The organism is Desulfomonilaceae bacterium (assembly GCA_041662605.1).
GTDB lineage: Bacteria > Desulfobacterota > Desulfomonilia > Desulfomonilales > Desulfomonilaceae > CAJBEZ01.
The window spans coordinates 57,672-173,014 of sequence record JBAZSD010000003.1; the positions used below are offsets into that span (position 1 = coordinate 57,672).

General features: G+C 46.7%; 102 protein-coding genes, 1 tRNA gene, 1 other RNA gene and 1 pseudogene (2 of these 105 cut by a window edge). 35 read left to right on the forward strand and 70 right to left on the reverse strand.

Annotated elements, in window-relative coordinates; translation table 11 throughout:
- The 11 genes from WC647_03120 to selB form a co-directional block, all read left to right on the forward strand.
- A protein-coding gene (locus tag WC647_03120; GenBank protein MFA6221284.1) for a phosphatase PAP2 family protein crosses the window boundary here: on the forward strand, positions 1 to 468 show its 3' portion. Its footprint begins 261 nt before the window's first position; 468 of the gene's 729 nt are visible here — the last part of the coding sequence; its start codon lies off the left edge, out of view; its stop codon occupies positions 466 to 468.
- A 129-nt stretch (positions 469 to 597) separates the two neighbouring features.
- Positions 598 to 1,026, forward strand: coding sequence for a hypothetical protein (locus tag WC647_03125; protein ID MFA6221285.1), 429 nt, complete (start codon positions 598 to 600; stop codon positions 1,024 to 1,026).
- Positions 1,027 to 1,030: 4 nt separating this feature from the next.
- On the forward strand, positions 1,031 to 2,071 hold the full coding sequence (locus WC647_03130; GenBank protein ID MFA6221286.1) for a lysylphosphatidylglycerol synthase transmembrane domain-containing protein: 1,041 nt from the start codon (positions 1,031 to 1,033) through the stop codon (positions 2,069 to 2,071).
- A 231-nt stretch (positions 2,072 to 2,302) separates the two neighbouring features.
- On the forward strand, positions 2,303 to 3,475 hold the full coding sequence (locus WC647_03135; GenBank protein MFA6221287.1) for an acyl-CoA dehydrogenase family protein: 1,173 nt from the start codon (positions 2,303 to 2,305) through the stop codon (positions 3,473 to 3,475).
- Positions 3,476 to 3,630: 155 nt separating this feature from the next.
- Entirely contained in the window at positions 3,631 to 4,749 is a 1,119-nt protein-coding gene (tgt, locus tag WC647_03140) for a tRNA guanosine(34) transglycosylase Tgt (protein MFA6221288.1), read from the forward strand.
- Positions 4,742 to 5,086, forward strand: a complete 345-nt coding sequence (yajC, locus tag WC647_03145) for a preprotein translocase subunit YajC (protein MFA6221289.1) — start codon at positions 4,742 to 4,744, stop codon at positions 5,084 to 5,086. Before tgt ends, yajC begins: the two co-directional genes overlap by 8 nt.
- A 13-nt stretch (positions 5,087 to 5,099) precedes the next feature.
- Positions 5,100 to 6,704, forward strand: coding sequence for a protein translocase subunit SecD (secD, locus tag WC647_03150; protein MFA6221290.1), 1,605 nt, complete (start codon positions 5,100 to 5,102; stop codon positions 6,702 to 6,704).
- Positions 6,705 to 6,754: 50 nt separating this feature from the next.
- A complete protein-coding gene (secF, locus tag WC647_03155; protein ID MFA6221291.1) occupies positions 6,755 to 7,666 on the forward strand; it encodes a protein translocase subunit SecF in 912 nt (303 codons plus the stop codon).
- Between the two features lie 51 nt (positions 7,667 to 7,717).
- The gene (locus WC647_03160) at positions 7,718 to 8,716 is read left to right on the forward strand and encodes a DNA polymerase III subunit delta' (GenBank protein MFA6221292.1); all 999 of its coding nucleotides are present in this window, start codon (positions 7,718 to 7,720) and stop codon (positions 8,714 to 8,716) included.
- 66 nt (positions 8,717 to 8,782) lie between these two features.
- Complete coding sequence (gene ricT, locus WC647_03165) at positions 8,783 to 10,048, forward strand: regulatory iron-sulfur-containing complex subunit RicT (GenBank protein ID MFA6221293.1); 1,266 nt, start codon at positions 8,783 to 8,785, stop codon at positions 10,046 to 10,048.
- Positions 10,049 to 10,163: 115 nt separating this feature from the next.
- The gene (selB, locus tag WC647_03170) at positions 10,164 to 12,089 is read left to right on the forward strand and encodes a selenocysteine-specific translation elongation factor (protein ID MFA6221294.1); all 1,926 of its coding nucleotides are present in this window, start codon (positions 10,164 to 10,166) and stop codon (positions 12,087 to 12,089) included.
- Here selB and WC647_03175 read toward each other — a convergent pair.
- On the reverse strand, positions 12,035 to 12,526 hold the full coding sequence (locus WC647_03175; protein ID MFA6221295.1) for a hypothetical protein: 492 nt from the start codon (positions 12,524 to 12,526) through the stop codon (positions 12,035 to 12,037). The genes selB and WC647_03175 overlap by 55 nt on opposite strands.
- A gap of 82 nt (positions 12,527 to 12,608) precedes the next feature.
- On the opposite strand from WC647_03175, the gene WC647_03180 reads away from it, so the two are divergent.
- From WC647_03180 to WC647_03200, 5 genes are all read left to right on the forward strand, one after another.
- Complete coding sequence (locus WC647_03180) at positions 12,609 to 13,145, forward strand: epoxyqueuosine reductase QueH (GenBank protein ID MFA6221296.1); 537 nt, start codon at positions 12,609 to 12,611, stop codon at positions 13,143 to 13,145.
- Between the two features lie 111 nt (positions 13,146 to 13,256).
- A complete protein-coding gene (locus WC647_03185) occupies positions 13,257 to 14,120 on the forward strand; it encodes a gamma-glutamyl-gamma-aminobutyrate hydrolase family protein (protein MFA6221297.1) in 864 nt (287 codons plus the stop codon).
- A gap of 103 nt (positions 14,121 to 14,223) precedes the next feature.
- Positions 14,224 to 15,480 (forward strand): CoB--CoM heterodisulfide reductase iron-sulfur subunit A family protein, encoded by a 1,257-nt coding sequence (locus WC647_03190; protein MFA6221298.1) that lies wholly within the window; start codon positions 14,224 to 14,226, stop codon positions 15,478 to 15,480.
- Positions 15,481 to 15,485: 5 nt separating this feature from the next.
- Positions 15,486 to 17,624 carry an FAD-dependent oxidoreductase gene (locus tag WC647_03195; protein MFA6221299.1) on the forward strand — a complete coding sequence of 713 codons (2,139 nt, stop codon included), beginning with the start codon at positions 15,486 to 15,488 and terminating at the stop codon, positions 17,622 to 17,624.
- A 14-nt stretch (positions 17,625 to 17,638) separates the two neighbouring features.
- Positions 17,639 to 18,799: a (Fe-S)-binding protein gene (locus WC647_03200; GenBank protein ID MFA6221300.1), complete on the forward strand. Its 1,161-nt coding sequence runs from the start codon at positions 17,639 to 17,641 to the stop codon at positions 18,797 to 18,799.
- Positions 18,800 to 18,872: 73 nt separating this feature from the next.
- On the opposite strand, the gene WC647_03205 is transcribed toward WC647_03200, so the two are convergent.
- The 13 genes from WC647_03205 to WC647_03265 all read right to left on the reverse strand — a co-directional run bounded on the left by WC647_03205 (position 18,873) and on the right by WC647_03265 (position 32,623).
- Positions 18,873 to 19,904: an RluA family pseudouridine synthase gene (locus tag WC647_03205; GenBank protein MFA6221301.1), complete on the reverse strand. Its 1,032-nt coding sequence runs from the start codon at positions 19,902 to 19,904 to the stop codon at positions 18,873 to 18,875.
- Positions 19,888 to 21,996, reverse strand: a complete 2,109-nt coding sequence (locus WC647_03210) for a GAF domain-containing protein (protein MFA6221302.1) — start codon at positions 21,994 to 21,996, stop codon at positions 19,888 to 19,890. Before WC647_03210 ends, WC647_03205 begins: the two co-directional genes overlap by 17 nt.
- 64 nt (positions 21,997 to 22,060) lie before the next feature.
- The gene (locus WC647_03215; protein ID MFA6221303.1) at positions 22,061 to 23,311 is read right to left on the reverse strand and encodes a coproporphyrinogen III oxidase family protein; all 1,251 of its coding nucleotides are present in this window, start codon (positions 23,309 to 23,311) and stop codon (positions 22,061 to 22,063) included.
- Positions 23,312 to 23,329: 18 nt separating this feature from the next.
- A complete protein-coding gene (locus WC647_03220) occupies positions 23,330 to 24,037 on the reverse strand; it encodes a rhomboid family intramembrane serine protease (GenBank protein ID MFA6221304.1) in 708 nt (235 codons plus the stop codon).
- Between the two features lie 123 nt (positions 24,038 to 24,160).
- Entirely contained in the window at positions 24,161 to 25,027 is an 867-nt protein-coding gene (locus WC647_03225; GenBank protein MFA6221305.1) for an Mrp/NBP35 family ATP-binding protein, read from the reverse strand.
- A gap of 22 nt (positions 25,028 to 25,049) precedes the next feature.
- A complete protein-coding gene (locus WC647_03230; GenBank protein MFA6221306.1) occupies positions 25,050 to 25,943 on the reverse strand; it encodes a CoB--CoM heterodisulfide reductase iron-sulfur subunit B family protein in 894 nt (297 codons plus the stop codon).
- A 41-nt stretch (positions 25,944 to 25,984) separates the two neighbouring features.
- Positions 25,985 to 26,446: a 4Fe-4S dicluster domain-containing protein gene (locus tag WC647_03235; protein MFA6221307.1), complete on the reverse strand. Its 462-nt coding sequence runs from the start codon at positions 26,444 to 26,446 to the stop codon at positions 25,985 to 25,987.
- On the reverse strand, positions 26,443 to 28,845 hold the full coding sequence (gene hdrA2 / locus WC647_03240) for a CoB-CoM heterodisulfide reductase HdrA2 (GenBank protein MFA6221308.1): 2,403 nt from the start codon (positions 28,843 to 28,845) through the stop codon (positions 26,443 to 26,445). Before hdrA2 ends, WC647_03235 begins: the two co-directional genes overlap by 4 nt.
- A 90-nt stretch (positions 28,846 to 28,935) precedes the next feature.
- The gene (locus WC647_03245) at positions 28,936 to 29,487 is read right to left on the reverse strand and encodes a 2-oxoacid:acceptor oxidoreductase family protein (protein ID MFA6221309.1); all 552 of its coding nucleotides are present in this window, start codon (positions 29,485 to 29,487) and stop codon (positions 28,936 to 28,938) included.
- Positions 29,487 to 30,410 (reverse strand): thiamine pyrophosphate-dependent enzyme, encoded by a 924-nt coding sequence (locus tag WC647_03250; GenBank protein MFA6221310.1) that lies wholly within the window; start codon positions 30,408 to 30,410, stop codon positions 29,487 to 29,489. Before WC647_03250 ends, WC647_03245 begins: the two co-directional genes overlap by 1 nt.
- 68 nt (positions 30,411 to 30,478) lie before the next feature.
- The gene (locus WC647_03255) at positions 30,479 to 31,624 is read right to left on the reverse strand and encodes a 2-oxoacid:acceptor oxidoreductase subunit alpha (GenBank protein MFA6221311.1); all 1,146 of its coding nucleotides are present in this window, start codon (positions 31,622 to 31,624) and stop codon (positions 30,479 to 30,481) included.
- 110 nt (positions 31,625 to 31,734) lie between these two features.
- Complete coding sequence (locus tag WC647_03260) at positions 31,735 to 32,073, reverse strand: ferredoxin family protein (GenBank protein MFA6221312.1); 339 nt, start codon at positions 32,071 to 32,073, stop codon at positions 31,735 to 31,737.
- Positions 32,074 to 32,164: 91 nt separating this feature from the next.
- Positions 32,165 to 32,623 carry a universal stress protein gene (locus WC647_03265; protein ID MFA6221313.1) on the reverse strand — a complete coding sequence of 153 codons (459 nt, stop codon included), beginning with the start codon at positions 32,621 to 32,623 and terminating at the stop codon, positions 32,165 to 32,167.
- A 219-nt stretch (positions 32,624 to 32,842) separates the two neighbouring features.
- On the opposite strand from WC647_03265, the gene WC647_03270 reads away from it, so the two are divergent.
- Both WC647_03270 and WC647_03275 read left to right on the forward strand, forming a co-directional pair.
- Complete coding sequence (locus tag WC647_03270; GenBank protein ID MFA6221314.1) at positions 32,843 to 32,986, forward strand: OadG-related small transporter subunit; 144 nt, start codon at positions 32,843 to 32,845, stop codon at positions 32,984 to 32,986.
- Positions 32,987 to 33,006: 20 nt separating this feature from the next.
- Positions 33,007 to 34,155, forward strand: coding sequence for a sodium ion-translocating decarboxylase subunit beta (locus WC647_03275; GenBank protein MFA6221315.1), 1,149 nt, complete (start codon positions 33,007 to 33,009; stop codon positions 34,153 to 34,155).
- A 6-nt stretch (positions 34,156 to 34,161) separates the two neighbouring features.
- Here WC647_03275 and WC647_03280 read toward each other — a convergent pair whose 3' ends face one another.
- The 15 genes and pseudogenes from WC647_03280 to WC647_03350 all read right to left on the reverse strand — a co-directional run bounded on the left by WC647_03280 (position 34,162) and on the right by WC647_03350 (position 51,046).
- Positions 34,162 to 35,196, reverse strand: a complete 1,035-nt coding sequence (locus WC647_03280; protein ID MFA6221316.1) for a hemolysin family protein — start codon at positions 35,194 to 35,196, stop codon at positions 34,162 to 34,164.
- Between the two features lie 215 nt (positions 35,197 to 35,411).
- Complete coding sequence (locus WC647_03285) at positions 35,412 to 36,512, reverse strand: hypothetical protein (protein MFA6221317.1); 1,101 nt, start codon at positions 36,510 to 36,512, stop codon at positions 35,412 to 35,414.
- A gap of 207 nt (positions 36,513 to 36,719) precedes the next feature.
- A complete protein-coding gene (locus tag WC647_03290; protein MFA6221318.1) occupies positions 36,720 to 37,619 on the reverse strand; it encodes a glycosyltransferase in 900 nt (299 codons plus the stop codon).
- A 92-nt stretch (positions 37,620 to 37,711) separates the two neighbouring features.
- Positions 37,712 to 38,836, reverse strand: a complete 1,125-nt coding sequence (locus WC647_03295) for a glycosyltransferase family 4 protein (protein MFA6221319.1) — start codon at positions 38,834 to 38,836, stop codon at positions 37,712 to 37,714.
- Positions 38,833 to 40,857 (reverse strand): glycosyltransferase, encoded by a 2,025-nt coding sequence (locus WC647_03300; GenBank protein MFA6221320.1) that lies wholly within the window; start codon positions 40,855 to 40,857, stop codon positions 38,833 to 38,835. The genes WC647_03295 and WC647_03300 overlap by 4 nt, the downstream gene beginning before the upstream one ends.
- Positions 40,845 to 41,555: a methyltransferase domain-containing protein gene (locus WC647_03305; protein MFA6221321.1), complete on the reverse strand. Its 711-nt coding sequence runs from the start codon at positions 41,553 to 41,555 to the stop codon at positions 40,845 to 40,847. Before WC647_03305 ends, WC647_03300 begins: the two co-directional genes overlap by 13 nt.
- 70 nt (positions 41,556 to 41,625) lie before the next feature.
- Positions 41,626 to 42,525, reverse strand: coding sequence for a hypothetical protein (locus WC647_03310; GenBank protein MFA6221322.1), 900 nt, complete (start codon positions 42,523 to 42,525; stop codon positions 41,626 to 41,628).
- A 3-nt stretch (positions 42,526 to 42,528) separates the two neighbouring features.
- The gene (locus WC647_03315; protein MFA6221323.1) at positions 42,529 to 43,191 is read right to left on the reverse strand and encodes a methyltransferase domain-containing protein; all 663 of its coding nucleotides are present in this window, start codon (positions 43,189 to 43,191) and stop codon (positions 42,529 to 42,531) included.
- Complete coding sequence (locus tag WC647_03320) at positions 43,184 to 44,458, reverse strand: ABC transporter ATP-binding protein (protein ID MFA6221324.1); 1,275 nt, start codon at positions 44,456 to 44,458, stop codon at positions 43,184 to 43,186. The genes WC647_03315 and WC647_03320 overlap by 8 nt, the downstream gene beginning before the upstream one ends.
- A gap of 9 nt (positions 44,459 to 44,467) precedes the next feature.
- Positions 44,468 to 45,289 (reverse strand): ABC transporter permease, encoded by an 822-nt coding sequence (locus WC647_03325; protein MFA6221325.1) that lies wholly within the window; start codon positions 45,287 to 45,289, stop codon positions 44,468 to 44,470.
- A 156-nt stretch (positions 45,290 to 45,445) separates the two neighbouring features.
- Positions 45,446 to 46,222, reverse strand: a complete 777-nt coding sequence (gene tatC / locus WC647_03330) for a twin-arginine translocase subunit TatC (protein ID MFA6221326.1) — start codon at positions 46,220 to 46,222, stop codon at positions 45,446 to 45,448.
- Positions 46,223 to 46,615: 393 nt separating this feature from the next.
- Positions 46,616 to 48,460 carry an NAD(P)H-dependent oxidoreductase gene (locus tag WC647_03335; protein ID MFA6221327.1) on the reverse strand — a complete coding sequence of 615 codons (1,845 nt, stop codon included), beginning with the start codon at positions 48,458 to 48,460 and terminating at the stop codon, positions 46,616 to 46,618.
- 22 nt (positions 48,461 to 48,482) lie between these two features.
- Positions 48,483 to 49,019: a PadR family transcriptional regulator gene (locus WC647_03340; GenBank protein MFA6221328.1), complete on the reverse strand. Its 537-nt coding sequence runs from the start codon at positions 49,017 to 49,019 to the stop codon at positions 48,483 to 48,485.
- Between the two features lie 170 nt (positions 49,020 to 49,189).
- Positions 49,190 to 49,390 (reverse strand): annotated as a pseudogene (locus WC647_03345) (methionine adenosyltransferase domain-containing protein).
- Positions 49,391 to 49,867: 477 nt separating this feature from the next.
- Positions 49,868 to 51,046: a glycerate kinase gene (locus tag WC647_03350; GenBank protein ID MFA6221329.1), complete on the reverse strand. Its 1,179-nt coding sequence runs from the start codon at positions 51,044 to 51,046 to the stop codon at positions 49,868 to 49,870.
- Positions 51,047 to 51,638: 592 nt separating this feature from the next.
- Between WC647_03350 and WC647_03355 the strand changes: the two genes are divergently transcribed.
- Entirely contained in the window at positions 51,639 to 51,887 is a 249-nt protein-coding gene (locus WC647_03355) for a cyclophilin-like fold protein (GenBank protein ID MFA6221330.1), read from the forward strand.
- A gap of 66 nt (positions 51,888 to 51,953) precedes the next feature.
- Positions 51,954 to 52,535 (forward strand): hypothetical protein, encoded by a 582-nt coding sequence (locus tag WC647_03360; GenBank protein ID MFA6221331.1) that lies wholly within the window; start codon positions 51,954 to 51,956, stop codon positions 52,533 to 52,535.
- Positions 52,536 to 52,919: 384 nt separating this feature from the next.
- Here WC647_03360 and WC647_03365 read toward each other — a convergent pair whose 3' ends face one another.
- Both WC647_03365 and WC647_03370 read right to left on the reverse strand, forming a co-directional pair.
- Positions 52,920 to 53,192 (reverse strand): HU family DNA-binding protein, encoded by a 273-nt coding sequence (locus WC647_03365; protein MFA6221332.1) that lies wholly within the window; start codon positions 53,190 to 53,192, stop codon positions 52,920 to 52,922.
- A gap of 480 nt (positions 53,193 to 53,672) precedes the next feature.
- Positions 53,673 to 54,584, reverse strand: a complete 912-nt coding sequence (locus WC647_03370) for a LysR family transcriptional regulator (protein MFA6221333.1) — start codon at positions 54,582 to 54,584, stop codon at positions 53,673 to 53,675.
- A gap of 109 nt (positions 54,585 to 54,693) precedes the next feature.
- Here WC647_03370 and WC647_03375 point away from each other — a divergent pair, with 109 nt between their 5' ends.
- Positions 54,694 to 55,137 (forward strand): thioesterase family protein, encoded by a 444-nt coding sequence (locus WC647_03375; protein MFA6221334.1) that lies wholly within the window; start codon positions 54,694 to 54,696, stop codon positions 55,135 to 55,137.
- Between the two features lie 516 nt (positions 55,138 to 55,653).
- Here WC647_03375 and WC647_03380 read toward each other — a convergent pair.
- The 24 genes from WC647_03380 to WC647_03495 all read right to left on the reverse strand — a co-directional run bounded on the left by WC647_03380 (position 55,654) and on the right by WC647_03495 (position 79,893).
- Positions 55,654 to 56,817 carry a PrpF domain-containing protein gene (locus WC647_03380; GenBank protein MFA6221335.1) on the reverse strand — a complete coding sequence of 388 codons (1,164 nt, stop codon included), beginning with the start codon at positions 56,815 to 56,817 and terminating at the stop codon, positions 55,654 to 55,656.
- 41 nt (positions 56,818 to 56,858) lie between these two features.
- Complete coding sequence (locus WC647_03385) at positions 56,859 to 57,047, reverse strand: hypothetical protein (protein MFA6221336.1); 189 nt, start codon at positions 57,045 to 57,047, stop codon at positions 56,859 to 56,861.
- Positions 57,048 to 57,275: 228 nt separating this feature from the next.
- Positions 57,276 to 57,851 carry a flavodoxin family protein gene (locus tag WC647_03390; protein MFA6221337.1) on the reverse strand — a complete coding sequence of 192 codons (576 nt, stop codon included), beginning with the start codon at positions 57,849 to 57,851 and terminating at the stop codon, positions 57,276 to 57,278.
- A 177-nt stretch (positions 57,852 to 58,028) separates the two neighbouring features.
- Complete coding sequence (locus tag WC647_03395; protein MFA6221338.1) at positions 58,029 to 58,220, reverse strand: type I restriction-modification system subunit M N-terminal domain-containing protein; 192 nt, start codon at positions 58,218 to 58,220, stop codon at positions 58,029 to 58,031.
- A gap of 76 nt (positions 58,221 to 58,296) precedes the next feature.
- A complete protein-coding gene (locus tag WC647_03400) occupies positions 58,297 to 61,704 on the reverse strand; it encodes a HEAT repeat domain-containing protein (protein ID MFA6221339.1) in 3,408 nt (1,135 codons plus the stop codon).
- Positions 61,705 to 62,245: 541 nt separating this feature from the next.
- Positions 62,246 to 62,320 (reverse strand) — tRNA-Thr (locus tag WC647_03405).
- 159 nt (positions 62,321 to 62,479) lie between these two features.
- Positions 62,480 to 63,286: a DUF169 domain-containing protein gene (locus WC647_03410; protein ID MFA6221340.1), complete on the reverse strand. Its 807-nt coding sequence runs from the start codon at positions 63,284 to 63,286 to the stop codon at positions 62,480 to 62,482.
- 111 nt (positions 63,287 to 63,397) lie between these two features.
- Positions 63,398 to 64,219 carry a tryptophan synthase subunit alpha gene (gene trpA, locus WC647_03415; GenBank protein MFA6221341.1) on the reverse strand — a complete coding sequence of 274 codons (822 nt, stop codon included), beginning with the start codon at positions 64,217 to 64,219 and terminating at the stop codon, positions 63,398 to 63,400.
- Positions 64,216 to 65,514 (reverse strand): tryptophan synthase subunit beta, encoded by a 1,299-nt coding sequence (gene trpB / locus WC647_03420; protein MFA6221342.1) that lies wholly within the window; start codon positions 65,512 to 65,514, stop codon positions 64,216 to 64,218. Before trpB ends, trpA begins: the two co-directional genes overlap by 4 nt.
- Positions 65,459 to 66,076 carry a phosphoribosylanthranilate isomerase gene (locus tag WC647_03425; GenBank protein MFA6221343.1) on the reverse strand — a complete coding sequence of 206 codons (618 nt, stop codon included), beginning with the start codon at positions 66,074 to 66,076 and terminating at the stop codon, positions 65,459 to 65,461. Before WC647_03425 ends, trpB begins: the two co-directional genes overlap by 56 nt.
- Entirely contained in the window at positions 66,076 to 66,876 is an 801-nt protein-coding gene (gene trpC, locus WC647_03430; GenBank protein MFA6221344.1) for an indole-3-glycerol phosphate synthase TrpC, read from the reverse strand. Before trpC ends, WC647_03425 begins: the two co-directional genes overlap by 1 nt.
- A 1-nt stretch (position 66,877) precedes the next feature.
- Complete coding sequence (gene trpD / locus WC647_03435; GenBank protein ID MFA6221345.1) at positions 66,878 to 67,915, reverse strand: anthranilate phosphoribosyltransferase; 1,038 nt, start codon at positions 67,913 to 67,915, stop codon at positions 66,878 to 66,880.
- Between the two features lie 101 nt (positions 67,916 to 68,016).
- Positions 68,017 to 68,877 (reverse strand): prephenate dehydrogenase/arogenate dehydrogenase family protein, encoded by an 861-nt coding sequence (locus WC647_03440; GenBank protein ID MFA6221346.1) that lies wholly within the window; start codon positions 68,875 to 68,877, stop codon positions 68,017 to 68,019.
- Between the two features lie 22 nt (positions 68,878 to 68,899).
- Positions 68,900 to 70,048 carry a prephenate dehydratase gene (gene pheA, locus WC647_03445; protein ID MFA6221347.1) on the reverse strand — a complete coding sequence of 383 codons (1,149 nt, stop codon included), beginning with the start codon at positions 70,046 to 70,048 and terminating at the stop codon, positions 68,900 to 68,902.
- 37 nt (positions 70,049 to 70,085) lie between these two features.
- Positions 70,086 to 70,979 carry a 3-deoxy-7-phosphoheptulonate synthase gene (aroF, locus tag WC647_03450; GenBank protein MFA6221348.1) on the reverse strand — a complete coding sequence of 298 codons (894 nt, stop codon included), beginning with the start codon at positions 70,977 to 70,979 and terminating at the stop codon, positions 70,086 to 70,088.
- 350 nt (positions 70,980 to 71,329) lie between these two features.
- Positions 71,330 to 71,764 carry a type II 3-dehydroquinate dehydratase gene (gene aroQ, locus WC647_03455; GenBank protein MFA6221349.1) on the reverse strand — a complete coding sequence of 145 codons (435 nt, stop codon included), beginning with the start codon at positions 71,762 to 71,764 and terminating at the stop codon, positions 71,330 to 71,332.
- Entirely contained in the window at positions 71,761 to 72,822 is a 1,062-nt protein-coding gene (aroC, locus tag WC647_03460; protein MFA6221350.1) for a chorismate synthase, read from the reverse strand. Before aroC ends, aroQ begins: the two co-directional genes overlap by 4 nt.
- The gene (locus WC647_03465) at positions 72,815 to 74,383 is read right to left on the reverse strand and encodes a bifunctional shikimate kinase/3-dehydroquinate synthase (protein MFA6221351.1); all 1,569 of its coding nucleotides are present in this window, start codon (positions 74,381 to 74,383) and stop codon (positions 72,815 to 72,817) included. Before WC647_03465 ends, aroC begins: the two co-directional genes overlap by 8 nt.
- Positions 74,380 to 75,198, reverse strand: a complete 819-nt coding sequence (gene aroE / locus WC647_03470) for a shikimate dehydrogenase (protein ID MFA6221352.1) — start codon at positions 75,196 to 75,198, stop codon at positions 74,380 to 74,382. Before aroE ends, WC647_03465 begins: the two co-directional genes overlap by 4 nt.
- Positions 75,195 to 76,460, reverse strand: a complete 1,266-nt coding sequence (aroA, locus tag WC647_03475; GenBank protein MFA6221353.1) for a 3-phosphoshikimate 1-carboxyvinyltransferase — start codon at positions 76,458 to 76,460, stop codon at positions 75,195 to 75,197. Before aroA ends, aroE begins: the two co-directional genes overlap by 4 nt.
- Positions 76,457 to 77,044 carry an aminodeoxychorismate/anthranilate synthase component II gene (locus WC647_03480; GenBank protein MFA6221354.1) on the reverse strand — a complete coding sequence of 196 codons (588 nt, stop codon included), beginning with the start codon at positions 77,042 to 77,044 and terminating at the stop codon, positions 76,457 to 76,459. Before WC647_03480 ends, aroA begins: the two co-directional genes overlap by 4 nt.
- Positions 77,041 to 78,429, reverse strand: a complete 1,389-nt coding sequence (locus tag WC647_03485; GenBank protein MFA6221355.1) for an anthranilate synthase component I family protein — start codon at positions 78,427 to 78,429, stop codon at positions 77,041 to 77,043. The genes WC647_03480 and WC647_03485 overlap by 4 nt, the downstream gene beginning before the upstream one ends.
- Before the next feature lie 335 nt (positions 78,430 to 78,764).
- Positions 78,765 to 79,628: a site-2 protease family protein gene (locus WC647_03490; protein MFA6221356.1), complete on the reverse strand. Its 864-nt coding sequence runs from the start codon at positions 79,626 to 79,628 to the stop codon at positions 78,765 to 78,767.
- A complete protein-coding gene (locus WC647_03495; GenBank protein MFA6221357.1) occupies positions 79,609 to 79,893 on the reverse strand; it encodes an HU family DNA-binding protein in 285 nt (94 codons plus the stop codon). The genes WC647_03490 and WC647_03495 overlap by 20 nt, the downstream gene beginning before the upstream one ends.
- A 246-nt stretch (positions 79,894 to 80,139) precedes the next feature.
- On the opposite strand from WC647_03495, the gene WC647_03500 reads away from it, so the two are divergent.
- From WC647_03500 to argJ, 8 genes are all read left to right on the forward strand, one after another.
- A complete protein-coding gene (locus WC647_03500) occupies positions 80,140 to 80,406 on the forward strand; it encodes a hypothetical protein (protein ID MFA6221358.1) in 267 nt (88 codons plus the stop codon).
- A gap of 110 nt (positions 80,407 to 80,516) precedes the next feature.
- Positions 80,517 to 82,193 carry a hypothetical protein gene (locus WC647_03505; GenBank protein MFA6221359.1) on the forward strand — a complete coding sequence of 559 codons (1,677 nt, stop codon included), beginning with the start codon at positions 80,517 to 80,519 and terminating at the stop codon, positions 82,191 to 82,193.
- Between the two features lie 243 nt (positions 82,194 to 82,436).
- Positions 82,437 to 85,004 carry a pitrilysin family protein gene (locus WC647_03510; GenBank protein ID MFA6221360.1) on the forward strand — a complete coding sequence of 856 codons (2,568 nt, stop codon included), beginning with the start codon at positions 82,437 to 82,439 and terminating at the stop codon, positions 85,002 to 85,004.
- Positions 85,005 to 85,162: 158 nt separating this feature from the next.
- Entirely contained in the window at positions 85,163 to 86,857 is a 1,695-nt protein-coding gene (hflX, locus tag WC647_03515) for a GTPase HflX (GenBank protein MFA6221361.1), read from the forward strand.
- On the forward strand, positions 86,844 to 87,566 hold the full coding sequence (locus WC647_03520; protein ID MFA6221362.1) for a TVP38/TMEM64 family protein: 723 nt from the start codon (positions 86,844 to 86,846) through the stop codon (positions 87,564 to 87,566). Before hflX ends, WC647_03520 begins: the two co-directional genes overlap by 14 nt.
- A gap of 67 nt (positions 87,567 to 87,633) precedes the next feature.
- Complete coding sequence (locus WC647_03525) at positions 87,634 to 88,071, forward strand: hypothetical protein (GenBank protein ID MFA6221363.1); 438 nt, start codon at positions 87,634 to 87,636, stop codon at positions 88,069 to 88,071.
- A 47-nt stretch (positions 88,072 to 88,118) separates the two neighbouring features.
- Complete coding sequence (locus tag WC647_03530; GenBank protein MFA6221364.1) at positions 88,119 to 88,751, forward strand: HAD-IA family hydrolase; 633 nt, start codon at positions 88,119 to 88,121, stop codon at positions 88,749 to 88,751.
- A 13-nt stretch (positions 88,752 to 88,764) separates the two neighbouring features.
- Complete coding sequence (gene argJ / locus WC647_03535; protein ID MFA6221365.1) at positions 88,765 to 89,967, forward strand: bifunctional glutamate N-acetyltransferase/amino-acid acetyltransferase ArgJ; 1,203 nt, start codon at positions 88,765 to 88,767, stop codon at positions 89,965 to 89,967.
- 61 nt (positions 89,968 to 90,028) lie between these two features.
- Here the strand turns inward: argJ and WC647_03540 are convergent, their stop codons facing one another.
- The 7 genes from WC647_03540 to glmU form a co-directional block, all read right to left on the reverse strand.
- Positions 90,029 to 91,306 (reverse strand): transglycosylase SLT domain-containing protein, encoded by a 1,278-nt coding sequence (locus WC647_03540; GenBank protein ID MFA6221366.1) that lies wholly within the window; start codon positions 91,304 to 91,306, stop codon positions 90,029 to 90,031.
- Positions 91,307 to 91,449: 143 nt separating this feature from the next.
- Complete coding sequence (locus WC647_03545; protein MFA6221367.1) at positions 91,450 to 92,181, reverse strand: hypothetical protein; 732 nt, start codon at positions 92,179 to 92,181, stop codon at positions 91,450 to 91,452.
- Positions 92,182 to 92,190: 9 nt separating this feature from the next.
- Positions 92,191 to 93,759 (reverse strand): ribonuclease Y, encoded by a 1,569-nt coding sequence (rny, locus tag WC647_03550; protein ID MFA6221368.1) that lies wholly within the window; start codon positions 93,757 to 93,759, stop codon positions 92,191 to 92,193.
- A 212-nt stretch (positions 93,760 to 93,971) separates the two neighbouring features.
- A non-coding RNA gene (gene ssrS / locus WC647_03555) (6S RNA) lies at positions 93,972 to 94,153 on the reverse strand.
- A 577-nt stretch (positions 94,154 to 94,730) separates the two neighbouring features.
- Positions 94,731 to 95,060, reverse strand: coding sequence for a helix-turn-helix domain-containing protein (locus WC647_03560; protein MFA6221369.1), 330 nt, complete (start codon positions 95,058 to 95,060; stop codon positions 94,731 to 94,733).
- Positions 95,057 to 95,983: a tRNA-dihydrouridine synthase gene (locus WC647_03565; protein ID MFA6221370.1), complete on the reverse strand. Its 927-nt coding sequence runs from the start codon at positions 95,981 to 95,983 to the stop codon at positions 95,057 to 95,059. Before WC647_03565 ends, WC647_03560 begins: the two co-directional genes overlap by 4 nt.
- 25 nt (positions 95,984 to 96,008) lie before the next feature.
- Positions 96,009 to 97,400, reverse strand: a complete 1,392-nt coding sequence (gene glmU / locus WC647_03570; GenBank protein MFA6221371.1) for a bifunctional UDP-N-acetylglucosamine diphosphorylase/glucosamine-1-phosphate N-acetyltransferase GlmU — start codon at positions 97,398 to 97,400, stop codon at positions 96,009 to 96,011.
- Positions 97,401 to 97,682: 282 nt separating this feature from the next.
- Between glmU and WC647_03575 the strand changes: the two genes are divergently transcribed.
- Both WC647_03575 and WC647_03580 read left to right on the forward strand, forming a co-directional pair.
- A complete protein-coding gene (locus WC647_03575) occupies positions 97,683 to 98,249 on the forward strand; it encodes a hypothetical protein (GenBank protein ID MFA6221372.1) in 567 nt (188 codons plus the stop codon).
- Positions 98,246 to 100,552 carry a heparinase II/III family protein gene (locus tag WC647_03580; protein ID MFA6221373.1) on the forward strand — a complete coding sequence of 769 codons (2,307 nt, stop codon included), beginning with the start codon at positions 98,246 to 98,248 and terminating at the stop codon, positions 100,550 to 100,552. The genes WC647_03575 and WC647_03580 overlap by 4 nt, the downstream gene beginning before the upstream one ends.
- A 3-nt stretch (positions 100,553 to 100,555) precedes the next feature.
- Here the strand turns inward: WC647_03580 and WC647_03585 are convergent, their stop codons facing one another.
- The 6 genes from WC647_03585 to WC647_03610 all read right to left on the reverse strand — a co-directional run bounded on the left by WC647_03585 (position 100,556) and on the right by WC647_03610 (position 106,383).
- Positions 100,556 to 101,320: a YIP1 family protein gene (locus tag WC647_03585; protein MFA6221374.1), complete on the reverse strand. Its 765-nt coding sequence runs from the start codon at positions 101,318 to 101,320 to the stop codon at positions 100,556 to 100,558.
- Positions 101,321 to 101,384: 64 nt separating this feature from the next.
- Positions 101,385 to 101,954 (reverse strand): AmmeMemoRadiSam system protein A, encoded by a 570-nt coding sequence (gene amrA / locus WC647_03590; protein MFA6221375.1) that lies wholly within the window; start codon positions 101,952 to 101,954, stop codon positions 101,385 to 101,387.
- A 47-nt stretch (positions 101,955 to 102,001) separates the two neighbouring features.
- Positions 102,002 to 103,039 carry an N-acetyl-gamma-glutamyl-phosphate reductase gene (gene argC / locus WC647_03595; protein ID MFA6221376.1) on the reverse strand — a complete coding sequence of 346 codons (1,038 nt, stop codon included), beginning with the start codon at positions 103,037 to 103,039 and terminating at the stop codon, positions 102,002 to 102,004.
- A gap of 20 nt (positions 103,040 to 103,059) precedes the next feature.
- Complete coding sequence (guaB, locus tag WC647_03600; GenBank protein MFA6221377.1) at positions 103,060 to 104,517, reverse strand: IMP dehydrogenase; 1,458 nt, start codon at positions 104,515 to 104,517, stop codon at positions 103,060 to 103,062.
- 137 nt (positions 104,518 to 104,654) lie between these two features.
- A complete protein-coding gene (gene sppA, locus WC647_03605; GenBank protein ID MFA6221378.1) occupies positions 104,655 to 105,566 on the reverse strand; it encodes a signal peptide peptidase SppA in 912 nt (303 codons plus the stop codon).
- Between the two features lie 154 nt (positions 105,567 to 105,720).
- Entirely contained in the window at positions 105,721 to 106,383 is a 663-nt protein-coding gene (locus WC647_03610) for a histidinol phosphate phosphatase domain-containing protein (GenBank protein ID MFA6221379.1), read from the reverse strand.
- Positions 106,384 to 106,599: 216 nt separating this feature from the next.
- On the opposite strand from WC647_03610, the gene WC647_03615 reads away from it, so the two are divergent.
- The 4 genes from WC647_03615 to topA all read left to right on the forward strand — a co-directional run bounded on the left by WC647_03615 (position 106,600) and on the right by topA (position 114,663).
- A complete protein-coding gene (locus WC647_03615) occupies positions 106,600 to 109,995 on the forward strand; it encodes an SIS domain-containing protein (GenBank protein ID MFA6221380.1) in 3,396 nt (1,131 codons plus the stop codon).
- 296 nt (positions 109,996 to 110,291) lie between these two features.
- Positions 110,292 to 110,870 carry a hypothetical protein gene (locus tag WC647_03620; protein ID MFA6221381.1) on the forward strand — a complete coding sequence of 193 codons (579 nt, stop codon included), beginning with the start codon at positions 110,292 to 110,294 and terminating at the stop codon, positions 110,868 to 110,870.
- 100 nt (positions 110,871 to 110,970) lie between these two features.
- Entirely contained in the window at positions 110,971 to 112,107 is a 1,137-nt protein-coding gene (gene dprA / locus WC647_03625) for a DNA-processing protein DprA (GenBank protein MFA6221382.1), read from the forward strand.
- 237 nt (positions 112,108 to 112,344) lie between these two features.
- Complete coding sequence (topA, locus tag WC647_03630) at positions 112,345 to 114,663, forward strand: type I DNA topoisomerase (GenBank protein MFA6221383.1); 2,319 nt, start codon at positions 112,345 to 112,347, stop codon at positions 114,661 to 114,663.
- Between the two features lie 8 nt (positions 114,664 to 114,671).
- Here topA and WC647_03635 read toward each other — a convergent pair whose 3' ends face one another.
- On the reverse strand, positions 114,672 to 115,076 hold the full coding sequence (locus WC647_03635; GenBank protein MFA6221384.1) for a hypothetical protein: 405 nt from the start codon (positions 115,074 to 115,076) through the stop codon (positions 114,672 to 114,674).
- 152 nt (positions 115,077 to 115,228) lie between these two features.
- A protein-coding gene (locus tag WC647_03640) for an SUMF1/EgtB/PvdO family nonheme iron enzyme (GenBank protein ID MFA6221385.1) crosses the window boundary here: on the reverse strand, positions 115,229 to 115,343 show its end. 2,858 nt of this gene lie beyond the right edge of the window; only the last 115 of its 2,973 coding nucleotides appear in the window; its start codon lies off the right edge, out of view; its stop codon occupies positions 115,229 to 115,231.

Genomic DNA, 115,343 nt, shown 5'->3' on the forward strand with positions numbered 1-115,343 from the left:
AGATTCCCATCCAAATACTCCAAATCGCTTCTCGTGATAGTCCTAACAGTAATACTTGGGCCAGGCCTCGTAGTAAACGGTATACTGAAACCACTCTGGGGCCGGCCAAGGCCGGCCGACACTGTAACGTTCGGAGGAGCGTATCAGTATAGAGGGGTCTTCAGCCCAGCCGGTCCCAACGATGGCAAATCTTTCGTTTCAGGCCATTGCGCAAACGCGTTCGCCATTGCCTCCGGAGTCGCATTATTCCCATACGCTCCCGGATTGGCCGGACTTTTTCTGGGCGTCGGCTTGGCGTTCGGAGCGCTTGGGTGCTTCGCAAGGATCGTTCAGGGCGCCCATTTCCTTTCCGACACTTTGTGGTCCGGCGTAATAGTGTTTTCAATAATTGCTTGGCTCTATTTTTGCCTGTTTAAGATACCTGCGAAAATTGATGATGATACGGATGACGGCTCTGGACACAGTTGACCCAGATAAAATAATGGTCATTTCAAGACGCCGCTGAGTCGCATAACCACTGATGTGTCTTCGGCTTGACCTTACCAACTCATTTATATATAATCACTTATGATTTTAAGATCTTTATACGAGTTGACCATGTTTCCAAAAAGTTTCCTGTCAAGCTGGCCATTTTTTCTGGTGATAGTAGCGCTCGTGTCGATCCCGTTGATGGGCTTACGGTTGACAAACGCTCAGTATCCAATGGCCCCCTCGCCTCCTCAAGGTCCTCCTGCCGGATATCCTCCACAGCAGGCGCCTTACCAGCAACCCCAGCCACAACCACTGGCTTATGCCTTCCGCCCCAATCTCACCAACCCGGAATATGGGCAATGTCTCGGAATGGAAAAGCGGTGGCAGAGCCTGTACCAGTCATACTATGCTCTCTACAATCAAGCGCGAGGGATGAATCCAAGTGATCCGCAATATGCGCAAACAGCGAATTATGTAAATTACATGAAGAGTCAACTAGACGCGGCGTGGGCCGAATTCAGCGGCAAATGCGTATATTTCCCTGAACGTCGGTAATCGGATGTCAAATTATATAGAGGAGCAAGCAGAGCCGCTTGTTGACACGACCGTTCAAAAGGCTCAGACCAACCGCGAACAGTATTCGCTTAACCGCATACTCAGCTCAATAATTATTTTTTCGTTAGCAGGGGTTTTGCTTTACGCCGGGGCCACGCTCTTTTCCGATCATGAGCGAATTCTGCATGCAATATCACTATTTCCTCTTCGTGACCTGGGCATGGTGTTGGGCCTTGTCACTGCAGGATGGCTCATTAGGGGATGGAGATTCCACTACTATCTCGTAAACATTGGAGCCGGAGTTCCTTTCATGTACGCTACAAGCGCTTTCCTGGCCGGTTTTGCGCTAACAGGTACGCCTGGAAAAGTCGGAGAAGCGATGAAAGGGGTTTTCTTGAAGCGGGATTACGGAGTGTCTGTCACTCGGGTAGTTGGTATTGTTGTTGTAGAACGTCTGATGGATCTCTTTGCGGTCCTGATTCTTGGGTCCTTCTCTTTGCTCTTTTTTGAAGGATGGAGAAGCCTATTCCTGGCTTTGGCCGGAGTCGTCATTGCCGCCGGTGCTTTTCTCTGCCTGGAGAGGCTTTATCGACCGATACTTGAAGCCATGGAGCGCCTGCCAGTTGTGTCATGGTTTGCTGCCAGAGCCTTGAGGATATTGTTGTCCGGCAAGGATTTAATGAAACCCAGAATTTTCCTGCTCGGTCTTCTTGTTTCAGTCATTGCGTGGTCAATGGAATCCCTGTCAATGTTTATCGTGATGAAAGGATTCGGACTGCCGGCAAGTGTGACGGAAGCTAATTTCGTATACTGCTTTTCGACGATATTGGGAGCGCTGTCTATGCTTCCTGGTGGTATCGGCGGAACTGAGGCAGGGATGATGGGTCTTTTCGCTTATCTCGGAATATCCTATTCAAGAGGTCTTCCTGCGGTTATTCTGATTCGGGTCTGCACTCTGTGGTATGCTATTTTTGTGGGAATGGCGGTCAGCGTGTATCTTCTCGCGTCTGGAAAGGCTCGAGCGTCCCATGATTGTCCATCATAGTGAATTTTGTAAATATTGATTCTATCTTTTGAAATATTGACTAAGCCGCTTAAATTCTGCTAGAGTAACGATATTCAGGAGTCCATTGCAGGATTTGAATGATTACAATGGGGAACAAATGCTGGATCGGGCTTTTCTGGCGCCATGATGTTCCGCCCCGAATCTGAGTCGATTTCAAAGCGCCCATCCATCCCCCTGAATAGGGGACTTATTTCATTAGGAGTAGCTAAAATGAGTGACGAATATGATGTTGAACTAACCCAAGAACATATAATGCTACGTGATATGGTCCGGAAATTCGCCGCCAACGAAATTGCCCCAACAGTGGACCAGGATGAAAATGAACACCGTTTTCAGCGCGAACTCGTTACCAAAATGGGGGAACTTGGTCTTTTCGGGTGCCCCGTGCCTGAAGAGTACGGGGGTAACGGCATGGGTTACCTGGCCCATGCGATAGTAACCGAAGAAATCGGTAGGGCGTCCGGCTCGCTCAGAGTGGCGTTCAACATGCAGACAATGGGAACGGCCATGTCGATCTTGAAGTGGGGCAGCGAAGAACTTAAGAAAAAATACATTCCAGCGCTTATGTCGGCTGAAATTCTTGGATGTTTTGGCATTACCGAGCCCGACGCAGGATCAGACACCGCCGCCATGATGACGACAGCCGTCCGGGACGGAGATGAATACGTCCTTAATGGCCAAAAGATGTGGATAACCTGGTCTCCGGTGGCCAACATGGCCATTGTCTTCGCTATGACCGACAAGAAGGCTAAACACAACGGAATGAGCGTGTTTGTGATGGACATGGACTCTCCCGGTGTTTCAACGAAGGCCATCAAGGAAAAACTGGGCATATGGGCCTGCCCTACCGGTGAGATCATAATGGAAGATGTCCGGGTTCCTGCAAAGAATCGTTTGGGAGAAGAAGGCAAGGGCTTTGGCTACCTGATGAAGGAGTTGATTAGCACCCGGCTTTCTGCCGCCGCCGGCGCCGTTGGGTCATGTCAGGCAGCGTTGGATGAAGCGATAAAATACGCCACCGAACGCAGGCAGTTTGGTAAATCTATAGCTGAATTCCAGATGGTTCAGGAAGTGATAGCCAGGATGGTAGCTGAAACGGAGGCGGCGCGGGCTCTCGTCTGGCGGTGCGCTATTCAGAAGGACAAGGGCCTGGTGAACAACATGCGGGAAACTGTGCTTGCGAAGTTTTACGCTTGTAGAGCCGCTGACGAAGTCCCGAATCTTGCTCTTGAAGTGCTTAGCGCTTATGGATATTCGAATGAATACCCGATCGCGCGTATTTTGAGAGACGGCAAGGTGTACAAGATCCTTGAAGGCGCCACGAACATTATGAAAATGATCATAGCCACGGATGCGCTTGGATTGAAAAAGGCGAACAGATGATGGCATAAAGCTCATGTTCCTGGGGGCCTGACACACCTCGCCCCCCATGGCCATTCTTCGGAGGATTGGACGAAGCTTGACAAATTTGTCATCTTTCCCAATCCTCTTTATTTTTCAAATGGCGACCCTTAGTTTCCGGAAAATTGGCTTGCTTAATGGCGTTTAATTTCTCCATCACTCATCAACATATTGGATCTAAAGCTCGAACAGGGCGCCTGTCACTGACTCCCGCTGAAATAGAGACACCTGCGTTCATGCCTGTAGGCACTCTCGCGGCGGTAAAAGCCGTGGCCCCTGATATAGTGTGGGATACAGGATATCGACTCATACTGGCTAACGCCTATCACCTTTACCTGAGGCCCGGCCATGAATTGATCGAACGCCTCGGTGGGCTTAGAGAATTCATGAACTGGCAGGGCGCTATCCTAACGGACAGTGGCGGCTTTCAGGTGTTCAGCCTGGCCAAATTAAGAAAAATCAGTGATGAGGGTGTTCTGTTCCAATCTCATATTGATGGATCAACTCATCTGTTCACTCCGGAACTGAGCCTGGCTGTTCAGGAAGCTCTTGGCGCGGATATAATAATGGTCCTTGACGATGTCAGAGGTTATCCAGTATCTGAAAAAGAGGCGCTGGAGGCTGTCAACCGGACAACAGAATGGGCGGCGCGGTCAATTGCCGCCAAAAAAAAAGTTGACCCTGCGTTGTTCGGCATAGTACAAGGATCGATGTTTCCTGATCTCAGGAGGTTGAGCGCACAAGGGTTGACCTCACTGGGATTTGATGGCTATGCTATAGGCGGCCTGAGTGTGGGGGAACCTCACGAACTGATGGTCGAAGTCATTGACACGACCATCAGTTGTTTACCTGAGAATAAGCCTCGGTACCTGATGGGAGTCGGCATGCCGCTCGATATTGTCGAAGCGACCATCATGGGTGTAGATTTGTTCGACTGTGTCCTGCCCACTAGAAACGCTCGAAACGCAAATCTGTTCACATCATCGGGCCGATTGAACATACGCAATGCGAGGTATCGGGAAGATCACGGTCCGGTGGATCCCCTTTGTGGTTGCGTTTTGTGCCGGAATTATTCAAGGGCTTATCTACGACATCTATTTCGGGAGAAAGAGATTTTCGGTTTTAATTTGGCTACTATCCACAATCTGAACTTTTATTATCGGCTCATGTCTGATATTAGAACCGCCATTAGTGAAAATCGTTTGAATTCTTTGCTGAAGCAGTACTCATTCCAAACGGAGGATATCGATGATTGATTTGGCTTACGCCATGGGTTCTCAGACCGGACAGGCAGGTGGAGACGGGATGCAGTCTTTGATCCAGTTTCTGCCTATAGTTCTCATTTTTGTTGTGTTTTACTTCCTGCTCATTAGACCCCAGCAAAAAAAGGCAAAAGACCACAAAGTGATGCTTGAGAACATTAAAAAAGGCGACAGCGTTATCACCCAGGGCGGTGTTTATGGAAAAGTCGCGGCTATTCAGGATCAGATCGTGGTCCTTGAAATTGCCGACAAGGTTCGGGTTCGTGTAGCCAGGCCATACATCGCCGGATTGGCTTCAACACCTCCTCCCCCTGTGGAACCGAATGCCTGAGGAGACACAGTAGATGATAGAGAGTCTCAAGACCAGATTTGTAATAATATTTTCCGTTTTGGCAATATGCCTTTTTTTGATTTATCCTTCGATTGGCCCAGTGCCCGCAATATGGTCCAAGTATTTGCCGGATAGCCCTATCAGGCTTGGACTGGATCTGCAAGGCGGCCTTTACCTTGTTCTGGAAGTGCAGGTAGAGAAAGCTGTGGAAGCCGTCGTTGATCAAACGATGCTGGAAGCCTCCAGCCTAATGAAGGATGAGCGGATCAGGTATGTAGATTTACATCGAAATTCTGCGGATTCGTTTGTCATATCTTTCAAGGATCCCGACCAGGCTTCCTTGTTTGACCAAAAGGTACTGGAAAAGCTCTCCAGCTTTAAAAAGATTTCATCGGGACAAACCGACAAGGGATTCGAAACCGAGTTGCAGCTTGACCCCAAGACAGTAGAATCAATCAAGCAAAAAGCCGTCAGACAGGCGGTCGACACGATTCGGAATCGAGTAGACGCGTTTGGCGTGGCCGAACCTGACGTTGTCATCCAGGGCACGGATAGGATTGTAGTACAGTTGCCGGGACTGAAAGAGGACGTCAACAGGGCCATTGACATAATAAGACGTACCGCTCGACTGGAATTCAGGCTTGTCGATGAAAAAGGAGACCTCAGCGCTGCTCTGAAAGGGGCTGTTCCTCCGGGTGATGAAATCCTTTATCAGCTTGACAAGAATCCAAGAACCGGAGCTGTTACCCGGACACCTTTTCTGGTCAAGAAACAAGTCCTGCTGACTGGCGATTTGCTTACAGACGCCAGGGTTCATCCCGACCATACCGGTCGCATGACAATCGGGATGGATTTTAACCGGCTTGGGGCGCAGCAGTTTGAAAGAATAACAGGAGAACACGTTCGGGAGCGACTTGCCATTGTACTAGACAACAGGGTCTATTCCGCTCCTGTGATCAAAGACCGTATTTCTGGCGGATCAGCTATCATAGAGGGTATGTTTTCTCCTGACGAGGCTCACGACCTCGCTCTAGTCCTGAGGGCCGGTTCGCTTCCTGCGCCCGTTAAGATCCTGGAAAACCGCTCGGTTGGACCATCCCTGGGGGAAGACTCGATAAAAGCGGGAAGAAACGCGATAGTTTTAGGCATGCTCCTGATAGTCATCTGTATCGCGCTTTATTATAAGTGGTCTGGACTTGTAGCCGATATAGCCCTGTTTTTTAACCTAATATTGATTTTCGCAGTCATGGTGTCACCTGGACTGAGAGCTACCTTGACTCTTCCGGGCCTCGCCGGGGTCGCTCTTACTATTGGTATGGCTATTGATGCGAACATTTTGATTTTTGAACGTATCAGAGAGGAGTTGCGCCTAGGACGGACTCCCAGAGCCGCGTTGGAGAACGGCTATTCCAAGGCATTCTCGACCATTTTTGACTCAAACCTGACAACGATTCTCTCGGCGCTACCCTTGATTCAGTTTGGAACCGGCCCAATCAAGGGATTCGCCATTACGCTTTGTATCGGGTTAATAGCGTCAATGTTTACAGCCTTATTTGTGACCAGGGCTATTTTTGACTATGCGTTTCAGGTTAAACGGATCAAGAAACTCAGTGTTTAATATCTGAGATTCTTTACTTTTGATTTTCCAAGTTAAGTAAGGATTGAGCAGTGGAACTCATACCGCCAAACACTAACATAGACTTTATGGGCAATAGGCGATACGCGTATGCCTTTACGACCATCATGATACTTCTTTCCGTACTCTCTTATCCTATCAAGGGCTGGATCAACCTTGGAATAGACTTCACCGGCGGAGTTACCGTCCAGGTCCAGTTTAAGAATAAAGTCGATACAGAGCACATCAGAAAGGCGCTTGAACCAATGAGCGCCAACGCTACAGTCCAAAGCTTCTCAATGGGGAGCAAGGCTGAGGATTATCTGATCAGAATGGAATCTCCGGAGGAGGGTTCTGAGAAATTTTCCATGCAATTGCAGGAAATTTTTGACAAGTCTTTTGGTAAAGGAACCGCGGAGATAAGAGGACTTGAGGTTGTCGGTCCCAAGGTTGGTCATGATCTCAGACAGGCGGCAATCTGGGCTACAATTGTCGCCCTGGCCATGCTTCTCGTCTACATGGCTTTCCGCTTCACATTGAGCATGGGCTTAGGAGCCATTTTCTGCTTGGTTCATGATTTGATAATAATTTACGGTTTTTTTGTGTGGACCGGTAAGGAATTCAACCTCACCATTCTCGCCGCCATGCTGACCTGCATCGGTTATGATATCAATGACACTATCGTTGTTTGCGACCGAATCAGGGAAAATCTGAGGACTATGCGCAAACAGCCCTTGGCCGAGGTTTTGAACAGTTCCATCAACCAGACACTTTCCAGAACAGTTTTGACTTCAGGATTTACATTGCTTGTTGTCGTGGCCCTGCTGATTTTTGGCACACCACAACTAAAAGACTTTGCCTGGGCATTATTTGTAGGTATAGTTTTTGGAACGTATTCCTCAATATTTGTTGCGGCTCCTTTGATTCTAGGGATTAACAAATATATTCCAGTAAAAAGAGGATAGGATTGTTGCCGGCTCAATTTAGGCCCCAGCGGCCAAGATAGCTGTTTGGAAATGACAAAAATTCTGGGGCATGCTGAGACGCTGGCCATGCTTGAGAAATCTGTGGGTTCAAAAAGAACCGCCCATGCGTATTTATTCTCAGGCATTGAAGGAATCGGCAAGAAGCTCGTAGCGTTAGAATTCGCCAGCATGCTTTGTTGTCCCGCGTATGCTGGTGAAAGGGCCCATGACTGCGGGACATGTGAAAAGATAAAGAGAGGAGCCCATCCTGATGTCTTGATTGAGGCTCCTCTTAAAGGTTCTATAAGAATCGACAGAATTCGGCATCTCCAGGGATTTTTCAAATATTCCCCGATCGAAGCGCCATATCGAGTCATAATTATCGACGACGCACACACTGTGAACCGAGCGGCTCAAAACGCTTTGCTCAAAACCCTTGAAGAGCCGCCGGGTTTCGGCGTATTGATCCTGATAACATCCAAACCGTCTTCTTTACTGCCCACCGTTTTGTCAAGACTAAGGAAAATCAAATTCGGCCCACTGGCTCGATCGGATGTGGCTAACGAGCTTTTCAGAACTAGAGACTTACCTTTGAATCAGGCTGACGCTCTCGCTGGGCTTGCATCTGGGAGCTTGGGCCACGCCATTGAGTTGTTGACACCCAAGATTTTGACATCGAGAAACATATTGTCGCAATTCCTCAGCAAAGGGAGCGAATTCGGATTGGCCAACCTCCTGGAGATGTCGGCGCAACTGAGTTCCGACACCCAAAATTTTATCGACGCCATCGAATTCGGGATGTCCTGGATTAGAGATTTGGTCCTGTTAAGAATCGGCGCAGAAGCTCAGTCCATAGTCAATATCGACTTCATTGACATTTTGGAGGCTTCGGCTCAACATTACTCAGTAGAGCAATTGCTGGCAGCGCATGATGAGATGTCCGACGCGCTAAAGTTCACTTATACGGATACAAATATCAATCGCAATCTCGCTGCTGACGTAATGTTTCTGAGAATTCGGGAAAAGATGAACGAAAAGTGGTCTCAATAGATTCACTTTTTGGGTCCGAGGTACAATCTGATGCCGAATAACAAAAAACGAGGCGATAAATCCTTTATGCCAAGATCATGGGGCGATGCTTCCGGTCGGAGACCGACCAAGGATACTCAATCAGGACAAACTACACCACAAACGGAATCTGAAGTGTCTCCTTCGAGTTCTAAAGATTCTCTTCTGGAAGCTTTAGAGTCAACCGATTCCTGCGTTGGTTCTAATCCGTGTGACTCATCCTATTCCATTGATTTCTCCCAATCGATCGAGAGCTTTTCTGTCGGTTTTTCCGGATCCCCGATGCCTACAGAGGGATCTGAATATTATGACGACGAAGCCATTGAATGCGAAACGATCTCTGATGGGGGAGCAGGCGGTGGAACAACCTGGGGTCCGGAGGATCGGACAGACGCCGGTTTCGGCGCCAGGATCGCCGGCATCAGATTCGGGTATGCATGTAAGGTTTATCATTTCGACGCCGGAGACATGGATCTCGAATACGGTGAGTGGGTCTTAGTCAAGACCGAAAAGGGACTTGGTCTAGGCCAGGTTGCGATTCCACCTTTTGAGAGAATTATTGACGCCGCACAGGCCGACGCCCTCCGAAAAATACTCCGTAAGGGAGGGAAGGTCGATCTTGATCAGAGGGAACGTTGCTGTCAGAGGGAATCGGAAGCCTATTCATACTGTATGGACAAGATAGAAGAACTTGCTCTTGCAATGAAGCTCGTATCGGTTGAGTGTTTCTTCGATTGTTCAAAATATGTTTTTTATTTCACATCTGAAGGAAGGGTTGATTTCAGAGAGTTGGTAAAGCAACTGGTCTCCCGTTTTCCAGTGCGGATAGAAATGCGACAGATAGGTGTTCGTCATGAAGCTAAGATGACTGGAGGAATTGCATGTTGTGGGCAGGAACTATGCTGCTCTCGATTTCTAACGGATTTCAGGCCGGTTTCCGTAAAGATGGCGAAGAATCAAAACCTTTCCTTGAACCCCACAAAAATATCCGGTGTTTGCGGTCGCCTGATGTGCTGTTTGAGCTATGAGCATGATGTCTACGAGGAATTTAGCAAGAACCTTCCTCGGGTTGGAAAACTAATTGGGACTACCAAAGGCGAAGGCTGCGTGATCAAACACAATCCATTGGAAGAAACCGTGCTTGTAAAGCTTGCCGACGATACTATGGTTGCAGTTCGACCAGAGGACATATTGGGAGAACTGGAGGTGGAGAATACAAGAAGGATCTCTCCCTCGAACCCATCAGCCCCAAAGCCCCCCCGGAGGGCCCATAGCAGGAAATCTCAAAACGACCCGGCTAAAGAAGAGATTTGAAATAGCGAGCGCAAAAGAGTTTAATTACTTTCTTTGTGTTAGATGACCTTCGTTGACAGCCAATGGGCTGACCATACGGGATTTCTTTTCTCCTCTACACCTAAGGATAGCTCTAATGAAACGCGTAATTCTCGGCACAGCGGGTCACATAGACCACGGAAAAACCCAATTGGTAAAGGCTCTTACGGGGATAGACACGGACAGGCTCAAAGAGGAAAAAGAGAGGGGAATCAGCATTGAACTGGGATTCGCCTATCTTGACCTTGGTCCGGAGATCCGAATCGGTATAGTGGACGTTCCAGGTCATGAGAGATTCATACGCCAGATGGTTGCAGGCTCAGGGGGTGTTGACATAGCTGCCCTGGTAATTGCCCTGGATGAGGGTGTCATGCCTCAGACCGTGGAGCATTTGGATATTCTTCGTCTACTGGGGATAAAGTATGGGTTGGTTGTCCTGACCAAGTTGGATCTGGTCGATGAGGAACTCGCCATGCTGGCTGAGGAAGATGCGAGGGATTTGGTAAAAGGCACTTTCCTGGAAACCGCTCCGATGGTCCGTGTATCTTCCCGTACAGGGGAAGGCATTGAGGAATTGAAAAAGGTTATCCTGGATCTGAGCGAACATGTAGCGCAGCGTTCGTTGTACGGACTTCTAAGACTGCCGATTGATAGGGTGTTCACATTGAAGGGCCACGGAACGGTGGTGGCGGGAACCTTAATCTCAGGGACAATCATAGTCGGTGATGAGATAGAAATACTACCTCAGGCCGTGAAGTCTTCGGTTCGATCTATCGAATCCCACAAACAATTTGAGAAGCAGTCGTTTCCTGGAGAGCGGGTCGCGGTAAACCTTCGCGGGCTCGAACAGCAGGACGCTCACAGGGGAAACGTCATAACTCATCCCGGTGAATTTCGGCCCTCTTACATCATTGATGTCAAACTGACGACATTAGATAGAAGCTCAATAAAATTGACCAACCTTAAAAAGGTCAGGCTTCATCATTACACCACGGATGTAGAAGCCACCATAGCCTTTCCTGATAGGGATTCCATGGAACCTGGAGAAGAGGTGTTGGCCCAGTTGAGGACGGCTGCGCCCATTGTGCCGGCAACTGGGGATAGGTTTGTGGTTCGAGCCATTTCACCTTCCGTGACCTTGGGTGGAGGTGTGATTCTTAACCCTAGAGCGCCTAAATTAAGGGCAAGATCGGTGAAGTCCTTTATGGAATCCGAAAGGGAAGACGATGTTGGAGTCATATCGTCTCTGGTAAAGGGCTCCGGAGTAAACGGCGTCAACAGAAACGAGTTACTGGGGATGTCAGCGTTTTCGTCCTCCAGACTCGACAAGACGCTCGAAAAGCTTAGAAATGAACACACGGTTATTCAACTGGATTCCACGGAAAAGAGATTGGTGCATCGTGATTATCTTGAACTCGTAAAAAAGAAAATATTGGATAGGTTAGAGCAATATCATAGGGACAATCCTTTAAAAGAAGGGATATCAAAGCAGGAGTTGCGCTCTATGGCTCCGGGCAGCGATCGTCTTTTCAAAATTGCATTGGATAATTTCATCTCAAATGGGGTTCTAGCTGATCAGGGAGACACCATTAGAGCCTCTACCCACAAAGTACGTCTGAAAGATGAAGAAAAGAATCTCAGGGTAAAGATTCTTGAAGCTCTCGGCAAAGAAGAAAATTCTCCTCCAGTGCTCAAAGAGTTAATAGCGCAGGTCGGGACTGATCAAAAACAGGTAAAAGGTTTGCTCACGGTTCTGGAAAAAGAAGGGCGGGTTGTGAAAATCAGGGAGGAAATGTACTTTTCTAAGGATTTTATCGAGAATGTCAAAGGGCGTCTCGTGGAACTGCTAAAAAAAGAAGGATCTATAACCCCGTCAAAATTTCAGGAGATAACGAAATCTTCCCGGAAATATAACATTCCGCTATTGGAGTACTTTGATCGTGAAAAACTCACACTCAGGATTGGTGATCAACGAGTGCTCAGAGGAGCAGGAAGTTCCTCGGAATTGGCCAAGGATTCGTAAAATTGACTGAGGTTTCTGATCTTGTCGAGACATTCGTTTCTAAACGTTTCAAAGCGTTTGGCGCTAGCCGGCGACCTGTCATCAACGAATTTTCCTGCCGCCCACGCTTGCCGGTCGAGACAAATATAGACATTGTCCAGGATTTTCAGCCACTTCCTGTCCTGATCGGAGTTGACCCAACTAAGAACGAGGTTGATTTTTGCCCGGATGACTCGAATTCTTTTCTGGATCCCGGTCACGGTTTGGGCTGCCGAACCCGCATCCAGGGAGCCTGCTACAAACTGATCTCCTACCATGCCGAGCAACAGAAAGGAATCATTGGCGTATGCTGTCGCCGTTTGAGCAAAGGCGTCGGTTAGCGCCGATTGGTCTGCGGACCAGGACATCCCGGCCACTAACACGATGATGATTGCTATTAATCCAGAAATCCGCTTCATTGGCTCACTTATTGGTCTAAATACGGTCAATGCTATTCTACTCAAAAGATACCATGACTAAGGAAAGGAGACAACCCGATTAATGAAAATTCTGCTCCATGCGTGTTGCGCGCCCTGCCTGGTTATTCCATATGATGATCTTTCAAAAGAGGGACACGAAGTAACGGCTTTTTTCTTTAATCCAAATATTCATCCATACAGTGAAAATTTGAGAAGGCAAGATGCCTTTAATTCATACACTGAAGTAAATGATATCCGCGTGATGAAAGATGACACTGGACTTGAAATGGAAGACTGGTTTAGGGAGATAGTTTTTCGTGAACCACAACGATGCCGGCTTTGTTTTAATTTTAGAATGGATGTGGTGGCGCGCCTTGCGGAGGCTAAAGGGTTTGACGCGTTTTCAACCACCCTCCTCTATAGCCGATTCCAAAAACATGATTTACTGAAAACAGCGTGTGAAGCCATTTCGGAAAATCATCGCATACCTTTCATTTACAGAGACTGGAGAACCGGATGGAATGAAGGAGTGAAGAGATATCGAAAGCTCGGTTTTTATCGCCAGAAATATTGCGGTTGTCTTTACAGTGAGAAAGAAAGGGCAAAAAAGATCATGTAAGTTTAAAAAATAGACGAAGGGGTCTTTTCTGGAAATTGGCCTGTTGCCTACTTGCCTCAAGGTGAGTTATAACTATAGTTCGTCACCTTCCAGGGTTGTGGGAAATGGCCTATGTCTTTATTGAAAACATGCGGTGGGCGTAACAGAAGTGTTGTTCCCGTTCTTTTGGTAATATGTCTGGTGTTGATTCAGACAAGTTCCGTCTACCCCGAATCTCCTATCGAAATAAAGAAGAGTGTTGAGGGATTCCACAGACCGTGGATCATGATCGGGCTTTCTCCCGATGGATGTTCAGGCGGCTGTCGCAGGCTTCGTTCAGTAATTACGGAGTTGAGCAAAAACAGTAATGTAGTTACTCTGGACTTTAGGACCGCCACATTTGAAATAATTTCCGATCTTGACCCTGAATTTATCGTCTTGAGTCCGCAGGGAACTCCCTGGTGTCGTTACACGGGAACCACAGGTGTAGCGTTGCAAAATTTTCTATGGTTGGTTCCCCGCGTGGTGGACGAGTTGGACATCCCCATTCTGGGAGTATGCGGAGGGCATCAGGCTATTGCGCTAGCCTTCGGAGGAAAAGTCGGGCCAATTCGGGCTGGAGAAGATGATTGCATGCCTTATACTCGGGATCGCCAATCTGGGGTTACCAGGTTGAACCAGGATACGAAAGATCCCATTTTTGTGGGACTGGATAATCAGATCAACATAGTTGAGAGCCACTATGATGAGGTCAAAGCTCTTCCTCCCGGATTCGTGCTTTTGGCCTCGGACAAAACGAGTCGCAATCAGATCATCAGACATCCGTATAAACCCATTTATGGAATTCAGGGGCATCCGGAAAGCTTTTTTGGATCCAGACCCGATGGAGGATTCCTAATAAGAAATTTTTTACATATAGCTTCAACCTACAATGAAAATGTGCGTTGGCTTCAAAAAAATTCGAATATACAGTTATCTCTAAAAAAACTTGATTAGATACATTAATGGCATCTATGGATTCTCCTTTGTTGGGAATTCGCGGATGTTAACGCGGGCGACATACATTGGTCGCTTTTGATTCTAAACACGGAGGTTGCCTATGGGCGATGAAGATCAGAAGATTCTAGTCGTAGGTGGTGGCATAAGCGGGATGACAGTCGCTATCGAAGCCGCCGAAACAGGCGCTAACGTGGTCATAGTGGAACGGAATCCGTATTTGGGAGGCCGAGTGGCTCAACTGAATCAGTACTTCCCTAAACTGTGCCCACCAACATGTGGTCTTGAAATCAATTTTAGAAGAATCAAGAACAATCCCAACATTTCCTTATTTACTCTGGCTGAAATCAAGTCAATATCCGGCCAAGCCGGAGACTATACAGTCACAGTTCAGATTAACCCCAGATATGTTAACGATAATTGTACAGCTTGCGGCAAATGCGCAGAAGCTTGCGACACTAGCGTTCCTAACACGGTCAATTACGGTATGGATTCCATGAAGGCGGCTTACCTGCCTCATCAGATGGCATATCCATTCAAGTATGTTCTGGCTCCTGAAATTATTGGAACCGATGAAGCGGCAAAATGCCTCGAAGCTTGCCCCTACAACGCGATTGATTTGAGTATGAAACCCGAGACCATCAGTCTGAAAGTCGGGGCAATCGTTTGGGCGACCGGATGGGATCCCTATGAAGTGGAAAAGGTGGATTACCTGGGTTTCGGACGTTTCCCCGACGTTGTGACGAGCGTGATGTTCGAAAGGCTTGCTGCGTTTAACGGTCCTACAAGCGGGAAGATACTCCGACCGTCTGATGGGAAGGAAGTCAAGAGCGTCGCTTTTATCCAGTGCGCAGGCTCCAGAGACGAAAATCATCTGGCCTACTGCTCCGGTATTTGTTGTCTCGCTTCCTTAAAACAATCGACCTACATTCGGGAGAGGGTACCTGACAGCAAGGCTTTTATATATTACATCGATATTCGAGCCATGGGAAAGTACGAAGATTTCTATACAAAAGTTCAGCAGGATGAAAACCTTTCCCTGATCAAGAGTAAAATCGCCCGGGTTTCCGAAGATAAGGAGACTGGAGGTCTACTCGTTGAAGGTGAAGATGTCGGCGCCGGATCGAAGGTGCGCCAGGTAGTGGATTTGGTTGTGCTTGCTGTCGGTATGAGGCCCGGAACTTCGAAGATCAAGCCTGAACTGGACATGAATTATGATGACTTCGGATTCGTGACTGGTTCGGGAGAATCCGGAATCATCCCGGCAGGATGTGTCAAAGCGCCGATGGAGGTCGCGGCGTCTGTCCAGGATGCCACTGCCGCGGCTCTAAAGGCGATTCAAGTGGCGGTGCGGAGGTAACCCATATGGATCAGAATCTTGGTGTTTATATATGTTCAGGCTGCGGAATAGGTGAAGCTATCGATGTCGACGCATTGGCCGGTGTAATTGGAGAATTTACCGTGGCCAAAACTGCGACCCATCCATGTTTGTGCGGTTCTGAGGGCGCTCAGATCATTAGAGATGATATAGCGTCCGGGGCAGTCAATTCAGTAATTATAGCGGCGTGCTCAGGACGCGTAAAATCAGACGTATTCGCTTTTGATCCGATGCAAACCATACTGGAAAGAGTGAATCTGCGTGAACACGTCGCGTGGTGTCAACCCGCTGGCCATGAAGATACTCAGGCCATGGCCGAAGATTATCTCCGCATGGGCATTGTCCGAGTGGAGAAATCTACCTTGCCTACTCCCTTTCTCGAAGCGCTTGACAAAACCATCTTAGTCGTCGGCGGCGGAGTAGCTGGGATGCAGGCGGCTCTTGACGCGGCCAATGCGGGCTATAGTGTGAAACTGGTCGAGAAAGAGCCGGAACTTGGCGGCCATATGGCGAAATGGAACAAGAATACTCCCACAATTCCTCCGTACCAGGAAATTGAAGATATCGATCTTTCCACCAGGATTGATCAGATAATGAACAACCAGAATATTCAGGTATTCAAGAACGCGGAGATCGAAAAGATTTCAGGCGCTCCAGGAATGTTCGACGTCACATTAAAGAATGGCGCCGGATCTATGAAAATTGGATCTATAGTGCTTGCAGCAGGTTGGAAGCCCTACGACGCCACAAAGCTGGAAAACCTCGGATTTCAAAAATTCCCCGATGTCGTGACAAACGTGCAGGTCGAGGAAATGGCGAAATCCGGTTCACTGGCTTGCCCATCGGATGGTTCTTCCCCTTCCGCTGTCGCATTCATCCAGTGCGCAGGTTCACGCGATCAGGATCATCTGCCCTATTGTAGCGCTGTATGCTGCCGAGTCTCTCTAAAACAGGCTTTGTATTTCAAGGAACAAAATGAGGAAACCAAGGTTGTTGTTTTCTACAAAGACATGAGAACCCCCGAACAAGCCGAGGAATTTTACAAAAAGGTCCAGAAGGACGGGGTAATCTTCGTGAAAACCGACACCTCAAAAATTTCCATGAGTGAAGGTTCGGAGAAGAAACTTTCCATAGAAGCCATTGATGAGCTTCTAGGCGAACCTATAATGATGGAATTCGATATGGTAGTTCTAGCCACTGGTATGCAGCCCGCTGTTCTGGACAACCCAATACTTAATCTTGAGTATCGACAGGGCCCGGCATTACCTGAGCTAAAATACGGCTTTCCGGATTCCCACTTCGTATGTTTCCCATATGAAACCAGAAGAACAGGCATATATACCGCTGGTTGCGTACGACAACCAATGACGGCTACCAGATCCTCGAGTGACGGTACCGGGGCCGCTTTGAAGGCCATTCAATGTGTTGAGCTATCAGCTCAAGGCAAGGCGGTTCATCCCAGAGCGGGGGATTTGTCTTATCCCAATTTGTTTATCCAGAGGTGCACCCAGTGCAAACGTTGTACAGAAGAATGTCCTTTCGGTATGTATAACGAGGACATCAAGGGGACACCCCTGCCCCACCCCACCAGATGCAGACGATGCGCCATCTGCATGGGTTCTTGCCCGGAGAGGATTATATCCTTCAACAATTATTCCGTTGACATGATCGGCTCTATGATCAAATCGATCAATGTTCCGGAAGAATATGATGAAAAACCCAGGATTTTAGGATTAATTTGTGAAAATGACGCCTTCCCGGCTGTTGATATGGTAGGGTTGAACAAGCTTCAATATCCTCCATGGGTTCGCTTCATCCCTTTGCGCTGTCTCGGATCTATAAATCTCGTGTGGATTGCGGACGCCCTGTCCAAGGGTATTGATGGCATTGTCCTGTTCGGATGTAAATATGGGGATGACTATCAGTGTCATTTTATTCAGGGAAGCGAACTCGCCAATACCAGGATGAGCAAGGTCAAGGAAACTCTTGACCGCCTGGTCCTTGAATCTGACCGCATCAGACTGGAACAACTGTCGATCGATGACTACTACAGGATTCCTCAAATCCTTGAAGAATTTTCAGCGAGACTCGAGGAACTCGGGCCCAACCCATACAAAGGTTTCTAAACGAAGGACGTGAAATGGAAACTAAAATACCATTCCTAGAAGTCAGTGACGCTATAGTAATGTCAGGGGCGGAAACGCTATACTGGTGCATGCAGTGCGGACTTTGCACCGGATCCTGTCCGTGGAGGCTAGTGTCCGGAGAAGCCTCTGAACAGTTCAACATCAGATTAGTTCAACGTATGGGACAACTGGGCCTTGAAGGGTTTGAGTCGGAAAACTGCCTATTTGCTTGTACAACCTGCCGAACTTGCGCCGACAGGTGTCCACGTGGTGTTGACATAATCGGCAATGTCAGAGGTATGAGAAGTATGCTTGCCGAGGTTGGCACAATTCCCCCAAGCTTGAAGCCAATCGTGGGAAGTCTCCATTCCCAAGGCAATCCATGGTCAGGTCCGAGGGAAAAGCGAACAGAATGGACCGAGGGGCTCGATATTCCAAGTTTTTCCGAGGATACCGAGTATTTGCTTTTTGTGTGCTGTACATCCTGCTACGACATCAGGAGCCGTAAAATAGCAAAAGCCGTGGTGAAATCGCTTAGAGCGGCTGGTGTCAGTTTCGGAATAATCGGAGCTGAAGAGAGTTGCTGCGGTGAATCCATCAGAAAGGTCGGCGACGAGGCCCTTTTTCAAAAGCTCGCCGAATCAAATATCAATCTCTACAACAATAAGGGTGTAAAGAAAATAATAGTGACTTCACCACACTGTCTCTACACATTCAAGAATGAATATCCGGAGCTTGGTGGAAAATGGGAAGTCTATCATTACACAGAGATTCTTGCCGAAGCGCTAAAATCCGGTAAGTTGAAACCAGCGGGAGAGCCTACCGGACCTGTGGCCCTGCATGACCCATGTTATCTTGGCAGGCACAACGATATTTATGATCAACCGAGGGAACTCATCGAAGGACTGCCAGGGGCTGAGGTTCGAGAGTTGTCAAGAAATCGCAAGAACAGCTTGTGTTGCGGCGGCGGTGGCGGACGCGTGTGGATGGAAACCAAGGCTGGCGAGCGTTTCGCTGAACTTCGTATCTCTGAAGCTTTGGAAGCGGGGGCCGAGACTTTAGTTACAGCATGCCCCTACTGTATAACGATGTTGGAAGATTCCTGTAACGTTATGGGGAAAGCGGATCAGCTTAAAGTTATGGATCTGTCGGAACTTGTAGCGGAAAAGATATAAACATTCGCGAAAAGACCATGAGTTGTCGATGGAGGGACCGTAGTAACACGGGCCCTCCTTTTTTTGTCCCGTGTCAACTATTCTGAGATTGCCATGCGTTTGCTCTAGCGCCTCTGTCAGCAGTCTGTTTGAGCATCCGTATTACTTCTGCCATATCCGCGGGTAGCCCAGAGGAAAACTGCAATTCATTTTCAGTAATGGGGTGTTTGAACGCTAGAAAAGCCGCATGAAGAGCCTGTCTTTTCAGAATCATCCGTATCTGATTGAGAAGAGGATCTGTGTTTTTTTGTTTCCTGGATCCTACGCCATAAACCCCGTCCCCTAGGACAGGCAAACCTATTGAAGCCAGATGTACTCGAATCTGGTGGGTTCTTCCCGTTTGAGGACGAATCTCCATCAAACAGACTCCTTCATATCTCTCTTTCACACTCCAACAGGTAATGGCTGTTCTACCTTTCCGTGTCACCGTAGAAATTTTCTTGCGGTCGGACCGGCTTCTCCCAAGTTCCCTGTCAACAATCCCGGTTTCCGAATTAGGAGCGCCGCGAACCAAAGCCATGTAGATTCGTCCGGTCGAATGGCGCCTGAACTGTTCTGAAAGGCCCTCATAAGCTGCTTGAGTCTTCGCGACAACCATCACTCCAGAAGTGTCCTTATCGAGTCGATGGACAATCCCCCAACGTCCAGACTCTCCTACTCCGATCATCTCCGGCCTAGACTTGACCAGTATTTCCATGAGCGTAGGAGCCTCTTTGCCTGCCCCAGGATGGACGATGAGTCCCGGAGGTTTATCCAGGACTATCATGTCATCGTCCTCAAAAATGATTGTCGGTTCTGGCCCTGCGTCAAATGTTATTGCGGTATTCTCATCTTTGTCCGGAATTTTGATCAGAATAGCTTGTCCCGGTCTTATGATCGTTGACGGTCTTATCTTCTCGGCGTCCACCAAAATCTGCCCGGTTCTTATCATTCGGGATAAAGAGGATCGGGTCAGCTTTCCAGTTAACAGATCGGCTAACAACTTGTCGGCTCTGGAAGGGGCAGCGGTTTGAGGCACAATCAAATCTTGAGAAACACTAAGGAATTCATCAGGCGTTGTCTTCAATTTTCTCCGTATTGGCGAGAGCAAAATCTACCACGAACTCCGAGCCACCATTTTCAGGACAGTCAACATAATTCCTGCAATTTGAGCATGACTCCACTACGTCTGAAGATTCGACACCTTTTTCAGTCAGATATCTGCAACGGTTACTGAAAAAGGACAATCTAAATCCATACAGTTCTGAAAACATCTTGATTCTGAGAAGATCTATTCCTTTACCGCCGGCGTTAAAAGAATAGGGTCTGCGACTCGAATAGTTATCAGTGTCCTGCACTGGGTAAAACCCCTCGAAGATAAGCTCCTTGTCTTTGTCAGGTATTCCAACTCCCTTATCCTTAACCGTCAGAAGGTAACGGCCTCCCTTGATTCTCCCAAGGACGTCCACTTTACCTCCATCAGGCGTAGCCTCAATCGCGTTTCTGATCAGGCCCTCCATGATAGCCTGAAGCACGTGAGTAGGAATCAACAGCCTACCTTGTTCCAGGTTAAAGTTGATTGCAACCTTACGCTTTTGCTCATCTGCCTTTTGTTGGATAAATTGGGACATTGACCGGCCAAAGTTCTGTATGTCGATCAAATCGAGTTTATCGTGCCTTGTTGGAAATGTTTTTTCCAGCCATTTGTGAATAACAGTCGCTGCGTTCTTGATTTCTGGTGTCCATTCCGACTGTACATCCATGAGATCCAAGGCTGACTGAAGAAAGCCCGTTATGTATCGTTTTTCCCAGGAATAGCCTGTCATCACTATGCTTTCAACTTGAGATTCCAGTCGACTAAGACTTTGAAGATGACGATTTATCCTAGCCAGAGCGTTGTCAAAGTCTGAAATTCCTTTTTCCAGGAATTTCTTCTCCATATTGATCAGGGTGCCGCGTATAATGGCCAGAGGGGTTCGCAGTTCGTGAGATAAGTGGTTGAGGACCTTGGTTTTAACACGGTTCATATTCTCAAGGTCATGGTAAGATGTCATCAGTTCTTGAAAGAATGTAGCGTTCTCCACCGCCAGCGCCACTACTCCCGCCAGGGATGAAAGCAATTGAACGTCATCCGCAGAGAATCGGCCATCCTTCTTATTCATTACCACCAGACAGCCAATGGTTTTTTCACGCGTATTAAGAGGGACTATTATCTCATTCCGAATGATCAGACCGGTTCTCTTCTCAAAGGTCTTGAAAAACAGAGGATTCTCGTTTGGATCATTTATTAGGGCCGCTTCACCCGATTGAAAAACCTGTCCACTTATGCTGCCTTCAATCGGGAGCCTCAAATCTACCCCCTTGGCATTTATCAGGCCCTTGTTATCTTGCACTTCCCTCCAGTAGAGATCGTTGGCGCCTTCATCATACAGAAGAACTCCTCCAGCTTCTGTTTCCATGGCGCTTCTAAGGTCACTAATGATAACCTCGAGTAGATGATCAAGATCCATGGTGGTCGCGAGAGCCATACTAGAGCGATACAATATTTCAAGAGCATCGCGAGACTGTTTGAGTTTCTTGTAAAATGTAGCGTTGTCTACCGCCAGGGCGACACTTGACGCCATCGAACTTAAGAGGGCTTCATCCTGTTCGGTGAAATCGCCACCAATTTTGTTCATTGCCATCAAGACACCGATGGTCTTTTCAGGAGATCGAAGCGGAACTTGCAAGACCTTGCGGATCTCGAAACCACTTTTTTCTGAAATTCCTGGATAATATCGGGGATCTTTGGATGTATCATTAACGATAGCTGATTTGTTGTTCTGAAAAACCCAGCCGGCGATGCTTCTGTCCATCGGGAATCTTAAGACTTCCGTCTGATGCGCCAGTATTTTTCGGGCGTCCTTTACTTGCCGCCAGTAAAGATCTCCCCTGTTTTCGTCGTAGAGGAGCACACCGCTCCCTTCGGTGAGAAGCGCCTTGTTAACTTCATCTATAACGATCAGCAATAGTTGATCCAAATCCACTGTAGAGGCAAGGGCTTGGGATACATTACATAAAACAGCCAGGTCAAAGAGTTCATGATGTTCCTGATCCATTGCAGTATCTATTAGCTGACCGGTCAGACGTTCTAACTCCTGTACTCTTCGTTCTAATTCCTCATACGTGGGTTTTCGCATGAATCGGTCTCCTGTGCCTCAAAACGCCGGAACTAATACAAACCAAATAACCAGCCTGGAAATTTTATATTCTTGCGGCTGATCTACATATATCTCTAAAATTGTTTACCCCGGTAAAAAACTCTCTCATCATTACCACCCACAAATAAAGTCCTTTACGCGTTAAAAAAAGCATTCTACCACTATTACGTATGGCGCCGACAAGTCTAAAACCAAAAAGTTCTTTCCACAATATCTTGGAAAAAGCACCTTCAAAGAGTTTTTCCGCCTTTTCCAGATCTAAAGAGGCTCCAAACAGAGTCATCATGAAATAATACCTGGCTTGCTCAAGAGAATTGAATCCTTTCCTCGCCATTAAAGGAAATTTGCCGGCTCTTACGCGGTCTATGTAGTCGGGAATTGAAAAAGTATTGGCGAAGCATGTACCATGAACATAGCCGAAAGATCCACTGCCAACCCCAACATATTCATCATAATTGACTATATATTCATCAATCATGGTCTTTTTTCTTGAGAAACACCATGCCGTTCCGGTTGAGTATTCATCACTCAGCGAATCATATATTTCGTTATAAAAAGTCTTCTCCTGCCGATAACTTATTGATCCGAATCGTTTTGCAAGCTCGCTCCTGGTAATGTCCGAAACCATTAGGGGATAGAAGGTGGCCTGATCCGCTTTCATTTCCTTTATGATTGAAACATCATTTCTGAGCATTTTAATAGTCTGAGTAGGGAAATTGAATATCATGTCTATGTTCAACGTATCGAACCTACCCAGAATTCCTGTCAGTTTTTGTATGATTTCATTTCCTGAGCCGTATTTGTGATATCTACTCATCTGCTGGAGCATTGAGTCATCAAAACTTTGGACCCCGACAGACAACCGGTTAACCCCCGAATCAAGGAGGATACTCACTATCTCTTCGGTCAAGTGGTTTGGATTAGTTTCGATGGAAACTTCCTGCACACTAAAATCTTTTCTAAGTTTGTTTAACAGGGAGTTAATTTCTTTGGGCATCACGGTTGGAGTCCCGCCTCCGATGTATACGGATCTAAAGTCAAATCCCAGATCCTTGTACATCTCGATCTCCAACTCCAAGGCCTTGAAATATTCGACTGCGAGTTCTTCTTGGAAAACGTATCTGTTGAAAGAGCAGTAAGGGCATAGTTCCTCGCAAAACGGGATATGTATGTAAATCAGGTAGTTGCAGTCAGCCATAGGGACCGGCGGGATCAAATCCTCAAATTCGTTGAAACTGAGGCTATGTGCAAAATTGTACTTCAGATATTTAGTAAGAGCGGCTTCTAGTATCATCCTATGCCTATTTCCTTTTTAATATACGCTACCGGGGGAACCCTTATGATAAGAGCTAGGTTTTTTACGCATTATAGCAAACAAGCCCATTCCCACAAGGAATCCTCCTATATGAGCCCAGTAAGCGACTCCTCCCGAATCCGGGCTTCCAATCTGAGAAGCGCCCCCAACGAACTGGAAAACAAACCAGAACAGCAAGAAAATGAAAGCGGGTATTTCTATGAAACGGATTATTATGAAAATTATGAGCAGTGTATGAATCCTCGCATGCGGAAAACCAAGAAGGTAAGCTCCCAGCACTCCGGAAATAGCTCCGCTCGCGCCGATCATAGGAATTTTCGACATTGGACTAAAAATGATCTGGAGTAGGCCTGATCCTACGCCACAGAGAATGTAGAATATGAGATAACGAATCCGTCCTAAACGGTCCTCTACGTTGTCTCCGAATATCCACAAAAACCACATGTTGCCCAAGATATGCAGCCAGCCCGCATGTAAGAACATCGAAGTAAACATAGGCGCCACCGCATTGTTCCATACACCTCCCGGTAATACCGTTGAAAACAGGAACCTGTATGGAATGAGACCAAAGTGGGTAGCGACCATGTCCGCTCCGCGCGCCCCAAGTGACGCCTCGTAAAACCACACGCAAGAATTCACGCCTATTATTGAAGCAGTTACTATTGGAAAGGCGCCGGACGGTTCACTATCTCTCAGGGGGATCATGAGGGTCTCTAATAATAGGGTCCAACGGGTCGGGCCATGGAATCACCCTATACGAATGATTCCATGTCTGAAAACTTTTTACGATCTACTCAACGACACGTCTGAAACCATGCTCAACAGCATCTAGTGTTTCTTCAAGCGTGGAGACGACAGGGACAAAATAGGGCCTATGATTTGCTCAAAAGCCTTAGACGTCGGAGAGGCGGGATACTCAGTTACGAAGGGTTTTCCATCATCAGAAGCGGTGACGACTCTAGGATCGATCGGAACTGCGCCCAAAAAACGGAATCCCGTTTCCCTGGCCAGTTTCTCACCACCGCCAGTTTTGAACAACGGATGACTTGCTCCACACGTAGGGCACACAAAGCCGCTCATATTCTCTATGATGCCAAAAATCGGCATTCCAAGACTCTTACAGAAATTTATTGATTTCCTGACATCCCTGATAGCGACTTTTTGTGGAGTGGTCACTATTATCGCTTGGGATCTCGGAGGAGCCATCTGACAAATGGATAGCGGCTCATCACCTGTCCCAGGGGGAGCGTCCACAATCAAGAAATCAAGGTGTCCCCAGTCAACTTCCGATAGGAATTCGTGGATCATTCTGTGTTTCATGGGGCCACGCCATATGACGGCCTGATCTTTGTTTTCACGAATTATGAACTCAATGGACATAACTTTGAGATTCTTTGCTATCTTTATTGGTTCGAGTCCTTTCCCTGTGCCTTGCTCTACTTCCGCCCCTTCCAAGCCAAGCAATGTCGGCACACTCGGACCATGAAAATCAATATCCAAAAGCCCGACTTCTTTATCCGCAGCGGCTAGAGCGGCAGCTAAGTTAACCGCCACGGTACTCTTGCCGACTCCGCCTTTTCCCGAGAGAACGAGGAGGGTATTATCAATTCTGGTAAGGGTATCGGCCAATTTCAAATCTTCTCGAAGTTCTTCAATCTGCTCTTTGGTCAAAGGCGCTTTCTTTTTTTCCAGCATACTGTTTCTCCTACCAATGGACCTACGAGATCCCTATGCTTTCAAGTAGCTTTCTTGATTTCACTCGATGCACATCCGTTCCAACTTCTTTTGGACTCATACCAAGAGACAATCCAATTAGCTGGGTTAAGTAGAACGTGGGAACCTTGACAAGGTCCTTAAATTTTCTGGATAAGGCAATCTGTCCCATGTCAAACTGTTCGAAACACGAAGGGCAAATGACAGACAGAGCCTCGATTTCCCTTTCCCTTATATGTCTAAGTTTTTCTTTGACAATTGCATAACCGGCGTCTTGGTCGGCATTTGCCCCAAGTGGAGAGCCACAACACAGGAATTTCCTGGAATACTCGGTCGGTTCCATACCAATAATGGACAGGAGATGGTCCATACGTACCGGAACGTATGATTCCGACTCTGATAGTTCTTCAGGGTACATTAACTTGGGTGGCCTGAAATAGTGGCAACCATAGTGACAACCGATTTTTACTGGAATATCTCTCACTTTCTCTTTTATGAGCCTTTCAATAACAGTGTCCTGATAGAGAACATCCAAGATATGAGTGACTTCAATTGTCCCTTTGTAATGATGATTTTGTTCTTCAAGTATCTTGTTTACTTTTCGTCTTTTTGAATCACTTTTCTTGAGAGTGTGATTTGCTTCCTTCAAAGTATTTACACACCCTGAACAAAGAGTCATCAAATTAAGACCCTGTTCCTCCGCCAAACAAAGGTTTAAGGCGGCCAGCGCCAGCCACGAATCATAGTGGACCATTTTAAGACTCGTAGGAGGAGGGCAGCAAGCGAAAGGCAAATCGACCAGATCTATGTTTAACCGTTCACAGACCTTGCGTGTAGCAGCCTCGAAACCAGGATATTTTATAGGAATGGCGCATCCTAAATAAAGAGCGTATTTCATGGCTTCCTTGTAATTAAAGGGGACGTTTGTGCGACCCCGGTCTAGAATTCGATGACTTCATCGAGTCGAGTTTTCTTGAATATTTCTCGTATCTCATCAATCGGGACAGGGAGGAGTGGCGCCAAACCATGGTGGGCTCTCATCTCGTCTAGTTGATGCACTATCATCGACCTGCCTGTTTTGGCCAGGAGTTCAATGGCTATACCAAGTTTGTCGGGAACGTTGCCCCGTCTTGCCGCTGAATTTCTTAAGGCCACCAAAAGATCGGAAATTGGGATTTTCTGGGGACAACGATCTTCACAAACATTACATGTGCAACACACCCAAAGTCTTTCGTCTTCAACGACTTGATCGTGGCCGAGATTAAGGCATTTGAGTATTGTTTCTCTGGGGCCGAGCGCAGAAGCGACTTCAAGAGCAGGACAGGAGCCGGTGCATCGGGCGCATTGATAGCATTCATACAATGCCTCCCTAGGGAAAAAATTCCATATTTTGACGGTCATACCGGCTCTCCCTTCTTCGTCGGTCGTTTGGCCAGCTTCTGTTTTGTGTCTTCTATTTGGCGGGAAGTAAGTTTTTGTATACCTTGTTCCATTTCCTTGACTACTTTGGCAAACTGAGCGCCTTCAGAGGCGGAAACCCAGGCAAGCCTTAGCCGATCCTTATTCAGACCCAATTTCTCCATACGTTTCCAGAATTTTTCTACCCGCTTAGACGTGTTCTGATTGGCGTTATTGTAATGGCAGTCCGACGGATGGCATCCGGAAACCAATACAGCGCCAACTCCTTTCATAAATGCCATTTCAATCCATTCGGGGGCGACTCTTGCGGAACACATCGTCCTGATAATGCGAATATTTTCTGGATATTGAATTCTGGAAACTCCGGCAAAATCGGCGCCAGCGTATGAGCACCAATTGCAAGCGAAACAGATAATTTTGCGTTCCGGTTCAGTCTGTAGCGCTGCTGTTATCTGACTGACTATTTGGGCATCAGTAAAATGGGCTTGATCCAAAGCGCCAAATTTACACTCAGGCACACATGCGCCACAACCCTGACACATGGCTTCTATAACCTCGAAGTACCCCTGTTCTTTGCTGCCCTCGATAGCGTGGTAAGGACAAACGCGAGCGCATAGACCGCACGCCGTACACTTTTCAGGGTTGATTCTGGCGGTTACGGCGGGAATCTTGACCTCGCCCCTACTCATTAGAATATTGGCGCGTGACGCCGCGGCCGAGGCCTGTGTCACAGAGTCCTTGATGTCTTTTGGACCCTCAGCGGCGCCGGCAAGAAAAACTCCGCCGGTAGTGGTGTCTACCGGCCGTAGCTTCGGATGGGCTTCCATATAAAAACCATCGGTATCCGTGGACAAATTCAATAGCCTTTGGATCACCGAAGCGTCACTTCTGGGCCTTATCCCGACAGACAGGATTACCATGTCCATATTATATCTATAAGAAGATCCTAGCAGGGTGTTCTCCCCGAGTAGCGTCAGATTGCCCTTGTTGATGTCTTCTATGATTTCACCCGGAATACCTCGAATGAATGTTACGCCTTCCCTTCTGGCCCGCTGAAAAAGGTCTTCAAATCCTTTTCCAAATGCTCGAATATCTATGTAGAAAACAAAGATTTCCGTCTCAGGCCAGTGTTCCTTTATGAGCAAGGCGTCTTTGATGGTATTCATGCAACAAACGTTGCTGCAATATGGATTGCTTCGCTTACTTCTGGATCCGATGCACTGAAGAAACGCTACTGTTTTAGGCCTTTTTCTGTCGGAAGGCCTTATCAGTTCACCTGACGAAGGCCCGCCTGCATTGATCAGGCGCTCAAATTCCAGTGTAGTAATAACATTAGGGAATCTCCCGTAACCAAGTTCGGTTAGAGCGGTCGGGTCATACACATCTACACCGGTAGCAACCACTATGGTTCCTACCTCAAGATCCAAAATCTGATCCTGTTCAGCAAAATCGATACATCTTCTTGCGCAGGCCTGAAAACACCTGTCACAAGCTACTATTCCCTGATTATTCAGACACAGGTCCATGTCTACAAGATATCTCGACGGTACAGCCTGAGCGAACGGTATGAAGATGGCGTGTCTGATCGATAGGCCTGCGTTAAACTCATCCGGAGCGAGTTGAGGACAGGCCTGAATACAGTCCCCGCAGGCAGTGCATCCATCAGTCACATATCTAGCTTTCTTGAGAACTTTGACCTTAAAATTTCCAATGTGGCCATTGACTTCTTTGATCTCTGAAAGCGTAAGCATTTCAATGTTGGGGTGACGACCAACCTCGCTCATTTTTGGGGCCAGAATGCAGATGGAACAATCCATTGTCGGGAACGTCTTGTCTATTTGGGCCATTCTGCCGCCAATACTGCCGCTTCTCTCCACCAGGTATACCTTGTATCCGGCGTCGGCCATATCAAGCGAAGCCTGAATCCCGGCGACTCCTCCACCGATAACCATTGCAGTGCGTTTGACCGGAACGGTCAGTTCAAATTGAGGCTGCAATCGCGCCGCTCTTGCGACCGCCATGGATACCAGATCTTTTGCTTTAGATGTAGCCGCTTCCCTGTCGTGGAGATGAACCCACGAGCAATGCTCCCTAATATTAGCCATCTCAAGCAAATATGGATTCAGTCCGGCGCTCTCACAGGCCGCCCTAAAGGTAGGTTCATGAAGTCGGGGCGTGCATGAAGCGACTACAACGCGATTGAGTTTCTGTTCGCGAATGTCTGTTTTGATCTGCTCCTGACCAGGCTCCGAGCATGTATATAGTGAATCCTTGGCCAGGATCACATTTGGAAGTTCTCCGGCAAAACTGGCCACGTCTTCACAGTCAACCGTACCACCAATGTTTTTCCCGCAGTGACAGACATATACCCCTATTCTCATATCTCTGGAATCCTTGTCTTTCCTCGAGTCTTCAAGCGCATGTTTCAATTCAGATTTCTCCTCGCGCCTCTCAAACCTAAACTTCGACGTTTACTTTTCGCCCAACAAAGATTGGCCGTATTCATAACCCTTATCAAAAGCGCTCAGGTTAAAGTCCTCTGTTCCACTTGGTATGGAGGCCAACACAGCCTTCTTCATCGAATCGTATTGAATTGTTTTCCCCAGTGAGGTTAGGGCTCCAAGCATGACAATATTTGCAACGATGCGTCGACCCATGCTCTCAGCTATTCTTGTCGCCGGGACCCTATATATGGTAAGGCCATCAGGATCTCTGTTGATTTGCACCAAGTCTTCATCCAGGATCAGAATTCCTCCCGATCGGATGATTCCTCCGTATGTTGCCCAGGCCCCTTGACTCATTAGAACCAGAACATCCGGATCAACCACTTTTGGATAGTGAATTGATGCGTCGGAAATTACAACATCAGCGCTGCATGATCCGCCTCGCGCCTCAGGACCGTAGCTCTGGGTGAAAACGGCGTTCTTTTGCTCATGAAGAGCCGCTGCCTTGCCCAATATGTGGCCCGACAATATTATCCCCTGTCCTCCAAATCCAGCGAACCTTATTTCTTTCTTGGCCATCAGGCGGCTCTCCCTTTGCCTTGGCCGTCAGCCTTGCCGACAACCCTCGAGACCACATTGGAGTTATAGTTTTGTATAAAATCCGGACGGTCCGTATTCACGAATGTTCCGACAACGAGTTTGCCTCTTAACTCTACAATAGCCTCACTGGGGTTCGCTCCATTCCTGATTTCGGAATTGTCTCTGTAGAATCTCATTTCATCCAGGCCGGAGCCAAGTTTGTTCGGTCTTCCAAAGCCCGTGGGACAAGGAGCGATAGCCTCGACAAAAGTGAAGCCTTTCTTATCCAGCGTCTCAGAAATTGAGTGAACTAGCTGCCGAGGATGAAACGTGGTCCATCGAGCCACATATATCGCCCCGGCTGCGTGCGCCAGATACGGGAGATTAAATGCAGGTTCCGCGTTCCCTGTTGGCGTAGTTGAAGTCTTGGCCTCTAAGGGGGTAGTAGGAGCCGCCTGTCCGCCGGTCATTCCAAAATTGAAGTTGTTGACACAAATAACCTTGAGATTAACGTTTCGGCGAGCAGCGTGTATAAGATGGTTTCCACCGATAGCGAAAAGATCTCCGTCTCCTGAGAAAACCGTTACGGTTGTGTCAGGTCGGGCTAAGGCCAGACCAGTAGCAAACGGAATGGCTCTGCCGTGAGTCGTATGGTAGGTATCCATGTCAAGGTATCCCGCCACACGTCCCGTACAGCCTATTCCAGAAACGACTGCGCACTTGTCTATCGGTAAGCCCTTCCTGTGTATGGCCTCAATAAATGTTGTCACAACAACACCCAGGCCGCATCCAGGACACCATATGTGAGGGATCCTGCCTGGTTTTAGATACTTATCGTCTGGATGAAGCCCGTGATCCTTCTGTATAAGATCATCCGCAGCTTCTTTGTTGAATGGCTGAATTGGCCTGCATCTTACTCTCATCGTCGTTTCCAATCCGGATCATAAGAATGTATGATTTAACGGGAAGGTCCGTTGCCGCGTAAAATGGCTTAAAGAAATTCTCCAACAGCTTCTTCGATCTCTTGAGGCGTATGGATGGACCCGCCCATCAGGGCCATCAATAAAACTTCCGAGCGCCCACACGATGTCCGCTCAACCTCATATGCCACCTGTCCGTAATTTATCTCCGGAACCACGAACCCCTTTACTCTTGGAGCAATAGATCTAATGAGATTAGACGGAAATGGCCAGATGGTGACAAGCTTCAGCAAACCCACTCTGCAGCCCCTATCTCTCATATCTTCCACGGCCTGTCTTGCCGCTCTTGCCGTACATCCGTAGGCAACGACAACCACTTCGGCGTCATCCAGCCCAACCGTCTCAACACGTATTATCTTTTCAGCATTCTTCCTGATTTTATCAACAATGTGGCGAACATTCCTCTCCTGAACCACATCTGTGATAACCGGATAGCCTCGCTCATCGTGAGTCAAGCCCGTAACATGAACGTGATAGCCTTGCCCCGCAATTGCCATTGGAGAAGGCATGTTTGAGGAAGTGTCGAAGGGAAGATAATCTTCCTTCGAGGAGTCCGGTTTCGGGCGATTCACCACATTGAGATTTTCTTTTTTCGGAATCACTACCTTTTCAGTCATGTGACCCACGACTTCATCCGCAAGCAGAAAAACTGGCAACCGGTATGTTTCGGAAAGGTTGAAAGCGTGTACGGTCAGATCGAAACATTCCTGAGGCGAAGATGGGGCAAGGGCTATACATCCGTAATCCCCGTGAGAGCCCCAACGGGCCTGCATTACATCGGCTTGTCCGACCAAGGTGGGAAGCCCCGTTGATGGCCCTCCTCGCTGAATGTTTACAACCACACATGGCGTCTCGGTCATCATTCCCAAACCGATATTTTCCATCATTAATGAAAATCCAGGACCGGATGTAGATGTCATGGATTTAACGCCACCCCAGGACGCGCCTAGAATCGCCGCCATGGACGCAATCTCGTCTTCCATTTGAATATAAATCCCGCCGACCTGAGGCAACCGCCTAGCCATACGCTCCGCAATCTCAGTCGCTGGGGTAATGGGGTATCCGGCGAAAAAACGACATCCCGCGGCAATTCCACCTTCGGCGCAGGCAGCGTCACCATGGATAAAATGTTCGCCGGTCAAGAGTTCTTTGCCCATTTCGAACTGTCCTCACAGTAATAACCCTCCTCAAAATCTTGAGAAGGGTTTAAGGTAGAGATCATATAAGAAAATTTAATTCAAATAACCGTGTAAACTTCCCTTACCAATCAGCTCTTCACATATCGTTTGTCTTTACGGGAATATCTTGTCGTAACTTTAAGTATATCGTTCTCCGTGATCTTCTTTGCGTCTTTGAGTTCTGCAAAAATAGCGAACTCCGGACATATAAGACTACACAGTCCGCATTCCACACAGTCTTCCGCCTGAGAAACAACTTCAGGAGGATGGTAACCCTTGGAGTTGAAGCCCTTGCTCTGCTTGAGACAACCATTGGGGCAAAATTCAATGCAGAAACCGCATCCCTTGCATCTGTTTTCGATAATCCTAACGATTCCGTGGGGAATGGAGTGGGCCTCGGAATCAAGAGGTAGACGCCAGAATTTCATTACAGTTTGGCTCCCATCCAGAGATTAAACTTTCCTATTATAATGTTTTTCACGCGTGAGTCAACTTCCAGGCCAATCTCACTGAAATTTTTTATGCTTCAGTTTCTGATGACTTCACTGTCAATACCGGGCATTTAGCGGTTCTCACAACGTTTTCAGCAGTGCTCCCGAGAATCAGATGCTTAAATCCAGTCCATCCGTGAGTTCCCATAACTATGAGATCAATACCGTTTTCCTCGACGAATTTCTTGATTTCTACCGCAGGAACTCCCACTCTCGATGTGGTTGTGATTTCGATGAGTTGGTCTTTGAATTCAGACTGGAAATCATCGAATGCCCCTTTAACCGATTCTTCGATATTCAACAAAACAGACTGAAGATCAAAAGGCACCCCGGCCTCGAATGCGGGATAGCCTAAACGGGAAGAATTGACAACGTGCAGGACCGTAAGGCTCGCTCCGAAGGCCTTTGCAAAATCTACCGCGTACATTTTGGCTGGAAGCGAGTTTTCTGAAAAATCAGTGCAGAACAAAATTTTTTTCGGTAACATGGCCATTCCTCCTCGATTCCCAAGTTTTTATAATCATAACACATTATCATGATCTCATAGCCAGATTTCAAGCGCAAGCGGCTTTTGGCCGAATCCGGAGTCAGATAGCCCTTTTTATCTTTATAGCGTTCAATTCGATCCACGTTATGATATAAGAGTTACATCACTGTTTTTCGCCCAAATAATTTAAAACGAAACGGAATTGCCGGAGTTTATACAATGAGCAATTGGGATTTTGGTTTTACCATGACCTTGGTCGGACTTACCGGGACATTCTTAACAATAGGAATTCTTATTCTGTCGATGGACATACTGAAGAGGATATTTCCGCTCAAACAGGACAGCCAAATCTCACAAAAATAAAAAACCATAGAGGGCAAATCATGTTGGAGAGCATCATCAGCGGTCTTTCGGGACTATCGCTAGGGGTTAGATTTTTATTCACATCAGGAGGGCCGAACCTGGTCATGCTTGCAGTTGCGGCCACTCTTTTGTACCTGGCCATCAAAAAGGGGGTAGAACCACTATTGCTACTTCCCATTGCGTTTGGCTGCCTGCTCGTAAACATGCCACTTAGCGACATGATGGATCAAGGCGGAATCCTGAAGTTTTTGTACGACATTGGGATCATTACGGAAGTGTTTCCACTTCTAATATTCATTGGCATTGGAGCCATGACGGATTTTGGACCACTTTTGGAAGATCCGAAGATTCTCTTGTTCGGCGCGGCTGGGCAATTTGGAATTTTCATGACGTTGCTATTGGCTTTGGTTCTCGGGTTTTCACAATTGGAAGCGGTCTGTATAGGAATCATAGGGGCATGTGACGGCCCAACGGCTATTTATGTCACATCCCAGTATGCTCCTCATTTACTGGGAGCAGTATCAGTGGCTGCTTATTCCTACATGGCCATGGTTCCTATAATTCAGCCGCCTTTGATGAACTTATTGGTCAGCCCAAAAGAGCGGGTTGTGAAAATGAAGGTCACCACGTCGAATGTTTCAACACAGACGAGACTACTTTTCCCGATAGCCGTAACGGTAGTCACCGGCCTTATCGCTCCAAAAGGCTTGCCTCTGATGGGTATGATTATGCTGGGCAATTTCATGAAAGAAAGCGGCGTGGTTCAAAGACTTACGGGCGCTTCAGAGAATGAAATCGCTAACATAGTCACTCTGTTCCTTGGTCTGGCCATTGGAGGAACTATGGAAGGGCATGCGTTCCTGAAAGCTGAAACGCTGGCGATTTTCGGTCTTGGATTCCTTGCTATTTGTACCGACACAGTGGCCGGATTACTATTTGGAAAGTTAATGTGTCGTTTGTCCGGTTGGAAAATAAACCCTTTGATTGGATCTGCGGGGATTTCGGCCTATCCGATGGCTGCCCGTGTCTCCCAGTTACAGGGTCAAAAGTACGACAAAAGAAATTTTCTTCTTATGCACGCAATGGGAGCGAACACAGGCGGACAGATTGGATCAGTCATGGCTGCTGCGATCATGCTGTCCGTGCTGAAAGGAATGGGCCTAATTTAGGGGCGCTTAGTCATTAGGACGCTGATGTTGCATTTCTCGCGCCCGCACCTGTAGATCTACAACCTTGTCCGTTTCATCCACTATTTCATCACCTAGGAGGGTTTCTATAAGGTCTTCTAAAGTTACAAGACCATCCACTCCACCGTATTCATCAACCACAACCGCTATGTGTCTACGCTTTTTGAGGAAGCTGCTCAGTAGCGCTAGGGCGTCCCAGGTACTGGGCACAAAGGAAATTGGTTTAGCTATCGTTTTGATGGTCGCTTTCGGGTTTGAGAGGGTTTTCACTGAGAAAAGATCATGAATCATGATGTATCCTATGATGTTTTCCTGATCTCCCTCATAGATAGGCACACGTGAAAAACCCTTCTGATCCAAAGCTTTTGAGGCTTCTTCTACCGTAGCGCCGGCCTCAAGGGAAAAAATTACGGTTCGAGGGGTCATGATCTCTCGTATGGCCCTGTTTTCAAGATTGATAATGTTATGAACCAGAGCGCTTTCTCCTGCGGATATTTCTCCCTCGTGAGCCCCCATACGTACTGCCGCAAGGATTTCCGCTTCCGTGATATAGGGGGTCTTGTTTTTTTTTGTGAGAAAATTCGTGAAGGATCTTATCATTGCTACAAGCGGATACATCGATATGGTGAGCCAATAGACCGGCCAGACGACCACATGCCACAAATTCCTCCAGTAAACCGCTCCTAGTGTTTTTGGCCCAATCTCTCCGACAAACAGTATTCCAAGAGTCATAAACACTGAAAAAAGTGGAATAGCCGCATGCCCCAGAGCGTAGTTAGCGTAATACCCGGCTAGAACGGCTCCTGCCGTATTAGCCACTGTATTTAGAATCAAAACGGAAGAAAGTGGTTCCGCTATCGACTTTTTCATGGCTATGAATCTTTTGGCGGCCTTGGACTCATGATCTCTACTTACCGCCACCTCGAGAGTACCTCTCCTGGTGGAATAAAGGACCGCTTCGAAAAGAGAACAATTCGCCGAAATGAAGATTGTCAAAAATACTACTATCACCAAAATGGTCATGTCGAGCCCCTCGCTCTATGAAGCTCAATTTCACTTCTTGTCTCAAATGATGAGACTGGATTGACAATTGGGATGTGAATCTTGAGAAGAAGGTGTTGAAAAGCATGACGCGACGGTAAATCTATTTCCGCCACGTCAATCTGATTTGTGTCTGGGATTATCATCCTAATCTCTATTGCTAGAGATGCGCAGCTTCTTTCGCTTATTCCATGGGGTTAGGTGAGAGTTCTTGGACAAAGTTTCTCCATCTTCAAGCTAAGATTACGGTCTACCGTCCTTTTTTCAACCGGTTTTAGCCTAATGACACCGTATCCTTTTTGTCTATATCGCTCGTCATCGTGCATTACGATGGCCTTAGGTATAAATTTCAACTGATATCCCGCGTCAAACAACCGTCTGGAAAACGACACATCTTCTCCCTGATAGAAACCAAGATCATCGTTCCACGAATGCTCATCAAAAAGGTAGTCTTTATAGATTCCATAGCCACCAGTAACATACTGGCATTTGTCGAAAGTTTGATCATAGGTTCTAAGGAATGTGTAATTTTCAATAATATTAACCCAGTCGCAGTAGCGTGACAGATCCGGGTTCAGAATTATACCTGTAGCCACGTCGAAATCACCTTTGACATCATTGATGGCTTCCGCCCAGTTCGGGTGCAACAGGAAGTCATCATCCAGACAGACGAATTTGTTGAATTTGGCGGATTGAGCCAAAACGTTTCTCATAGCTCCAAGCCGCCCCGTGTTGGCGGCGTCTTCCATAGGGAAAGTCCGTAGCCCATCGGATGCGTTGAGACCTGAGACGCAACCAGTGACCATTATCTCGTAATAATCAGGATAAAGTTTTTGGAATCTAATTGAGTCCACCAATTTAGCAAGCTTTTCCGGCCTCTTACCGTTAGTAATTATTCCAAAACTGAATCCTTGAGGTTTGTGTGAAGTCCTTGTTCGCCCAGGAACAGTCGGAGGTAGCGCTTTTCCGAACTCACTGAGAAGGTCCATGCGGGTAGAGAGTGTTAGAATCTCCAGCCTGTGTATTGCGGCAATATTATCCTGCATTTCGTTTCGCAGAATTTCTATTTCCTGTTTTACGAGATCAAAATCTGTGTCAAGGTCTAAAACACATGGGGTTGGGGCCACCATACCGGCCCCGATGTCGCTGGAACTGGAATTGACTATTCTGAGAGACTCCACATCCCGTTTCAACCCTTCCACTTCTTGCTTCAGGGCAATTATTTCATCCGATCCATTTCCTGATCGCACATTATTTATTAAGGATCTCAGTTTATTTAAGAGACTCTTTCTCGACATCTTTTTCCTCCGAATTCTAACTGTCAAGAAATACAAACATGTCTACTGACTAGCGCCAAAGACCATTGCGCCAATCGCTTGTTCTTTACAATCGTAGCCTGACAACAAAGGGGCCGACTTTTACATGCGACCCGTCCGATATATAAATCTTTCAGATCATAAGAAGTAACATAAAGAAATTCAAGAAATAATTCGACACTGTATCAATTATGACTCAATCGTCCCTATATCTTCTAAGATGCGTTCCAGCAGATCCGTTTTTTCCTTGCTATCAAGACGGTATTTTCCGGCGAATGTCTCCAAGGTCTTAAGGGCCAAAGACCTTGCAGTCTCAGCTATATTAGAAAGTTGGAACTCCCAGTACAGGGAACGCAACTCTACAATTTCCGCATCAGTCAAAGATGGATTAGACGCCCTGAGGTTCCTGTCACTGATCCAGATTGCGGATTGCAACTGATCGTTATAATTCTTTACAGACGCTTGAGGGCCCTTGCCATCCACTCTATATTGGTAGAGGAATTCCGGTATGATATGAGTATTGTCTTTTCTTGAGATCCTGGACCACAAATCGTAGTCTTGCGCAAATCTCAGTCGGCTGTCATACATTCCAGCGGCAATCACTGACGCTTTTCTGAACATCATGGTTCCATGGCCGTAATTATTATGAAATTGCAATCTCCAGAGCCTGTAAATAGGTTCTGTGATCAAATATTTTCTCTCTATTATATTCTTGCTTTCATCCATGATTTCAAAGAACGTTCCGATGAGATCAATGTTGTGGGTTCTCGAAATGATGTGAAACTGCTTTTGCAACCTATCTGGGAGGCTTATATCGTCCGCGTCCATTCTTGCTACATAATCACATTCCGCAAGACTAAGTCCCCTGTTAAGTGATTTGGTGAGTCCCATATTCTCCTGTCGAATTATCCTCACCCTATCGTCTTTGTAATTGAGAATTTGTTCCACAACTGGTTCTGTAGAGCCATCATCCAATATGAGAAACTCAAAATCACCAAAAGTCTGTTTCAATATGCTTTCAACCGCGGGTCCCAGATGAACCGAACCGTTAAAAACCGACATGAGCACTGTCACTTTTGGGTGAAACATCTACTGATTACTGGCAGGAGACTACTTCAGCCGAGATTTCACTCCGACCGGAGTTTTGATAAGTAATTTTGAACCTAGCCGAGTCATCAGCTTCAATGGATCGATGCATGCCGATGCGTCTCCTTTATCAGGGAAAGTTCCAACTGGGAGATAGTATTGAGGGAACAATTTCTTTGGACAAATTCCGAGGCGTTTCGACCCATTGTTTCTGCGAGAGCCTTATCTGACAGGATCCTGGATATGGCGCCGCGTATGCTGACTGCGTCCGTGCCGCAAAGTAGACCATTCCGACCATCTGCAATAACATCCCTGATGCCCGGAGAATCACATCCTATTACCGGGGAAGCGCAAGCCATGGCCTCGATCAGTGATTTTGGATGCCCTTCGTAGAGTGATGGCAGAATAAACGCTTGAGCGCGGTTGATATATTCAGGAAGCTCGGAATTTCGGACTCCTCCTTCCCAATCAATCATTTTTCCCATATGGGCATATTTTTCCTGAAGGCTGGGTCGAAGTCTCCCCTCACCTACCACAATCAGCCTGACATCCAATGGCTGTATCGCTTCAAAAAGCGCCTCCAGATTTTTTTCAGGAGCTATACGTCCTACGAAAATAAGTGTGTTAGGCCTTTTTGGAATACCCAGTGGGCGAAAGACATCAGTGTCAACATAATTGGGCACGACGTTCAACTTGTTTTCAGCCCACGGAAGCCTTAATAAAACATCCCTTGCCATTTCAGATGTTGTCACGAATATGCTGTCGGCGCCATCGAACACTCTTGCTTCAACCCTCAGGGCCTCCTTTGTAATCGGAGAATCAGGTCCCTGTTCCCTGAAACAATTCTGGGACCACATGTAACCACACCGAGCAATGAACGGTTTCCCAAATTGCTTTGCAATCGTTAGGGCCAGCTCGGCGCCGTACATCTGGTTAGTCTTTATTATATCAAAATCCTTAAACCTATCCTTGTGAATCTCGTGTAAATTAGATTCATACTCCTCAAGACCAAGATTCTTTTCATTACACAAGATCGTGATTCCACCCAACCGGCCCGCGTAATTCAAATCGCTCACGTCTCCATAGGTTACGAAGCTGACATCGTTCATGTCCTGGATCATTCGCCGATAAACAGCGACTTCTCGATCCAGGTTTCCCACCATGTCCCATGTTTTCAGCGATACCCCTCTGGTAAAGAACAGACCAATCCGGAGGTTCATGCAGCAATTTCTCTAGCTATGCTCAAGTATTTGGCAGCCACTTCATTCAATCGAGACACTGTGATCAGGCTTTGAAACATTTCATAGTTATCAACCATATTCTCAAGTTGCTCCAATAACTCGTCCTCGGTACGAAACGAGAGACCTCCCGCTGACACCAGTTCAGGGTGTCCGCCATCCTCGTAATATAATGAAGGAAGGCCACAGGACAACGCTTCAATAAGAGCGTTGGAACAGGGGTCGTTCTTGCTGGCTGTGATATAAATATCGTGATTCCTGAGCAAATCAGCCAGGTCTTGTGACGGAACAGCCGGTATGTGTTTTATATGTTCAAACTTCTCTGAAACGTTACCAACAAAAGAGTAATCGAAACGATCCCACTCCAGATTATCTTCAATCCACTTATAAACAGGTCCGCCTTTACGCGGATTGTTTGACCAACTTGTCGAAATAAGTCGAACTTTTCGGTACCGGTCAAATTTGACTCGCCCATTCGAGTTAAAGATTTCGTCATCAACGGCGTTGTGTATGATCGTGGGGCTTACGGGTGTGTATCCCATGTCCGCAATTCGCTGAAAAGTCCAGGCAGATTGAAGCACAGTAGCTGACGCGAATTTTTGATTCAGGTTAAAACACAGTTCATCTTTTTCACGATCATAACCCCTGATAAGGTGAATGGGTCCATCTATCCTGTGGACTACATTCAGGCGATGACTCTTGCTGAACTCAAGAAAACGTTCGACGTCAAAATGAACTGAATTAAGAATATATGCGTCAATAGATTCATCCAGCTCATTTTCCCGGACGTCCACACCAAGGCCCAACAACGCCTTCTTGAGGGCCATCATGAACTGGTTGCCACCACCATACGGGGGCTCATAGAAACTATGCCAAAGGCAAATTGTGAATTTCGATTGAGATTTCGAGGTCGACGCTTTCTCGCTGATAAATGGATTGGGGCTCTTGATCGTTATGGCCCTTTCAGGCAAGGCGTCGGTTTTCCCCAAAGAAATAGCTATCTGTTCGTATATGCTTCTCAAAATTGGGGCCGAGGACGTTGGGGAGTGTTTATCCAGAACTCTCTCATGGAACCCATCTACCAAATGAGACAGGTGGTTTTCTGCAATATCACATTCTATGATGTCGGAAGCTTCGAGAGGATTGTCGAAAATGCAAGCCGGCTCAAGAACGTCTGCGGCCAAACCAACCCTGGAGCTTAACAATTTGGTTTTAGAAGCGCCCGCCTCGAGAATGGAGTGAGGACCTCCTTCCGATCTGCTACTAACCACATATAAGTCAACCAGGTTATAAAGAACATTAAGATCATCACGTGAAAGGGAATTGATCTGGATATCGTCCGTTTCGATTTCCTTCCCCACATATGTTAATGGAATATCCCTTGATCTAAGCTGTTTTATGAGCCAGTGGCGCCTAGGACCGGCAAGCAAAGCATGGATTCGTGATCCCCTGTGTTTTAGACGAGTCAGAATTTCCAAAAGAATATCTGGGCCCTTCACCAGCTTTGGCTTAGCCAGATCCTGTCCCTCCGTATCTCGCTGGAATGAACCAATAATGTAAGAGTTAGACGGAATACCATAATCACTCTTGAGCTGCGCCAATTCGTGATCGTTTTTGGACAACGGTCTGAAAACGCTCGTATCAATAGCGTATGGGACCAGTTCACTCCTGATTCCGATCGATTCCAATTGGCTCCTCGCCTGAGAGTTCCTCGCAATCCAAGTGGAAATCATCGGAACGGCATGACGGTGCCGTGGAACAGAAAAATAGCGAAACGGTTCTCCAGGAACGTGGCAAACTATCCACTTTCCTTTTAATTTGTCGGGGGGCAAAAGATTGAGATGTTCCCACCAGGCCAAATGGACGACTTCACTCTCTTCCAGGTCAACGAAATCCACTATCCCTTCCAAGGCGAGCGCAGTCAGTCTCAGGTCCTCGTCAATTGCCCAGCCAATGCCATCTCCACCCGTGAGACACACTTTTAGTTTTTTCAAAGTTTGCATGCTCTTACTCCAAACCCTGTAGTATAATTCATTGATTCCTTTCTCACAACTTGATTGCGCCGGATATCCAGCGTGATAGCCTTACGTTTAAGCATACCTAGAACACGGCCTATAACCTCAAGGCTTATCGCCCGTTCCTTTCCCCATTCTCTCGTCTTCGAATATAACCAGTGCCGGCTCATGTCAGCCATAACACTCCAAAAACCCCCTTGAAATTCGATAACGATATCGCCAAACCCACAGGACTCAAGGACTTCCTTCCAGTAGAAGTTTGTGTACCTGCCGTAATCGCTCGGGTCCCCATGTATGGGAAAGTTGAATGGTGAGCAAATCACTACGACTCCCCGTCTCTTGAGCACATAATGAATTTCTCGTATGACAGATACGGGATCCGGCACATGTTCAAGAAGCTCGGAACAAATCACATAGTCGAAACTTTCTTCTCTAAAAGGCAGTCTGGCGGCGTCCGTCCCGACATGAGGTTTCTTGGCCAGAGACAGGTTTGCGTAAGTGACATCCAGCCCAAATCGTTCTATGTCAAACTGTCCTCTTTTTGCAGTTCGGTTACCACCAAGATCAAGTGTGCTTGAACCGGCTTTGAGTGATACCGCCTGCCTCAAATGAAACTCGTCGACATAATAGCGCCGAAGGGAATAAGAAATGTCGCGGGATTTTTCAATGCTTATGGATCGATTCATATCTTATGGACAGAAACAGTCAGAACAAGCTCAAGTCTTGGGATCGACCGGAGGACCGGGTTCAGACATTCTAAACTGTTAGCAGTGAATTGTGAATGACGTCGAGCCATTTTTCCACGTTCACGCCGGCTTTGTGTTCGCCAGTTGATCTGCGGACACCACGGCCCAAGTGTAAAAAGATAACGTTCCCTTCATCGTCAAAAGACCTGTCTATTAGCAAACCCTTCAACGGAGAAGAACATGGAATTTCATCATCAAGCTCAGGCGACCACAATGTGTTGTTGCACGAAAAGATTCCATAACCGGCTTCCCGTAGCCTTACTGTCACATTGTCCCCAACATCCAATCGAGGAAGATCGGGGAAAAAATTTAGCCCCAGATCTTTGAATACTTTGAAATCCACCATATACCCCAGAACGTGAAGCACGCCTTCGGCCGTCCGGGATTTGTCCATGCGTACCCCTGAAGCCTTCACATGACTGTCAATTTTGGATCTCAGGAACGTCAACCATCCACGGTGGCAAGGGCAAGTATCCATGTGCATCAGCATCAAATACCTGGTCGACGGATCTATGAGTCTTGTCCCGATCTCGAGGCCGATGGCGTTGGCGTAACTGCCCCAATTCTTCTGATCCTGCTTCTCCGGAGCCCCTGCGAAAGAGTTACCGGCATCTGGTGGAACTGGTTCAACGCGATTCAGGGCAACATTAACATCATTTCGATCCAGTAGCCGGTTCAGGTTTTCTCTGGGAGAATTGTTGTCAATTACCCAGACCTCATGGTCTTCTGGTGTGAAGTGTCTCACGCCATCAAGACAGGCTTCGAGCAATTCTGTTCCCATACCATTCACAATATGGGAAACAATTATTATTCTAGGCGCTTCCACAGGCTGAACTACTCTTTGTATCACCTCAACGCTGTATACCTTCGAGTCAATAGACAATTCAATATGTCTAGCCGTTCCCTCCATCGATCACTTATCTTTCAACATGGTTGCGCCACCAACAGGCTTGACACCGGTAACCATTATACTGTCACACCAATCGACTCTAAATTCCTGGCAAACGGTTTCGACTATCCATCGTTTAAGAGGGTCATCAGTCAATGGAAATTTGTTGTACCTGGCTACATTTTTTATTTCAAAGCCGACGTGTTTCAGTAAGCTATACAGATCATTCGCCGCCCACGGTGTGATATGTGAAATATCCCGCTGACGAACCGGATGAGCGGCATTTGGCACAGTCGCTATGAATTTGCCGTTTTCCGCCAGTCTTGACAAAGTCATTGCGGCTACATTTACCGCATCCGGAACTTCAAGGTGTTCCAGGACCTGATTTGCTATCACCAAGTCAAAAAACAAATCATCAGGCATGTCGGAAAAAGAACGAAAATCGAAGACTCCGTCTGGGTCAGTGTCGAGACAATAATAGAATGGCGTGACAGCCTTGATCGATTTTTCCAAAGGCTTATGCGCTCCCGCGCCGATGTCGAGAACCCTTGAGTCAGGTAGCAGGAGAGCTGTGATTTCCTCTTGCGGAGAAACAATTCGGAACCCGTGCACAGCGCCAAACCGTTTGAAACATTCAGAGCGCCACTTCATGAGCCGGTTCCAGGAATGGGCGAGCGGATCAGTCATGGGCCCGTTCCTGCGAACCACTCCTCGGATTCAACTGATCAGGCCGACCTCTGTGACGTCCTTCATCGAATGGTATTAGCCGCCAGTCAACTTTCCCGCGGACAATACCTCTGGATCTCTCGGGCCCTATTACAGAGAAAGTTACTATACCGGCGATTCTTTCAAGGGTTTCAAAGGAAGCGGCGTCCCTCGTCGCAAAATGAGCCTCATACGCCCCAGTGGACAAATTATTTTCAGGGTACCACGCTTTGAGAATGTAATGATTCTTTGGTCCTGGTCCTGTCAGGCCATCCTCTTTTGAAACGTTCCATTTACATAGTATTCCCGCAGCGTTAAGAATACCGAGCGAAAACATTGGATGCTCTAGGTCCCGGTTGATCTGAAGATCAACTTCAATTCCAAAGGGGTGTCCTGCATGGAGTTCTTTCAAAGTATCCCCATTTTCGTCAAACATCCGTGCCCCAAAAATGTTGACGTCTTCACTTGAGATACGACTTCTGACTCGATGTTCCAGACGTTTTTGTTCCGAACGAAACACCAGGGTCTCATACGCGTTTATCGCATGCAGAGCTGTACCGTCAGATATAATCGACCCTTGTTCCAGTAATATTCCGCGCTTTGCCACAAATTGAAGTGTTTCGAGGCTGTGGCTTACCAATAGTATGGTTGCGCCGCTTTCACGCATTTCTTTGACCCGCGCAAAACTCTTATTCTGGAATTTCAGGTCCCCAACAGCAAATGTTTCATCGATCAACACGACATCGCTCTTTATGTTTACGGCGACACCAAACCCCAGTCGACTCAGCATACCACTCGAATACATTCGGACTGGTTCGTCAAACCATTCACCAAGTTCGGTGAAATCTTCGACTTCAGGCAGGATGCGCTCGATTTCCGTTTTAGAGAGCCCCATTACAGCGCCCAGGAGGCGGACGTTTTCCCTACCTGTCAGTTCAGTGTGAAGCCCCGCGTTGAGTTCAATCATGGGAAAAATCCTGCCAAATATTTCAACCCTTCCTTTAGTGGGAGTTGTGACGCCAGCCAGCACTTTTAGTAGAGTGCTTTTTCCAGCGCCGTTTCGCCCGACAATTCCCAGAGTCTCTCCCCTGCGGACCTCAAGGTTCACGTCTTTCAAGGCCCAACGTTCTTCCTGGTAGCCGGAACTCCTCCTTTTGATCAGATTCAATCCCCTTTGGACGAACCGAGGCACAGGCAGACCGTATCTTTTCCACAATCCCGTTATTTTTATGGTTACATCGCTAGACATGGGCAAACTTTACAATACATCGGCAAAATAGTCTGAAAGTTTTCGGAATAGCGGCCAAGATAGACTCATGATCACAACCATCATTATGGCGGAAAGAATCAGGGGCTCCAGTTCCGGAGATTGGCCCTTAATTAGTACGGAACGAAAACCTTCTATTATTCCGACCATTGGGTTCAACATATAAAAAGAGCGCCAACTTTCCGGAACGCTGCTTAGAGGATAAATTACCGGAGTTATAAACAACCATGCCTGAGTCAGGAACGGAGTCGCAAAAATGAAATCTTTCCTGAATGTCCCCAGCCCGGCGATCAGTATTCCTATAGCGAACGAGGTTCCGACCATCAAAACGAGCAAAACTGGAATCCACAGGATTACCAAGCCTATTGATACCTTGTACCATATCAATAATAGAGCCAGTATGATCGCGGACATTGCAAAATCAAAAAGAGTAGCGAAGACGGCCGCAAGAGGAAAAACTTCGCGCGGCATTGATATTTTTTTTATGATTTCAGCGTTTTGGATAATACTTGGTCCACAAGCAGCTATAGCGTTGGTAAAAAAAGTCCATGGGACCAGTCCGGTATAGCTGAACAGAATGTACGGGACCCCGTCACTTGGAATGTTTACAAAACCTCTCAACATATTAAAAAGGAGCATCAGAACCAGGGGTTGGATAAACGCCCACCACATTCCCAGAGATGATCGCCTGTAGCGGCTGGTCACGTCCCGCACTACCAGGGCTCGCAAGAGAGTGGCAAATTGACTGAATCTCTGTCCCGTCGCAGATACGTTTATATAAACCCCAGGTTGGTACAAAGTTGTTCCCGGCAAATGGTTACTCCGTCTTTTTCACATAAAAACAGGACTCGAAGTTATTACTACGAGCCCTCTGTAAGTTAGTCCTTGTTCTTGGTCGCTCAATCAGGCTTTATCTCTTGGTCCTTTGTTAGCCTTAAAAAACTCATTAGTCATAAGGTGTGAATAATATCACTCTTTGTCAATTTCAGTTTCAACTTCTTCCGCCTCGGCTTCCCGACGCCGTTTTTTCTCTATGAGCCCAAGGATAAAAATGCCGGTTTCATAAAACAGCAACAGTGGGATAGCCATAAGAGATTGATTTATAACATCCGGAGTTGGAGTCAAGATAGCTCCTATAATGAAGGCCAATACAATGAAGTATCTCCGACCCTTCTTCAAGAAGGCGCTGTCCACCACTCCAAGTAATCCCAAAAACACTATAATTATTGGGGTCTCAAAAACCAAACCGAACGAAAGCATCAGAACCATCACTAGGGAAACATATTCCCTGATTGCGATCATAGGTTTGAGTTCTGCGGTCGAATAACCCAGAAAAAATTTGAACGCGGCCGGGAATACGATAAAATATGCGAACGCCGCTCCCAAAAAGAACAGACAGGTCGCAGCAAAAACAAAAGGAACTGAAAGCTTGCGCTCTTTTTCAAGCAGCCCCGGAGCTATAAACAGCCAGATTTGGTACAGTATGAATGGTAAAGCCACAAAGAGGGCCGTTATAAAATCAACTTTTAGATACACGAAGAAAGGATCCGGCAAACTGGTGAAAACCAGAGATGCGTCTTTGGGTAATAGTTTTATTACCGGAGCCGCCCAGAAGCTGAAAAGCGTTTCAGAAAAGGCCAGGCAAACGAGGAAAATTACGCCTATTCCTATAACGCCTCGAATTAATCTCTTCCTCAGTTCTTCAAGATGATCGAAAAACGACATTCTTGTTTCGTCTTCGCTCACTGCCGTCCTTTCCTTGTGTAGTCTAGGTAGAAAGCAAGATTGGGATTAGAGGGCAGACTTCCCATTTCAGACAAATGACTGCAGCCGAGGATGGGAGTTGAACCCACTATTTCATAGGTAGAATCATCAATCTTTACAGCGTATCCTTTTAGAAAATACAATGAATGAAATAGATCGTCAAGTTTCAAGCCTATTGATACATAGGCCATATGTCCTGAGTTCAACGACAATTGCATTTGTGCATTTTTGGGGAACAGTTGTCACTGTGTGAGTTCTTTCAATTTTACTTTTAACATTTCAACGGGATATCTGTAACCTACAGGCATCAGAATGATTCGATTCAATTTTGTTTTAATTCGAAATGAGTACCGGCGCGTCCCTGCCATCCTGACTTTACTTCTGTGGTTTACCGAAAAGATCCCTCATGCGGATCAACAAGGACAAATCACCGATGGCCCTGTACTCCTGGTCTAGAAACATCTTCTGCCCGTCAGCTTTACCGGCCATAATATCTATCCAAAGATCGAAAGGCGACTCTATGGTCAAATCTGGATTTTCAGTGATCCCTTCGTGAGCCTCGATTTTCCCATTCGAAATCTTAAAGAAGCAGTCCCCCGGAAGCGCTCCGGAGAAGTTGAACTGCATGACAGCCCTCACACTCGCTGCGGACTCTGCGTTAAAGCCCATCGACATGATCATCATGAACGTTTCAATGGAATCGGGACGCGGCGGCAGATTCCTCTGATGAAACTCTTTGGGCGTTAATCCCTCTTGAATACAAGATTTCCAAAAGACATTCGCCAGTCTCGCCATGGGATCAACATCCATGATAGGCTTCGTAATACGCTCCATCGTCGCTTCAGAAACTCTCAAAGAGTCTACCAGTTCATGCCCGGCCTCCTCTGTTGCTTCAAGAATAGCCTTGGTTGCTTCAGAAAATTCCGGCAGCGTCATCATTTCAGACCCCGGACGGTAGATCTCCGCCGTAAGCCTCTCGCCAAACAGGAATCTCACGTATGAAGACAGTTGAGTGAAAACGGTTGATTCCGGGAAGCCCGCGACGGACAAGGCTACTGCTAGTGGCGGCGTCTGCCGCAGTGGATGGGTCGTCTTCCCGTCATGTTGGACAAGGAATGGCTCCAAGACCGGAAGAGTACGTTCAATGAAAGCTTTCATGGTGGCATTCATCGTGAAATGGTACAGCGGTGTCGCATATACCGCAATATCAGCCTTCAGCCATTTAGGGAACAGTTCATTGGTCATGTCATCCATGTGGACGCACATCCCGGGGGTTTTGGTCCAGCACGTGTAACAACCGATGCAATTCCTGATTACCTTCTCACGAAGGTGAACCGTCTCCACATCTGCGCCGGCCTCACGCATACCTTTGACCAAAGCATCCAGCAATAACCGGGTCTTGCTGGTCCCGTGACCTCTCGGACTTGAGTTGAAAGCGATAACCTTCATGGTACTTCTCCTTTTGGGTTGTAATTGAAGTGTGGGCATTGTGTTTCTTCCCACTGAGTTCCGGGGCTGGTTCGTACAAGGGGCGTCAAGAGTCGTGGCCGACGAGCAACGAACCCGTCCACAGTCCGCAAGGGAAGCTGGATCTTTTTTGGAAAGGAGATGAGACCCGCGCTGGTCAGCTAACGGGGGTAAGCCTAGGCGTTTCAGGTAATACCGGGGAAACTGGCGATTGAAGGAAAGCATCGCACCGACGATTATGACAATCGGGACCACGGCACGCGTAACAACCGAGGGATACAGGCTAAGTATAGCGCATGTAGCGAAGACGCCACTCCACACAAAGGTCATAATTCTATTGATGGTCAAAAAGATCGGGCTGCTCCACACCGCTTTGGGAGCTGATTTCTTGGCAAAGTGATATGTAAACGGGTCCATACCGAGGATCGGAGGAAAGAAAGCCGCTATGAACAGGCAGAGGTAAATCCCGGTCACCGCATATTCGGTGATGATCTCCCCGGTTGTCTCGGGCCACAAAGCCAGAGACAAGGTCAGCGCCAGGAAATAGCCACAAATTGTCGAGTGAAAATAGCTCGGCTTGTCGAAACGCGCGGCGAGCCCCAGAACAAACAGGCAGTAAATAAACATCGCGCAGGCTGCGATCAATAAGCTATGGGTATCTCTTCCGAGAGAGGTCCACACTTGGAAAAAAACCAGTGCAGGAAATGGCGCGATGTAGAGAAAAATTCGTAGAAACTTGGTTAGGCCTGGCATTGTTGTTTCCTCAAGAAAATGTTCATTTCACTCTCTCATCCTGATCTTCGTCCAATGCGTCGATTATCTGGGACAGATTGCGAGCCATGTCGTCAAAAACACAAAGACCGAAGTCGAAGCACAAGTACTGAAAGCGGTCCGCATGGGCCTGGACTTGGGGCCGAGCAGCCTCTAACCGTCTACGAACCTGATTCACGGAATCAAGTTGCCTGGTAGTGATTTCCTTTCGCTCTTCGGGAGTAATGTCAGCAAAGAAGAAAAGCCTCATCAAGAAAGAGCTTTTGGGCTGCTCAAGGGCCAACGGTGATTTCAATGATTCGAGGAAAGATTTTCTGCCGGCCTCGGTAATTGTGTAGATTTTGCGGTTAGGGGTCCCATCCTGAATCTCCAAACGTTTCGAGATCAGGCCGTTCTGTTCCATTTTCTTGAGAGCTGGATAGATAGTTCCGTCGCTCAGGCCCGAGAAAAAGGCGAAAGATATCGAAAAGGCTTTCTTCAGATCATACCCCGTCATGCTCTTGCGCACGAGAAAACCGAGCAGAACCGACTGAATATCCATGAGGCCTCCTTTTATTGCATTGATATATATCATGCCGATATATATCAATGCAATAAATTAACTCATTTTATTTCAACGTTGACGGATAGACTGCGATCGTTCTTCGTTAGGGCGGCGCTGGGCCGCCCTCGCCTCATTTGCTAATATCAGCGTCAAACGGGCTGTTGCGTTCAAACCTTCGCCTGCAACTCGTCCGTAGCGTCCACACGTTCACATGTAAATTCTACATCGCTGCGACCGAAGTGCCCGTACGCCGCCGTCTTTAGATAGACTGACTGCCGTAGCTTCAGGTGGTCAATGATGCCTTTAGGCGAGAGCGGGAATACCTCTCGCAAAAGCGCCGACAGAGCGTCCTGCGATAATTTTCCCGTCCCATACGTATTTTCACCATCACCGAGACCGGGTCAACTAGCCCTATGCATTACCCCAACTGCGCCAGACAGTCATTCTCCAGTCCGGCAGCTACGATATTCTTCGCAATGTATCTCGCCATGTACCCCGCGCCGAGCGATCCTCTTTGTAGACACGAGTAACTATGTCGGCCAACCGATTTTTGATCAGAAAGCGCCAATGGACAGGGAGAGAAATTGCTGATAGCCGTCATCACAAAGAACTGCATTCCTTGTCGCGAACAGGAAATCAGGGCCAGCGCAATCGAATATATCGTAAAAATTGTGACCAAATTACGAAAATGAAAGTAATAATCAAAATTCAGCGCCGTCAGTCGATTCTAAGAAACACAAGCTTTAAACACAACAGAGGGGATTATCAACAGTCTCCCTGAAGATCTGGGAATAGGCGCCGCCCACGTTCAGGCCCTAGCCCGCTGATGCGATCTTGTGACTGGATTATAGCCGGCCCCGCGCTTCTTCTGTTGCCCGTCCGTTCGAAAGTTCCATCCCGGCTTTCAGCGCCAAAGCAAGTCTAAAAGCGGCTTTTTCGGCAAGTGATTCAGCTTGTAACATGCACTCAGTTAAACTAATTGGCCCTTGCGTTATGCTTAACAATGCGTGAATTCCATGTTCCAAAATGGCCTCTGCGCCATCGCCCAAACTTCCCGACAAGCAGACCGCAACTTTGTTATATTTTTGTGCCAATTCACCCACACCAATTGGAGCCTTTCCAAATGATGTCTGCGCATCTGTTTTACCTTCCCCTGTTATTACCAGTTCAGCATTCTTCACCGATTCTTCCATTCCAGTTGCTTCTATTACGATTTCTATGCCCGGCCTTAATACTGCGTTGGTAAAATACATTAATCCAGCCGCCATTCCTCCGGCAGCGCCGGCTCCAGGTTTTTCAGCGACATCTTTTCCCGTGAAAGTGCGAGCCACTTCTGCAAATACCCTCAATGCGTTGTCGAGTTCGATTACATCTTCTGGCGAAGCGCCTTTCTGGGGCCCGTAGACTTCTGAAGCCCCATTTGGGCCAAACAAAGGATTGTCAACATCACATGCCACCAATATTGAGGTGTCCTTGATGCGATTGTCTATTCCTGAAAGATCAATGTGTTTCAGGTCAGATAATGCTGCTCCACCAGAAGCAAGCTCGTTCCCGCTAGAATCTAAAAATCTAACCCCTAGAGCAGTGGCCATTCCTGATCCACCGTCATTAGTAGCGCTTCCTCCCAATCCGACAATTATTTTCCTGCATCCATAATCCATAGCCTTAATTATGAGCTGTCCGGTTCCATACGATGAAGAAATCCTAGGATTTCTTTTGTCATCAGGGAGCAAAGTTAGTCCTGATGCGGCGGCCATTTCAATAATGGCCGTCTGCCCATCCCCAAGAATACCCCAAAACGATTTTATCTTATCTCCTAACGGTCCCTGAACGTAACATTGGCGAACGATTCCATTTGTTGCAGCGACCATTGCATCGACTGTCCCTTCACCGCCGTCGGCAATTGGAATTTTTACTATCGATGCGGACTGAAACACTTTTAACAGGCCCGTTTCTATGGCGTTTGCTACCTGAAGAGCTGAAAGACTACCTTTAAACGAATCTGGAGCGATGACTATGCGCATGATTTTCCCGATCAGTGGTAGTGAAGTTGATTGTGGATTCGCCCATTTCAATCAATGGCAGCCAATTAGAAACGACCTATCCAAAATTAGCAAGTCTACGGCTTCATTGAGAAGCCATAAAACGCCAGACTTATATATGGTTCCGGATAACTTTCATTTTTTAAGCGGCAGTTCCGCTTGAAGAGATACCGCAATTCTAATCTCAGCATCATTCATCCACAACATCGTAGTTGGATCATCCCTTAATTCGCGCCTATAACGCTGTTTCCACGCGGATGTGGTTCAGATAAAGCAAGTATTAGAATCAAAATCACGGACGCGTGGTATTGACCTGGGACGAAGGATTTGATGTGACGGTAATAAGAGACGAATATAATGTTTGTCTTTGTCGTCATCGCCGCCGCTTTTATTCTGATTCGTTTAAAGAATCTTATACAGTTATGCCACCGTCGATTTTTTCTCAGACCTTTAATCTTCCTTTTCGATTAGCGACTGACGATACAACGCAAGACAATTCAAATTCCAAACAGACCAGCCAATCCTTATATGATAAAATATAATTGAGATAGGTTGCGACAAAGAAAGTATGATCATGAAGATTAACATCGGAAAGATGTCTATGATGGCTGATCTGAATGATAGCCTCACAGCCCGGAAGATATTTGAGGTATTGCCTTTGACGGCGTCTCTTAATACCTGGGGCGATGAAATTTATTTCTCTATTCCTGTCAATTCTCCATTGGAAGAAACATCCAAAGAGGTTGTAGAGACCGGAGACTTGGGATACTGGCCGCCGGGGTCAGCCTTTTGCATCTTTTTCGGAACGACCTCGCAGTTTTGAGGTGGGGTTTTGATGATTTTCCCCATGCCACAATAGACTTAAACCTCGGTTCAGGTTTCATCAAAAATGAGAGAGATTCTAAGCATTCTGCTAGGCTTCCTGCCCTGGATTGTTTTTGGGGCTATTTCCGGGCCATCCCTGTTCAGGTTGAAGGCCGCCATAATCGCAGCCCTAGCCCTGGTGCTGGTCATGGGCTACAAACAGCTGTCCAAGGGGTTCATCCTGACCTGGGGCTCGCTGTTCTTTTTCGGCTTCAACCTAGTCATGGTGGTGCTATTTGAAAACTTCTGGGTGATCAAAAACCTGGATATCCTGACCAACGGGAGCCTGGCGGCCATCGCCTGCGTGTCTATTTTCCTGGGCAAACCTTTTGTCCTGCAATATGCCCGAGAGACTGTGCCCCCCGAGCGGCAGGCATCCCCAGTTTTCTACCGGAATTGTTGGACCCTCTCGCTAATGTGGATGGTGATATTTCTAATCGCCGCGGGCATGAGCGGGGCGAAAACTTACGGCTGGTGGGAAGGCGGGATCGGCTATCAGGCGGTATCCCTGGGTTTGATCGGGTCGGGACTGTGGCTCAACCATTGGTATCCCCAATATGTGGCCCGTAGGACAAAGACAGGAGTTGACCCGGATCGTCCTGGATGATTTCGGATTAAATGGGCAGAGTATTTCAGGATTGGACCATGCCCTTAGCTCCGTAAAAGTTACTGTCGAGGTAGACACGCACGCAATGACGGTACGATTGAAGATCTGAGAATCCCAATACCGGCGGTTGAAGCGGTATGAAAACTCAGCCAGGTAGCGGTCGAGATACTTTTCACTGACACCGTGATGGACACCGCGTATGTTTCCTGGCTCATCCGGTAAGTGCGCGCGTGACAATTCCTAGAAACCTCCAAGGGGATGGAAAATCTCACTCTGAGACCTCAAACCCGACCTTCCCCTCAATTGTCTCCCAATGCCCTGACGCTGGAACAGTCCACATGAAAAGGTCTATTTATTTCAAGGCAAATCTTTGGAAATCAAAGATCACTTTATCGATTCTTTGAGGGCCTTTGCTGCGGTAAACTTTGGAACTTTGGTTTCCGGGATGTTGAGTTTTTCCTGGGTGCGGGGATTCAAACCTGTCCGAGCTTGTCTGACAATCACGGAGAATTTTCCGAAGCCTGGCAATGAGATTTCGTCGCCCGCAACCAACACGTCGGAAATAGCTGAAAAGACCAGATCGATCGATTCTGAAGCGAGTCTTTTCGTCATCTGGCCCTTCTCTGCAAGTTTGTCCACCATTTCAGCTTTTGTCATGTCCGTTCCTCCCTCGAAATTGTAATCGTATTCCGCCAAGAATATGAGTTGGGGCTATATAAGACATGACCGCAGAGGGTGTCAAGAGAAGACTATGGGAAATATGAGGTTGGGGCAAGTTCTTGGATTAGACTAGGTTGAGTTTAGCCCATAAAAAGCTAAACCCACTGTTGCGGTGGCGGGTTTAACAGAATTCGATGAATGGAAGTTTGGCAAGATTAAAGAATCTGAGGCGCTTCGGCTTCTGCCGATTTATTTTCCAACCGGAAATCTCCGGATTCGTAATGGCCGACACCGTAAAATCTAACAGGTTTCAAGCCAACAGCGAAAACATTCAAAAGCAGAAAAATTTCTTATGCGAAGGTAACAAAAAACACTTTCCTTCGCCCAGATGTCAGCGCCGCCACAAAGACATTAACGACAGGCCGCCCCGACAGGCGGTTGTGCTATAAACATACAGAGAGCACGCAAAAGTCACTTTCAACTGGCCCAAGCCGTTAGGCTGTCGCCTTTTATTAGGAGACTCAAGAAAGCGGTTTTGTACGAGGCAAGCGTTCTGCTTTTGCGGGCGATTATGGTGAGGTAGTCCGAGTCAAAATAGTGACCCAGGGTTATAAACTCCAATTTTCTCTGTTTTAGAATAGAGAGATTCTGGACTATGGTGGCAAAGGATACGCCCAGCCCCATCTCTACATAAAGAGAACTCAGATCTACGTTGGAAGACTCCATAACCACTCGATAGTTCAGACCAAGCCCCTGGAGTCGTTCTTCTACGTCAAGGCGACCCGTATGCGGTGGATTCTTGGGGTTCAGGATAAGGGGATACTTGACCACATCATCCAAGGTCACTCTTTTCAGCAAAGTCAAAGGATGTCCCAACGGAACTATCAAGACTGTATCCACCTTTTCCCATCGCCATGAGATGAGGTCATGGGGCGCCGCAGACTCCAGAACAAACCCGAAATCTACCTCACCGCTCCTGACAAGCTCAATTACCATTTTCTGTGGGCGGTCCAGAATAGTTAGTTGAACCTCCGGGAATTGACCAAGATACTCCTGGAGAACTGCAGGGAATAAGTGATAGAGGGTCGTGAAGGGCGCAGCCACACTCAGGGTACCTCTTTGAATTCCCTGGAGATCATGCAACGATTCACTGACTGACTCGTACTTTTCTAAAACCTCTTCTGCAAACCCGAAAAACTTCTCTCCTGCGGCGGTGAGCCGCAGTTTTCTACTTCCAATTCTCTCAATCAACAGACAATCCAGCTCTTCTTCCAGCCTCTTTATTTGCTGGCTCAATGCGGATTGAGTCCTGAACGTGGCTTCGGCGGCCTTTGTGAAGCTTCTCAGTCGAGCCACGTGATAAAACCCTCTGATTTGCTGCCATTCCATACTGAATAAGATATCATAATGAGATTCATTAAATATATTAATTTTACTTATCAAAATATCACTTCTATCGTTGTCTCAAAAAAGAATGTTCCAACAAAGGGGCGTTGCCATGAAAGATTCTTTGAGATCAGGTTTGACGTTTCAATTCAGGTTCACGGTTCCTGAAAACAAAACCGTGCCTTTCCTGTTTCCAGAATCCTTAGAGTTCCAGATGATGCCAAAAGTATTGGCGACAGGATTTATGGTCGGACTGTTTGAATGGGCATGTATCGAGGCCGTCAACCCACACCTAGACTGGCCGAAGGAGCAAACGGTGGGTATTGGAGTCAGCCTGACGCATTCTGCCGCAACACCACCGGGACTTACCGTTACAGTGAAGGGAAAGCTCGAAAGGGTAGAGGGGCGTAAGTTGACTTTTTCTCTGTCGGCGGACGACGGAATCGAGGAAATTTCTAAGGGAACACATGAGAGGTTCGTGATCGACGCTGATAGATTTAATGATAAAATCGCTATGAAAACACGCGGAATAGGCAAACCTCAATTGAGGCGGTAACCGCCTAAACGACTTCAAGATCTCAATCTATCGGCCAATGGTAACAGTTTTGGGATTAACGACCAAGCATTTTTTTGAACTATGTGAAATAGTACACAGGCTACTGGTTCTCACCATTTTGGGTAAGACAGGAACTTTCCGTTTTACCTTGGATAGCTTTTACGGAAAGATTCAAATTATCAAGGACTGAAGATTAGAAGAAATCAAAAACTCCTGAAAATGGTTATCGAAAGAGAATTTGAGCTGCAATGGGTTCAGCCGTGAAGAAGTCGGCCAATTTATTTTGGGCAGTGTACACTTTTGAAACCAATTTGCTCCTTAATATAGATTTGTTGTAACAATTTATGTCATTTTATATTGAATATTGTTTGTGTATGTCCAATCTATATTCCTATCATCGCTTAATTCGCGTCTGGAACGCGAATTAAGCGATGATTTGATTCAGGCAAGGGGGAAAACATCAGAAGAAAAAATAAATCGCGTGGTTTTGACCAGGGATAGCAAAATCGACAACTGTTAGATTAATAAACTCTTCCGGACATATACGTATCCGTCCATTATGATGCGAGCAGTTCGTCCAAAACTTGCCTTGATTAAACGTATACCGCCTTGGTTTGATTCTACAACGGTGTTAATGGGAAATACTCCCGACGGGTTTCCAATACGTATGAGTTCCGTTGTAAATATAGATTTGGAAACAAGATCATTCACCACAGTGCCGGGAATACGGGCTGCAGTACCAGTACACACCGCCGCAGTGCCAGCATAAGCCTCGTGCATATTTTGCTCAAGCATCTGTCTTGCCACAATATCAATTGAGTCGGCTGGAATTACTTGTTTCGTGGTAAATGAAGTATAATTCTGAGGTTCACTTAAAAAAACCACAAAGGGAATGAATGGACTATCTTCAGTAGCCTTACGCCAGTCATCGACAAATCCTATTCTTTGAGCGGCAATCGAGCGGATTTTCTCAAGAACAATCAATTTCTCAGGCAAATTCTTTATTTCATTTGGGCTCTCTGTCCCCTTTAAGCCTATGGAAATTGCTCTAACAAATACTATCGGATTCCCCGAGTCTATTATTGAAACATCCAAGTTGCCAATGCCATCTATTTTGAACGTATCCTGCGCATTACCGGTGGGCAAAATTTTACCTGTCGCGGCTCCAGCAGAATCACAAAAATCAAGTTCAATACGTGCGCCGGTTCCAGGGACACCTGATATTTGATAGGCGCCTTCAATTACAACTTCATCATCCATCACAGGTATATCTGCTTTGAGTATGCGATTGAAATTGGTCAAGTGCATGCGAACTGAAGTAAGAGGTTCCTTTTTGTCGATTAGTCCCAAATGTATGGCAACCGGGCCTACTCCGGCGGAGATGTTCCCGCAGTTGCCAGAATAATCAACATGAGCCTCATTTATTGATACCTGACCAAAAGTGTAATCTATGTCTGCGTCAGGTCTGGTGGGAGGCCCTAAGATAGCGACTTTGCTAGTTAGTACAGTGGCGCCACCTAGGCCATCAATTTCCCGAATATCAGGACTACCAAAGATGGCCAGAATTATTTTATCGCGCAAAGCTGTGTCAGTAGGCAATTGTGACCGAAGTAAATAAACGCCACGACTATTCCCTCCCCGAGCAATCACCGCTTTCACCATTATTTGTTGAGGTTCCATTCCAGCGAACTCCCGAGCCTATTTTTTGATATCAGGGTCGGTCAAAATAATGGAGAGTTGAAGTGTTTCTTTGCTTCAATTTCAGCTTCAAGATTGTCTGAGCAAAAGTCATTCAGAAATTCTTCAGGGTCTGCCCATTCATCGCCGATTATTCCAGGAAGATCTATTTCAGGTTCAATTCCAGTGGATCCAGCCAACGAGATGAAAACCTGTTTCTTTAGTTCTGACATGATTCAATCTCCCTTTTAAAACCAAATGGAACGAATCACTATCACAATATACACCTAAGGCTCACTCACGGCGACAAATTTTCTCCCCATGTGTCAATTTTAACGGAGGATAACTTTTACTAATGAATAATCCTTACATTGGCACGAGCGTCGACAGGCGCTGAACAAGTAAATCATCTGGATACCTATCTGAATTGATGCGCAGCCCAGATCGGGCCAGCCGGGGTATTAAACAGCGATCCTTTTTAGCAGCCACGCCATGTTTTTGCCGAGGTTTTTCATCCCGGCTATTCCCTCTTCGTCTTTTTCAACTTCTCCCTTATTTTGGCCAAAGGCTACATTCCAGTGGATCGATCCTGGAACAATCATTTCGTTGATAAAGAAAAAATGGTTTATTGTATCGAAGGCGTGAATCGAGCCGGCCCTCCTTGCCACGACCACGGCTGCGCCGGCTTTTAATCTGAACATATTATCATTGGCCCTGGCCACCATTCCGGATCTATCAATCAGGCCTTTCATTTCTGCTGAAACATCGGCGAAATATGTTGGAGAGCCAAGAATTATTCCGTCAGCTTCTATCATCCTTTCAATGACATGGTTCACATAGTCTGTGGCTACTGAGCACTTTTTGTCTTTGTTTTCCATGCACTTATAACAAGCGATGCACCCCCTGACCTTCTTACCGGCCAATTCTATCAGTTCGGTCTGAATTCCTTCCTTTTCTAACTCTGCAAGAACGTATTTGATTAACGCTGAGGTGTTCCCTTCTTTTCGAGCGCTCCCGTTAATCGCCAATACTTTCATAATGATCTCCTTAGGTTATTGATATATAATCCTTTAGGAGACGTTGCGGAGGATATCTTGTTGTTGTGATTCAGGCCACGGAATCTCGTCGGCACTGGCGTTGCCGGGCATTGCGTGTGGGGCTCATTACAATAGTAATAATTGCCTGTCATGAACGTTTGCCACATCTCTCGCAATTCATGACCTGCTATGACTCTTCTTCATTTCCAGGACGGCCTGTTTGGTGAACTCAAGGACTGTGTCAAGACGTCGAATTACCACCATCGGCAATATTACATCACGATATTTGCCTCTGACATAATGGTATCTGAGCACATTGTCCACTATGGCCCAAATGAAATTTGCTATCCAAGTAAGTGCGTGGAACATTTTCCATTTTCCAATTTTCCAGTTATCAAGTTGAAAGGTATTTTGCGTAGAAGGGTAATATGCGATTTATTCAGTGTTAGACCTCAATCAAGATTTCTTTCAGAGCGTTCCACGTTCCTGTCTCGGTTTCTTTTCTCCTTATATGTAAACTCAGTTTATTCCCACGTATACTTATAAAATTATATTGCCAAGGAATAGCTGGAACGAGTTCTTCCGGTGGAGCCCCGAACGTTCCGGCTCCAATCGTCAGAAATGATCCAATTTTTTCATGGCTATCTCGATGGATATGCCCCACAAGCGCTATCTGCCAACCCGCTTCCCGGAGTAATTCTATAAACTTTTGATCCTTGATTCCGTCGTCTAGTTCCTGTGAAAGCGGATGGTGCCAAACCACAATTTTGAGCCACTTATCATCCAAAATATCGCGCTCAAGTTGTCCAATCCCTCTAATAAGGGCAGTTCGGTTGATGCTTGCTAGTCTTGGATGATCTCGATCCTCTTCATATGCCGAGTTAAGGCCCATGATCATGACCTTCTGATCGGGAAATTTTTCCACAGTTGCTTGTTCATCGTAGTTGCAAGGATATTCCTTCTTCTTAACACTCCAATAGAACGACCGAAACTGACCAAACTTGTCACTATCTGAATTCCTGTCAAGATCATGATTGCCCGGAACGATTACCAATCTATCTCGACTAATGCCGTATCTGTTCATCAATTTATCAAGGAAACGCTCTAGAGGATCGTACCCAATGGCTCCGCAACCCTGATAAACCATATCCCCTGACAACACAATGGCGTCTATTCTTGGCGGTTTCAGCTTTCTTTCTATGTCCAGGAACAATAGTACATATGGTTCATCTGCCGTTGTCTCTCCTCGAAAATGCAAGTCTGACAAGTGCAAAATGTAAAATTCCACATCCCATGGAATCAGGTTCTGGTCGTAACACCCAAACTTGTTTTGAAGATCAGATATTAGATTCAGAATAAGTAAGTCCTGAGTCTCTCTTAGCAACGGTCGAAGACGTTCGATAAGACATTGATCACCGTTTGTCCCCAAGCACTTAGCAGCCTTTTTTCGTATAAGCCAGGTTTGGTGTTTCAACATCGCAAGAAGCGATTCCCTAGCTTCTTCACATCCAAGTTCACCTAGGAAAAGAGACAATCGGATTTTTTGGGGTTCTCTGGCTTTCGCCAGAATGTCGATGAGACTAGCCACTGCTTGGGGTGAACCAAGCATCGATAGTGTCTTGAGAATTCTTACATACAAAGGACTGTTGCTATCAGTGCGGCTGAGCAATTCATTGAGAGTATTTACAGCGTCCACTTTGCCAAGTTTTCCTAGTGATTCTAAAACAGCTAAGGCTACCGAGGGTTCCGGATCATCAAGTAGACTAATTAAATGTGGGAAGGATTTGCCTGCATCCATGTCGCCTAGAGCTGTTGCCGCAGTCGCCCTGACTGACGGTTCATTGTCTCGTAGGGCGCCACTGAGTGGATCAACACTATCCTCGGTATCAAACGCTCTCAGCCCCCAAGCAGCGTTACGGCGTGTAACGGGATTTGCACTCCTTAGTTGACCGATGAGGATATCAAGTGCTTTCTTACTTCCCAGACGACCTAACGCTCTAGCGGCGCTCTCTCTAATTAAAGGATGATCCCTGAATAAGCATTCCAGTAACGGTTCTTCTGCTAGGGGGCTCCCAATACGCCCTAGGGCTTCGCCTGCCCCTCCTACAACGTGCCAATTAGGGTCGGACAAGAGATGGATCAGTGGTTCTAGAGCGTCTTCACTGCCAATGACACCTAGCGACTCTGCGGCCTTGTGTCTTACATTGCCATCAGAGTCATTCAAGACCTTTATTAAGGCTGATATCACACGTTCGCTGTTCAGGCCTCTCAGCGATTTGGCTGCACCCCAGCGAGCTTTCGAATTCCGACTCCCAAGAGCGCCTAGGAGTATGTCGGCTGCGGGGGCAATATCAATAAGTAGCATTGCGTCAGCGGCGTTCTCAGGAACCGACGGATAATCGTCAAATAACGCCCGGGATAGGGGCAGGCTTGCCAGAGCTAAACCGGTCATACCTAGGGCCACGGCTGCGCTTTCTCTAACCGTAGGGTTACGGTTTCTTAGTTCCGCTTCAAGTAATGGGATGGCACCTTCAGCCCTACTTTCTCCTAATAAGTAAATTTTAACCCTTTCAGGAAAATCCTGGCTCCACAATGACGCAATAGTCTTTTCCTGAAACTCGGCTTTGACAGCGCCCGCAATTCTAGCCGCTAACACCATATCTACCTGGTAGGCCAGTTCCAGCAATCGTGATGGCAATCCATAATCTTCTGAAAGCTGCGCCACTAAGCAAATTGGTTCAGTCCATTTGGGATAATTCAACCAATTACTTCTGAGATCGTCATCAGCCAGAGAGGGTAGTAATCCTAAGAGGTACTCAGCAGCGAAATATTCCTGCAACAGTTGATGCGGGAATCCGATAGATCCGTCAGTATCCTTTTCGAGTATGTTGTACTTTAGAAAGTCGTCGAGAAATTTTTCCGCAGATTCACGGGGACCACCCCATTTTTCTTCTTCGAGGTAGTTAGTGAGAATATGGACTGCCTTTTGTCTATCGACATTCGTTAGCAAGAAGTTTGGCGCATTCCCTTGGATCATCCGGTAAGCCAGTTGGCTGAGCAACTCCTTCCACATCCGTCTATAATTTAGATCCCCCCTGAGTTCCTGGTCCGTGTATGATGTGTAGTCGTCGGCCCACTCTCTGAATATAGTCCCTAGATTATGAGGTATACGATTCTCTTTCCTGAAAACTCCACACAACCTTTCAAGAAGGAACGGATTCTGGGTCAAGTTCGGCGATAGATCCCGCAACTCAGAAATCATTCCTTGTACGTTGGAGCCTGCAAAGTTTCGTACAAATAGATCGATCTGGCTTCTAGACAATGGTTGCAGATTCAACAGTGTCTTGATCTTCAGGAAGCCGACATTTTTGCGATAACGGCTGGTAAAGATCATTGGCATGGAATTCGAAAACTCTTGGAGGAATCGTGCCAAATCTCGTTCAGCGTCCTCGGACGGGAGTTCGTTTAAGCCATCGAATAGTAATATTAATTTACCAGATATCAGGGCTCCTTTGACCAGATCTTCAGTGAAGTTTGTTCCGTATTGGCTAATGGACGAGATGATCAAATTGACTATGTTCGCAGATCGGCTCAGCAATTTCAAATGAACTAGGACAGGGATTAAGGAGGCTTCATTTTCTTTTGCCCTAGTGGCTTGTTCCAACATGAAACGGCCCAGAACGGTTGTTTTGCCTATCCCAGGCTTGCCTAAGACTAGAGTACCCCCCGTGCGGCATTTGAGCAGCGCTTCCAAAGCGGGTAGTCTTTCTTCACTCACCTCAGACGATTCATTGCTTTCTGTGAAAGTTTTTTCATTGTTTTCAAAGGTAACAACAGCGACATCTGTAGTCACATATTGGCCCTCTGATTCAGAGTATTCTTACAATATTCGATCAATGTATTTGGCCCATTGTTTCATATAAAGTTGAGGCCAGTGGTCGATAGTGGACGCCAATTGTTCAAACCACCCTTTCTTGTTCCTCGTTCCGTAACTGACAGGCCACGATTTCCTCGAAAACTCCATATTGGGCCCAGTCGGTTGAGGTTTGCAAGTATGAACCAAATTTGGGAGATTGAATATGCCGAATTCAGGAGAGTTTAGGAAGGATTTTCTCAAACACTAAAATTTGAGATGCCCCCAAATCAAACTTGGCTACCGACATGACGTAGTCAACCGCGTCAACTTGTATGTTAACTCGGAATGGAAACTTGGTAGTCATAGTCCCCAAGAAAGAAGTCGTAGTCCCTGTCACATGAGAGAATAGATCCGGGGGTTGACTCATTCTATGTCGTCAAGTCGCTTCAAAGAAGCGCAAAAAAACTTTTTACTGCAGCAAGGGTGCAGCAAAAATATTATAATGGGGCATGACTAAGTCATAACATATTGGAATCACTGGAGCCGAGGATGGGAGTTGAACCCACGGCCTGATGATTACGAATCATCTGCTCTACCACTGAGCTACCCCGGCCCCGATGGAGAGTGAGGACACCACTCTCCGCAGCGTCAGAAAAATAGAACAAAGTGTTGTATTCTGTCAACCTTTGCGGAATTTCGAGAACCGTTGGGCTTTGACAGAATCCCCTGGGTGATAGCCTGTCGCCCACACCTGTGCTATCCCCCAAACTCCTCACTCTTTTTCTCGCCGGCTTTTCAGACTTACCCACGTATGGGTAGTCAAAAAGCTATCCCGCCACTTTTCGACCATCTTCTTGAACATTTCGTAAGGAAGACTTAAGGAGAGTTCATCATGACCAAGGTATTTTCTTTCAGATGGGTCCCATCCACCGAGTACCGCCTTGAGCTTTCCTTCAGCCGCATATTTGATCGGCCAGGTTACTATTGCAGTACACCCTGCCCCAAAGGGAGTCCTAACAGCCTCAAAGTCGTCCGTGACAAAAGTGGCTATCGTGAATAAGCCTGACATAACCTCGGGACGAGCAAAAAATATGACCAACTCCGGATCTTCATTTTCCTGAAATAAAGAAATCGGTTTGAAAACACAATATTTGGCCGGAGCGGGTCTCGGGTTCAAAGTGTCAAAAAATTGCCTTGTGATTTGAGGTGATGACAGATATTTCTCCCCTTCCATCTTTCCTGGCACACCTGAGGAAACATAATGGGCAATGGAATCTAATTGGGATTCCATGTATCCAAGGTAAAAGGCCCCACCCAGGCAGCCAAAATGCTCCCTGTCAAAATATGCGACACCTCTTTTCTTACGGGCGCGCCAGATTAATCCGATTACGCAGGACCGCGCGCTGTTAAGAGCGGCCCAATCGACTTTGCCGCTCTTTTCATCTTCACGAGTGGGTAACGCCGCCGACTTGGGGTGTATCCCGTCGTCCGGCTCTACGTCGGAGTACATCATTCCGAACGGTTCTTCGGTCGCGCCTAAAGCCGATAAGAATCCCTTGAGTTCAGAAGTGTCAAACATCGCATCCTCCATGAAAGAGTGGGGCGGCCGTGGTAACTTTCAGGAACTGAACTATTCAAGACCACCTACCCTCTGCAATTATACACTTACCCTCAAGGAACAATGAAAATTTTATGCGTGCCCTGCGGCCTGCGACTTACCCAACCGTTCAACAATCCCAAGGGACAGATCTGAAACCGCCTTTTTAGCAGCCATCCCATCAGGAGATTCGAGACACTTCTTTATCAAAGCGCTTCCCACTATCACTCCGTCCGCCACATCAGAAAGGGCCGCAGCCTGATCTGGGTTTGACACACCGAAGCCGACCGCCACAGGAAGGGATGTTAACTCCTTGACGCTCAACACTGTTTTCAGTAGCGCATTGCTCACCACCAACTCGCTTCCAGTGACACCCGTCATGGACACCAGGTAAACGAAACCCTTCGAGGCGTTAACTATCATCTCAAGTCTTTTCGGAGTTGTGGTCGGCGCGACCATGAAAATTGTATCAAGTCCATGGGACTCAGCTACATTCATCCAACATGTCGCTTCATCAGGCGGTAAATCCGGTATTATTGTTCCTGATAATCCGGACTGTTTCATCATTTCTCCGAACCTGTCAACTCCCATTTTGAGAATGGGGTTCCAGTAACTCATCAAAACCACCGGAGCTTGAATCTCAGTTTGTATGGAGTTAAGGGCGCTCAAAGTCTTCTCCAGGCTAGAGCCATTTTCAAGAGCTATTTTCCCGGCTTTCTGTATGGTTGGGCCATCGGCGAGAGGATCGGAAAATGGAATTCCAACCTCTATCACATCTGCGCCGCAATTATCGAGGGTCTTCAATAAACCAATAAAGGTATCTTCATCAGGAAAACCGGCCATGATGAAAGGAATATAAGCGGCTCTGTCCTCTTTGGCCGCCTTACTAAATCTTGCAGTAATTCTTGATGTCATCTTCCAATCTCCGGCGCTGTATAAAGGCGCTGTGTTTTCACCAAAGGATTTTCATTTACTATGGAAACTTTGTTTGACTCCAAATAATCCGCCACTTGCGCCACATCCTTGTCCCCACGCCCCGAAAGACACACAAGGATACTTTCGTTTACAGACATGGCTCCTGCGAACTTTTTCAGGTACGCGATAGCGTGAGCGCTTTCCAGCGCTGGAATTATTCCCTCGGTCCTGGCCAGATCCATGAATCCAACAACCGCTTCATCGTCGGTAACGGAAACATACTCTACTCTTTCAATGTCTTTGAGCATGCCATGTTCCGGACCGACCCCCGGATAATCAAGTCCAGCCGCTATAGAATGCGCTTCGGTAATCTGACCGTCGTCACTCTGCAAAAGATACAGATACGCCCCGTGTAGCGTCCCTGGACTACCGGCGCAGAGGCTGGCCGCATGACGGCCTGTTTCTAAACCATGGCCACCGGCTTCAACTCCGATCAGCCGAACAGGATCATCCAGGAAGGCGTGAAAAAGCCCGATAGCGTTACTGCCCGCCCCGACGCAGGCAATCGCTACATCAGGGAGTTTTTTGGTCCGCTCGAGTATCTGTTTTCGAGCCTCTTTGCCGATCACCGACTGAAAATCCCGCACAATCATTGGATATGGATGCGGCCCTATTACTGATCCGATTATATAATGAGTCGTTGAGACGTTCGTTACCCAATCTCTTATTGCGGCGTTCACTGAGTCCTTCAAAGAACAACTGCCGTCGTTGACCGGAACGACCTGCGCGCCAAGCATTTTCATACGCGTCACGTTCAGTCCTTGGCGTTCAATGTCAAGGCTACCCATGTAGACTACGCATTCCAATCCCATTAGGGCGGCCGCAGTCGCAGTGGCTACTCCATGCTGGCCCGCCCCTGTTTCAGCGATAATTCTCTTTTTACCCATTCTTGACGCGAGTAATACCTGTCCCAAAGCATTGTTAATTTTATGGGCTCCAGTGTGGGTCAAATCTTCGCGTTTCAGATAGATTCCAGCGCCGCCGAGATTCTCTGAAAGGCGGCGTGCAAAATATAACGGTGTCTCCCTACCGGCATAGTGCTCCAGTAATTCCTTCAGTTCAGATTTGAATGAAGGGTCGTCCTTCGTTCGTGTATATGTTTCTGAAAGCTCCTCAAGAGCCGGCATCAGCGTTTCAGGCGCAAAACGTCCTCCGAAACGACCGAAATAACCCCTGGAATCAGGCGTTGAAACCGACTGTTTTGGCTCTTTGTATAAAACTTCTAATTTTGTCATGATCCTTCCTGCCTGGTTTTATTTCTACCCCGCTTGACACATCGACCGCATAGGGTTTGACCTTCGCTACTGCAATTGAGATATTTTCCGGCGTCAACCCACCGGCGAGAATAAAGGGACGTCTGATAGACGCCTCTGCGAGCGTATCCCAGTCAAGAACCTTGCCAGTTCCCCCTTTTAGATCGCCCGAAGCTGAATCAAGGAGAATGGTGGCAGACTCATTGACCTCGAGATTGGGCTTAGACCCGTTAGAAACATGAACCGCTTTTATCACCCCAGGCCCTAAAGCCCGAATGTATTCGTCGGATTCAGAGCCCGACAACTGAATAAGATTCAACCGGAGCCTGTTTCTGAAGAAAATTACCTCTTCTAAATCGGAATCTGCAAAAACTCCGACTGTCTGAACAAAAGGGGGCAGATCCCGGATAATTTCCAAAACGTCATCCAGTGACACACGCCTGGGGCTTGGAGCAAACACAAAACCCAAGGCGTCAGCGCCCATTTCCGCCGCAAAAACTGCGTCTTCAGCGCTGGTGATTCCACAAATTTTTACTCGAACCATTACATCCTCCCAAGATTGACAAGCGAATGAAGTGTCTTCCCCGGATCTGGGGATTTCATGAGAGTCGTTCCAATAAGAAATCCATCTATTCCCGCCTCCAAGAGTCTTCTAATGTCAGCCTCATCCGAGACCCCGCTCTCAGCCACAACTGTGACATCATGAGGGATCATCTTCCTGAGCCGCTCGGAAACCTCGAGATTCACCTCAAGCGTTTTAAGGTTTCGGTTGTTTATTCCCATCAATTGTGGATTAAGCCTGAGCGCCCTTGAGACCTCATTCTCATTATGGATTTCCAGTAAAGGGGTCATACCGAGTCTAATCGTGGTCTTGAAAAGTTCTTGAAGGGTATCATTGTCCAAAATGGTCACTATCAACAGAACCGCGTCTGCGCCGGCTGCTCTGGCTTCATACACTTGCTCTGCGCCAATGATGAAGTCTTTCCTCAAAATTGGGATATTCACTTCTTCGGCGACAGAGGTTAGATCATCAATTGAACCCCCGAAAAACCGAGAATCAGTAAGTACTGAGATAGCGGCAGCGTCATTGGCTTCGTAAATACCAGCGACATCTTTGACATCGACATTTTTTCGAAATCCTTTCCACGAAGGAGCGGTTTTCTTAATTTCCGCAATTATTGGTAACGGTCTGCCTCCGTGAAAGTTTGTGAGAAAATCTCGAGGCTTTCGAGCCGCGTCAGCAAGCACCTCAAGCTTTGTCATTCCAATCTCACTGAGTCGCGACAACTCCTGCTGTTTCATTTCAACAACTTTGCCTAGAAAATCTTCTGTTAAGGCCGCCAAGTTAGTTTCCTCCATTCTTCAGGGATCGGGCGAACTTGACAAGCTCATCCAGTTTGTTGGCAGCCGCCCCTGAGTCTATGGAGAAGGCCGCAAGAGTTACGCCTTCCCTGAAATTCGACGCCTTGTCCGCAGCGACAAGCGCTGCCGCTGCATTCAACAGAACCACATCCCTGTATGAACCAAGAGAGCCGTTCAGAACGGATCTTGTGAGGGCTGCGTTCTCTATGGCGTCTCCACCGCCTATTTCAAACGGGGAGCTAAGTTCCAGACCGAAATCCGTTGGATCCATGTATTGGAAGGAAACTGATCCATTCTCGGCCAGGCCCATTAGAGTCGGTCCACTGGCGCTAATTTCATCAAGACCTCCGTGACCATGCACCACAAATGCCTTCCTGGTACCAAGTCTGGCGACAACATGAGTCAACGGTTTGACCATCCGATCATCGTAAACTCCCATTATCTGCACCGTTGCGCCGGCCGGGTTGGTTAACGGTCCCAATAAATTGAATATTGTTCTCAAACCCAGCTCCCGTCTAGGACCGATGGCGTATTTCATCGCTGTGTGCAAAAGCGGGGCAAAAAGAAACCCAATCCCGACTTCCTTGATGCACAGGGCCACCTGCTCTGGTGTGAGGTCGAGCGGCAATCCCAATTCCTCCATCAGGTCCGCGCTTCCACATCTACTCGAAACCGATCTGTTTCCGTGTTTCGCGACCTTTAATCCTGCGCCGGCGGCTACGAAAGCCGCAGTAGTTGAAACATTGAAGGTGTTTGCGCAGTCTCCCCCGGTACCACAGGTGTCAATTAGGAACTCCCCTTCCCCACATTCATAGGGAATGTGGGCGCTTTTCGATCTCATTACTCTGGCGGCGGCCGTTATTTCCTCTACGGTCTCCCCTTTCATTCGCAGCGCCACGAGCAAAGCCCCAATCTGGGCCTGTGTAGCGTGACCTTCCATTATTTCTTCCATGGTTTCCATCATCTGAGCCTCCGGGATGTCTGTTCCCGATACGGCTTTCTCGATTGATTCTTTGATCATCATGCCCTCCAGTCTGGTCTAGTTGAAAAAGAAAAAGGCCGTGAATCTTACTGGTCTCAAGATTCACGGCCTTTTTTTGTCTGGTTTGATGGTTGGTTTTGTCAGACCTCCATATGCCGGGAATCTCCTCCTGTGTCATTGCGCCAACCCCATGAAGAATCTTTTGACGTTGTTTCTTTGGACGTAAGAAATCCGGCCACAGAACCCATGGCGCGGGCAAGACCGGCTCGGTCACCGGTGTGGACTAGGTCAACAAGTTCCAAAAGGTTGTCGTGAAAACACCTGATGGCAACGTCAGAATATTGATTCTCGATGGCAAGATCAGCATATAGCTCCGCAGGCTGTTCAAACTGATGCGTCATCATTTCCATTAATTGCTGAAACCATTTGCCTGAAACTCCCAAATCTCTTTGCGGGTCAAGTCCCAAACTCATCAGAGTCTTTCCCAAAGCTGTAAGCATCACGTGTCTTAAAGACTGCGCGCACGCCATCAGCCTGTCATGATCGTCAGGATCTATTTCTATTATCTTTGCGCCTTGATCGTTCAGAAAATTTCTGAACGGATCTGACCATCTTCCCACACGAGCTGGGCATAGAAACATGATCTGCCCCACAAACGATGGAGCTGATGGACCGAACAGAGGGTGTGACCCTATAACTTCCGCCAGGGAATACTGGAGCATGTGATTTACCGGTTCACGCTTAATCGAAGATATGTCTATGACTGCGGTATCTCGCCTCAAGTGTGATCCGATTGACTTCATGACTTCCACGACGGCCGGGATGGGAACAGCCAGCATCACCACATCAAACGACGCGATCATGCTCTGGGTCAGTGCAGAATCATTCAGGTCAGAAATGACCGGATCCATGCCGGCCTTTCTAAATTGCGATTCGAACCAACCGCCCATACGGCCTCTTCCGCCTATTATACAAATGTTCGCAGTCTGAAAATCTTTCACGTTTGGCGCCTGGGTAATTGACCTATTCCAAATTGGTGGATTCAGAATCTCCTATCGGATAGGAACCAAGTATTTTAAAGAATTCTACATCCCCTCTTAAACTCTCGATGGCCTCATTGATCAAAGAAGAATCTTGATGACCTTCGACATCCACAAAGAAGAAATATTCCCAGCTTCCATTTTTCATGGGACGGGATTCAATCCGAGTCAAGTTCACAGATCTTTTCGCAAAATGCTCGAGAGCTTTATAAAGTGAGCCTGGTTTATGCGCCGTGGCAAAAATCAGTGATGTTCTGTCTGAACCGGTGGGGGCGCTCTTGTTTTTTCCCACTAACAAGAAACGGGTGGTGTTGTTCTGGCTGTCCTGAATATCCGACGCCAGAATCGACAGATTTAGCTGTTTAGCCGTCCCCTCGCTACCGATTGCGGCGGTTCGGGGTGTTACAAGAGCAAGACGCGCAGATTCGGCGGTACTCGACTGAGGAACCAAGGCCGCAGAATGGAGATTCTCCCTAAGCCAGTTTCGGCATTGATTCAGCGCCTGTGGATGTGAATAAACCTCGGAAATGTTTGCTACAGATGTTTCTGTGGACATTAGGACATGGCTGATTTTAGTGAAGATTTCGCCGCAGATAGTCAGGTTTGAATCTATGAACCGATCCATCGTCGCTGTGACAGCGCCTTCCGAGGAGTTTTCAACCGGAGTGACTCCCACATCGCACGTGCCTTTTTCAACTTCATAAAAGACGTCGTCAATCGAGACTTGAGGCAAAAACAAAGCCGAGTTTCCAAATCTTCTAAGGGCCGCGAGGTGACTAAAAGTGCCATCAGGTCCAAGGAAAGCGACCCTTAAGGCGCGTTTGGCGCTTCTACACGCTGAAATTATTTCTGAAAAAACGTTTGCGACCGCGGATTTGGTAAGAGGCCCCGTGTTCGCTTCACACAAGGATTTTATAATTGTGAGTTCACGTTCGGGGGAAAAATTGGTTACATTAACTGTGCTTCTCAATTCTGCAATTGTAGCAGCGTGAAAAGCTCTTTGATTAATTAGACTCAACAATTCCATGTCTATATTGTCAATTTTTTGTCTCAATCCTTGAATCGACATCATTCCCAAGGATTCTGAATCCCCTTGGGCTTCGCTAATTGTAAGTGTTTCCGATAAACTCATCAGGGCCTCTTTCCAGACTCGCGGTTCGCAACTCAGATTAAGCCAACAGGTTCATGGCTTTTCCCATGATCTCGAGGTCCCTCATCAGGCAAGTGAAGTCCTCTGGTCTCAGAGATTGTTCACCATCGCAAAGCGCTGTTTCCGGGGAACAATGAACCTCTACCATTACGCCGTCCGCTCCAACTGCCATTGCGGCCCGCGCCAACGGTTGAACGAACCGTCTCAAACCAACAGCGTGACTGGGATCAACTATAACCGGTAAATGAGTGCGCTCCTTGAGAACACATACGGCGCTCAGGTCCAGCGTGTTTCTAGTAGCCGTTTCGAATGTCCGTATACCTCGCTCACAAAGAATCACCTCAGGATTTCCCGCAGCCAAAATATACTCCGCTGAGGACAGGAATTCCTTGATAGTAGTCATCAGACCTCTTTTGAGAATTATTGGCTTGTGACACTTCCCCACTTTTTTCAAAAGGGAAAAATTTTGCACGTTGCGGGCGCCGACCTGAAGAATATCGGCGTAATCTTCGACCAGTTCCACATCAGCCGTATCCATAACCTCGGTGACGACCGGCATCCCTGTCAGTTCCCGCGCCAGTGACAGGATTTTCAGACCTTCCTCACCCAGTCCTTGAAAACTGTACGGGCTCGTCCTGGGTTTAAACGCCCCTCCTCTCAAGATCACAGCTCCGGCTTCTTTGACGGCGAAAGCCGTATCCACAAGCTGTTGAAGGGTTTCTACAGAGCACGGGCCTGCTATAACCGCAAAAGATCCTCCGCCGATGATGGCGTTTCCTACCCTTATCACCGTGTCGTCTTGCTGAAAATCACGGCTCATAAGGCCGGTTCTTGTCGGTGGTTTGAGAGGTTCGGGTGTCGGAGGCAAAATCGGCTCCTTCATTCTGTTTACGGTAACGCTGGTCTGAATCATTTGAAAAGCTCCTCTAATCAACGAAAAGGGCCTTGGGAGTTTTGCACGCCCAAGGCCCTAAAATAAAAAAGCCATGGGCGATTCTGCTGTCTACCCATGGCCTTGTGTCTTTCTGACTAAGTTATGTTACTCTTTATAGCCCTCCGGACACACGGGTAAACAGCCGCAAAAATAATATCGCCAAAAATAATAGTAGGCCTCATTTTCAAACTGGCCTTCGACTATAGCGGTATTACTAAATTGCAAACCCATGATCCGTTTCCTAACTTCGTAGTGTCTCTATTTTTACAGCACCCGGAAAACATTGTCAAGCTCTTATTCAGGGGGCTGAACATTAGGCATATCAACTTCTAATCATTAGAGTAATTCGCAAACCATTCCAGCGCCAGGCAGTATGATCGCCAGCCAAATCCGGCAATTACCCCTGCGCAAACATCCGATAATAACGAACGGCGCCTGAATAACTCTCTTCCGTGAGGATTGGTAAGATGTACCTCGACCACAGGCACACCGCAACACAGAACGGAGTCTCTGATTGCGATACTTGTATGTGTATACGCGGCTGCGTTCAGTATCACACCAGAAGCGCCAGTCCCTGCAGATTGAATAAGAGAAACTATTTCACCCTCAAAATTCGACTGAAAACACTTGAGTTCCAAACCCAGTTTGTCGCCAAGCAGACCTAGTTCGTTCTCTATCTCGGACAGGGTCTTGGAACCGTAGAGTTCAGGCTCCCTTTTGCCCAACATGTTGAGATTGGGGCCATTGATTACGTACAGTTTCACTTTGGTATTCCTTTTACGGTAGCGTTTGCCAGCCACGCGTCAGCAAGGACTAATGCGGTCATAGCCTCCGCCACTGGAGCGATTCGCGGACAAAGGCATGGGTCATGCCTTCCCTTTACACAAATAACGCGGTCACATCCGTGGATATCTATGGTTTTCTGGTTTAACGAAATGGATGCGGTAGGTTTTACAGCGAGTCTCATAACAATTGGTTGACCGGTCGAAATGCCCCCGAGTATTCCTCCCGCATGGTTGGACAAGAACCCCTCGGAGGTGATTTGATCATTATGTTCGGATCCTCGAAGCTCCGCAGAGCGGAAGCCATCTCCGAATTCTATCCCCTTTACCCCCCCTATTGACAAAAGTGAAGCCGCCAAAAGAGCGTCGAGTTTGTCAAAAACAGGGTCTCCCAAACCGGGTGGAACCCCCCTGGCATACAACTCAATAATTCCTCCAACCGAGTCACCATCTGATATTGCTTTTTGAACTTCAGCTTCCATGGCGTCAGACACGCCCGGATCAGCGCAACGTAAATCGTGCGTCGCGGCAAATTCCAGATCTATCTGACGCGCTGATACTTTTCCTATTCGGGTGGTATAGGCCTCGACAGTCACCCCAATCTTTCCCAGCATCATTTTGGCTACGGCCCCGGCAGCGACACGACCAATGGTTTCCCTTCCCGAGGATCTTCCACCTCCCGGCTGCGGATCAATTCCGTACTTCATGAAATACGTGTAATCCGCGTGGCCTGGACGAAAAAGATTCTTTAATGAATCATAATCCTTTGATCGCTGGTCTCTATTTCTGACCAGCATGGCTATCGGTGACCCCAGGGTTTTCCCGTTTGCAGTCCCGGAAAGAATTTCAACCTCATCTGATTCACTTCGTTGGGAAACATACTTGCTGGATCCCGGCTTGCGCTTGTCGAGTTCAGCCTGAATGACATCTTCCGTCAAATCCAGACCTGAGGGAATTCCATCAATGGTGACTCCAACCGCTCTACCATGAGATTCACCAAAAGTTGAAATCCTGAAGAACCGGCCGAACACACTACCCATTCTTGAGAGCCTCCACTTCCCGAACCGCTTTGGCCAGTTCATCCGGAGTTACATCATCCACACAAATAGGGGAACTCACTCCATCAAGCAGTACAAAATTTACTCGGCCATTTCGGTTCTTTTTGTCATTCATCATGATTTCCCATGCTTCTTCAGAAGGAGGCGCCAATACCAGTCCTGCCACAAACCGGCTCAACGTTGTCAGAATTGACTCTGAAACAGCGCTACTAATCATCCCCCGACGCTCTGAGAGAGAAATCGCCACCATCATACCTACTGCCACGGCTGTCCCATGACTCAGGCGGTAGTTGCTAAAGCTCTCTACAGCGTGACCGTATGTGTGACCAAAATTCAGGATGCGCCGAAGCCCACTTTCCTTGAAATCTTTTCCCACAATTTCTACTTTTGTCGAAGCCGAGAGCCTGACGAGCCTTGCCAGACAAAGCATGTCACCTCGTAGCAAAGGAGTGATGTCTGTCTCTATAAATCCAGCGAGTTCATTATTAGCCACAAGTCCTGTTTTGTAGGCTTCAACCAGCCCCTCGGTCAGACATCTGGAGGGTAAAGTTCCCAATGCGGTCAGATCGAGAATTACGCGTGACGGCGAGGAAAAACAACCAACCGGATTTTTTACTGTCTTAAGATCAACAGCGGCCTTGCCACCTATTGCCGCGTCCACACAGCCTACAAGGGAAGTTGAAACCAAAATGAACGGTATTCCTCGTTTGTAGGTTGAAGCCACAAACGCGCCCAGATCGGTCACCACCCCTCCCCCAATGGCGATTAGTAGTCCGTCCCTACCTATGTTGTCTCTCAGCATGACTTCATAAAGCCGGCTGGCGCTACCCAAAGTCTTAGATCTTTCCCCAGGTCGCAAAGCCACTATGGTGGCGTCTTCGAGGATAGGAGAGTATCGGTCCAAATGAAACTTGGAAACCCTTTTGTCAGTTACTACAATTTTCTTCCTCATTTTCAAGATATCGGAAAACTCGCAAGAAGCCCGCCATGAAAGAATCAATGGATGTTCAGAATCCCCTAAGTTGACATTAATAGTCCGAGGCGATTCCAGCTTTTCACAAATTTCCAGGGCCAAGTTATCCGGCGTCTTATTGGAAGCATCAACCTTTAAGTCGCAATCTTCATAGGCCGGCGTTCGGCTGTGAAACAGAGTTTCAACTGACGGCCAGTCTTTCCACAGTGGTCTTTCCAGCGAATCTGCAGGACCTAGACGAGTCCGACAATCCTGTAACGGGGCCTGAAGATAAACTATTATTCCGGAATCGCGCATCATTGACCGATTCACGGGCCGGATGGGAGTCCCACCTCCAGTAGCCACCACGACCCTGTTTTGACTCGCGATTTCACCGAGAGCGGCTGTCTCTGCTTCACGGAACTTGTTCTCACCGAATTGCTCAAAATAAGAGGCTACGCTCATGCCACTCCTACACGAAATGACTTCATCCATATCAACGAACCGGCGTTTGAGAAATTGGGCAAGTGTTCGAGCAACCGTAGATTTTCCGGCTCCCATAAAACCTGTGATATAAATATTCTCTTTCATGCGGACAAACCCAGGGGACCAAGAAAATTGTCCATATCGGGCTTTAAGCCCGTCCACAAATGGAAGCTGCGCCTCGCCTGAGCAGCCAGCATGTACAAACCATCCTGAAACTGAGCGCCGTTCCGCTGAGCTAAAAGCGACCAAATGTTGTTTGATCGCCCATAATTGATATCTATCACGAGTTTGAGGCGCCTTAGAGGACCAGCGTCATCTAAAATAGAAGTCAGCTCTGAGCCCCCAGAATTCTCTGAAACAGCGCTGGTATTCACCAACAATATTGCTCTTCTCAAGATCTTCGGCGCATCCTCAAGAGGCACAGGCGATCCGCCGAGATTTTCCGTCAATTTTATGGCCTTCTCCAAAGTCCGGTTGATTACCATGATTTTGGCCCCACGGTCGTTCAGACTACAAATGACGGCTCTTGCCGCCCCACCGGCGCCTACAATCGCAACATCGGAGTTTTCCGAATTGAACCCGCGGAAGTCAAGCAGGTCTCCAAACCCCCCAACATCAGTATTGTGGCCGATTGCGGACCCATTTTGAAAAACAAGCGTGTTTACGGCTCCGACAGTCGCTGCTTCGTCCGAAAGACAGTCTAGATATGGAATAATAGCTTCCTTGTGCGGGACTGTAACGTTAACGCCGGAAAAACCGAGACACTTGATCGCATCGACAGCTTTTTCGAGGCCATGCGGCTTCACATTAACAGCGATATACATTGAATCCATGTCAAGTCTCGAAAAGACCGAGTTGTGCATGCGAGGAGATAGAGACCTGTTGACACGTTCGTCGCCAATTACGCAGTAGATTTTCATGCGGACAGATCTTTCATTACGTCAAAAAAATCCGGATATGAAACCGCTACACAATCAAGATCCTTGATTCTGCTTTCTTCATGTCCGTTAAGACTGGCGAGCGCCAGTCCAATAGTGAGTGTCATGGCTATCCTGTGATCACCGAAACTGTTTAACGTATTCGAATGCCTAAGTGTAGTAGGACCATGAACCAACAAATTGTCACCATCCAGATCAATTCTGGCCCCCATTTTCCCGAGTTCTGAAATCAAGGCCGAGATTCGGTCCGACTCCTTGATTCGCAGTTCCCCAATTTCCTCAAATACTGAGACACCATGGGCCTGTGTGGCCAATAAGGTCAATATTGGAACTTCGTCGATCAACATAGGTAACTGGTCAGCTTTAACAAGACAAGGAGCCAACTTTCCTGAATAATTGGCTCTGATATGGCCCCACGGTTCCGGGTTGTCGTCCTTGTGTTCAATTTCAATATCAGCGCCCATTTCTCTTAGCTTTCCCAAAAAAGCCACTCGGGTTGGGTTCAGCAGAACTCGCTCACAGAGCATCTTACTTTGAGGAAGCATGATGGCCCCGCAAATAAAAAAAGCGGCTGAAGAAGGGTCTCCCGGAACTTCAAAAGTCTCAGGCAATTTTAATTCAGATCTCTTGACTGTCCATACACCCGAATCAAGAGAGATGTCAGCCCCGAGCATTTTCAGCATTCGTTCAGTGTGATCGCGACTTCTGACAGGTTCTTTAATTCTGGTTGAACCTTGAGCTTGAATTCCGGCAAGAAGAACCGCGCTTTTCAACTGTGCGCTCGCCACGGGCATTTCGAAATCGATTCCAGATAAGCCTGATCCCTTTATCTTTACAGGAGGGGTTCCGGAAGGAGCGCATTCTATACCAGATCCCATCATTCGCAACGGTTCGGCCACTCTCTCCATGGGACGTTTCATTATGGATTCATCACCCCAAAGCGTAGATTGCCCGGAGACTCCGGCAAGAATTCCCATGAGAAGTCGCATAGTCGTCCCTGAATTTTGGCAATCTATTGCTGTTGAACTTTTCAGCGAACGATTTGCGCCTGTCAGCTCGAGCCTTCCATCGGTAAAAACGGCTTTCACGCCGAGCTGTCTGACCGCGTTGACAGAGGTCATACAGTCCCGCGCCGTCGAAAAGTTCGAGACGGAGCACTTACCCTTAGCCAACAACGACAAAAGAGCTATACGATGAGATATGGATTTGTCGCCAGGAGGCGAGAATACACCCGATAAATTCATAGTTCGCTTTCCTTGGTAACATAGGCATTCAGGAAATTACTGAAAAGTTCCATTCCGTGTTCGGTAGCTATTGATTCTGGATGGAATTGAACACCCTCGATTTTGAGTTCTGAGCTTCGCAGCCCCATCACTTCGCCTTCCGATGTCTTGGCTGTCACACGCAAAGGAGAGGACACAGTCTCGATTCTAACAACAAGAGAATGGTATCGCGCAGCGGGGAATGGGTTTGACAGACCAGTGTAGATTCCTAGAGAATCATGAAATATTTCCGAGATTTTCCCGTGCACCGGACGGATCGCCCTAGTCACGGTTGCGCCAAACACGCAGCCGATCGCCTGATGTCCCAGACATACGCCGAGTATCGGAATGATCCCGTTATAAACCCTGATCACGTCGCAAGTAATCCCCGAATCCTCCGGCCTCCCAGGACCTGGAGAAATTATTATGGCTTCAGGATTCAATTCTGCGATCTGTTGCGCTTCCATTTCATCATTACGAGCCACTTCAATCTTTTTACCCAGCTTTCCCAGGGACTGGACTATGTTAAAGGTGAAAGAATCATAATTGTCGATTATCAAAATCATGGCTGAACTCCCGTGGCCGATCGTAACGAGGCTATTCCATGGGCCGCTTTCCTCATAATTTCTTCATATTCAAAAACCGGTGATGAGTCCGCCACTATTCCGGCGCCGGCCTGCAATATGAATCGCTTGCCCAAGAATTGGATCATTCTTATGGCTATACATGTGTCCATGGTCGATCCGGGCCCCCAATAACCCACGGCTCCTCCGTATGGGCCTCTAGGCTCTGTTTCAAGGTCATCTATTATTTCCATTGCTTTTATTTTTGGCGCTCCGGAAACCGTGCCTGCGGGAAATCCTGCGATAAACGCATCCCATGCGTCTAAGCCTTCCCGTAAAACTCCTGTCACTTGTGACACTATGTGCATAACGTGACTGTATCTCTCCACCGTCATGTACGGTTCGACTTTTACGGAGCCGTATTCACACACTCTTCCGGCGTCGTTTCTAGCCAGGTCAACGAGCATGATATGTTCGGCTCTTTCCTTTTCTGACCCCAACAACTCTTCCTCTAAAGCCTTGTCCTTGAAAGGATCGTTCGATCTACCTCTCGTGCCTGCTATCGGTCTTATCAAGACCTGCTTGCCTGTTAATTTTACAAGTGTTTCGGGAGACGCGCCTGCAACCTTAAAATCCCCAAAGTTCAAAAAGAACATATATGGCGAAGGACTATTAACTCTCATCCATCGGTAGACTTCCAATGGATCCACATCGATTTCTCCGGTGACCTGGTCGGAAAGAACAACCTGAAATATGTCACCATCCAGGATGCGCTCTTTCGCCTTTAGAACCGCTTCCACAAACTTTTCCTGAGCGGGGGAATCGATAAACATGTCAGATCGACTTTTATGTGAAACTACGCTTTGCCCTAATTTTTTTTCGATGAGAGCAAGTTTATTCTTACAATCCGCCTCATCTGATCCAATAGCGCAGATTGTCATTGTTCTATACAGATGGTCAAAAACCAGGAACTGCGACGGATAGCATAACCAAGCTACTGGAAGATTTTTCGGAAGCGGGTTTGGTAGTCGCTCTACTAGGCGGATAGTGTCATAACCGACGTATCCGGCTAGAGAACCGACAAAAGGCAATTGTGGCAAGTCGGGGCAAAGCATGTCGTTCATAAGTTTCCGGGCGCATTTGAAGAATTCATTCGCTGAATGCTCTGAAACGCCTTCCGGCTCAGCGACTTCTGTTCCTTTGTCTGAAAGAATTATTGAAGCCAGTGGATCCCAAGCGATAACAGAATATCGACCGATGCTCTCAACATTTTCACTGCTTTCAAAAAGGAACGAAACCTTTTCACCCACGCAGAGTTTCAAATATCCTGAAACAGGGGTTTCCAGATCAGCAAGTAATTCTTTGGACATAATTTTGAGCGCTGTCAAAATGTGGTTCCTTTCCTAAAAAAACAAGGCCCACCGCAGATCAACGGTGGGCCTTGTCGTCATTTCCTGTTATATCGTCTAATCAGATCAATACATGGCAGACCACACCGTTGGCGGAAAATGGCGCCAGCAATAATAAACACAAAACAATTTTCCCTTTTCAGACAGCATAGCGTCTGAGGACAGGAAGTTTGATAAGATATCTTTATGTAGGATAAGGTTGGACATTATATTCCGATTCTCTCTACTGCTTGTAAACTACCCCACCCCGGGCCTGCTGTCAAGACCAACCTCATGTCTCTATGTTTAAGAAATCTGGAGGAGCCACTGTTGCGTCAAAACACAGTAATAGGGGTAGGAACAAACGTCAGCACGAAAAGAGCTATCGCTGTCCAGGCCAAAGCTCGACCCTTAGGGGATGGCTCAGAATATGTATCAACAGGCGGCGGATGTTTTAATCCGATGATCAGTGTCAGCGCTGCGAACATTATCCATCCTGGCCAGGTGAATATTCCCAAAGGTATAAGGGACCCAAATACCCCATAACTGACGTAGCGGGCTACCCTAGGCCCAAAGAGAGCGTAAATAACGTGACCACCATCAAGTTGTCCCATGGGCAGCAGGTTCATTGCGGTTACAAAGAGGCCAAACCACGCTGCTATGGCTATGGGGTGAAGAATTATCACGGTTTGAAAAGATAACTTGCCGAACCATATGAGAGAGGCCAATTCAAAAATTATCGATGTACCAAACGACAGGCCACTTCCTGATGTCTCCGCTCCAGCATGAATTTCAGAAAGACTCATACCGACAAAAAGTAGAGGGATGGCCACTATGGCGCCGCACACCGGCCCAGCGGCCCCAACCTCTATCAAAGCCTGACGATCGGGAATCATGGAACGAATCTTGATGAACGCTCCGAATGTCCCCACCGGTGGAATCGCTGGGATGAAAAAGGGGGGCGTCACATCTAAATGGCGACGTCTACCCGCAAGAAAATGTCCCATTTCATGGACCAAAAGAATGGACATCAATGGAATTGAAAAGACTAGTCCATTGATGAAAAAAGAAAACCAGGAAGTGAACTCCTTATTGGCGTACAACGCGCCTGCGACGGTCGTTGTCAATACCGTAACAAAAAATAGCGCAACGTTGATTAACCACGAACGTCGGATGGATTCAGCCTCCTTCAGCCACAAGCTTTTTCAGCGCCGCAGACGCGCTAAACTTGGGAGACTTGCCACCTGGAATCTTGATCTTTTCGCCAGTTTTAGGATTTGTCCCCATTCTCTCTTTTTTATCAATGACTCTGAATGTCCCAAGGTCAGGAATACGAATCATGGCTTCCGTTGTGTTCAATGAATCCTGAATAGCCTTGACGACTGATTTTAGCGCTATTGCAGCCGATTTCTTAGTTATCCCGGCTTCCTGGGCAATCAAATCTACTACTTCAGATGTCCTCACCAATACACCTCCAATTAAAACTTAATTTATTCAATATGTTACAATAACCTGAGTCACCGCATGTTATAGACAAACATGTCGATTGTCAAGTTCAGCCTGCCATTGTCGCACAGTACGTTATTTCATGCCAGTTTCCTGCTATCGACTGATGAAAATCAGTGCGACGGAATTAAGTCAGTTTTTGCTTGACAAGCATCGTCACACAACTTAATCGAACAGAGTAGTTAAAAACAGTGAGACATTTGTATGAACGATTCTGATGTGTTATTTAAACTGGAAGACTTGGCTAGCCGTTTAGGGGTCCAGCTTCGTTACGAAAACCTTTCCCGGGGACCCATTCGGGCCATGCGTGGCTATTGTAGACTAGATACTAATCATATGATCCTGATTGACAAGAATGATTCAAGAAAAAGAAAGATAAAACTCCTCGCTCGTTCTTTACAAAGATTTGATCTGGAAACTGTTTTTGTTCCCCCAGCTCTCCGTCGTATAATAAATTTGACCAGCAAGTGAAAATTCATCCAATGATCATTGGCTAGAATTTGCCGACCCTTTTTTCTAGACGCAACAGCGGCGCATCGCCGAATTGTGAACAACTACGGAAAATAAGTAGGTTATCTGAATTGTCTAACGTTTCAGGCAATATCGAAGTGGCGATAGATTCGAGAGTGAAAAATTATTCTGAACTCAAGGACTTGTTGGATCGTACATCGATGTTGTTATTTTGCTTCGAGTGGAAAAAGAATCTATCGCACGATTTCCCGATCCTGATTTGCATATTGGGAGGAACCGGCGCCGGCAAAAGTGTGCTGTTCAACTCTCTCATTGAGGTTAAAGCAAGTAAGGTTGGGATAAAAAGGCCTTGTACAAGAGGAGCCGTAATCTGTTGTCCATCCAGGTTCGTAAATATTCTGACAGAGTTGATGGAAAGTCTGCAAATTGAGAACGAAATCGAAATCTTCCCGACCGAGAAAAATGAGTTTCGGCGTTTGGCGCTAGTAGATACCCCTGACTTTGACAGCATCGAAACAGACAATCAAATCGTTTCAGATCGGTTTTTCGTGTTGTCGGACGTGGCGCTGTTTGTGGCCTCACAGGAAAAATACGCGGACATGGCCGGTCGTGACGTGATTCGTCGATCTTTTTCGTGGAAAAAAGAAATCAGGATTGTCCTTAACAAAGCGACTTCTGAAAGCGCATTTCTCGATTTTCAAAAAAGCCTCAATGAAGAGTTTGGTCCTGTTTCTCTGATACGCATTGACAGGGAGATCGGAGCGCCTGAAATATTGGAAAATCCCACTGGCAGAGAAGCCCTTATCTCGCTGCTCCCAAATTTTCGAAGTGAGGAATATTTGATTCAACTTCGAGAAGCCGAGCAAAATCGACTGCGTGTGCAGACAATTCAAAGTCTGGATCTAGTATTGGCCACCGCTCAAGGCCTTACCGAACGGGTTGACATCGTAGTGGGAAAGGTAAACTCCGCACTAGAGGAAGTTTCCCGGGAAATGGAATTGAGATTGAATCTTTCGACGCCTAGAGACATTGAACAAAAGATTCAAGCCAGGCTGGAAAAACTATTGCGGAAGTATGACATTTTGTATGGTCCTAGAACAGCCATTAAGAGGGTTGTCAGGAACCTTGCAGGAACCCTTGGACGGGGCATTTTCTCGCCTTGGACTGATTCCGATAGTTCTTCCTTGCATGACAGAATTCCAGTGGAACTCTTTGAAGAACGGGATTATTCCAACGTTCCATTGCAGCTTGAGGCTTCAATTGCAAAGTTTAATCTCAAGGTCGCTGAGTTTCTGTCGGATCAGGACGATCTATTTGATTTCAGGCGCGTAGCCCTGGAATCATGTTCCAGATTTTCATCTGAACAGATCCGGAACCTATATGAAGAATCGTTCCCCAACGTTGAGCAGTTGCTCGAAGCAGAATTCGAAAAGTTCAAGCAGGGCCTTTCCACCATAGATGAGATCAAATTGTACGGTTCATATTCACTATGGGCCCTATTTTTGATCACAGCGGAGGTAGCCATTGGAGGTGGACTTACTTTACTTGACATGGTGTTGAATACCGCCATTGGGCCGTTTATTCCCAAGTGGTTGCTGAAGCTCAAGATAGTTGACATATTGAGAGAAATAGGTGAGCGAATTGATCACCAACGTAGTGAAGCAGTTCAGGAAATTTTGAGGCGTCAAGCGGAAAATTACGTTCTTACGTTTTTGAAACTTGCGCCCGAGACGGGATCCGTTAGCCGGATTATAACAATTAGAAACGATTTGCTGATTGTAAGTTAGTACATTCGCCTGGCTTTTGATCTGTATCCCGTTCAATCAAGCAACATCTCAGGAAACGAATCTCGCGGATCTTTGTCTCCAATTGGTATTGGCCACGAAAGATTTCGTCCCAACCTCATTGATATTACCTGAAAGGGAAAAATAATGAATTCTACTTCGAAGTTCTTCTCATTTATTCTATTTTTTACTGGTATTTTTTTTCTAACATTTCATGCTGAAAATGTTTGCGCAAAGGAGGGAAAGTTGACGCGTCACAGACTGCCTAATGGTTTGGAGGTCCTGATTCAAGAGGATCATGCCAAGAAAGTAGCTACCGCTCAGTTGTGGGTTATGGTTGGTAGCGCTGATGAAGAGTCTTCAGAAAGAGGGATTAGCCACCTTATTGAACACATGGCCTTCAAGGGAACTGCAAAGAGGGGGCTGGGACAGATTGCGTCGGAAGTTGAAGCTCTCGGAGGGGAAATAAACGCGTATACCAGTTGGGATGAAACAGTATTCCACATCACCGGTCCTTCGAGCGCAATGTCTCAATCCTTGGATATCCTCACAGACGCCGTGCTTCATCCATCAATTGATCAGGGGGAATTGCAAAAGGAAAAACAGGTGGTGCTTGAGGAGATACTGGAATCTGCTGAGAGACCCGAACGGAAGTCATCACAACTTCTGTTTGACACCGCCTATGTAGCTAGCCCCTACAAATTTCCGGTGATCGGTTACAAGGATATAGTCGAAAAATTGTCTCGAGACGACATATTGGCCTTCCGCAAGAAATGGTACGTGCCGGAAAACATGTTTCTGCTAGTTGTCGGAGATGTGAATACTTCTGAGGTCCTCAAAGAAGTTGAAAAGCTTACCGCTGAATTGAAACCGGTCGGTTTTTTTAGGCCACCAAGGCCTTCGGAACCAAAACAGCAAGATATAAGAACAGCGTTTGTGGCGGATGACAATTCACGTGAGACGAGATTAAACATCGCGTTCCATATTCCTGGGGCCATGTCTATTGATGTCAACGCCCTCGATTTAACAGCCGACATTCTTGGAGGACGTGACAGCTCCAGGATGATCAAGATCTTGAAAAAGGACAAAGGGCTTGTCCACTCAATTTCGGTTAGTTCGCTCACCCCTAAAGATCCCGGGTTAATGATAGTTTCCGCAACCTTAGACTTTAAGAATTTAGAGGCCGCAACGCGGGGAATTTTCGAAGAAATCAAGAGAATTTCCGCGGAGCCTCCTTCGGCGCAAGAACTTGAAAGAGCTAAAACGCATATCGAATCGCAACATGTTTATTCAATGGAGACGGTTCAGGGGACGGCCAGAAACATTGGTTCATGCATGGCGGATAACGATGATCCGAATTACGAAGACAAGTATCTGATCTTGAACAATGCTGTCACCGGTCCCGAAATATCCAAAGCGGCGAAAACTTACATGGACGCGTCAGATGCCACTGTGTCGGTTTTAGCTCCTGGTGACCCAGCGGCAAAAGCTTTTAATATGGATAGTCTTTCGCAAGTGGTAAAGTCCTTTGGCGCTGCCTCGAGAACTCTCTCGAAGAAACAGGCTTCAGCGCCTGAAACGGTTTCGACCACTCTTAAGAATGGCGCCAGAGTGATAATTACTCCGGATGACGCAAATCCTGTTGTCTCGATCAAGGTAGCTCACTTGGGCGGTAAGAGGTATGAAACAAAAGAAACTGAAGGTATTATGAATTTTATGGCCCAGACCTTGACCAAAGGCGCAGGAAATCTCTCGGAGGTTGAAATCGCCAAAAAAATCGAAAACATCGGAGGGAGGTTGTCTGGGTTTTCAGGTTATGATTCATTTGGACTTTCTACCACAGTGTTGAGCCGACACGTCGAAGAAGCTATGAAACTGACGGCACTGGTCTGCAAGGATCCGACATTCCCCCAGGACAAAGTCGAAAGGGAAAGACAACTGATCCTAAACCGGATCAAAACGGAACCGGACAGACCTGTTCAGTATGCCATTACGTGTTTGAACAAAGAGGTTTTTAAACATCACCCCTATGGCTTCGACAGAGAAGGGACATTGGCCACTGTAGCAAAGATCACCAAAGATGATTTGGCTAATTGTTACCGCAAGTACTCGGACCCTGCCAATTCTGTTATTTCAATAGTAGGTTCCATAGAACCTGATAGAGCGCTTGCCCTGCTGGAAAAATATTTTGGGGACATTCCGGCTTCATCGTTCCAGCCTCCGAAAGTTCCGGCGGAAACACCTATTGAACAGCCAAGACAGGAAACCATACGAATTCCTAGGGCGAAGTCTCACGTAGCTCTGGGGTATCATGCTGTGAGCCTCTCTGACCCGGACAGATATCCTCTTGAGGTCCTTAATAATCTCCTTTCCGGTCAAGGGGGACGTCTGTTCCTGGAACTTAGAGACAAAGAATCTCTAGCGTATGTCGTAACCTCGTTCTTTAGACCTACTCTGGATCCGGGCTTATTCGGCTTTTACATTGCATGCGATGTTCCAAAGACTGAAAAAGCGCTGGCCGGGTTGTCCAACCAGATAGAAAAAGTGAGGTCAAATCCTGTTTCTCCGCAGGAACTTCAAAGGTCCGTTAACAACCTGATAGGTAACCATGAAATCGCCCTCCAGAGCACGTGGGCCAGAGCGGAGGATCATGCCCTAAATACTCTTTACGGTCTGGGCTGGAACTATGAAGACAAGTATGTCAAGAAGATTTCGGAAGTGAAAACGGAAGATGTTTTGAGAGTGGCTCGTAAGTATCTAGACCCCAAGAAACAGGCTCTCCTTAAGATTTTACCCGAAAACGACGACAAATAGATCCCTCCACACTTTTCCTGGACGCCCGGTTTTGCCGGGTGTCCTATCACTTTCAGCTCTGTGTTGAAAGAAAGTTCAGTTGTGAAAATATTGGACTTTTCTGATCACAAGAATTTTGTAACTTCATTCTAAGATAGTTGGTAAGACGGAGGAATTTTTTGAGTTTTATTTCAGGTTCAACATCGGGCCTAAAGCATTCTCAAATTGCCAGAATCGAAAAATTCGCCACCCGCCGTGTACCGGCAAATGTGGTAATAACTCATGAACTTGCAAGAAGCTTAACAGAGCTTTCATTAGAAGTTAACCGTCAACTCGGTTTACTAATCGACCGCAAGGGACTGATTCAAAGCATTCTGATAGGAGACGCCAAGTCAATTTTCATCCCAAAATTGACCGGGTGGCGTGTAGGAGGAGGAAGACTAAGAGGGTTGCGACTCATCCACACCCACCTAAAGGATGAGTCCCTATCCCAGGAAGATCTTACAGATTTGGCTCTTCTAAGATTGGACATCTTGGCGGCCGTGGGGGTTGACAGCAACGGACTCCCAACTCTAATAAGGATCGCTTATCTATTGCCTCCCAATCCGAACAATCAAGTGTGGGGGTTTCTCGAGACCCAAGCGATCTCGCAACTGGATCTCGACTTTCTGGCATTCGTGAAATCGCTGGAAGACGAAATATACCGAACAGTAGGCTCCCAATTGGTTGGATCCAAGAATGAACGAGCGTATCTAGTAGGCAAAATCGATAGAAGCGGATGGGAAGCGGAGGAATCGTTGGACGAGCTGAATGAACTGGTCATTTCTTGCGGGCTGGATGTTGTCGGTTCCTCCACTCAACAGAGGAGTTCCGCTGACTATCATTATGTAGTGGGCAAAGGGAAACTCCGGGAAATAATTATCGACGCTTTGCAGAAGGGAGCCGACGCTCTGGTCTTTGACACTGAACTGAGCGCCGCGCAGGTTAAGGCGGTTTCAGAATTCACGGAAATCAAGGTTCTCGACAGATCTCAAATCATTTTGGATATTTTTGCCCAGAGGGCAAAATCAAGTGAAGGTAAGCTTCAAGTTGAACTTGCCCAGCTTAAATACGCTCTGCCTAAACTCAGCGAAAAGGATGACGCGTTGTCGCGACTCACAGGAGGTATCGGCGGGCGAGGCCCTGGTGAGACAAAGCTCGAAATTAATAGAAGGAGAATCCATACCCGGATAGGTTTTCTGGAGCGTCAAATTCAGCAAATAGGCAAGGCGAGAGCGCTTAGACGAAGTCTCCGCGCCAAGAGAACGGTTCCCATAATCTCAATCGTGGGGTACACAAACGCAGGCAAGTCGACCCTCTTGAACAACTTGACTAAGTCCACGGTTCTCGCGGAAAATAAACTGTTCGCCACCTTGGATCCGACGAGCCGAAGGCTCAGATTTCCACGGGAGACCGAAGTTATTATTACTGATACGGTCGGGTTCATCAAAGACCTGCCTGAGACTTTGCTTAAAGCCTTTGCAGCCACTCTGGATGAATTAGCGGACGCCTATCTGCTATTGCATGTTGTTGATAGTTCAAATTCTCAGCTTGAAAAACAACTCGAAGCGGTTGAGAACCTGCTTCTTAGACTGAATCTTTCTGACAAACCTATTATTCGAGTTTTTAACAAGATAGATCTGGTTGATGAAGAAACCATTGAGAATTTATGCGCACGATATGATGGAGTAGCCGTATCAGCCTTAACTTCCAAAACATTTGTTCCTCTGATTAAGCGAATGGAAGATGAAATCTTGAAAGTAATTGACTCCAGGTTCACTGAACATATTAATGATAAATCCAACATCCGGAGTCTTGGCTATGAAACCCGTTGATGAGCGTGACAAAACGCAATTGAGACTGGCCGTAGGAGTTTTGATCGCTCTGCTAACTCTAGTGATTGTTCTTTTATTCTCAGGCCGATTGGGGCCTCTCTGGGCTTATCTCCTCAACATATTTAAGAGCAAAGAAGCGCTTCGGGATTTTGTAGAAAGCTGGGGAAAGGCTGCCCCCCTGGCGTTTATTTTCATCCAGGCCTTGCAGGTGGTGGTGGCTCCAATTCCCGGTGAACTTACCGGAGCGGTGGGTGGTTTTATTTTTGGCGCGTGGCCTAATGTGGTTTATTCGACTATTGGACTGACTATTGGATCGATGGGAGCTTTCATTGCAGCCCGAATAATTGGGATGCCGTTGGTCAGATATTTCGTCAGCGAAAATCACCTCAAAAGATTTCATTTTTTGACCGAGCGCAAGGGCGCCATTTTAGCATTCGCCTTCTTCGCTATTCCCGGATTCCCGAAGGATATCCTGTCTTACATCCTTGGAATGAGTCCTATGTGCTTAGGATCATTTTTCTGGGTCAGCACTCTTGGCAGAATCCCCGGCACAATAATGCTCAGCCTGGGCGGTTCTGCCATTTACGATCAAAATTGGGCGCTGCTTTTCATCTTGACGGTATTATGCGTTCTGTCTTTTGTAATAATATTTTTTCAACGTGATAGAATTGAGAAATGGGCAAGACATCGACATCATAAGAAATTGTGAATTGTCAATAATTTGGTTAACCCTTAGACGCATCTTGTGGCGCCTTTGATTTTTTTTGGGAGGATTTATGGTTGACGAGGCCAAATCAGATGATTTTGAAAGAACTCGTGACCAGGTTTTCAGCTCCTTTGTTCAACAGTTCTCGATCATGAACAACAGCAGGAACATCTTTCCCAAGAAATGCAGAACATGCGGCAAAGAATATGAAAGCCTATATCAATACTTGTGCGATACAGAGGCAAAAGCCCAGTCTATGGAGGACGCAGGCGAAATCATGGGAAAATCATCGACCATGATTTATCGGAACTGTTCTTGTGGCAATACCCTCGTAGTCACGGTTACAGATCAGATTTTGCCTACGATTTCCGACTTCTGGAGAGCGTTAAGGCAGATGGCCGAAATCCAAGGAAAACCGCTTAAAGAGGTCGTGGCTTTGTTTGTGGAAGAGTGGGAACGTCAAATTCACAAACAATACAACTGCCTGGAGGGACGCAGACGTTTTTAAAATCTGGAACAGGTCCATTCGACATAACAATATCTTACGGGTAATGCATGGTAATCACAGATGTAATTTTTGATTTAGGCAATGTTCTGGTTCCTTTTGATTGGAAAATTGCTGTCAAACGTCTCCTGAAGTATCTCCCCGCTGAAATTGCCGAAGATGCCACCCGAGATCCCAGAACGCTTGGAAAAGCAATCAATGATCTTGTTGATAAACTGGAAATTGGAGCCATAAGTTTTGAGGAATTTCACAGGCTTGTGGCCTTTAGGATAGGATTGACGGCTGATCTGAACGAATTTCAAAGAATTTGGAGTCAGATATTCACACTTGACCAGCAGATGACTCGTTTAGGGAAGTCTCTCACAAACCGATATGGCGTGTGGCTGGCATCTAACACCGATGAAGTCCATTACGAATATATAACTCGAAATTTTCCAGAAATTCTTTTTTACAAAAAAGCGGCGCTATCCTACCAAATGGGGACAAGAAAGCCGGAAATAGAATATTTTACCAAGTCGATCGAGTTGTTCGGAATTCAACCGGATCACGCTGTTTTTGTGGATGATCTCGTCGAAAATGTTGTGGCCGCGAGAAAAATAGGGATAGTCGGATTACAATTTATGAATTATTCAACGCTTGTATATGAGCTAACCCGAACAGGGGTCGATGTACCATCAGTCTGAAGGAGCCAGATAGTTGAACGATCAAGAATTTCTAATTGATGGATTCAAATTTGCAGCAGTCAGCGCCGGCGTTAAGAAAGCGGATTCCGACCGCCTGGATTTCGCTTTGATATCATCCGAGACCCCCGCTGTAACAGTGGGAGTCACCACAACAAATCTGGTTTGCGCCGCGCCGGTTACACTGACTCGCGACAGACTTCAGGCCGGCTTCTCCCAGGCGATACTCATGAATTCGGGAAACGCTAACGCCTATACTGGTGAAGCGGGAATCTCAGACGCGCAATCTCTTGCCTCAATTCTAGCTGAGAGATTAGGTGTCCGGGCGGACCTCATAATTCCGATGTCTACCGGCGTAATTGGTCAGCGCCTTCCTGTCGATCGTATGGCGCCCCGGATTCCTCAGTTAGTTAGTTCTTTGGATAAGTCGAGCTTTTTAAAAGTGGCTTCGGCCATAATGACAACCGATACTGTTTTAAAAACCTCGATTTGCGAAAAGACTCTGAGCAATGGTCCCCTGAAAATTCTTGGGATGGCTAAGGGAGCGGGAATGATTGCGCCAAACATGGCTACCATGCTCGCTGTGATCCTTGTTGATGTGCGAATCGAGAGGACTTATCTCCACGAAGTTTTTTCTAGAATTAATAATGTCACGTTCAACAGAGTTACAGTGGATGGGGACACAAGCACAAACGACACAGCCGTGGTTTTATCAGGTGGCTCGAATAGATCCAGGGTCCTGTTGGACAACATGTCGGATCGGACAATATTTTATGATGCCCTGTTTGAGGTTTGCTCTTCTTTAGCCAAGCAAATTGTCAGGGATGGAGAAGGCGCCTCAAAATTAGTGGAAATAAAGGTCTTGGGGGCTCCAGACGAGCCCTCGGCGGTCAAAGTGTCCAGGCGGATAGCTGAATCGCCCCTGGTAAAAACCGCCTTTCACGGTGAAGATCCGAATTGGGGTAGAATCGTATGCGCAGCCGGGTCTGCAGGCGTTTCATTCGACCCCTCGAATATAGATCTTTGGATAGGCTCTGTACAGATTGTAAAATCTGGGGTTCTCAAGTCGGATGACTGGGAAATTCGCGCCAAACGAGTGATGGAAAACCCCGAATTTTCAGTTTTGATAGATTTGAAAGCTGGAACATCTGAGGCTTCCATTTTTACTTGCGATTTGTCAGCGGACTATGTTGGGATAAACGCTGATTACCGATCGTGAAAATCGTAAGCCATATACTGGAAATAACTGGTTCTTATCTGAAATAGATGGGTGAGAATTTTCAGGACCTTTTCGCTGTAACAGGTGGTTTGGGTTTGGTTTTGTGTCCGTTTTTATTCTCTTTTGACGCCAACTTCTTTTTGTCGGGAACTCGCGGCACCATAATTTTTTGTCCCCTTTTCAGCCTGCGAGACAAATTGATGTCAGGGTTGATCTGGGCCAACATTTCTTTAGAAATTCCATATCTTTTTGTTAGCCCATGAACGCTATCACCTTTTCTCACCAAATGAACCACGTGCCCATTATTTGGGGACTCCTCCGGCAAATTTTTCAAGCCTGCTATTATGGCGTCCTTTTTTCCCTGAGGAACTCTAATCGGATAGGGGGAGCCTTCAGAAGGGGTCACCCCACGAACAAGCGCCGGATTCAACTCCATCATCGAAGTGGAAGAAACTCCTAAAACACCTGCCAATTTGGCCAGTGAATAGCTCCCATCAATTGGAGCCAGTTCCGTCTTCTCGTCGCGCTCCTTTGGAGCAATCCTCTGAAATCCATACCGTTCAGGGTTTTTGGCGATTATGGCCAGCGCCTGGAAACGAGGCAAAAACTCTTTAGTCTCACGTCTGAGCATCCGACTGGAACAAATGTCCTCATATTCGTTAGCGTCTTCTTTGCACAACACCTTATTGAGTTTGTTTTCTCCGGAATTGTATGCGCTGAGCGCAAGCCGCCAGCAACCAAACATACCATACAGGTCTTTCAAATATGTCAGAGCGGCTGTAGTTGATTTGGCTGGGTCTAGACGTTCGTCGACGTAGCTATCTACCCTAAGGCCATAACTCCTGGCTGTCGCCGGCATAAATTGCCACATTCCCAGAGCGTTCGCTGGAGATCTAGCTTCTGGATTAGCCCCGGATTCTAGGAGAAAAAGATATGCAAGCTCTTCAGGAAGGTGATGCTTTTGAGTTTGTTCTTTGACCATAGGTAGATATCTTGTAGCCTGGGATAAATAATTCCGGGTAGAGTCTCTTCTTTCGTATGCGTATTCCCTCAGAAATTTTCTGACACGCGGTTCATTAGTTTCTAATGGTATGGGAGGATAGCTTCCTGGTTTGCTTGAACCAAAAAAGGACTTTTCAGAACCAAAGTCGAACACCCTGGAAATCGCATTAGATATCGAAGAGGGATTGGAACCGTCCCTTTTCACAATCCCAAAAGAGGACCCGCAACTGGCTAGCGAGACAACTGCTATAGCAACTGAAATGAGCCTCAAGAAGACACAAAAAGATGGTTTCTTCAGGTTGTAGAAAACTTTGTCCGGGATAGCGCCGCAGTTCAAGAACTCCTCCACCGTTTTATTGCCCATTCCAGAAAAGCGTATCGGCGTTCGGGGCCTACAGTCGATTGCGTCCAACCCAAACTCTGACGAATATTATCACATTTATTGAACAAGGTGAAGAATAGAGAGGCTTCGGAGGATAACTATTTAGAATCTGACTGAAAAATCACATTGATTTGCCCGGGGTGGACATCCAGATTCCCGTTATACTCGGTGATAAGATTCCTTAGCGCAATCATGCCTAACCTCGAACGAGCCGGAATCTGCTGAAGAAGATTCCAACCTTCAGATCTACCGGGATCCCACCTGATCGAAACCGAATCCTCCTCTGGGGTCGATCTCAAGCGAATCCCCATTCGCTTGTCATAGTTGGCGTCTTTGCCTCGATGAGAGGATTCTAGGAATTCAACTTGGTTTCTAGCTGAAACGAGACATTGGCCTACTGCGAGATCCAGAATTCCAGACGGAATACTCAAATCCCTAAAGGGTCCTTCTTTTTGAAAATCTACATCAATTCCCCTAGCGATGAATTGCTGCCGCCGGAGTTCATATACTCTTTCAAATGATGTCTTGATATTCCCAGACACACTGCCAGTTGTGGACAAACACGTGTATTTCCTAACACCGCTAATGGCCTCGGAAGCCTTGAAAGCCAAATTTTTTATAGTTACTATCTTGTCTTCAAAAAATTTAGTTTCAGCCTCATCCAAGCCAAGCCTCTGAAATTTAAGTCTAAAAACCTCGCATGTCAGGGATATAGCATTCAAAGGCTGAACGACTTCGTGAGCCATACCCCCGACAAGCTCGGGAAAAACCGTGCAGACCAATAACTCCTCGTCGGATAATTCAACTAGGTCGTCGACAGAAAAAGTCACTATCAATCCTTACCTAGCATATTCTACCGCTCTACTTTCCCGAATAACTACTATCTTGATCTGCCCCGGGTATGAAAGTTCTTTTTCAATTTTTTTCCGTATGTCCCTGGCAAGCAAGGTCAAATGTTCATCCCGAATGTTTGAATTTTCAACAATGATCCTGATCTCCCGGCCAGCCTGGATGGCGAAAGATTTACTGACACCTTTGAAGGAATCCGCAATTCGTTCCAGATCTTCGAGCCTCTTGACATAATTCTCCAGCATTTCGCGTCTTGCCCCAGGTCGGGCTGCGGAAAGCGTATCAGCGGCCTGCACCAGAACGGCAATGGCGCTTGTAGGATCTTCATCACCATGATGAGAAGCGATCGCGTTTACAATCAGAGGGGATTCACCATAACGTCTGGCTATGTCAGCCCCTATAATGGCATGGGCCCCTTCTACTTCATGATCTATCGCTTTCCCAACATCGTGAAGCAATCCTGCTCTTTTTGCTTTTTTCTGGTTGAGCCCAAGTTCGGCAGCCATTATGCCGCAGAGGAACGCTACTTCGATTGAATGCTGGTACACGTTTTGAGCGAACGAAGTCCTGTATTTGAGTTTACCAAGAAGCTTGATGAGTTCAGGATTAATCCCGTGAACACCCACATCGAAACTCGCCTGCTCTCCAGCCTCGACGATGGCGTCCTCCATCTCTTGCGTGACTTTCTTTACTATCTCTTCAATTCTGGCAGGATGGATACGACCATCGTTAACAAGTCGTTCCAGGGCAATTCTGGCTATTTCGCGCCTGATAGAGTTATACCCTGAAAGGATTACCGCCTCAGGGGTGTCATCAATTATAAGGTCTACGCCAGTAGCGGCTTCAATAGCCCTGATATTTCTTCCCTCCCTGCCTATTATTCGCCCCTTCATCTCCTCGTTAGGCAGATTAACCACGGAAACGGTCCTTTCAGCCACAAAATCAGCCGCATATCTACCTATGGCTGTTGAGACGATTTCTTTAGCTTTTTTATCCGATTGAGCCTGAGTCTCTTCTTCAATTTGCCTTATGATTCTGGCGCTCTCCATGCGGGTTTCATCTTCAACTTTTTTGAGAAGCATTTCACGCGCTTCGGCTGTTGACAGGCCAGCCAGAGTCTCAAGCTTATCCTGCTGTTTCTTTACAAGATTTTCTGCTTCACGTTCCTTGTCTTTTATTCGCTTTTGACTAGAATCAATTTCTCTCTCATGCTTGGTAAGCTGAACGTCCTTTTGTTCAAGTTGAGTGGCCTTTCTTTCAAGATTTTCATCTTTTTTGAGAAGTCGAGCCTCTCTAGCCGAAAGTTCAGACCGTCTTTCTTTGATTTCATTTTCGAGTTCCGCTCTGGCCTGGAACAATTGGTCCTTGGTCTGGAGCAGAGCTTCTTTCTTAATTGTTTCCGCTTCTTTTTGGGCGTTCTTGACTATTTGATCTGCATTTGACCTAGCTGATTCAATACGTCTTTTATCAAGAACTCTCGCGACCGCATACCCTGCCCCGAGACCCAAAATTATCGCTGAAAAAGCAAACACATAAACAAAAAAGGGAATCGAACCCACAACCCCCTCCGTATAATTTTATTTGGCGGGACGTTAAGGCGGAGAAGCTGACTAAGATGAGGGACTCATTCTGTTAAATGTCCAAGGGTTATAGTATTAGGCCGATAATCACTAATTTCAATTCTATATGTAGAACCCTGAACTACCATCCAGAGGCTTCAGCGCACATCCCGGTTGTTGGGTGTAAAACAAAATACAGGTTACTTTTGGTTGTATCCCCCGCAATCAGCCGTTGAAATAGAACTTTTGAACCTGGTTTCCCAGGTGGGATCCTGACGATTGTTTCAGGCTACCTACTTCGATGGCAGGCATGCTCACCACAATCGGGTACGGTTCCCAATTTTCGAGTGTTGGCTCAAAAATTTTCTATTTCTCACGAACTGCGCAGGGGAATCTTGACATCGGTCTCTTCAAGATCACAGGGAGTTAAGAGACCGTTTTGTTCTTCCTCCACTTTCTCGATTCCATCCTGAATCGTCTGCCTGCACTGGAAAAACTCATCAGTTACATTTAGCAAAGTAAGCACAGCGAGATCAAATGTAGTTACAACCTTTGATTTTTCCTTGATCTCTTCGGACCGAGCGTTGATAAAATCAACAAGCTTTTCTACATACTCTCCGGCCCCGTGACCGCGAACATTATATTGCCGGCCGAAGAGGGTCACTTTTACCGCTTGAAAGTCTTGGTCGTTTTCTGACTCGGAAAATCTTGAAACCACTCCTTGCCCTTGTTTCAGGTAAAAGCCTCCAACTACTCGAAATTCGTCTCTGACCACCCTTTGCCGTTTTTCATCTCGATCCACAAATCATTCAAAACTGCCTCAGAATCTAATTTAATTATATTTTATTAAGTGTTGGTGTCAAGCTATATCTGGACGGAAAACACCTGTTCAGGCTATGGTTTGTCCGCGTAACTAATAGATGTTATTTGTTAAATGGCTCGTCCAACAAAGACTTGCGTGTTGTTTCACTTCACAACCCCGGGTCCATTCCGACAAATGCGCAGGTCTCCCTGAGCTTTTCAATTTTTCTATGAAATGTGTTTCTACTTAGCCCCAAGCTGCGCGCGGCCCTGAGTTTGTTTCCTTGACTCCTCTCCAGCGCCTTTATGATAAGTCTTTTCTCGACCTCTCCCATTATGAGAGGATGAATTCCTTCCACATTATTGTCAACAAGATACTCGACCAACGAATCTAACGAATCTCCGATGCTCGTTTTCCAGAGGTCTCCAGAGCCTTGGTCATCGCTGGACTTTTCCGATCCAGCGGCAATTGGGCTGGTCGTTCTCTCCCCAAGTTTCATGGAATCCTTACCTTTCCAAAAAAATTTTCTATGAACGCCAGAACTCGTTCAGGGGCGTTCTCTCTGAACACCTGGAATCTGAATTCCGCAGCTCCGGGAATGGCTCTAGAATACCAACCCAAGTGTTTACGCATTTTTTGCACACCCTTCAAAATTCCATCCCACCTGACCTGATCTTCGAAGTGAGCAGCAATTATCTCACTCATGGAGTTTTCGAACTTTCCGACTGTCCAACCAAACATCTTCTCCAATATCTTTCTCGGGAACCAGGGACTTCCGAGAGCCCCCTTCCCTACCATAACACCATCGCATCCTGTTTTCTGTACCATTCTAATGGCGTCTTCAACATTTGACACCCCTCCATTGCCGATAACAGGAATGGACAACCTGTATTTGACCTCTCCTATCAAATCCAGAGATACAGGACCAGTATGGCCACCGGACTTACTTCTGCCATGAGCGATTATGGCGTCGGCGCCTTCATTTTCTGCCACTCTAGCCAATTCTGGAGCGATATTATTCTTTTCATCCCAACCTGTTCTCATTTTAACGGTAAGAGGTATTGATATCGAATTTCTAACGGAACTAATGATTCTGCCAGCCAACCCAAGATCTCGCATAAGGGCCACTCCACCTCCCGATCCTACCACCTGCCTGGCCGGACATCCCATATTGATGTCTACCGCAGACGCTGAGCCCTGATCTTCAATAATTCTTGCGCATTCAGCCATCATTTCCGGGTCCCTGCCAACGATTTGGAAAATAACCGGAACCCTGTGGTCCCTGATGTCCATTGTGGCCAAAATCTTATGAGCCCTTACAACTGCGTCACAACTGATCATCTCCGTCCACAAAGCTGACACGCCGAAGTGTTGAATCATCCTCCTAAATGGGGGATCAGTTATCCCCGCCATTGGAGCCATAAAAACAGCTCCATCCAGGTCTAGATTACCGATCTTCATTTTTGGAATTGGGGCCCTGTCCAAAACGAAGAGGAAAAACTTTTTGTTTCGACCTGGAAACAGCCAAAGAATTCGGAGGCACATCCCGGGTAATAGTGCTCCCTGCTCCTATGACGCTACCTGAACCTATTCGGACAGGAGCCACAAATTGCACGTCCGAACCCACAAAGCAGTTGTCCTCAATTATCGTAGGATGCTTTTTCTTTCCATCATAATTACATGTGATAGCGCCACAACCGATGTTCACATTTTCGCCTATATGACTGTCACCAAGATAAGTCAAATGAGCAGCTTTGGTTCCAACCCCTATGAATGTGTTCTTAACTTCTACGAAATTTCCTATTCTAGCGTTTCTCCCAATCTTCGCATTTGGCCTTAAATGGGCCATAGGGCCTATTGACACATCGTGCTGAACTTCGACTTTATCCAGTTTGGACCCCAAAAGAATACGCACTCTGTGCTCTATCTTGGAATCATTTATCAAACAACCTGGTTCCACCAGGCAGTCCTCTCCAATTGAAGTGTTTCCGGTTATCATTACATTGGGGCAAATTGTCGTGTCCGGACCAATGGATATTCCGAAATCTCCATAAAAGGATGACGGATCTTGGAGAGTGACTCCATCCGACATCAGTCTTAGTCGTATACGGTCCCACACAGCATGGTTGGCAACCGCTAAATCAGATCTACTGTTCACACCTACGACAACAGAAGAGTCTTCTGTGTTGCACGCATGAACCTTGACGCCGATTTTGTTAGCTTCCGAAACAACATCGGTGAGGTAATATTCCTTCTGACTGTTGTCAGCTTTAATTTTCCCCAGCAAGTTGAACAGCAGGGCGGCCTGAATAATGTATATACCGGTGTTTACTTCAAGGACAGTCTTCTCAGAATCGCTAGCGTCCTTTTCTTCAACTATTTTTGCCACGTAATCCGCGTCATCCCGTATGATTCGACCATAGCCAAAAGGGCTCTTTAGGTGAGTGGTGAATACGCTGAGCAAACTTGATCTCTCGTCGTGAAACCTCATAAAGCGTTCTAGAGTATCTGACCTGATGAGCGGAGTATCCCCGCACATTATCAACACGTGGCCCTCAAATTTTTCAAACAAAGCCGAACATTGCTTTACTGCGTGTCCGGTACCTAACTGCGGCTCCTGCTGCACAAAATCAAGATTCCGGGATTTAAACCGAAGCATAACCTCTTCTGCCTGATGGCCAACCACAACTACTGTTCTGTCAACGTCTAAACTCCTGACAGCGTCCAGAACGTAGGCTAGCATTGGCCTACCAGCAACTGGATGGAGCACTTTACAAAAATTCGACTTCATACGCGTTCCCTTGCCGGCAGCAAGGATAACAGCGCCATAATGTTTCATGTTTACGGATATCCATTCTATAGAAAGATCAAACTAGAAAATTATATTTTCGTAGAAGAAGTGTCAAGGTTAATTGGGCTCAGTGAAAGTAAGACGAACCTACATGTTCAAAAACATTTAACCTTTTTGCTGACGCGTGTTGTAAATTCGATCTCTTCTTCCCACTGCAAGGAATCGTCCAAAAATGTGTTAGAGTAAGAGGTCGAACCTGACTGAGAATTCTCTTCCTGGATCGAATTAACGACACGATACCAAATTCCCTAATCCGGAGTTAAGAAATTGATGCTGACAACCCTCAAATTTGCCGTTCTAGGTTCGGCCCATGAACCAACACATTCTGAAGTATCCAAGATGGCCTTTCAATTAGGTCGTGAGATCGCCAAAACAAAAGGTATAGTCCTTACAGGTGGTTGCCCGGGTTTGCCTCACAGGGCTTCTCTGGGAGCCAGAAGTGTTGGAGGATTAACCGTCGCTGTTTCCCCTGCCATGAACAGAAAGGAACATGTGGAGAAATATTGCTATCCTTATGACAGCGATGTCACGATGTTCACAGGAATGGGAAACAAGGGGCGAAACGTTATTCTGGTCAGGAGCGCTGATATTGCGCTGTTCATAGGTGGCGGCATCGGAACTCTCAACGAGTTTACTATAGCGTTTGATGAATTTACGGATGAAAAGGTTATAGGGATTTTATCCGGAAGTGGGGGAATATCAGACCAGTTGTCCGAAATTGCTTTGTGGTCGAAGAGAACTCCTGCAGCGCCATTTCTGATCGAATCGGACCCTACGGTTCTCGTTCTAAGAGTATTCCAAAAGTTTGCCAATAGAAATTGTCCTGATCTTAAATGAAATACCCGGACATCCCAAAGCGATACTTTGCCACCGACCTGTCACTGTTCAGATCTGAACTTGTTAAACATGGGGATCTTCAGACAGTTAAGGAGATAGGATCCGAACCGTCCCACGCAGTCATTCATGGCAAGGGAAAAATCTCTCTGTCTTTAATTCCTCGTTTTTCAAATCTCGAGTCTTACAATTCCCTGAGACTAACTCTTATCAACCGTTCAGAACATCTTATTCTTGTAGGACTTAATCTGATCCACGGAGCGGGTGTTCCTCAGAAAGACGGAGAAGGGATATCATTTTCCGGTGGCCGAGAGTTCCTTTATCCTGGAAGATTATGTTGTCTCAACTTTCCTGTAGAAAGTTTCGGAGCCTACGGAAAACCACGCGGATGGGAAAATATTTCCAAAATTGATCTGATTTTTGAGACTGAAAAATTCGCGGCCGCTCCAGGGGAATTTGAAATCGAATTTCGTGAGCTTGAGGCCGTAAAACGTCTTGTCCCAGCAGGCCCAAGACTGTCTCAAGATGGTCTGGAGCATCTGCTACTCAAGGAGATGGACTCTCATTCTTTCTCTAAGACTAATTTCAGCCCCAGCTCTCCCAGTCCGAATGGATCAAATGCTCGTCGCAAAACAAGCTGGGTTCCTTTCTCAGCGCAGGACCCGGGTTTATATGTAGAGCCGCCGCATTCTTTTCCGCTGGAAACGGCATTAGAGATACTAAACGGTAAAATAATGGGGCAATCCCTCCCGTCCGGGATTCCATGGCATGCCAATCCTACCGGCGAACTTGAATGGCCGCACTTTCTGAACCGCCATCATTTTCTCCGAACCCTGATTCAGGATTATGTGACCACGGGGAATAAATCATCCATGCAAATGGTCTTGAACGTCCTCGAAGATTGGATTCAAAATTGCCCTGTTCCTATAAACTCCAATGGAGGAGCAGGACCGACATGGGAAACACTAACAGTTGCGTGGAGATTGAGAGAATGGTTTTGGGTGAAGGGAATTTTATGGAATGCCGAATCATTCCCCAAAGCCGTCAAATCCTTAATGCTTCGCTCGGTCTGGGAACACGCTCGAAGCCTTATGGACCACCAGGGCCATCCGAACAACTGGATGATAGTTGAATCGGCGGCTCTTGCCTGTGCAGGCATGATTTTCCCAGAATTAAAACAGGCAAACCGATGGGTGGAAACGGGCATAAAAAGATTGGCCCAGGAACACGACAGACAATTTTTTGACGATTCGTCGCACTTTGAGATTTCTACGCTTTATCACGCGATCTGTATCCACTCGATTCTTGAAGTGAGGATTGTGGCTGAAGCCGTTGGTGTCCCTTTGCCCCTGCTATTTTATGAGCCGCTGGAAAAGAGTTTTCAATATTTAATGGATATAGCGAGACCCGATTTTACGTGGCCTTCTATAAATGATTCAGGGAGTTTTGATAGGGACTACTGTCAACTCTTCGCCAGAGCGGCTCACATATTCAACAGATCGGATTTTAAGTGGGTAGCTACCAAAGGGATTAAAGGGGAACCTCCCAACCGGAATTTTTGTTGTTTCCCAGATTCGGGTATATGCGTGATAAAAGGAACTGAAAAAAAAGAGAAAAAATGGGGCCTATTTAGAGCTGGACCAGCCGGAGCTTTTCACGTCCACAACGATGTCCTTTCAATAGAAATCTTTGATAGAAAATTCCCATGGTTGGTCGATCCCGGAATAACCAAGTATGCTCCAGATCCTTTAACCTCAAAGTATCGGTCAGGCTTGTTCCACAATATTCTAACTGTTGACGGTGTCGAACCGACGAGATCTACTGCGAGAATTTCCGAACGAATCAAATCAGTCCGAGACAAAATTCAGGCTTTCGAAAAAGAGAATTCTATCGCTGTTTTTGGCGTTTCCCATGAATTGCTCGACAAGCACGGCAATAGTTGTTCACTGGAACGAGGCCTCGTTCTTTATAGAAACTCATTCTGGGTTCTTTTTGAACACGTCTCAGGAAAAGGGATTCATGACATTGTTCATAACTGGCAGTTTTCCCATCATGTAAAAAGCGTCCGGTTGGCCGAACCATTTAAAATAATCGCATCCAATGAATACTCGCAATTAGTTATCGAGAAGTTAATGCCCGACGAACCCAGCAAGTTCGACACTGTGAGAGGCGGTATCAATCCTCTTAGAGGATGGGTTTCGGTAGGAGGGACTGACAAAGCGTCTTATTCGGTCCGTTGTAAAACACTAATAGAACTGCCCGCTCTTTTCTGCTGGACAATTCATGGATGCTGGAATTCCAACTAGACATCAGAACAGGAAGGCATGAAATGCCATCAGTTTGCCAACAACCATCATTATGATGACAACGACGACAGAGAGAACGATTATCAACGGTAACATGATTGAGATTACAGCTCTACCGGTTCCTATCAGGAATCCTTCTCTCAGACCTATCACCAAAATGACAAACTGCCAAATCCCGGCGATCAGCCAACCTACAAATGGAATTGAGCGAAAGATTTCAGGCCCAAAACAGTAACAGCTTATCCTAAATGTCGATTCCAGAGAGGCGCTTCGAACTCCAAGAACCATCAGGCAAAGAAACAAGAGAAGAGGATGCAGAAAAATTCCCAGAATCAGCATCAACAGCATATACATAAGGCTCCCTATTCTTGAGCCCACCATCATTCCTTCGGGCATCATCAAAGGTAATGCTGTTGAATTGGTCATAACAGAAAAAGTGTATCCGATCACAATAGAAACACTTGATATTACGAGAGCATAAAGAAACGGAAGCTTGTAGCCCCCCTGAAGCGGCAAGCGCTTGAAAAAATTGGTTGAATCGAACAAAGACTGCTTAAACGTCTCTATTAAACCTCGAGTAAAGCCGAGCCCCTCTTCGTCCTCCCAAGGGCAATATCCTTTGAAGCCAGCAGAACTTGAACCGGACGGAGGGCTTTGCTCAAAAAATTCTGTCTGTTCGCCCACGTCAGTCTTTCCAAAACAATCCTCACACAATTCAGTGGGCCTCAGATAAGGATTAAACTCTTTCCCGCACTTTGGACAAATCACTGTCGCCTCCTCGCGAATTCATTTTGAAATCACGAGATCATCATGACTAACAAACTTACGTTTTTCAAAAGACATCCGCAGAGAATTTATAGATTTCGGTCCCAGGATCTTTCCATGCGTCCCTAGGTAGACACGCTTTTCGGCATGTCTCTTCCAAAAAAGTAATTCGATCCCAATTACGCTCCGTTGCGACCTGAGGCAAAAGCAGCCCTGAACAAGCGCCATGTTTCACAAGAATACCATCAACACCGACTTGAATTTCATCAACATCTTTGACTCTTTGAAAAGGTGTAAGGACAGATATTTCATAATCCAGGAAATCCAATTCATCCGCGCATATCGGTCTAAATCGAGGATCCTTGAAAGCCGCGGCTTCAGCCATTTCTTCTATCGTCTCACAAAGTGGCTTGCTGGCGTTTAGCCATCCTATGCACCCCCGGAGCATACCTTTTTTATAAATCGTTACAAATGCGCCACATTTTTCCTTAAGTCTTTCAGATTTTGGCTCATATCGCTCGGTCTTCAGGCCCTTACATCTACATTCAATAACCTTCTCAACTAATCTCAGAAGGTCATTTTTTTCTTCGTCAGTCAATCCCATGTCAACGCCGACTTGTTTTTTTCTGGAGCTCATGGCATTCACCCTGTAGCCTTCAAAGTAAGTTTAATAATGATTGGAAATCACGGAAACAATGGGAGCGCTGTCAATGCCGTGTTTTCTTCAAAACCGAACATTAGGTTCATATTCTGGACAGCTACTCCAGAAGCCCCTTTCACGAGATTGTCAATCGCAACCATAATCACTGCGTAATCGGTTCGTACGTCAATCTCCACCGAAATATGAGCTTGATTTGAACCTCTCACTCGAGATGTGTCAGGAAATATTCCGTGGGGTAGGACCGTTATAAAGTCCTCATCTTCGTAGAATTCGCAGAAGACTTCTCTTAAATGTTCGGATTTTAATAGTGGGTCGGTCTTCAAGTAAATTGTGCTGACCATTCCACGACTCACAGGAATGAGATGTGGGGTAAACCTGACAGTAACCTTATTTCCTGCCAACAAAGAAAGTTCCTGTTCCATTTCAGGGATGTGTCTATGGCCTAATACTCCATAGGGCTTGAAGCCCTCACCCGATTCACAAAAGCTAGTATTGAGTTTAGCTCCTCGACCCGCTCCTGAGATTCCGGACTTGGAATCTACAATGGGACACGAAGTATCTACTCCCGGCAGCCCGATGGTCGGAGCCACCCCTAATATCACCGTGGAGGGGTAACAACCGGGATTCGCTATTAGCTCAGATCTTTTAATTTCCTCTCTGCGAATCTCCGGTAGCCCATATATCGATCTGCCCAGTAGATCCGGGTCCTTGTGCTTCCCGTACCACTGCTCATACGTCCCGAGGTCTTTGAGACGAAAATCCGCTGATAGATCTATAACCCTGACACCAGCATTGAGCAGTTTACGGGCGGCTATGGCAGAATCCCCGTGAGGGAGAGCCAAGAAAGCCACATCGGCTTTGGGCGACTCTAAGAGATCGTCAAGCTCAATAAGGGGAAAATCGTTTTTCTTGGAAATGTATGGAAAAATGGCGCTAGCTCTTTGTTTCGACCATGTCCTCGAACTGCCGCCTTCTATGCGAACTTCCGGATGGCTGGAAAGGATTCTGATCAACTCAATACCGGTATAACCGGTCGCTCCAAATATTAAAGCGCTTAACATGGTTAGAACTTTAAACTCCCTTAGGATTCTCTTCTGTAATTCGGGGCTTCCTTAGTTATTACAACATCATGGACGTGTGACTCTTTCAGTCCAGAGGCGGTTACTTTTACAAACGTTGCTTTTAACCTAAGTTCATCTAAAGTCTTTGCCCCAAGATACCCCATCCCGGCTTTGAGACCTCCAATAAGCTGAGTGATCGAATCTGCGACAGGGCCCTTGGCAGGTACCATACCCACAATTCCTTCAGGTACTAGCTTATGCTCTTGCACTCCCTCGTGCTGACCATAACGATCACGTGAGCCATCTTTCATGGCTTCCAGAGATCCCATCCCTCGATAGGACTTGTAGGATCGTCCCTGGTAGAGGACCGACTCTCCGGGGCTCTCATCAGTGCCAGCCAGGAGGCCGCCGATCATGACTGTATTAGCACCCGCTGCGATCGCCTTTGTGACATCTCCAGAATATTTTACGCCACCATCGGCAATCATGGGTATCCCCAATTCGTTTGCTACCTTTGAACATTCGATGATCGCGGATACCTGCGGCACTCCTACGCCAGCTACAATTCGCGTCGTACAGATAGACCCAGGACCAACTCCCAGCTTAACTCCGTCCGCTCCCGCCTTCACAAGATCACGGACAGCCTCGGGAGTAGCTATGTTTCCGCCTATCACCTGGCAGTTTTTGTAGTTTGCCTTTATGTCACCAATAGCCTCAATCACATTTTTTGAATGACCATGTGAAGTGTCTACCACAATGACGTCGACTCCTCGCCTTATAAGCGCTTCCACTCGTTCTTCTCGATCAGGCCCAACGCCGACAGCTGCGCCTACCCGAAGCCTACCGAACTCATCTTTCGCAGAACTCGGGTACATGATCGCCTTTTGAATATCCTTTATAGTAATAAGTCCCTTAACGCGATTCTCGCTGTCAACGACTACCAATTTCTCAATTCGATGCTTGTGAAGGAGGGCCTTGGATTCCTCAATACCTATTTTCTCATCGACTGTGATCAGGTTGTCTTTGGTCATCACTTCTTCGACTTTGAGATCGAGGTCTTCGATAAAACGGAGGTCCCTATTGGTGAGTATACCTTTGAGATAGCCCTTAACCGTTACAGGCACTCCGGAGATGTGATATTTTTTCATTATTTGAAGAGCATCCGATATCTTTTGCTCTGGGTGTATAGTTATCGGATCTACGATCATACCGGACTCTGATCTCTTTACCCGATCAACCTCCCGAACCTGCTCGGGAATTCCCAAATTGCGATGGATGATGCCTATCCCTCCTTGACGAGCCAGACTGATAGCCATCTCCGATTCCGTAACCGTATCCATCGCAGCGCTAACGATTGGAATATTCAAGGCAATCGTTGACGTAAGACTGGTTTGAACGTCAACTTCGGAGGGTAACAACTCCGAGTAGCAGGGAACTAGAAAAACATCATCAAAAGTCAAAGATTCATGGACAACCATCAATAACTCTCCATCTTAGTCTAAGTGTTGTTCAGGTTCTGGTCCTTAACCAAGGTTAATTTCAAACAACCTAAGAAAAAATAATAAAACTCAGTCAATAGGTTTTACACGACTTGAATATTTTAACCAAATTTCTATCAACGCGGAATCGGCGCTTGATTTCTGGTCGTAGCAATGTATTCCATTCCTTTCATTAGGCTTTTGGAAGCTGAATCCATGAAAAGATCAAGATAACTGGGCCACCTTTTCTTCGGGTACTCGAGTTCAGGCTCTCCCTTAATTCCACCCAAATTTGCTGCGACTTTCACAGCGTCGTAGAAATTCCCCATCGAATCAACCAACCCCAATTCCTTAGCAGACTGTCCCGTAAAAAATCTGCCATCAGCTATTTCACGTAACTTATCCTCTTCAATTTTTCCCTTGCGGCCTTGAAGCACATCAGAAATGAACTGCTCATGAACTTCTTTGGCAAAATTTTGAAGTATGTCCCTCTCTTGATCGTCCAGAGGCTTGATCCCAGATCCGATGTCTTTGAAAGCGCCGGCCTTGATCACATTTACATTTACACCAATCTTTTCGATGACTTTATGTATATCCGGCAGCATCATTATCACCCCTATGCTACCAGTGATTGAGCCTTTTGAACACACAATCCTGTCGGCGCTGGAGGCGATATAATAGGCCGCTGAAGCTCCCACCGTTTCAATGGAGGCCACAACTGGTTTCTTCTTTCTGACTTTTTCAATTTCCCTGTAGATCTCTTGAGCAGGAGCGACTGTTCCTCCCGGTGAATTGATCCTCAACAGAATCGCTCTTATAGAGGATTTCTTTCTGAACTTTTTCATTTCCTTGAGAGTTTCGTCACAAGTCAGAATTGTTCCTTCTATAGTTATTACCCCAATCTTGTTTCCATAATCCAGGATTTCAGAAATTCCAGAAGATCGGTCTTCAGTATCTAGAAAGCGGGACAGCGTCATTACAATAATAACAAAAATTACCATTACGGCCATAACGAAAGCCAAAGAAACACCAAGCCTGGATTTTTTCATTTAATTCTCACCCGCTGAAATCGAGAGGCGTCATTCTTCATAGAAGTTTAACCTAAATAATTGGAAAAGAAAAAATTATCAGAAAATAGTTGCTGTCGCAAGTAACGTTCCGTCATTAATTCAATTCGATGGAAAGAAGTAGTGAAATATACGCTTACCAATCCATTCGTGCCTTCAAAACATCAAGAAGCTTCTCGTTAGAGTCCAAAACTCTCGTCGCTTCGCGCCCGGTCATCCCCGACCCTCTCAACACAACGTCAGCCTTTTGGTCGGTGATAAGGTTGTCAGGAGTATGAGTATCCGTATTGATAACCAGTTGGGCGCCACTTTCCAAAGCCATCCTGAAAACGTGGCCGTTTGTTAGACTATGGCCAGATCTGCATGTGATTTCCAAAAAAACATTTTTCTGTTTGGCGAGGGTTGCGTCTTCTTCCGAAATCATGCCGGGATGGGCAAGTATATCCGTTTCAGCCAAAATCGCCGCATGATTTGTCCCTGGGGCCACCGGCTCCACGGGGGATTCCCCATGAGTAATGACCAATACTGCTCCATGTTTTCTGGCCTCAACAATTAACTCTGCTATCTGAGCAGGCGGAGCGTGGGTAATTTCAACCCCTGGAACAACGAATACTCTCTGATTCTTATTTAGCTCCTGCGCAACCCGAACAATTCTTGGAACCACGAATTCCAAATTTGACGAGTCGACGTGGTCTGTCAAGCCTATGGCGCGGTAACCCATTACTTCCGCCCTCCTAACTAACTCGCTCGGCACTAGAACTCCATCGCTAAACAGTGTGTGAGTGTGAAAATCTATCATGCTCAAAATCCTCCTCTGTGTATGGGGATCATCCAATACGGCTGCTTATGATCCGAGCAAAAAGGGCTTCCAATAATCAAGCTTATAATCTAGAATTCAAGTCTCAGGCAAGCGCCTGTTTCAGATCGAGACCGAAAAATTATTGAGCCGTCCTAATTTAACGAGATCCGACCATTATGTTATGTTTAAGTTAACAATTATTAAGAGGTAAACAACGTGTGCGGAATTGCCGGTTTCCTGAGTAATGAGGTATGGAAGAAAAATAGTGATCTTAACTGGATCGAACACACTATAGGGCCGCTTTCCGGGATGCCAGTCGGATCGTTTGAAATGTCCACATTGCGCGAGTCCGTTGACCACCTGATCCAGCATTTCGATCAATTGATGGAGTTTTCGTTTCATTTTTCCCTAGTTTCTGATGCTGAGTTCTTTTCCAAGGTTGAGTACCTGGCCGAATTATTGGAAAAGGCTCTCGAACGCCTATCGAAAGAACCCTCAACAGAAGAAATTGAATCTCTTAGCCAAGATATAGGTGACTTCATCTGGCAGATTAGGGCGGAAGTAATTAAAAATGTCGCACGTACCAATGAACTAATCAACCCAGATCATCTCTCAAAAGGATCGGGTCGCCCCCAACGGTTTGTGGCCTGGGCAATAGAAAGAGTACTCGAGAATATCGATAGACTTGAAGTCAGAGGACGAGATTCAGCCGGCATATCAATTCAAATTATGACGGCTGGAGATTCTTTAGTTAAGGAATTGGGAATAGACAAGGTTCTCAAGAAAAATTCGCGAATAAAAAATGGAGTCAGCATCAGTTTTCAAGGGGTCAAGTTGCCGTCCAGACGGCTATCCCTCAACTTCTCTTACAAAGTGGCAAACCTTGTAGGTCATCTGGGTGACAACACCAAGCACATAAGAAACGCTGTGAGAAATGATGAACTATTGTGGGATATCTCGGCGCTAACCCATAAAATCAATATAATAGCGCATACGAGGTGGGCTTCTAACGGCATCATAAGTCTCTCCAACTGTCATCCCGTAGACGGGGAATTATATAAGAAAGAGGATATTCAATCGATAGATGATAGGAACGCTCAGTTTGTTCTGAATGGTGATGTGGACAACTATCATTATCTTGTTGAAAACTTTGTCCATTCTCGGGAATATCAAATCGAGCCTTCAGTGACTACCGACGCGAAAATCCTTCCCGTTTTCTACAGGCTGGGGACAAGCCTTTCCCAGCCTCATTTCAAAAGATTCGCCGAATTGATGAATAGTTGCGATGGATCTCTTGCGGTAGTAATGCAACACCCTTTGTTTCCTGATCAACTGGTCATGGGGCAGAAGGGGAGCGGACAGAGCCTATTCATAGGTGAACCCATTGACGGTTTTATACTGGCATCCGAGGTCTACGGTTTAGCCGCCTGGACAAGAAAGTCCATGGCTCTGTCCGGTGTTGAAAAAGGTGGATCAGAGGTAGTCATCTCCACTGAATCGGGTCTTGACCTCCAGTCCTATTTCCTGGAAGACGGCTCCCCGTTTAAAATTAAAAAAGAGCCTATTTATATCCATTCGAGGGATATCTACAGGGGCGATTTCGCTTATTATTTCGAGAAGGAAATTCACGAGGCTCCTTCAAGTATAAGAAAAACAATAAAGGGCAAATACAAAAAAAAGGGTAGGGAGATAGAATTCGTGGATGGCGGGCACGGGGCATTTGAATCACTGGTGTCCAGACTCCGTGATACCACTAAGCCACGAATAAAGAGAATCATGGTAATTGGTCAGGGAACTGCGTCCGTCGCAGCCAAGGGAGTCGCATATCTCATTGAAAAGGCCATTGAGGGCCTGGGAATCCTTGTGAGATCTTGCAAGGCCTCTGAACTGTCCGGTTTCTTCCCTGAGCAATCTCTTAACGACATGTTACTTATAGCTATCTCGCAGAGCGGAACAACTACAGACACGAATAGAACGGTTGATGTGGCCTCCGCCCAGGGCGCCTGGATTCATGCAATTGTGAACAGACGTAATTCTCCCCTCGTTTCAAAATCCAATTCCCACTTTTATACCAGTGATGGTCGCGATGTAGAAATGGCCGTTGCGTCAACCAAGGCTTTTTATTCACAAATAGCCGCTGGAAAAGTGACAGCGATGCTCCTGGCAAAAGAATTCAACAGTTTGTCGGATGAACAGATCTATCAGGAAGTTTGTTCTCTCGAAGAATTACCGGACTTGATAGAGTCTGTGCTGAAACAGGGTCAGAAAATAAAACGTTCGGCCGAGCTTTACGGACCCAGCAGCAGAAACTGGGCCGTTGTCGGTAATGGGCCAAATAAAATAGCGGCAGATGAAATCAGAATTAAACTCAGTGAACTCTGCTATAAATCAATACCTTGCGACTTCACGGAAGACAAGAAGCATATCGACCTTTCCACAGAACCTCTCACATTGGTCGTAGCGAATGATCTTCCGGATCAAATTGTTCAGGACACCGCCAAGGAAGTTGCAATATTCAAGGCCCACTCCGGAAAACCCTTGGTTTTTTGCGCTGAAGGAGAAAAACGCTTTCTCGACCACGCTGAAAGTATTGTGGAATTGCCTGTTGTGGGCGCTGGGCTCGACTTTGTAACAGCGACAGTAGCGGGCCACCTCTGGGGTTTTCATGCCGCAAAGGCTATTGATACCCAGGCCAAGAGTCTGAGAGATATTAGATCTTTGTTGACGACATTTCTCGAGCGACCCGAAACGTGGAACGGTCTTGATGTTCAAAAAGGATTCCAAACCGCCATGAAATCAATTTCCAATGGCGAGATGAACGCGTCGCTCCCGGCTTCCACAGCGGCCGCAATGGCCCTCTATTCGGATAAGCTGCTTCTGAGCGATGAAACGCCGGAAGATCGTGAACTTCTCATCAATGAGGGGATTTTGACTCTCAGCAAAGCTGTAGACGAAATGACTCGGCCAATAGACTCCATTCGGCACCAGGCTAAAACTGTTACTGTGGGTATTTCTCGACCTCAGGATTCACTCCCCTCAATATTGTTAAAAGCACTCGAGATTTTGGGCGCTCAACCTGGGTGGCTAAAGGAACAAGACAAGAGAGTTCTTAAAGTTCTCTCCCAAGTGATTGAGAATGTAAAGGGAGGTATGCTTTACAAAGTGGGAGATTCCGGTAAACCTACCGAATCGACCGGTGAAATTGCCCCAATACAGGTTATTGCAAAATATGGACACTCTGATGGGAAACCATCTCGATATGATACTCCAAACCCAGCAGGTGGAAGTAAGAGAACCGCGTTAAGACTTCGTAGGGCTGTCTGGAGCTCAGGAAAAGGTGGCCAGGAAAGTCTTCTGGTCCTTCCACTTTTCGGAGATAATTCCAGTGATTGCCAATACCTAGCTCTATTGCATGTGGAATTCGCAACTAGAGCTTCTGTCTCACAGAAGATAAACGTTCTTAGGGCGCTAGGCGGAAGATTTCATGATGTTGTGGAAAAACTTGAGGAACAAGCCAGTTCCTGTTCCATAGAAGATTTTGCGCAAAGAATAGCGCCTAGAGACCTTGTTTTGGCTTCCATAGATTCGCTGGTCCTGGCAGTATCCTGCTAAACATCAGCAAGATCTGTCGGATCAGTTTTATTTTTAGATCGACTCTCAATATTTCCAGCTCTGTACCAAGCCCTCTATCCTGAAGGGCTCGGTACCCTCTTACTAGACGAGTCTGAATTCTCCGTTGACTTTTCACAATAATCATATTACAATTCAATTTGTTATTTATATTAGTTAAAGTAATGGATTAAGTTAGCCTTGCGGAGCCCCGTTATGTTAATTTAGCCAATAAGTATCACAAATCAATACTTATCGCTATTTATTCAGGTAAAGCGGTCTCACATCAGAGGGCGTTCATGGATGGCGGCGCAGTGAAAAGGTTGCGATCAAAACAATTACTTGTAGATTTTAAAAGTCGAATTAAAACTCTCTCTGGGATGTCCCTGGTCATTTTATCGTTTTGGATGCCAGCTACAAGTTTTGCAGAGAATTCTTTCTGCCCCACAAATGACCAAGCCCATCGGATGGCTGGAAACCCAATAAATCCAACAATCAACGTTCCTTCGCTATCTTGGGGCAAAATAGTCGATACACCCTCCGGAACAAAAAAATACTACGGCGAACGAGATCTCGTCTATATAAAGATTGCGGATACAAAACGTGGACTGATCCGGGAAGGCGATCGTTTTTGCATCATAAACGAGACAAGGCATTCAAACGATTTGAATCATCGGGTAGTGGGATCCAACTCTCAAGGTAGAATTCTGGGCCAAATAGAGATCACAAGTGTTGGCTGTGACCTAATCATGGGGATAATCCTGGATTGCGGCTCATCGATTATCAAAGGTAGCGAGATAGCTCCAATTTCACTTCCCGAACCTTCCCATTTTTCAGACGCTGATCTATTTTTATCAATTGACGGCCACACGAGTTGAACACAGACAAAGAAAATTTCATGCTTTGCCATTGACAAGCATACCTGATAACGCTCCTTAAATTGCAAATTTAGAAACTTTACAGGGGGGGAACCTACAAATGGTCCAGCGAGAATACGAGTCTGAGCAGGACATTTTTGCCTGGCTGGCTCTTGAAAGAATTCCATTGGTCGGACCACTGAGTATCGCCAAGATGATTGAGGCTTTTGGTGGGCCGGCTGAAGCTTTAGACGCTTCGAGATATGAAATATGTAAAAAAGCCAAGTTGTCGGAGCGTGTCGCCGACTCGGTCATATCTTATAAACCAGCTACTGGAGAGATAGAAAGGGATATATCAACCCTCCAGCGGCTAGGAGCCCGAATTATCACCAGATGGAGCCCAGACTACCCGAGGAACCTAAAAGATATATATGACCCGCCGGCTCTTCTTTTTGTACGAGGCTCACTCTCTACTGATGATTCCAAAGCAGTCGCCATGGTCGGGACAAGAAATCCAACAAGGTATGGCCTCGAATTTGCCAAGTCGATAACTCGAGATCTTGTTCGGTCATCTGTCACGGTAGTAAGCGGTCTGGCTCGAGGTATTGACACGGCCTGTCATCTTTCCGCCTTAAGAGAAGGCGGACGAACTATAGCCGTCCTCGGATGTGGATTAGATGTTATTTATCCTAGAGAAAATGAAAGTTTGATCGAGAGAGTCTCGGAAAATGGCGTGGTAATGACCGAATTCCGACCTGGCGTGGCGCCGCTGAAAACAAATTTTTTTCGCAGAAATAGAATAGTGTCGGGGCTGTCCAAGGCTGTTGTCGTTGTACAGGCGGCAAAGAAAAGTGGATCCCTGATCACGGCATTCCATGCGCTGGAACAAAACAGAGACGTCTTTGCCGTTCCTGGAAACATTACCAATGAACGTTCCAGAGGGCCTCATCACCTCATAAAACAGGGAGCTGGTTTGGTAGAATCCGCAGACGACATCCTCAATGCCTTGGAAACATGTGGATTCCATAAAAATAAGGATCCAGATGAACCAGCCATAGAGTCCTCGGTCAATATCCAGATTTCAGAGACAGCGAAGACAATCCTTAATTTTTTGGATCTCGATCCTACTCCGATCGATCTCATCTGTGAGGGACTGAAACTCGAACCTGGGAAACTTCTGGGGGCCCTGCTCGAACTCGAGATGTTCGGCCTTGTCAGACAGAGTCCTGGTAAGATGTTCTCGGTAGCTAAGCCATGACTTGACTTTGAGAAATTAGGCCACAGATTTCAACATTAGGACATAAGTCGACGGAATTTGTCGTTCGATCGCAGAGACTGGGTAAATAAGGAATGAAATGAAATTGGTTGACAGTTTATCCAATTGCTCTTAAAGCTTTTCATCTCGACGAAACACAACCATGTTTCAAATCGATTGATAATTCAGGAGCCGGCATAAACCGTTCATCACCCATGAAATATACTTTTAGGGAATAGGATGAAAGATTCATCAGGAAAGACTCTAGTTGTGGTGGAATCTCCCGCCAAAGCCAAAACTATCAAGAAATACCTCGGGTCCGAATTCGAAGTTAAAGCCTCCGTAGGACATGTAAAAGATCTACCGCAAACAGCGGGAAAATCAAAAGACCAAACAAATGGACGATCGAAATGGACAGGTCCAGTTCTGGGAGTTGATGTAGATTCCGGCTTTAAACCTCACTACGAAATCATCCCCGGAAAAGAGAAGGTAATTGCTGAACTGAAAAGCATCGCTCGAAGATCGTCACGCGTGCTGCTGGCCACAGACCCTGATAGAGAAGGCGAGGCTATCGCCTGGCACTTGAGCGAAGAACTTGGCAAACCCGCTGGTTCGGTCTTTAGAGTACGGTTCAATGAACTGACCGAAAAAACAATAAAAGAAGCGGTAGCTAATCCCTCTAAGCTCGACCCTAGCCGGTACAACGCCCAGCAGACCAGACGAATTCTGGACCGCATCGTGGGCTACCAGATCAGCCCACTCTTATGGGACAAAGTCCAATATGGTTTGAGCGCCGGGCGAGTCCAGTCAGTAGCATTGAGACTCATTGTGGACAGACGACTTGAGATTGACACATTTGTTCCTGCTGAATATTGGACTCTGTCAGCCAATCTGGTCAAAAACACTTCTTCGCCGTTTGAGGCCAAATTGGTCGAAATCGCCGGTCAAAAAGCTGAGATTGATGATGTCGTCAGGGCTTCTGAGATCACAAATTACGCTGGTCGCCAGGTTTTCAAAGTAACTGAAGTAAAACGGAAGGAAAGAACCCGTAAACCGTCTCCTCCTTTCATTACTTCGACTATGCAGCAAGAGGCGTCTAGAAAACTCCGAATGTCCCCGAACCGGACAATGCGCATCGCTCAACAGCTATATGAAGGAATTGAACTCGGCAAAGAAGGCTCTATAGGGCTAATAACCTACATGAGAACAGATGATCCTCGAATCGCCCCAGAGGCCATGACCGCAGCGAAAGATTTTTTGTCGAAAAACTACGGCCCACAATATGCGCCGGAAAAACCAAACATATACAAAAGTAAAAAGGGCGCACAGGAGGCACATGAGGCTATTCGTCCGACATCCCTTGAATTCACGCCTGAGAAGGTGGCCTCCTTTCTGGATAAGCAGCAGAAAGACCTTTACAGCCTTATTTGGAACAGATTCCTGGCGAGTCAGGCCGCCGCCGCTATCTATTATATGACGACTGCTAACATTTCAGCGGGTGATTTGCTGTTCAGAGTGACCGGTTCAATTATGAAATTCGACGGATTCACTAGGATTTATTCGGCATCATCTGATGAAGAATCGACCAGCGGAATAGACAGCAGAGAAAACACCGGAGTGATTTTACCGGATCTACGCAGTGGTGACGCTCTGGAAGCGCAGTCCCTTGTTCCGCGGCAGAGGTTCACTCAACCGCCCCCGGCTTTTAACGAGGCTTCACTAATAAAAGAACTTGAAGAGCGTGGCATCGGGCGTCCCTCAACTTACGCCGAAATTGTTACAACTATACAAAAGCGCAAATATGTCGAATTGGTAGACAAGAAATTTGAGCCCACTGTGCTGGGGAAGATCATCGCTTCATTACTGATCGACAGTTTTCCTGACCTTGTCAGCCCTCAATTCACAGCGGAGATGGAATCATCCCTGGATCTAATTGAAGAGGGCGTAGAGACGATGACTCACATTCTCGAACAGTTCTATGCGCCCTTTAATTCTGCTTTTCTTGACGCCAAAAAAACCATGAAAAGCGTCAAGAGAGATGGAATACCTACGAAAGGGAAATGTCCGGTATGTGGAAACCAGCTTTTCATAAGAGCTGGACGCTACGGTCTCTTTTTGGGTTGCGTATCTTACCCTGATTGTTCGTATACTAAGAAACTGGTCTCTGAATCGGCTGGAGCGTCAATTCCTACTCCGACTGATAAAGTGTGTTCCTGTGGGGCTCCGATGGTAATGAGACAGGGAAAATCAGGACCATTCCTAGCTTGCTCAAGATACCCGGAATGTAAAGGTTCAGGCCCCTTGTCAACAGGAACCACCTGCCCTAAATGCAGCGAAGGAACTCTTGTTCAAAAACGAACCAAGAGGGGCAGATCATTCTACGGATGCGACCAGTACCCGAAATGCGACTTCTCAATGTGGAATAAACCTGTTTCGATGAAGTGCCCAAATCCGGATTGCGATTCACCAATAATGGAAGAGAAGGTCTCCAAAAAAGACGGGCGGTATCTACATTGTCCAAAATGTAACGCAAGGCAGAGCCTCAACGACCAGCCTTAGTTTTTTGGTCATCTGACGCGTACACTCTTGCCCTCAACCGGAGGAGCAGGAGGGATTTCTCGCCGATTAATCGACTCAAAAGGACTTGGAACGGAGCCTGAGGCTGCAGCAGGAACGGCTTTGGGTTGTTCGACAGGATACAGCTTTTTTGAAACGTATGACTCAACCTTGTCGATAGGATAACTGATCAGCCTGCCTAGTAGCCAGAAAACATATAGCTGGTCTCTTGGGGCCGGATCATCGTATTGCGCCTGAAGGTTGGGGGCGGGCTCTGAATTCTGGGGGGTGTAGGACGCTTGATTGTAGGCCGGCTTTACTGCAATAAGCTTTGGAGTTTTGTCCTGGGCCAGTGAACAATCAACTATGGATAATATCAAAACCAGAGTAGAAAATATTAAAAAAGCCTTTTTCATCAGCATCTCCCAGTTACAGATTTAGCTCCCCTCTATCACATTTTTTTTTAAAATCCACTTTTTTTCTGCGAACTGACTTAGGCCAACGTCCAGCCCTTTGTCAATTCCAAAATCTTGATCAAATACTTCCTATGCTGGAAATCTCTGCGCGCTCATGTCCAGTCCTTTCTCTTGCCCTTGTTGTCATGGTCATTTTGCGGACTACGTTTCTCATCATTTTCGCGCGATTTGAACGGCCCCCGTAATACGGTATCCATGATAGAAACA

Excerpts from the sequence above, each read along its gene's own strand:
- WC647_03190 (MFA6221298.1), top strand. The coding sequence starts at position 14,224 with ATGGGCGATGAAGATCAGAAGATTCTAGTCGTAGGTGGTGGCATAAGC.
- WC647_03285 (MFA6221317.1), bottom strand. The coding sequence starts at position 36,512 with ATGTCGAGAAAGAGTCTCTTAAATAAACTGAGATCCTTAATAAATAAT.
- WC647_03355 (MFA6221330.1), top strand. The coding sequence starts at position 51,639 with ATGAAGATTAACATCGGAAAGATGTCTATGATGGCTGATCTGAATGAT.
- WC647_03360 (MFA6221331.1), top strand. The coding sequence starts at position 51,954 with ATGAGAGAGATTCTAAGCATTCTGCTAGGCTTCCTGCCCTGGATTGTT.
- WC647_03180 (MFA6221296.1), top strand. The coding sequence starts at position 12,609 with ATGAAAATTCTGCTCCATGCGTGTTGCGCGCCCTGCCTGGTTATTCCA.
- WC647_03365 (MFA6221332.1), bottom strand. The coding sequence starts at position 53,192 with ATGACAAAAGCTGAAATGGTGGACAAACTTGCAGAGAAGGGCCAGATG.
- WC647_03305 (MFA6221321.1), bottom strand. The coding sequence starts at position 41,555 with ATGAATCGATCCATAAGCATTGAAAAATCCCGCGACATTTCTTATTCC.
- WC647_03565 (MFA6221370.1), bottom strand. The coding sequence starts at position 95,983 with ATGGCTCCAATGGCGGGGATAACTGATCCCCCATTTAGGAGGATGATT.
- WC647_03350 (MFA6221329.1), bottom strand. The coding sequence starts at position 51,046 with ATGCGCATAGTCATCGCTCCAGATTCGTTTAAAGGTAGTCTTTCAGCT.
- trpD (MFA6221345.1), bottom strand. The coding sequence starts at position 67,915 with ATGATCAAAGAATCAATCGAGAAAGCCGTATCGGGAACAGACATCCCG.
- WC647_03250 (MFA6221310.1), bottom strand. The coding sequence starts at position 30,410 with ATGAGAGTAAGATGCAGGCCAATTCAGCCATTCAACAAAGAAGCTGCG.
- hdrA2 (MFA6221308.1), bottom strand. The coding sequence starts at position 28,845 with ATGAGAATAGGGGTATATGTCTGTCACTGCGGGAAAAACATTGGTGGT.
- WC647_03280 (MFA6221316.1), bottom strand. The coding sequence starts at position 35,196 with ATGACCATTTTGGTGATAGTAGTATTTTTGACAATCTTCATTTCGGCG.
- ricT (MFA6221293.1), top strand. The coding sequence starts at position 8,783 with ATGCCAAGATCATGGGGCGATGCTTCCGGTCGGAGACCGACCAAGGAT.
- WC647_03310 (MFA6221322.1), bottom strand. The coding sequence starts at position 42,525 with ATGGAGGGAACGGCTAGACATATTGAATTGTCTATTGACTCGAAGGTA.
- WC647_03500 (MFA6221358.1), top strand. The coding sequence starts at position 80,140 with ATGAACGATTCTGATGTGTTATTTAAACTGGAAGACTTGGCTAGCCGT.
- argC (MFA6221376.1), bottom strand. The coding sequence starts at position 103,039 with ATGTTAAGCGCTTTAATATTTGGAGCGACCGGTTATACCGGTATTGAG.
- glmU (MFA6221371.1), bottom strand. The coding sequence starts at position 97,400 with ATGAAACATTATGGCGCTGTTATCCTTGCTGCCGGCAAGGGAACGCGT.
- WC647_03320 (MFA6221324.1), bottom strand. The coding sequence starts at position 44,458 with ATGTCTAGCGATGTAACCATAAAAATAACGGGATTGTGGAAAAGATAC.
- amrA (MFA6221375.1), bottom strand. The coding sequence starts at position 101,954 with ATGAGCTCCAGAAAAAAACAAGTCGGCGTTGACATGGGATTGACTGAC.
- WC647_03275 (MFA6221315.1), top strand. The coding sequence starts at position 33,007 with ATGTTGGAGAGCATCATCAGCGGTCTTTCGGGACTATCGCTAGGGGTT.
- WC647_03610 (MFA6221379.1), bottom strand. The coding sequence starts at position 106,383 with ATGATAGATTTTCACACTCACACACTGTTTAGCGATGGAGTTCTAGTG.
- WC647_03230 (MFA6221306.1), bottom strand. The coding sequence starts at position 25,943 with ATGAAATACGCTCTTTATTTAGGATGCGCCATTCCTATAAAATATCCT.
- topA (MFA6221383.1), top strand. The coding sequence starts at position 112,345 with ATGAAAGATTCATCAGGAAAGACTCTAGTTGTGGTGGAATCTCCCGCC.
- WC647_03295 (MFA6221319.1), bottom strand. The coding sequence starts at position 38,836 with ATGAACCTCCGGATTGGTCTGTTCTTTACCAGAGGGGTATCGCTGAAA.
- WC647_03410 (MFA6221340.1), bottom strand. The coding sequence starts at position 63,286 with ATGTTTGACACTTCTGAACTCAAGGGATTCTTATCGGCTTTAGGCGCG.
- WC647_03315 (MFA6221323.1), bottom strand. The coding sequence starts at position 43,191 with ATGACTGATCCGCTCGCCCATTCCTGGAACCGGCTCATGAAGTGGCGC.
- WC647_03335 (MFA6221327.1), bottom strand. The coding sequence starts at position 48,460 with ATGCCAGGCCTAACCAAGTTTCTACGAATTTTTCTCTACATCGCGCCA.
- WC647_03130 (MFA6221286.1), top strand. The coding sequence starts at position 1,031 with ATGTCAAATTATATAGAGGAGCAAGCAGAGCCGCTTGTTGACACGACC.
- WC647_03160 (MFA6221292.1), top strand. The coding sequence starts at position 7,718 with ATGACAAAAATTCTGGGGCATGCTGAGACGCTGGCCATGCTTGAGAAA.
- WC647_03580 (MFA6221373.1), top strand. The coding sequence starts at position 98,246 with ATGAAATACCCGGACATCCCAAAGCGATACTTTGCCACCGACCTGTCA.
- WC647_03525 (MFA6221363.1), top strand. The coding sequence starts at position 87,634 with ATGGTTGACGAGGCCAAATCAGATGATTTTGAAAGAACTCGTGACCAG.
- WC647_03300 (MFA6221320.1), bottom strand. The coding sequence starts at position 40,857 with ATGCAAACTTTGAAAAAACTAAAAGTGTGTCTCACGGGTGGAGATGGC.
- trpA (MFA6221341.1), bottom strand. The coding sequence starts at position 64,219 with ATGACATCAAGAATTACTGCAAGATTTAGTAAGGCGGCCAAAGAGGAC.
- WC647_03560 (MFA6221369.1), bottom strand. The coding sequence starts at position 95,060 with ATGAAACTTGGGGAGAGAACGACCAGCCCAATTGCCGCTGGATCGGAA.
- WC647_03480 (MFA6221354.1), bottom strand. The coding sequence starts at position 77,044 with ATGATTTTGATAATCGACAATTATGATTCTTTCACCTTTAACATAGTC.
- WC647_03290 (MFA6221318.1), bottom strand. The coding sequence starts at position 37,619 with ATGTTTCACCCAAAAGTGACAGTGCTCATGTCGGTTTTTAACGGTTCG.
- WC647_03390 (MFA6221337.1), bottom strand. The coding sequence starts at position 57,851 with ATGAAAGTATTGGCGATTAACGGGAGCGCTCGAAAAGAAGGGAACACC.
- sppA (MFA6221378.1), bottom strand. The coding sequence starts at position 105,566 with ATGAAAAAATCCAGGCTTGGTGTTTCTTTGGCTTTCGTTATGGCCGTA.
- aroE (MFA6221352.1), bottom strand. The coding sequence starts at position 75,198 with ATGAAAATCTACTGCGTAATTGGCGACGAACGTGTCAACAGGTCTCTA.
- yajC (MFA6221289.1), top strand. The coding sequence starts at position 4,742 with ATGATTGATTTGGCTTACGCCATGGGTTCTCAGACCGGACAGGCAGGT.
- WC647_03425 (MFA6221343.1), bottom strand. The coding sequence starts at position 66,076 with ATGGTTCGAGTAAAAATTTGTGGAATCACCAGCGCTGAAGACGCAGTT.
- WC647_03185 (MFA6221297.1), top strand. The coding sequence starts at position 13,257 with ATGTCTTTATTGAAAACATGCGGTGGGCGTAACAGAAGTGTTGTTCCC.
- WC647_03235 (MFA6221307.1), bottom strand. The coding sequence starts at position 26,446 with ATGACCGTCAAAATATGGAATTTTTTCCCTAGGGAGGCATTGTATGAA.
- WC647_03270 (MFA6221314.1), top strand. The coding sequence starts at position 32,843 with ATGAGCAATTGGGATTTTGGTTTTACCATGACCTTGGTCGGACTTACC.
- secD (MFA6221290.1), top strand. The coding sequence starts at position 5,100 with ATGATAGAGAGTCTCAAGACCAGATTTGTAATAATATTTTCCGTTTTG.
- WC647_03245 (MFA6221309.1), bottom strand. The coding sequence starts at position 29,487 with ATGGCCAAGAAAGAAATAAGGTTCGCTGGATTTGGAGGACAGGGGATA.
- WC647_03220 (MFA6221304.1), bottom strand. The coding sequence starts at position 24,037 with ATGATCCCCCTGAGAGATAGTGAACCGTCCGGCGCCTTTCCAATAGTA.
- pheA (MFA6221347.1), bottom strand. The coding sequence starts at position 70,048 with ATGAGTTTATCGGAAACACTTACAATTAGCGAAGCCCAAGGGGATTCA.
- WC647_03340 (MFA6221328.1), bottom strand. The coding sequence starts at position 49,019 with ATGGATATTCAGTCGGTTCTGCTCGGTTTTCTCGTGCGCAAGAGCATG.
- WC647_03195 (MFA6221299.1), top strand. The coding sequence starts at position 15,486 with ATGGATCAGAATCTTGGTGTTTATATATGTTCAGGCTGCGGAATAGGT.
- WC647_03385 (MFA6221336.1), bottom strand. The coding sequence starts at position 57,047 with ATGTCAGAACTAAAGAAACAGGTTTTCATCTCGTTGGCTGGATCCACT.
- WC647_03215 (MFA6221303.1), bottom strand. The coding sequence starts at position 23,311 with ATGATACTAGAAGCCGCTCTTACTAAATATCTGAAGTACAATTTTGCA.
- aroC (MFA6221350.1), bottom strand. The coding sequence starts at position 72,822 with ATGGGTAGTGTGTTCGGCCGGTTCTTCAGGATTTCAACTTTTGGTGAA.
- WC647_03225 (MFA6221305.1), bottom strand. The coding sequence starts at position 25,027 with ATGCTGGAAAAAAAGAAAGCGCCTTTGACCAAAGAGCAGATTGAAGAA.
- aroF (MFA6221348.1), bottom strand. The coding sequence starts at position 70,979 with ATGATTCAGACCAGCGTTACCGTAAACAGAATGAAGGAGCCGATTTTG.
- selB (MFA6221294.1), top strand. The coding sequence starts at position 10,164 with ATGAAACGCGTAATTCTCGGCACAGCGGGTCACATAGACCACGGAAAA.
- WC647_03530 (MFA6221364.1), top strand. The coding sequence starts at position 88,119 with ATGGTAATCACAGATGTAATTTTTGATTTAGGCAATGTTCTGGTTCCT.
- WC647_03575 (MFA6221372.1), top strand. The coding sequence starts at position 97,683 with ATGCTGACAACCCTCAAATTTGCCGTTCTAGGTTCGGCCCATGAACCA.
- WC647_03200 (MFA6221300.1), top strand. The coding sequence starts at position 17,639 with ATGGAAACTAAAATACCATTCCTAGAAGTCAGTGACGCTATAGTAATG.
- WC647_03125 (MFA6221285.1), top strand. The coding sequence starts at position 598 with ATGTTTCCAAAAAGTTTCCTGTCAAGCTGGCCATTTTTTCTGGTGATA.
- WC647_03210 (MFA6221302.1), bottom strand. The coding sequence starts at position 21,996 with ATGCGAAAACCCACGTATGAGGAATTAGAACGAAGAGTACAGGAGTTA.
- guaB (MFA6221377.1), bottom strand. The coding sequence starts at position 104,517 with ATGGTTGTCCATGAATCTTTGACTTTTGATGATGTTTTTCTAGTTCCC.
- WC647_03395 (MFA6221338.1), bottom strand. The coding sequence starts at position 58,220 with ATGTTCCACGCACTTACTTGGATAGCAAATTTCATTTGGGCCATAGTG.
- WC647_03265 (MFA6221313.1), bottom strand. The coding sequence starts at position 32,623 with ATGTTACCGAAAAAAATTTTGTTCTGCACTGATTTTTCAGAAAACTCG.
- WC647_03635 (MFA6221384.1), bottom strand. The coding sequence starts at position 115,076 with ATGAAAAAGGCTTTTTTAATATTTTCTACTCTGGTTTTGATATTATCC.
- WC647_03135 (MFA6221287.1), top strand. The coding sequence starts at position 2,303 with ATGAGTGACGAATATGATGTTGAACTAACCCAAGAACATATAATGCTA.
- WC647_03370 (MFA6221333.1), bottom strand. The coding sequence starts at position 54,584 with ATGGAATGGCAGCAAATCAGAGGGTTTTATCACGTGGCTCGACTGAGA.
- WC647_03255 (MFA6221311.1), bottom strand. The coding sequence starts at position 31,624 with ATGGGCAAAGAACTCTTGACCGGCGAACATTTTATCCATGGTGACGCT.
- trpB (MFA6221342.1), bottom strand. The coding sequence starts at position 65,514 with ATGACAAAATTAGAAGTTTTATACAAAGAGCCAAAACAGTCGGTTTCA.
- tgt (MFA6221288.1), top strand. The coding sequence starts at position 3,631 with ATGGCGTTTAATTTCTCCATCACTCATCAACATATTGGATCTAAAGCT.
- WC647_03175 (MFA6221295.1), bottom strand. The coding sequence starts at position 12,526 with ATGAAGCGGATTTCTGGATTAATAGCAATCATCATCGTGTTAGTGGCC.
- WC647_03260 (MFA6221312.1), bottom strand. The coding sequence starts at position 32,073 with ATGAAATTCTGGCGTCTACCTCTTGATTCCGAGGCCCACTCCATTCCC.
- WC647_03380 (MFA6221335.1), bottom strand. The coding sequence starts at position 56,817 with ATGGAACCTCAACAAATAATGGTGAAAGCGGTGATTGCTCGGGGAGGG.
- dprA (MFA6221382.1), top strand. The coding sequence starts at position 110,971 with ATGGTCCAGCGAGAATACGAGTCTGAGCAGGACATTTTTGCCTGGCTG.
- aroA (MFA6221353.1), bottom strand. The coding sequence starts at position 76,460 with ATGAATTTATCGGGTGTATTCTCGCCTCCTGGCGACAAATCCATATCT.
- WC647_03620 (MFA6221381.1), top strand. The coding sequence starts at position 110,292 with ATGGATGGCGGCGCAGTGAAAAGGTTGCGATCAAAACAATTACTTGTA.
- WC647_03520 (MFA6221362.1), top strand. The coding sequence starts at position 86,844 with ATGAAACCCGTTGATGAGCGTGACAAAACGCAATTGAGACTGGCCGTA.
- WC647_03375 (MFA6221334.1), top strand. The coding sequence starts at position 54,694 with ATGAAAGATTCTTTGAGATCAGGTTTGACGTTTCAATTCAGGTTCACG.
- WC647_03465 (MFA6221351.1), bottom strand. The coding sequence starts at position 74,383 with ATGAAAGAGAATATTTATATCACAGGTTTTATGGGAGCCGGAAAATCT.